This is a genomic window from Bradyrhizobium ontarionense (assembly GCF_021088345.1).
Taxonomy (GTDB): Bacteria; Pseudomonadota; Alphaproteobacteria; order Rhizobiales; family Xanthobacteraceae; genus Bradyrhizobium; species Bradyrhizobium ontarionense.
The window spans coordinates 2,456,764-2,572,106 of the sequence record NZ_CP088156.1 but is presented as its reverse complement, the minus strand read 5'-3'; the positions used below and the strand labels follow the sequence as shown (position 1 = coordinate 2,572,106).

Sequence of the window (115,343 nt, the reverse complement as noted above, 5' to 3'; positions counted from 1 at the left end):
TGACTGCAAACTCCGACGTTTCGATCTCGGTCGGCCGCGGCGAGATCGTCGGCCTGATCGGTCCGAACGGCGCCGGCAAGTCGACCCTGTTCAACCTGATCGCCGGCGCGTTCAAGCCCACGGAAGGCACGATCCTGTTCGAGGGCAGGGACGTCACGGCGCTGCCGGCGGCCGAACGCTGCCAGGCTGGAATCGGGCGCACCTTCCAGGTGGTCAAGAGCTTCGAGACCATGACGGTGATCGAGAACGTCATCGTCGGAGCGTTGGTGCGCACCAAGGTGATGCACGAGGCCCGCCGCAAGGCGCACGAGGTGCTGGCGTTCTGCGGCCTCGACGCCCGCGCCGACGTGCTCGCCAGCGATCTCGTGCCATCCGAAAAGCGGCGGCTCGAAGTGGCGCGGGCGCTTGCCACCGAACCGAAGCTGCTGCTGCTCGACGAGGTCCTCACCGGACTGACGCCGGTCGAGTCGCAGAAGGGTGTCGAGCTCGTCCGCCGCGTGCGCGACACCGGCATCACCGTGCTGATGGTCGAGCATGTCATGGAGATCGTGATGCCGCTTGTCGACCGCGCCATCGTGCTCGATCTCGGCAAGGTGCTGCTCGAAGGCAGGCCCACGGACGTCGTCCGCGATCCCAAAGTCATTTCCGCCTATCTCGGAGACCGCCATGCTGTCGGTGCGTGACGTCACCACCGCCTATCAGGGCCTGGTTGCGATCTCGAACGTCTCGATCGACGTCGAGCAGGGCGAGATCGTCTGCGTCGCCGGCGCCAACGGTGCCGGCAAGTCGACGCTACTGAAGTCGATCGCCGGCGCCGAACGACCGCGGGCCGGCCAGGTCACCTTCGACGGCAATCGCATCGACGGCATGGCGCAGCATCTGATCACGGCCAAGGGCATCGCCTATGTGCCGGAGAACCGGCGGCTGTTTCCGCGGCTCTCGGTGCGCGACAATTTACGGCTCGGCAGCTATCTCTACCGCGGCGAGGCCAATCGCGAAGAGCCGCTCGACTTCGTGTTCAAGCTGTTTCCGCGCCTCGCCGAGCGGCTCGAGCAGCGCGCCGAGACCTTGTCCGGCGGCGAGCAGCAGATGCTGGCGATCGGCCGCGCGCTGATGACCCGGCCGCGACTGCTGATGCTCGATGAGCCGTCGCAGGGCATCATGCCGAAGCTGGTCGACGAGATCTTCCAGGCCGTGAAGCGCATCCGCGACGCCGGCATGACGGTGCTGATCGTCGAGCAGCGCATGGCCGAGTGCCTGGAAATCGCCGACCGCGCCTACATCCTGCAGACCGGCCGCGTCCTGATGCAGGGGACGTCGGCGGAGATCAGCGGCAACAAGGATGTCCGAAGGGCGTATCTGGGGCTGTGAGTCGACGACTCTTGTAGGGTGGGCAAAGCGCCGCCGTCAGGCGGGCGCGTGCCCACCGGCGGTGCCAGCGAGTGAGGACGGTGGGCACGGCGCGCGAGACGGCCGAGCATAGACCCGACGATCTCGGCGCGCCTTTGCCCACCCTACAGACTGTGCGAGTTCGTCAAGCGCGCTGTGAGATACAGCGCCCTCCCCCCTTGTGGGAGAGGGCATGTGCGGCCTATCCAAGCACGCGGTTGGGTGAGGGGTCTCTCTCGGCGAGTATCGCTCGTAGAGACATACCCCTCACCCAACCGAGCTTGCGGCACTGTCCTACATGCCCTCTCCCACAAGGGGAGAGGGCGCATTTATTGGCACCGTGCTCGTTGCTTGTTGTCAAGCGTCGCGACGATGGGTGTTGATCGTTGCTACGTCCGTTGTTGAACGACTACACCATGCCCTTGCCGGCGTCGGAGCCCTGGCGGCGTTGGCGGGCCTGCAGGACGAGAATGACCGACAGTGCGGCGAAGATGACGAGGAACGACACCGCCGAGGTCAGCGTGCCCAGGGCGTAGATGTCGGGCTTGGTGACGGTCGTGGTCAGGCCCTGCAGCTCCAGCGGCAGCGTGTTGACCGAGCCGATCGCCTGGCTGGAGCGGGCGAGCTCGTCCCAGGACAGCGTGAAGCCGAACAGGCCGATGCCGACCACCGAGGGCAGGATGATCGGCAGCACGACGTGGCGGAAGGTCTGCCAGGGCGTGGCGCCGAGGTCGCGCGCCGCTTCCTCGAGCCGTCCGTCGAAGCGGTTGAAGATCGCGAACATGATCAGGAGGCCGAACGGCAGGGTCCAGGTCAGATGTGCGCCGAGGCCCGAGGTGAACAGGCCCATGCCGGTGGTCCAGCCGTCGGCCAGCCAGCCGAGCCCGACATTGGCGCCGTGCTTGTTGATGAAATCGTCGATCAGACGGAATTCAAGGGCGATGCCGAGCGAGGTGATGATCGACGGCATGATCAGGCTGGCGATCGCCGTGTAGAACACGAACGACGCGCCGCGGAATGGCTTGCGGAACGCCATGCCGGCTGCGACCGACAGCACCACGGTGATGACCATCACTACGAGCCCGAGCGCCAGCGAGCGCTTGAAGGCGGCGCCGATGTCGACGATGCCGCCGCCGGAAAACACCTTGGCGAACCAGGTGAGCGACACGCCGTTCATCGGGAAGGTGAGGCCGCCGTCGGGGCCCTGGAACGACAGGATGTAGATCGCGATCATTGGCCCGTACAGGAACAGCACGTAGCCTGCGAAGAAGGCGGCGAGGATGTAGAACGAGCGCGGACGCTTGTCGCCCATCTCTCACAGCTCCTTGCGGACGTCGACGATCCGCGTCAGCGCGGAGATGATCAGGACGGTGATACCGAGCAGGATCACGGCGTTCGCTGCGGCTGCGGGGAATTGCAGCGCGGACAGGCGCGACTCGATGATCTTGCCGGCGGAGGCGATCTGCTGGCCGCCCATGACGCCGATAGTGACGAAATCGCCCATCACGATCGTGATCACGAAGATCGAGCCGATCACGATGCCGGGCTTGGCCAGCGGAATGATGATGTTGACGAGTGTCTGCCAGCCGGATGCGCCGGCATCGTAGGCCGCCTCGATCAGCCGCTTGTCGATGCGGATCATCGAATTGAAGATCGGCACCACCATGAAGAAAGTGAAGAGGTGGACCAGCGCCAGCACCACCGAGAATTCGGAGAACAGCAGCCATTCGACCGGCTGGTTGACGAATCCGGCGCCGATCAGCCCCTGATTGACGAGTCCATTGCGCCCCAGCAGCGGGATCCAGGCGATCATTCGGATCACGTTGGAGGTCCAGAACGGGATCGTGCACAACAGCGACAGCACGATCTGCCAGGTCTTGCTGCGGACGTGAAAGGCGAGGAAGTAGGCGACCCAGAAGCCGATGAGCAGCGTCAGGCCCCAGGTCAGCAGGCACAGCTTCAGCGTCTTGAGATAGGTCTTCAGGATCGTGCACAGCTCGGGCAGGCCAGCGACACAGCCCTCGAACGTGTCGGTATAGCCGCGGAAGCTGAACGCCGGGATCATCTCATATTCGTTGTAGTCCCACACGCTCACGATGACGACGAGGACAAGCGGCAGCAGGAAGAACAGCGCGAACACCAGCGTCATCGGGCCGGCCTGCAGCCAGGCGATCGAGCGTACAGCCATTTTGCGCAAGCCGCGTTGCGGCGGCGCCAAAGTCTTGGGCGAGCTGTCGATCGTCACGGCCACGGAGGAAACCTGTTGTCCTGTGCGGAGGGTTGGCGACTGCGGAGGCGTGCCGCGCCCATGTCACCACGGGCGCGGCAGGGAGTGCGAGGTTAGATCAGGCGGCGATGAACTCGTTCCACTTGCGGACCATGTAGTCGTTCTCGTCCATCACGGCGTTCCAGCAGACGACGCCGCCCATGCGGTCCTCGTAGGAGCCGCCGTCGCGCACCGCGCCGGCCTTCTCCATCAGCGTGCCGTCCGGCCCCTTGATGTCGGCCTTGGCCGGCTTGCCATCCATCCAGTAGCCCCACTCGTCCTCGGTCATGTTGGCCTTGGCGGTCGAGAGCACGGCCGAGTAGTAGCCCTGGCGGTTGAGATAGGCGCCGGCCCAGCCGGACAGGTACCAGTTGACGAACTCATAGGCCCAGTCGAGCTTCGGGCCGCCGGCCACTGCCTTGGAGACGCAGAAGCCCGAGGCCCAGGAGCGGTAGCCTTCCTTGAGCGGCTGGAAGGTGCAGGCGATGCCCATCGAGCGCACCTTGGTGACCGCCGGCGACCACATCGACTGGATCACGGTCTCGCCGGAGGCCATCAGGTTGACGGACTCGTTGAAGTCCTTCCAGAACGCGCGGAACTGGCCGGCCTTCTTGGCTTCGGTCAGCACCTTCATGGTCAGGTCGATCTCGGCCTTGGTCATGTTGCCCTTGTCGGCATATTTGTACTGGCCGGTGGCCTCGACGACGAGGGCGGCGTCCATGATGCCGATCGAGGGAATGTTGAGGATCGCGGCCTTGCCCTTGAATTCGGGGTTGAGCAGCTCGGCCCAGGAATTGATCGGCCGCTTGATCAGGTCGGGCCGGATGCCCAGCGTGTCGGCATTGTAGACCGTCGGAATCAGCGTGATGAAATCGGTCGGCGTCGCCGAGAACGTCTTGGAATTCGCGCCCTCGAGATAGAGCACCTTCCACGGTGCGGTGCCCTGGCCGCCGATCTTCTTGCCGCTCGGCAGCTCACCCTTGGTGAAGACCGGTGTGATGTTGTCGAACTCTTTGATCTTCTTGGCGTCGAGCGCGAAGATGTTGCCGGACGGCACCAGCTTCTTGAGCGAGAAGTATTCGGTGTCGAGCACGTCGAAGGAGTTCGGCTGGGTGATGACGCGCTTGGTCACGTCGTCGGTCGTCGCCGTGATGTACTCGATCTTGATGCCGGTGTCGGCGAGGCACTTCTTCGAGATCTCGTCGCCCTCGTTCACGGCGGTGCCGAGATAGCGCAGCACCTTGGGGTCGGCGGCGTGGACGTAGGGCGCGCTGAGCAGCGTGCCCGAGCCGGCGAGACCGGCGACGCCGGCTGCGCCCTTGAGCAGAGAGCGGCGGCTGATGGATGTTGTCTTCGATCGATCGGTCATGATCATCTCCTTGAGGGAAAAACGAGCAAACGAAATTCAGGCGACCAGCTCCGCAGCCGGCGTGGCTGCGGCGGCGGGGCGGGTCGTCAGCGCATCGGCAAGCGCCGGATTCCAGGTCACGACGACGCGCTCGCCGATGCTGTGGGTGTCCCCGTCGAACTGGTCGTCGCCGAGCTGCGCCGATATTTCAGGGCCGCCGTCGGTCGCGACCGCGACCAGCACATACGTGCCCTGGTATTCGATCTTGCTGATGGTGCCGGGCACGGCCGGACCATCGATCGACGCACCCGCTGCCTTCAACTGGATGCGGTCGACCCGCACGGCAAACGTCTCGCCGCCGACTGGGATCACGTTGTGGCCGCCGATGAAGCGGGCGGCGAATTCGGTGCGCGGGTGGTTGAAGATGTCGCGCGGGCTGCCCTGCTGCTCGATGCGGCCGCCATTCATCAGTACCACGAGATCGGACAGCGCCATGGCCTCGTCCTGGCCGTGGGTGACATGGACGAAGGTGAGGCCGAGCTCGCGCTGCAGCCGCTTGAGCTCGGCGCGCATGCGTAAGCGAAGGAACGGATCGAGCGCGGACAGCGGCTCGTCGAGCAGCAGGATCTGCGGCGAGGTGATCAGCGCGCGGGCAAGCGCGACGCGCTGCTGCTGGCCGCCGGAGAGCTGCGCCGGCAGCCGGCCGGCGTAGCCCTGCATGTCCACGAGCTCGAGCAGCTCGCGCGCGCGTGCATGGCGCTCGGTCTTGGACACGCCCTTCATCTTCAGCGCAAAGGCGACGTTGTCGATGACGGACAGATGCGGAAACAGCGCATAGGACTGGAACATCATCGCGGTGCCGCGCCCCGCGGGCGGCAACTCGGTGACGTTCCTGGCGCCGACGATGATGTCGCCCGACGTCGCCGATTCGTGGCCGGCAATCATGCGCAGGGTGGAGGTCTTGCCGCAGCCGGACGGTCCGAGCAGGCAGCAATAGGAGCCGGCGGGAATCCGCAGATCGATCGCATCGACGGCGGTGACGTGACCATACATCTTCGTCACCTTCACCAGTTCCAAGCTCGCGCCCGCCGCCATCCGCCCTCCGTGTTTGCTGTCGTTACCGAGAACCGGACGTGATCACCGTCCGCATGGCCAGGTGTCCGCGTCCCGACCCGTGTGGTGTCTGCAACGGATATGCCAAGGATCGGCGTGCGGATGGGCCACTGCATAAAGAGCGCGCGCCGAACGGGATTCGTATGCAATTGCTATGAGAGCATTCTCACTCCAGGCGGATGGCCCGCTGCCGCCGGGCGCCAATCCGGGCAAACGGCCGCAGCCACGCCGGTGTGGAGGCATTTTGCCTGTTCCTTTCATGCTCCGTTCGCGCTCAACAGGTGTGGCTGCAATCGATGATGGAAGAACTGAACGGCTGGCCGCGCCGCGCCGGAGCGGCGTTGCGGGTGCGCCGCCCATCGTTCGATCGCTCCCTGATTGCTGTCGCGGCCGAGCCTTGCCTCAATATTAGGCATTGTTGCCATCCGGAGGCAAGCCGGGTCGGTGAGCGACGAGGCGGCGCGGGCCACCGCGCGAAGCCCGGCTTGGCAAGGCGCTAGACGCGTCGTGCTCGCGACCCCGCCTGTGAGGCCGCCATCAGCATGCGCTCGGCGATGCCGCGCAGTTCGGCGACCCCGATCGGATCGGATGCCGCGAAGGCTTCATAGGAATCCGTCGCGATCGGAAACCAGCGATAGAAGCAGGCCTCCTCGAACAGAACCCTGACGGCGGCCTCGATCTCGGCGGGCGATGGTGCGAGGTATTGCATGCGCATCCATCCGGGCCGGTTGGATCAGTGATGATCGCTGTGATCGGGCAGGCTGAGGCCGAACACTTTGACCAAATCGTCTACCTGCTGCGGCGACAGATGGCGCGGGTTGAGCCCGCGCAGCAGCAGATAGAGTTTTGCGGTCTCCTCGAGCTCCTCCATCGCGAACACGGCCGCCTCCAACGTATCGCCGGACACGACGGGGCCGTGATTGGCGAGCAGCACCGAGGCGTATTTCCCGGCCAGGCCCTTGATGGCGTCGGCCACGGCCGGATCGCCCGGGCGATGATAAGGCACCAGCGCGGTCTGGCCGCAGCGCATCAAATAATAAGGCGTCAGCGGCGGCAGCGCCATCAGCGGATCGATCTCCGGCAGCATCGAGATCGCAACCGAGTGGGTCGAATGCAGATGCACCACGGCACGCGCGGCATCGCGGGTCTGGTACAGCGCCGTGTGCAGCGGCACCTCCTTGGTCGGCGCGTCGCCGGAGATCAGCTGTCCCGCTGCGTCGAGCCGTGACAAGCTGTCAGGATCGAGGAAGCCGAGCGAGGCATTGGTCGGCGTCACCAGCCAGCCGCCATCATCGAGCCGCACGCTGATGTTGCCGGAGGAGCCCGGCGTCAGCCCGCGCTCGAACAGGGAGCGGCCGAACCGGCAGATGGCCTCGCGAATCGCAGTGTCCGCCATGGGTCTTTCCTCGCACGTCGCTCTCTTGCCGCTTTGTCTCACGCTTTGGCAACGCGGCCAAGCCGTGATACCCAGGCTGTAGTCCGGGCCAACCGGACGTCGCCAGGAAACGCTTCAGGGATTTGCCGCATGCCGTCGCCATCGCAATTGAAAGTCGCCGTGATCGGGCTCGGCTCGATGGGATTTGGCATGGCGACGTCGCTGAAGCGCGCGGGCTTCGAGGTGACCGGATGCGACGTGTCGGCGGACGCGGTGGCGCGTTTCATCGCCGATGGCGGCAAGGGTGCGAACAGCCCCGCCGAAGCGGCTCAAGGCGTCGATATCGTCGTCAGCGTGGTCGTCAATGCGGCGCAGACGGAAGCCATTCTGTTTGGCCCCGGCGGCGTCGCCGAAACCATGCCGAAGGAGGCCGTCTTCATCTCCTCGGCAACCATGGACCCGGACGTCGCGCGGCGCCTTGCCAAGCAGCTCGAGGCGACCGGCCGGCATTATCTCGACGCGCCGATCTCCGGCGGTGCGCAGCGCGCCGCGCAGGGCGAACTGACCATCCTGGCCTCGGGCAGCGCGGCCGCCTTCGCCAAGGCGCGTCCGGCGCTCGATGCGATGGCCGCCAAGCTTTACGAACTCGGCGATGCCGCGGGCCAGGGCGCCGCGTTCAAGATGATCAACCAGCTGCTCGCCGGCGTGCATATCGCAGCCGCCAGCGAGGCTATCGCCTTCGCCGCCAAGCAGGGCCTCGACATCCGCAAGGTCTACGAGGTCATCACCGCCTCGGCCGGCAATTCCTGGATGTTCGAGAACCGCATGCCGCACGTGCTCGACGGCGACTACACGCCGCGCAGCGCGGTCGAGATCTTCGTCAAGGATCTCGGCATCATCCAGGACATGGCGCGTAGTCACCGCTTCCCGGTGCCGGTCTCCGCCGCAGCGCTGCAGATGTTCCTGATGACCTCGGCCGCCGGCATGGGACGCGACGACGACGCCTCGGTGGCGCGGATGTATGCGCAGGTCACCGGCACGACGCTGCCGGGCTCATCCAAATAACTGCAGCACGAGTGTTTCAGCATGCCCCGCTTCGCCGCCAATCTCTCGATGATGTTCACCGAGCATCCGTTCCTCGATCGCTTCGATGCTGCCGCCACGGCCGGCTTCACCGCTGTGGAATTCCTGTTTCCCTACGATCATCCGGCCGAGGAGGTCGGCAAGCGGCTGCGTGACAACGGCCTGACGCAGGCGCTGTTCAACCTGCCGCCCGGCAATTGGGATGCCGGCGAGAAAGGCTTTGCGGCGTTGCCGGAGCGGTTCGACGATCTCAGAGCGAGCCTGGAGACGGCGCTGCCTTATGCCAAGACGACCGGGGTGAAGCGGCTGCACATGATGGCTGGCATCGCCGATCGCGGTGATGCGAAGGCGGTGGAGGCGTACTACAAGTCGGTGGCCTGGGTCGCGGAGTTCTTCGCGCCACACGGCCTCGACGTCGTGATCGAGCCGATCAATGCGCGCAACGTGCCGGGGTACTTTCTCAACGATTTCGGCTTCGCCCGCGATCTCATCCGTGAGCTCAGAATCCCGAACCTGAAGCTGCAGTTCGACATCTATCACTGCCAGATTATCCATGGCGACGTCACCATGCGGCTGCGCGAGATGATCGACATCACGGGCCACGTCCAGATCGCCAGCATTCCCTCGCGCAACGAGCCTGACAGCGAGGAGCTGAACTATCCGTTCCTGTTCGCCGAGCTCGACCGGCTCGGCTATGCCGGCTTCGTCGGCTGCGAATACAATCCGCGCGGCCGCACCGAGGACGGGCTCGGCTGGTTCGCAGCCTACAAGGGAGTGAAGCCGTGACCTTGAAGCTCGGCTGCATCGCCGACGACTATACCGGCGCTTCCGACCTCGCCAACACCTTGACCCGGGCCGGCCTGCGGACGGTGCAGACCATCGGCGTGCCGGCCGATGACCTCGCGCTGCCCGAGGTCGATGCGGTCGTGGTGTCCTTGAAGAGCCGCTCGATCGAGGCTTCGGTCGCGGTGGCCCGTTCGCGGGAGGCCGACAAATGGCTGCGCGGACGCGGGGCGGATCACGTGCTGTTCAAGATCTGCTCGACGTTCGATTCCACCGATGCCGGCAATATCGGTCCGGTGATGGACGCGCTGGCCGGCGATGCCGGTGACGGCATCGTGCTGGTGACGCCTGCGTTTCCTGAGACCAGGCGGACCGTGTATCAGGGCAACCTGTTCGTCGGGCATGTGCCGCTCAATGAGAGTCCGCTGAAGGATCATCCGCTCAACCCGATGCACGATGCCAATCTGGTGCGCGTGCTGGCGCGCCAGAGCCGCAGACGGATCGGCCTGGTCGATCTGGCAACCGTCGTGCATGGGCCGGAGGCGGTCGGCCACCGGCTCGCTGAGCTCGCAGGGCAGGGCATCGGGGCTGCGATCGTGGACGCCGTGTTCGATGCTGACCTGAGCGCCATCGGTGCGGCGGCCTTGAAGAGCCGCGTCTCGGTCGGGGCGTCCGGGATCGGGCTCGGCCTGGCGCGGGCGCTGGTCGCGGCCGGGCACGTGCACTCCCACAGCCTTGCCCATCACGCCGATGCGCCGGTTGGCGGCATGGCCGCCTGCCTCGCCGGCAGCTGCTCGCAGGCGACGTTACAGCAGATCGCGCAGGCCGAGCGCATCATGCCGGTGCTGCGCCTCGATGCTGAGCGCCTGGTCGCAGGCGCGGGGGAGACCGAGCGGGCGCTGGCCTGGGCGGTCGAGCGCCTCGGCCGAGGCCCGGTGCTGATCGCCTCCAGCGCGGGGCCCGATCAGGTCGGCGCGGTGCAGGCCAAGCATGGCCGCGAGGCGGCGGGCCACGCCATCGAGCAGGCGATGGCCGATCTCGCCGATGGCTTGGTCCGGACCGGCGTCAGGCGGCTGATCGTCGCCGGCGGCGAGACCTCGGGGGCCGTCGTCGACCGGCTGAACATCCCGGGCTTCCAGGTCGGGCGCGAGATCGCGGCCGGCGTGCCGGTGCTGCGCGCGATCGGCGCGGAGACAGGCGACATGCTGCTGGCGCTGAAGTCCGGCAATTTCGGCGGGCCGCAGTTTTTCGCCGACGCACTCGGATTGATGCAGTAGCGGAGAGCCTGGCTTAATTTGTTTTAAATCGTTTTCGTCTTCCGTAGTTCTACGGGACGATTCTCGATTCAGTCTTCATCACTTCGTTTCGAAACGTCTCCTCACAACATCCGGCATCGGGCCGGACGGTCCGTTGGATCATGGGCGCTGTCGCGCTCGATGGTCAGAGCTGAGAGACGTTGGTCATGCTTGCCCATTATTCGATTCGCGCCAAGATCATCGCGGTCGCCGCCTTCCTGCTCGTCGCCATCACCGGAATGGGGTGGCTCGCGATCGCCAATATGCGGGCGATCAACGCCAATACCGTGGACATCGCGACGAGTTGGCTGCCGAGCGTGCGCGTGCTGGGCGAGTTGCAAGAGCGCGTCGTGATGAACCGCAACATCGTGCGTGCGCATCTGCTTGCGGAGACACTGGAGGACAAGCTCAAGGTGGAACTGGCGCTGAACGCCAATTTCGAAACCGTCGCCAAGACTGTTCAGGCCTATCAGCCGCTGATCACCTCAGCCGAGGAACGCGCGATCTACGACAACTGGTCCGGAATCTGGAACCAGTACAAACGCGATGTCGCAGACGTGCTGGCGCTCTCGCGCAAGGAAGCCGGACAGTTTCCACGCGAGGCGACCGCCTTGAACTCCAGCAAGGTCAACCGCCTGCTGACCGACGCCGACGCGCTGCTGAAGAAAGACATCGCTCTGAACAATGCCGGGGCCGAGAAGGCCTCGCAGGAGGCTGCCGACAGCTACGCGTCGGCCTTCGTGATGGTCGCGGCAATCCTCGCCGTCACGCTCCTCGCCGGCATCCTGCTGAGCCTCTATCTGATCCGCGACGTGTCGGCCGGCATCGGTTCGATCGTGAAGCCGATGCAGGCGCTGGGCGAGGGTGACCTGTCCGCCGAGGTGCCATACCGCGGCGTAAAGACCGAGATCGGCGCCATGGCCGATGCGCTGCAGCTGTTCAAGGAGGCGCTGATTGCCAAGAAGGACGCGGACGAGGCCACGGCGCGCGATGCCGAAGCCAAGATCGCGCGTGGCCGGCGCGTGGACGAGATCACGCGCACGTTCGAGGCCGCCATCGGCGAGATCGTCAATACGGTATCGTCGGCGTCCTCCCAGCTCGAGGCCTCGGCCGGTACGCTGACGACCACGGCCAATCGCTCCAAGCAGCTGGCGACCACGGTCGCCTCCGCTTCCGAAGAAGCCACCGCGAACGTCCAATCGGTGGCGTCCGCCACCGAGCAGATGGCCTCGTCGGTCTCCGAGATCGGCCGCCAGGTCCAGGAGTCGGCGCGCATGGCCAATGACGCCGTCGGCCAGGCGCGGACCACGACCGGCCGGGTCAGCGAGCTGTCCAAGGCGGCGACACGGATCGGCGACGTGGTCGAACTGATCAACACCATCGCCGGCCAGACCAATCTGCTGGCGCTGAACGCGACCATCGAGGCGGCGCGGGCCGGTGATGCCGGCCGCGGCTTTGCGGTCGTGGCCTCCGAGGTCAAGGCGCTGGCCGAGCAGACCGCCAAGGCGACGGGCGAGATCGGGCTGCAGATTTCCGGCATTCAGGCCGCGACGCTCGAATCGGTCGACGCCATCAAGGACATCTCGACCACCATCGAACGGTTGTCGGAAATCTCCTCGACGATTGCGGCGGCCGTCGAGGAGCAGGGCACGGCGACGCAGGAAATTTCCCGCAACGTGCAGCAGGCCGCGCGCGGCACCCAGCAGGTGTCCACCAACATCACGGATGTCGAGCGCGGCGCCGCCGACACCGGCTCAGCTTCCACGCAGGTCCTTGCGGCGGCACAGGCGCTGTCGGGCGATAGCGGCCGTTTGAGCCAGGAGGTGAGCAGGTTTCTGAGCTCCGTACGCGCGGTCTGATATCGAACGCGTCATCTGCATATTTTGTGAGCTGAAAGGGCCGGGCATCTGCTCGGCCCTTTCTCTTTCGACGCGCAGCTGCGCATTGAAGATGCAGATGTTTTTCGCGTGTATTGCATGATAACTCCCGTAAATTAACGGTCTCTAGGGACCTCACCTCTATACCTCTGGGGCGGACCGTCGCGTGACGCGTCCATCTGTGGGTGGGGCAATGAAACTGAACCGGATCGGCTACAAACTCGGACTTGCTGGCGCCATCGGCGCGACTCTCGCGGTCGGCATGATCGCAAACCAGATGATCGCGGGGAATGCGGTCAACCGGGCCAATGAACAGGCCGAGCGCGCGCGGCTGGTGGTCGAGAGTGTGATGTCGGCGAGCATCAACATGCAGCAGAGCCAGCTTGCGGGCCGTACGGCGCGGCTGGCGCGCGTGCCGGCCGATGCCGAGAAGGCTGCCGCGGATATCCAGCAGTTCTCCACCGCAATGGTCACGGACATCGATGGCGCCCTGGCCAATGTGACGACGACGGAGAATCGCAGCCGGCTGAACCGGCTGAAGGAGCTGATGACGAGCTATGCCTCCGGCGCCGTCGAGCTCGCCCAGGCGCAGAAGGCCGTGCTGCTGCAGATCGACAAGCGCAGCGCGGTCTCCAACGAATGGACCAAGGGGCTGCAGGCCATCCTGAGCTCGCCGGTGCTGCCGAACCTCGCCTTCCGCGAGCGCGTCGAGCGGCAGCTTCATGCCGCCGATGCCAAGCTGAACTCCATGCGCTCGCAGGCCTGGCGCTTCGGCGTGACCGGCGATGCCGCCGCGATCACCTTGCTGAAGCAGACCGTGCCGATGCTGAAGAGTTCGCTGACCGATGCGCGCATGCTCGCCGATGACCGCGACACACAGGCCGCAATCACCAGGCTGAGCGGCATCGCCACCGATTTCGTCGCCGCCAACGATGAGGTCGTCAAGATCGAAGCCACCAAGGAGGAGCTGCTGCGCGACCGGACGCTCAAATATCTCGACGAAGCCGGCGAGTTGATGAACGCCTCCATTCGCGACGCCCGCGCACGCAACGCAACCGCCAGATTCGACGCCAACGAGGTGGCAGCGCAGGCGAGCCGCATCATGCTCATCGTCGGACTGGCCGTTCTTGCTTCGGTGATCAGCTCGGTCGTGTTCTCGTTCTTCGGCATCGCGCGTCCCTTGACGCGGCTCAACGGCGCGCTGGGCGAGATGGCCCGCGGCCGTCTCGACATCGACATCCCCGGTGCGTCGCGCGGCGACGAGATCGGCGATCTGGCCAAGACCGTGACCGTGATCCGGGGCAATGCGGAAGAGAAGGCGCGCGCCGAGGCCGAGGAGAAGAACGCGCAGGATGCGATCGCCGCGCGCCAGCGCAAGGCCGACATGCAGCGGCTGGCCCAGCAGTTCGAAGCGGCGGTCGGCGAGATCGTCGACACCGTGTCGGCCGCATCGAGCCAGCTCGAGCAGTCCGCCACCACGCTGACCCAGGCGGCGACGCGTTCACAGGGGCTGACCACTGCCGTGGCCGCGGCGTCGGAAGAGGCCACCACCAACGTGCAGTCCGTTGCGTCCGCGACGGAGCAGATGGCCTCCTCGGTCAACGAGATCAGCCGCCAGGTCCAGGAATCGGCGCGCATCGCCAACGACGCCGTCGGCCAGGCCCGGACCACGACCGGGCGCGTCAGCGAGCTGTCGAAGGCTGCGACCCGCATCGGCGACGTCGTCGAGCTGATCAACACCATTGCCGGCCAGACCAACCTGCTGGCGCTCAACGCCACCATCGAGGCGGCGCGTGCCGGCGATGCCGGGCGCGGCTTTGCCGTCGTCGCATCGGAGGTCAAGGCGCTGGCGGAGCAGACCGCCAAGGCGACCGGCGAGATCGGCCAGCAGATCTCCAGCATCCAGGTGGCGACGCAAGAGTCGGTCAACGCCATCAAGGACATCTCCTCGACGATCGAGAAGCTGTCGGAGATCTCATCGACCATCGCGGCGGCTGTCGAGGAGCAGGGCGCGGCGACGCAGGAAATCTCCCGCAACGTGCAGCAGGCGGCGCACGGTACGCAGCAGGTCTCGGCCAACATCACGGATGTCGAGCGCGGCGCCGCGGAGACCGGCTCGGCCTCCGCGCAGGTGCTCGCGGCGGCACAGGCGCTTTCCGGTGACAGCAGTCGCCTGAAGGACGAGGTCGCGAGTTTCCTGGGCTCGGTGCGGGCGGCTTGAGGCCGTCCGACACCATCCATCAATGATCTGACTTTAAGGCCGGGGTATCTACCCCGGCCTTTTGCGTGAGACGACGTCGTCGAAGCAGCAGCCGGACAGACCTCGCTCGCCGCAAATTCGTTTGCAGACAGAGCCGCCGCGCAAGCTGTCGCCCGGTGCGTTTCCGGTCCCTAAGCAAACGTGCCTCATCAAAAGGCAGCAAATCCGTAATTGTACGGTGCGCGATTTTAACGCAGTTCCATCGAAGGTTGAGCAAGATGCAAGCTCTGCTTAACCATCAAATCGGCTAGCGCACTCGCCAGTCCTGGCCAAGGGGACGCCGATCCGAGGGAATAATTTCATGTTTGCCAGCATGTCCATTCGCGCGAAGATCATTTCGGTCGTCGCGCTGCTTCTCGTCGCCCTCACCGCCATGGGCCTGCTCGCGGTCGCGAGCATGCGCACGATGAATGCCAACACCGTCGACATCACGACCAACTGGCTGCCGAGCGTGCGCGTCCTCGGTGAACTCCGGGCGGGCACGATCACTTATCGCAACGTGATCCGCGAGCACCTGCTGGCGGAGACGCTCGACGACAAGCTGGCTCAGGAGAAAACGGCGGCGACCACCAACGAGGTCGTCAACAAGGCGGTCAAGCTGTACGAGCCGATGATCTCCTCGGCCGAGGAACGGGCGATCTATCAGGACTGGAAGGGCGTCTGGGGCAAATATCTGGCTGGCACCGAAAAGGTGATGGAGCTGTCGCGCAAGGCGGCCGGTCAGATCCCGCACGACGCTCATGAGCTGAACCAGAATACCGTCAACAAGATCGGGCTGCAGGCCGACGAGTTCCTGAGGAAGGATATCGACCTCAACAACAGCGGTGCCGACAAGGCATCGGCCGATGCGGCTTCGACCTATTCGACGTCCTTTGCCACACTCGGTGTGATCGTGGTCGTCATGCTGATGGTCGGCGCGCTTGTCAGCTACCTCATGGTGCGCAGCGTCTCGCAGGGGATCACGTCGATCGTGGAGCCCATGCAGGCCCTCGGCGAGGGCGATCTCTCCGCCGAGATTCCGCATCGCGGCGAGAAGACCGAGATGGGCGTCATGGCCGGCGCGCTGCAGGTTTTCAAGGATGCGCTGATCGCCAAGAAAGCCGCCGACGAGGCTGCAGCCAAGGACGCCGAGGCGAAGATCGAGCGCGGCCGCCGGGTCGATGCGGTCACGCGGCAGTTCGAGGCCGTGGTCGGCGACATCGTCAACACGGTCTTTTCGGCGTCGAGCCAGCTGGAAACCTCGGCGGGCACTCTGACCTCGACGGCGGACCGATCGCAGCGGCTCGCCACGACCGTGGCTGCGGCGTCGGAGGAGGCCTCGACCAACGTGCAGTCGGTGGCCTCTGCCACCGAGGAGCTGTCCTCGTCGGTCACCGAGATCAGCCGTCAGGTGCAGGAGTCGGCGCGGATGGCCAGCGAGGCCGTCACGCAGGCGCGCACCACCAACGATCAGGTCGGCGAGCTGTCGAAGGCGGCGGCCCGCATCGGCGACGTCGTCGAGCTCATCAATACGATTGCCGGCCAGACCAATCTGCTGGCGCTCAACGCGACCATCGAGGCGGCGCGTGCGGGCGAGGCGGGCAAGGGCTTCGCCGTCGTCGCCACCGAAGTGAAGGCGCTGGCCGAACAGACCTCGAAGGCGACCGGCGAGATCGGCCAGCAGATCTCCGGCATCCAGGCGGCGACGCAGGAATCGGTGACTGCGATCCGGACCATCTCGGGCACCATCGAACGGCTGTCGGAGATCGCCTCGGCGATCGCGGCCGCGGTCGAGGAGCAGGGCGCGGCGACGCAGGAGATCGCGCGCAACGTCCAGCAGGCCGCAGCCGGCACCCAGCAGGTCTCGGCCAACATCGCCGACGTGCAGCGCGGCGCCAGCGAGACCGGATCGGCGTCGTCTCTGGTCCTGACGGCCGCAAAATCATTGTCGACCGACAGCGACCGCCTGAAGACCGAGGTCAGCCGTTTCCTCGAGACCGTTCGCGCGGCCTAGCGCCGCACGGTTTCGAACCGATCGAGCACATCAAGCCGCGGGCCGCAGGGCCCGCGGTTTTTTTGTCGGTTTCTTCGACGTCATGTGGATTGCATATCGGCAGGCTGCGCGCCGCCCCGGCAGGACTCCGTCGACGCTGGCTGTGCTGCAGCAACCCGAGTTCCGTACTCCTACGGATTTGATGGTTAAGCCTTCCTAGAAGTCTGAATTCCAAATTGGTTCCATTCAGGAACAATATTCAGAACGCGGAAACTGGTGCAGAGCCGCACCCGATCCAGAAGGCAGACCACCATATGATCAAGCTCAACCGCATCGGCTACAAGATGGGGGCTGCCGGCCTCGCGGGCATTCTGCTGTCGCTCGGCATGTTGCTGAATCAGCAGTCGTCGCAGCGCGCGATCGAGGTCGCGGCGAAGGCGGCCGACATCGAGACCGTGATTCGCAAGGACGTGCTGATGACGGAGTCCGATCTGCGCAACCTGCAGCTCGCGAACCGTGGCGTTCGCCTTGCGAAGACGGCAGCCGAGGTCGACGGCTACCTCGAGGAGGAGCGGCAGGCACTGGCCAAGATCGGTCGCAATCTGGATGCGGCGGCGGCCCTGGCCGCGCGTGCAGAGAACAAGGATCGGCTGGTCAAGATCAAGACGGTGGTGGCGGACTACATGCACGCGGCCGAGGAGTCCGCGCGGCTGCAGAAGCAGGTGCTGGCGCTGCAGGAAGGTCGCAACGTGTTTTCGAGCGACTGGCGCAAGCTGGTCGATGCCTTGCTCGCCTCTTCCGCCGTCAAGACCTCGGCAGAATCCGAGAAGCATCTCTACGCCGCTGATTCCGCGATGACGGCGGTGCGCGCCGCTGCATGGCGCTTTGCTGCCACCAGCGAGCCCGGCCTCAAGGACGAGATCGCCAGGCGCAGCAAGCTCGCCGGCGACGAACTCGCCGCGGCCGTGGAAAAGCTGCCGCCAGCGAGCCATCCCGACATCGAGCGGCTGCGCAGTCTTCTGAAGAGCTACGGCGACTCGGTGGCGCAGACGGTCGCCGCGGAGGAAAGCAAGACCAAGGTTGTCACCGAGAAGGCCCGACCCGCCGCAGCCGAGGCGACCAGACTGATGGCTGAGACGGTCGCCGCTGCCGAAACGCTCGCTGCGGAGGCCAAGCAGATGGTCGACAGCGAGCTCAGCAGCGCAGGACGGATCGGTCTTACCTTGTCGGGCGTGATGCTGCTCGTGCTCGGAGCCTCCGTTGCCTTCGGCTTCGTGGGCGTGGCACGACCGATCACCCGTCTGGATGGCGCGCTCGGCCGCATGGCGTCCGGTGATATCGACATCAGGATCCCCGGTGCGAGCCGTGGCGACGAGATTGGCGACATGGCCAAGAACGTCGTGATCATCCGCGAGAATGCCGAAGCGAAGGCGCGCCAGGAGGCGGAGGCGAAGGCCCACGCCGACAAGCTCGCTGCCGACCAGCGCAAGCGCGAGATGCAGCAATTGGCAAACTCCTTCGAGGCCTCGGTCGGTCAGATCATCGGCACGGTGTCGTCGGCGTCGGACGAGCTCGAAGCGTCCGCCAAGACCCTGACCTCGACCGCCGAGCGCTCGCAGCAGCTCGCCGTCACGGTCGCCTCGGCTTCCGAGGAAGCGTCCACCAACGTGCAGTCGGTGGCGTCGGCCACCGAGGAGCTGTCGTCGTCGGTCACCGAGATCAGCCGACAGGTGCAGGAATCCGCGCGCATGGCGAGCGAGGCCGTCACGCAGGCGCGCACCACCAACGATCAGGTCGGCGAGCTGTCGAAGGCAGCCGCCCGCATCGGCGACGTCGTCGAGCTGATCAATACCATCGCCGGACAGACCAATCTTCTCGCGCTCAACGCCACCATCGAGGCGGCGCGCGCGGGTGAGGCCGGCCGCGGCTTTGCGGTCGTTGCGACCGAGGTGAAGGCGCTGGCCGAGCAGACCTCGAAGGCGACCGGCGAGATCGGCCAGCAGATCGCCGGCATCCAGGCCGCCACGCAGGAGTCGGTCAACGCCATCCGGGCGATCTCTGGCACGATCGAGAGGCTGTCGGAGATCTCCTCGGCCATCGCGGCCGCGGTGGAGGAGCAGGGCGCGGCGACGCAGGAGATCTCCCGCAACGTGCAGCAGGCCGCGGCGGGCACCCAGCAGGTCTCCTCCAACATCACCGAGGTCCAGCGCGGCGCCAGCGAGACCGGCTCGGCGTCGTCCCAGGTGTTCTCGGCGGCGCAGATGCTGTCGGGCGACAGCAGCCGGCTGAAGACCGAAGTATCGCGTTTCCTGGAGACGGTGCGCGCAGCCTAGCACGTCTCGCAACAAGGCCTCGGGGCGCGCGAGCCAGCAGGGCCGCGCGCCCTCCGCGTTTGTCCGGTCCGGTAAGTTACGGCGCCGAAAATTAACAACTTCTGCGCGTCCCGATATCAATTTGATGGCGATTCATCGCTAATCCGCTGGACAGACGCCCTTACACGAGCCGCCATGGCTTCGTCGGCTCCCCTCCGGCAATCGACGAGGCCATCGATGTCGCTGCTGTCCCGCTTTCGCGTGCTTACCAAAATCCTCGCAATCGTCCTGCTGATGGCGGCGGTGGCCGCCACGATCAGCTGGTTCGCAATCGGCGCCCTGGAGACGGTTGCCGAAGGTGCGGTCCTCATGAAGTCCGCAGCCAACCGGGCCCTGCTCGCCGCACGCGCCAATCAGAACGTGATCGCGCTGAACCGCGCCGAATTCCGCGCCGCGCTGGACCCGCATTCCGACAACCGCGAGGCGGCTCTGAAGGTAATCGAGGAGCAGCGTAAGCAGTTTGCCGAGCGTCTGGAGGAGGTCGCCAAGACCAAGGACGACCAGGCGCGGGCGATGATCCCTGATGTTCGCGTCCTCTATGATGAGTACGTCAAGGGCATGGAGGAGACGTTCCGCACCATCGCCGCCGCCAAGGACATGCAGATCACCGAGCAGACCGAGAAGATGCGCGACTCGGCGATGAAGAGCCGCGCCAATTCCGAGAAGCTCCAGTTCAAGATCCGGGATGTCGCGGACAGGTTGAACGCACGTGTCGAGAACCTCGCCAAGGCCGCGGAGGAGCAGTACGAACAGACCTCGCGCATGCTGATCATCGTAGCCAGTATCGGCATCGCGCTCGGATTGTCGCTCGGCTTCGTGATCGGTCAGTACGGCATCGCCAGGCCGATGCGGGCACTGGTGGCCGTGCTGCAGCGGATGGCCAAGGGCGAGGAGGTCGCGATCTCCGGCGAAGGCCGCGGCGATGAGATCGGCGATACGGCGCATGCCGTCAATGCCATCAAGCTGATGCTGGCCGAGAAGGCTCAGCAGGAGGCCGAGGCCAAGATCGCGATGGACAAGCTCGTCGCCGAGAAGCGCCGGGCCGAGATGCACAGGATGGCCGATGGCTTCGAATCCGCCGTCGGAGAGATCGTCCACACCGTGTCGTCGGCATCGACCGAGCTCGAAGCCTCGGCGACGACGCTGACGTCCACTGCGAGCCGCTCGCAGACGCTCGCGACCACTGTGGCTGCCGCCTCCGAGGAGGCCTCGACCAACGTGCAATCGGTCGCCTCCGCGACCGAGGAAATGTCCTCATCGGTCTCCGAAATCAGCCGGCAGGTGCAGGAGTCCGCGCGCATGGCCAGCGAAGCGGTCGAACAGGCGCGGCGGACCAATGAGCGGGTCAGCGAATTGTCGAAGGCTGCGACCCGCATCGGCGACGTCGTCGAGCTGATCAACACGATTGCCGGCCAGACCAATCTGCTGGCGCTGAATGCGACCATCGAGGCGGCGCGTGCCGGCGAGGCTGGCCGCGGCTTCGCGGTCGTTGCCTCCGAGGTCAAGGCGCTGGCCGAGCAGACGGCCAAGGCCACCGGCGAGATCGGCCAGCAGATCGGCAGCATCCAGGGTGCGACGCAGGAGTCGGTCGGTGCTATCAGAGAGATCTCCGGCACCATCGAGAAGTTGTCGGAAATCTCCTCGGCCATCGCGGCCGCCGTGGAGGAGCAAGGCGCGGCGACCCAGGAAATCTCGCGCAACATCCAGCAGGCGTCGATCGGCACCCAGCAGGTGTCGTCCAACATCGCCGAGGTGCAGCGCGGCGCCAGTGAGACCGGCTCGGCCTCCTCGCAGGTGCTCTCGGCGGCGCAGATGCTGTCCGGCGACAGCAACCGGCTCAAGCTCGAGGTCGTCCGCTTCCTCGATACGGTGCGCGCGGCCTGACCGCAGCACAGTCTGGATGACATCGGGGCGCGGCCGTCAGGCCGCGCCCCTCTTCATTGTCGTTCTATATATTTTTTGCGGCGGGGCATCCCGCCACTGGTCCGGCTCGCGTCAAGATGCGCATCCAACATGGTTGTATCGTTTTGCGGCTTATGTCGGTTGCAAGGCCGCAATGCCGCGCGCTGCGATGCAACTCCAACTCACAAGCGATATGTCCCGTACTTCCGCGGGTGCGGGACTTTATCTTGGGTTAATCGGCATCTGCGATCTTGTATGCATCACTTGCTGCAAAGTTAGGCATGCCAATGAGGGCATGACCGCCAACGCTTTTCCTCCCGCATCGAAGGTCGCGCCATGCGCAAGAACCTGCCCATCACCAACGTCGAATATCCGATCACGGATGACACCCTCATCGTGTCGAAGACCGACGCCAAGGGCAAGCTGACCTTCTTCAATAAGGACTTCATCGACGCCGCAGGCTTCACCGAAGCCGAGCTGATGGGGCAGCCGCACAACATCGTGCGTCATCCGGACATGCCGCCGGAAGCGTTCGACAATCTCTGGACCACGCTGAAGGCGGGTCGCCCCTGGGTTGGCGCGGTGAAGAACCGGCGCAAGAACGGCGACTACTACTGGGTCCTGGCGACCGCATCGCCGATCCGCAAGGACGGCCAGGTTGTCGGCTATACCTCGGTACGCACCAAGCTGCCTTCCGACCAGCGTGCCGAGGCCGAGCAGGTCTACGCTGCGATCCGCGAAAACAAGTCGCACGGCTACAAGATCGATGATGGCATCATCCGCCGCCGCTCGGTGTTCGACCATCTCTCGATATTCACCGGAACGATCGCGGCAAGGCTGCGCACGCTGCTTGCGCTGCAGACTGTATTGCTGATCACGCTCGGCGTGATCTCGTTCGGCGAGGGCGGGCCCGGCGGCATGACCGCGGCGGGGATTGCGGCTGTCGGCATCATCCTCTGCGGCCTGACCGGCTCGCGCACAATGAACGCCATCATCGGTCCGATCGGCCATGTCAACGAAACGATGGAGAACATCACGCAGGGCAAGCTCGACACGCGTGTGCACATCGCGCGTGACGACGAGATCGGCCGCGCCCTGCGCAACCTGCAGACCGTACAGACGATGGTGCGCTTCAATGCCAGGGAGCTCATCGAGCAGGAACGGCGCGCCGCCGTCCAGCGCAAGCAGGAGATGTCGAAGCTCGCCGACGGCTTCGAGGGCGCCGTCGGAAACATCGTCGAGACCGTCTCCTCGGCCTCGAGCGAACTCGAGAGCTCGGCCAATTCGCTATCCAGCACCGCGACGCGGGGGCAGGAGCTCTCGACCACCGTCGCGGCGGCGTCGGAAGAGGCCTCGGCGAACGTTCAGGCGGTCGCCTCTGCCACCGAAGAGCTGACGTCTTCGGTCCGGGAGATCAGCCGGCAGGTGCAGGAATCGGCGCGCATCGCGTCCGATGCGGTCGAGCAGGCGCGCCGGACCAATGACCGGGTCGGCGAACTGTCGAAGGCGGCGACCCGCATCGGCGACGTCGTCGAGCTGATCAACACTATCGCCGGCCAGACCAATCTGTTGGCGCTCAACGCAACCATCGAGGCCGCGCGGGCCGGTGAAGCGGGCCGCGGCTTCGCGGTCGTGGCCTCCGAGGTCAAGGCGCTAGCCGAGCAGACCGGCAAGGCGACCGGCGAGATCGGCCAGCAGATTTCCGGCATCCAGGCGGCGACGCAGGAATCGGTCGGCGCGATCAGGGAGATCTCGACAACGATCGAGCGCCTCTCGGAGATCGCATCGACGGTGGCGGCGGCGGTCGAGGAGCAGGGCGCCGCGACCGCCGAAATCTCGCGCAACATCCAGCACGCTGCGACCGGCACGCAGCAGGTGTCCTCCAACATCTCCGATGTCCAGCGCGGCGCCAGCGAGACCGGAGACACGTCGAACCACGTGCTCACGGCGGCCCGCCAGCTCTCGGGCGACAGCAATCGCCTCAAGCAGGAAGTCGGCCGTTTCCTGCAATCGGTTCGCGCCGCCTGATCCCTATCCCTGTGGGGAGGGCCACGAAGCGGGCGGAGGCCAGGGCAGGTTCATCGCGTGCGATAACTGAACGACTCCGGTTCGATTGGCAGCCGTCGTCGTTGCAGGACGCCGTCCTATCAGACGCCCACCGGAGTGCGGCCCGGTCGGTAGCGGAGGCGATCGGTCAGCGATGAGCCTCATCCTGTGGGCTCGTTGCAACTATCACCGACAATGCGTCTCTCCGACCACAAAGACCGCCGTCACGCCATAATCCCGCTAAGGTGCAAATATTTAATTGCATCTGGTGCTTGTTCAACCAGCGGTACGATAGGTGACGGGCGATTTGATGGCGTGCGAACCTTCGCGCAGGACCTTGGTGCTGTCGGCGGCGACGGCTGCGGCCGCCTTCGGCCTCGATGCGAGCCTGGCCGTCGTTGCCGCCAAGCCGCGCCGCCGCACTGAGGATCCTGAGCGGGGCTATCGCCGGATCATGATCGGCGAGGCGGAGGTCATCGCGCTCTACGACGGTGTGTGGGAGAAGCCGCACGAGGCGGGCTTCTTCAGCAATGCTGGTATCAGCGACACCAAGGAGGCGCTGCGCGCGGCGGGCCTCACTTCCGCGTTCGTCCCCATCCCGATCTCGACCTTCGTGGTGCGACTGAAGGGCAAGACCGTGCTGTGCGACGCCGGCGGCGGCGGACAGGTGCAGGGCTACAATTCCGATTCCATCTTCGTATCGGGCCGGATGCTGGACAATCTGAAGGCGGCCGGCATTCGTCCGCACGACATCGACACCATCCTGATCTCGCATTTCCATCCTGATCACATTTTCGGACTGCTCGGCGAAGATACCAATGCGCCCGTATTTCCCGACGCCGAGATCATCGTGGCGGCAGCTGAATACAACTGGTGGACCGATGCGTCGCAGACCAGCCGCCTGCCGTCCTGGCGGCAGTCGCTGGCCCGGCGCATCCAGGGCGTGATCCCGTCCTGGAAAAACGTGCTGCCGGTCGCGGGTGAGGACGAGGTGGTGCCCGGGATCCGCTTCGTCAGCGTTGCCGGCCATACGCCGGGGCACACCGCCTTTCATCTCAGCTCCGGCCAGGATCAGCTGATGATTTCGGGGGACACGGCCTACGTGCCTGCGTTCTGCCTAAGTCATCCCGGATGGCACGGCGTGTATGACCAGGACGGCCCTGCCGCCGAGGTGAGCCGTCGCAGATTGCTCGACCGGGTGGTGGCGGACAGGATGCTGATCTGCGGTTCGCATTTTCCCTGGCCTGGATTTGGCCGGCTCGTTCGCGATGGCGCCCATTATGCGCTCGACCTGCTTCCGGCGTGATCCCGCATTGATCTCGGGAGGAGGTCGCGGGGCCGCGCCATGAAGACACATTACGAGGTGCTCGGCGTTTCGCCGCGTGCCGATCTCGACACCATCAAGCGGGCCTTCCGGCAGGCCGCGAAGGCGCACCATCCCGATCTCACGGGCGGCGGCGACGCGGCGGCGGATCACACGCTCAAGATGATCATCGTCGCCTACAAGGTGCTGCGCGACACGGACCTGCGCGCCGAGTACGACGCCCATCTCACCTTCGAGCGCAAGCGGCTCCGCGGTGAACGATGGGATGCGATCCTGCAGTTCACGGCGGCGACCGCAGTGCTGAGCGCGATCCTGATCGGGCTCGAGATCGTGCTGCTGCCATCGCTCGGTGATTGGATGAGCAAACCGCCGGCGACGCGCTCGATCGTACTGCGGCCGTCGCCGCCGCCGCGATCCGAGCCGTGGGACCGCGGCCCTGAGGCAACCGCGGTGTCTCCCTCCCGGGACGCAGTCAGCACGGCACGCCCAGGCGCCCCGCCGGCCACGTCGCGCGGTCAGGGGGCGCAACCAGCTGGCGACGTTGCTGCTGGTGGAGCTCCCGCCGCGGCAATCGAGCCGACGACCGCCGCATCCTTCCTGAAGCGGGCGCTGGAACGCAGCCAGCAGGGCGATCTCGATCGCGCCATCGCCGACTTCGACGAGGCGGTCCGGCTCGCGCCCAGAAATGCGGACGTCTATCGCTATCGTGCCAGGGACCTGGGCCGCAGGGGCCGGTGGGACCGTGCGCTGGCGGACTACGAGCGGGCGATCCGGCTGGATCCGAACAACCCCGCGCTGTTTCACGATCGTGCCCTGGCGCTTCAGCAGAAGGGCGAGCTCGACGAGGCGCTGGTCGATCTCGATCGCGCGGTGAGGATGAGCTTCAGCGATGCCGAGCTGTATAGCGATCGTGGCGCGGTCTGGCTCGCGAAGGGAAGCTACGACCGCGCGCTCGCCGATTTCAACCAGGCGCTCAAGCTCGACCCGGGGCTGGCGACCGCGACGGTCCGTCGTGACGAGGCGCTCGAGCACAAGCGCGAGCAGCAGCTGGCCGGCGATAATGCGCGGCCGCGCCAGTCCGGCGTGGATACCACCGGCACGCTGCCCCCTGAGGCGGCGCCCAAGGCGGCTCCCAAGGCGGCTCCCAAGGCGGCCGGGCGCTGAGACGTTCCCAGCGGTGTGAGGGCATTCCGACATCCAAGACGCGTCGAGCATCATTGTGCTGCCGGCTGTCCGCGGTCGCTCCGCTGCGCGCGGACCGCGATACAGGAGCGCGCCATGAGCGTTTACGTCTCAATCACCGGCTTTCGCCCGCGCAGCGGCATGCTTCGCTTGGCGCGGTTCTGGTGGCATACGTTGCGCGCGGTGCGCCAGGCGCGCACGGCCCCCGGAAACCTGCGCGTCGAGCTACGCCCGCTTGCCGGGATCTATCACACGCTGACGGTGTGGACCGACGAGGCCAGCATGCGCGCCTATGTCCGCAGCGGCGCGCATCGCCGCGCCATGATCGGCTTTCGTGACCTCGGCGGCGGCCGGACGCTGGGCTTCCCGGCCGACACTGATCCTGGCTGGGACGCGGCTTATGCGCGTTGGCAGCGCGAGGCGAGGGAGGTGTGAGCTCTGCCCGACGGCGCAACTCGTTAGAACGTTCCATCGCAATCGCATCGAGGTTCAATTTGCACGCCATTCCGGCACGCCGTCGGCGGCCATGGTGATGGCGCCGCGCGCGCCCACCGGCGTCTTGTCAAGATCCATCAGCCGCGTCAGCGTGGCTTCGTCATGCGCGGGCACGCGCGCCAGCGTGCGCGCGCCCTGCTCGGTGCGCAGCATGACGACGCCATGCTCGACCGCGCCGGCGCGATCGAAGAGTGCGGTGAAGCTTTCGGCCTTGCCGTTGCCGCCGGCCTCGCTGACGAACTCGGGCGCTTTCGTGCGCGTGCGATCGGCCTCCGCCTGGACGCTGACATCCTGTGACAAGGACGATCGCGGCGGCTCGCGCGAGATGACGAGGGCATGATGCTTGGTGACGAAGCCGCCCTGGCCGTAGAGCAGGCCGCGCGTCGCGCCACCGCCGCGCAGCCGCCGCACCATCGCGCAGGCGGCATGCGTCATGTAGGTGTTGAGCGGCGCGCCGAAGAAGGTCAGCCCGCCGGTCACCGTCGGCTCGACGTCGGGACCGAGCCCAAGGGTTCGCCGCGCCATCTTGGGCACGCAGGGAAAGCAGCTGTAGAGCTCGATGACGTCGAATGCCGCGCCCTTGCCGCCGACGAGATCCATCGCCGCCTGCAGCACGGCGTTCTGCGGATGGCTCTCGGCGAACTGGTCGCGCGTGAGATAATCGCGCGGGTCCTCGGCCGCGGCGCCGCCGAGCGGGTAGATCATGCGGCTGTCGGCAATGCCGGCGGTCCGTGCCCGCGCGAGGCTGGTCAGGATCAGCGCGGCGCCCATGTTGACCATGGGATTGGCGACCATCAGCTTGGTGTAGGGCCAGGCGATCGGGCGGTTGTCGGCCGATGGCGTCGTGATCTCGTCGGGCGCAAAGTGCCGCTTCAGCCAGGCATTCGGATTGTAGGCCGCGACGGCCGAATAGCGCGACCACAGCTCGCCGGATTCGGCGAGCGCCTGCCGCGGCGTCTGGCCCCATTGGGCGGAGCTCGCGACCTCGTAGAACGGATAGACAGAGACCGGGCGAAACACGCCGAGCTTCACGGCCAACGGCTTCTGGAACGCGGCGCCGCGCTTCGGCTCTTCGACGTCATGGGCAAACGGCGTCCAGGGCAATGTCACACCGGCGCGCTCGGCCTTGGTCGCGCTCGACTGCGCCTCGGCGCCGCAGACCACGGCGACGTCGCATTCGCCGCGCGCGATGCGCAACGCCGCTTCGTGCAGGAAGCGGATCGGGCTCTCGCCGCCGACCGGGCCATAGTGGCAATGCGCCGGGCGGATGCCGAGACGCTGGGCCAGCAGCAGTTCGGGATCGCAATAGCGCCAGCTCAGGAAGTTGACGACGTCGAGCGAGCCCAGGTCGTGGATCAGCTTGGCTCCCGCGTCGATTTCCGCGCGACGGACGGCCTGTTCGAGCAGCGCCAGCGGCTCAAGCCCGTCGACGACGTCCCGGGGGCGATCGACGATCTCGCCGACGCCGACGATGACGGGAATGCGATCCGCGGGCGGGGGACTTGCAATCATGGGCGCTGTCATGGGCGTTTCCGAAGAGCGGCCCGTGACGGACCATCATTGTTATCTTGTCTCCGTTCTGTCATCGCAGGTTCGACCGCGCAATGCAGAAAATGCGGGCGCCGCCCGCGTTCGGGATGGCTTCCGCTCAACGGCATATGCGCCTAGAACGTTGGTCCTTTGCCGCACATGCCGGAGGCTCAATTGTCCGAACAGAACAGCTATACGCCGCCGAAGGTCTGGACCTGGAACAAGGCGAGCGGCGGCCGCTTCGCCAACATCAACCGGCCGATCGCGGGGCCGACGCATGAGAAGGAATTGCCTGTCGGCCGTCATCCCTTGCAGCTTTATTCTCTGGGGACGCCGAACGGCGTGAAGGTCACCGTGATGCTGGAGGAGCTTTTGGCGCTCGGGCACACCGGTGCTGAGTATGACGCCTGGCTGATCCGCATCGGCGAGGGCGATCAGTTCGGCTCGGGCTTTGTCGCGATCAATCCGAACTCGAAGATTCCAGCGCTGCTGGACCGCAGTGGGCCAGAGCCGATCCGCGTGTTCGAGTCCGGCGCGATCCTGGTCCATCTCGCCGAGAAGTTCGGTGCGTTGCTGCCGACCGAGCCGGCCAAGCGCGCCGAATGCCTGTCCTGGCTGTTCTGGCAGATGGGCGCCGCGCCCTATCTCGGCGGCGGCTTCGGCCATTTCTATGCCTATGCGCCGACCAAGATCGAATATGCGATCGACCGCTTCGCGATGGAGGTGAAGCGCCAGCTCGACGTGCTCGACCGCCGTCTCGCCGAGAGCGAATATCTCGCGGGCCCCGACTACACCATCGCCGACATTGCGGTGTGGCCGTGGTACGGTGCGCTGTCGAAAGGGCTGCTCTACGAGGGCGGCGAGTTCCTCTCGGTGCAGGACTACAAGAACGTGCAGCGTTGGACCGACCAGATCGCGCAGCGCCCCGCCGTCAAGCGCGGCCGCATGGTCAACCGCGTCTCGGGTGATCCGAAGAGCCAGCTGCACGAGCGCCACGACGCCAGCGATTTCGATACGAAAACGCAGGACAAGATCGGGCAGGGCGCGTAGCTGCTCGCGTAGGGTGGGCAAAGGCGCGCCCAAGTCGTCGCTGGCGTACCCAGCTGTCCGACGCGCCGTGCCCACCGTCCTCACTCGCCGGAACCGTTGGTGGGGACGCGTCGCCTGACGGCGTCGCTTTGCCCACCCGACGATTTCCCGGATCGTGGCGACGGCGCGCGGCGGGACCGGCATCGCACCGTTTCTCGCAGCGAGAGAATCGTGCAACGATCGATCCGGAGCGGTGGCCGGTGCCGGAAGCCGAGACCATCTACTGAGCCAGGCTTGCGGTGATGACCGCATGTCCAGAACGAACACTCCGGAGGGAGTACCATGATTGACAGACGCGACCTGCTCAAGGGAGCAGGCGTTGCGGCGCTGCTGAGCGGCTTTGGCAGCACCGTCGCACTGGCTGAGGACGTCGTGACGCTGCCCTTTGCCAACGGCGAACGGCCGCTGGTGAAATATCCGCAGAAGCGGCCGATGATCGGTCTGACCAGCCGGCCGCCACAGCTCGAGACACCGTTTGCGGTGTTCAACGACGGCCCGATCACGCCGAACAATGCGTTCTTCGTCCGCTATCACTTGGCGGGCCTGCCCTACGATCTCGATCCCGACAAGTTCACCCTGGATGTCAAGGGCAAGGTCGACAAGCCGCTCAAGCTGTCGCTCAAGGACATCCGGAAGATGAAGGCGACCGAGATCGTCGCCGTCAACCAATGCTCCGGCAACAGCCGCGGCTTTTTCGAGCCGCGTGTCGCCGGCGGCCAGCTCGGCAACGGCGCCATGGGCAATGCGCGTTGGCGCGGCGTGCCGCTGAAAACCGTGCTCGAAATGGCAGGCGTGCAGGCCGGCGCCAGGCAGGTGACCTTCGGCGGCATGGACGGCCCGGTCATCGACAAGACGCCGGACTTCGTCAAGGCGCTCGACCTGGATCATGCCATGAACGGCGAGGTGATGCTGGCCTACGGCATGAACGGCGATGATCTGCCGTTCCTCAACGGCTTTCCGCTGCGTCTGATCGTCCCCGGCTATTACGGCACCTACTGGGTGAAGCACCTGAACGAGATCACCGTGATCGACGGCGTCTTCGACGGCTTCTGGATGAAGTCGGCTTACAGAATTCCAGATACGCCGAACAATTCCGTCGCGCCCGGCACCACACCGAAAGCAACGATCCCGATCAACCGTTTCACGGTGCGCTCGTTCATCACCAACGTCGCCGACGGCGCCAAGCTGAAGACGGGCAACATCACGCTTCGGGGGATCGCCTTCGACGGCGGGGCGGGCATCAAGGAGGTCGCGGTCTCGACCGACGGCGGCAAGACCTGGACCAATGCCAAGCTCGGCAAGGATCTCGGCAAATATTCCTTCCGCGAATGGAAGCTGCCGGTGAAGCTTGCCGCCGGCGCTTGCGATCTCAAGGTCCGCGCGACCAGCAATTCCGGTGAGACGCAGCCGGACACGCCGCGCTGGAACCCGGCCGGTTATTTGCGCAACGTCGTCGAAACCGTGCGCGTCACGGTGGCCTGAGGAACATGACCATGCAACGGACGTCTCTCCTCGCCGTTATCCTGACTTCCAGCCTTTGCTGGCTTGCGAGCGGCCCTGCCTCGGTCACGGCGGCCCCGGTCAACTATCAGACTCCGCGGGAAGCGGCCGCCTTCAAGCCGGGGCCGAATCTCGAGGTCGTGCAGGGCAACTGCACGGCCTGTCACTCGGCGGATTACATCAACACGCAACCGCCGATGAAGAACAAGAAGGAGTTCTGGCAGGCGGAGGTCACCAAGATGGTCAAGGTCTATGGCGCGCCGATCGACGATTCGGACGTCGGCAAGATCGTCGATTATCTCGCCGCGACCTACTGACGGCCTGCCCGCACGGGCTGTGGCGCGGCGGTGATTGAGATCAGCCAGCGCCCTTCGCCGGCGGGAAATCCATCCGGTCGTTGGTGCGGCAGTAGCGATCGGCGAACATGCGGCCCACGGGGTGGAACAGCTCCATCGCGACCCGCATCTTCTCGGTGTCCCACAATTCGTCGCGGATGTGGAAGGCGAGGCCCTCGCCGAGCACCAGCACGCGATCGCCGTTGACGTCGATCAGCTGCCACGTCTTGCACTCCATCGCGAACGGCGCGTCAGCCAGCCGCGGCACCGCGATCATGCGCGACGGTGCAAGCTTGAGCCCGAGATGATCGGGTTCACCGATGTCGGGCGGAAAGTCGCCGCCGGTCTCGTGCATCGCCTGCGCCAGCGGCTCGTCGGTGATATGGACCACGAACTCGCCGGCGCGGCGGATGTTGACCAGCGTGTCCTTGACCCGGCCGTCCGGACGCAGGTTGATCGCGAACACGCATAGCGGCGGGTCTTCGCCGAGCACGTTGAAGAACGAGAACGGCGCTGCGTTGATGATGCCGGTCTCGCCCATCGTCGTCACCCAGGCGATCGGCCGCGGCAGCACGAAGGAGGTCAGGATCTTGTAGCGCTCGCGCGGGCTGAGATCGGTGGACAGGTATTCCATGAGAGGCCTCTGGTCGGTGGGACGTCGAGCCTAGTGGGGCATGATGCGATGCGGAAGCCGATAAAGCGGGCACGACCTGCGCGCCTCTGCTGCAGCCGCTGCTTCGGAAATTCGATGTTCCCGGGAACGGGTCCGACGGCGCCACGTTCGAACAGCACAACAATGCAAATGGAGGTCACGCCATGAAACCCATCGTCAGCTTGATTGCGTGTGCGTTCGTCGTCTCGGCCACGTCTGCGTTCGCGCAGGGCGGGCAGCAGACCACCACGCCGCCGAGCGCGCAGAATTCCGGAGCGGGCATCCAGGGAGCGCCCGGCAACAAGAACGGGCCGACGGCGAGCGAGTCCAGCACGGTCGGTTCGTCGTCTTCGACGATCAACCGCCATAATCCGGACGTGAGCGCGCAGGACCCGTCGAACATCAAGGGCCTGCCGGGCAACAAGAACGGTCCGCCGGCCAAGAAGCCGCAGCAGTAAATATGTCGGGCGCCTGGTGGCGGCTGCGCGATTGCGCAGCTGCCATGTGCGTTCTGCCCGTCGTGCCAGTTTGTCGCATGCGACAAGGCTTGTGTCGTCGGGCAAATCACAACGATCCTCTCGCGCATCCTGCTTCGCCACGAGGGGCGTATCGCGATCGTCACGACACGCGAGGCAGGGAAGCGGTGGGCGGATCGACTTGCAGCGCGGTGACACGCGCCGACGAACAAGGCGGCACGCACGAGGAAATCGTAGGGTCCTGGCATCCCGATGCTGATGCCAAGCCGGTGGTGATTGATGATCCGCTGGTGACGGGGGCAAGACAGCCGGTCCCCGGGGAGACGACGTATAACTCGTCAAAACATCGCGCGGGGAATGCCGGTTGATCGGCTGAACCTGTGGTACCTGCCGCCTGCATTTTTTTCGCAGGCGGGCCATGGGTGAGGCCTTCACCCGGCATTCCCTGCGCCCTCGTTTTTCAGAGGGTCCTCGATGCATCACTCGGACGCAGAGCGCGCCGCGAGACGGCGGACGCTCGTCGGTGCGCGCGGGCTCAGGGCAGCGCCGCTGCGGCGTTGTTGACGATCAGGTTGTCGGTATCGGCCGGTGCCAGCTCGCTTGTCGCATCTCCGCCGAGATATTTGTCGAGCGTCGCCTGGATTCGCTCACGCGCGGTGTAAGGGCCGCGATCGCTCATCCAGGTGTGCTGGAACTCGGTCTTGATGATGTCGATGCCGCTCTTCTTTCCCGCCTGCGAGGGCAGCACGCCGGGATCGGTCTTGAACTGTGGATCGTCGGAGCGAAACGACAGGATCTTCAGCTTGTCACGGATCACGAAAGGAACGCGCAGATTGTCCAGCGTCACCACCTGGCTGACGATATCAGGATGCTCCTTGGCGAAATACATCGCGGTGTCGCCGCCGTTGGAGTGGCCGACCAGGGTCAGATGCGCGTAATCGGCGTTCGGATGGCGTTTCGTCATCTCATGGAGCACGCAGAGGATGTTGGCTTCGCCCTTCTTGTAGACGTCGAGCCGGCCGACATAGGGCATCCCGACCTTGGTGACGAGCGGAGGGTCGGTCGGCAGATCCTGCTGGACGCTGGCGACGAGATAGCCGCGGGCGGCAAACACGTTCGCCAGGAACGAGTACTCGGTGTTCTTCACCGTGTTGCCGTTGCTGATGACGGCCACCGGCAGCCGCCACAGCCCGGCATTGGCCTTCATCTCGTAGTCCCTGCGCACGGCGACATCGACGGTGATTGGCCGTTGCCGCTCGGCATCGAAGAACTCGCGGCTCTCGTGCTGGATGCCCCATTTGGCCATCGCGAAATACCCGGCAACCGCCAGGGCAGACACACAGGCCAAAACCGTCACGCCGCGCTTCATGGCATCCTTCCCTGTCAACTCTCATCACTATGTGATGAGGGACAACGCCGAGGTCACGGGGGCGTGGCATCATCGGCCATATTAAATTTCCGAAACCTGCCGGTTCTACGCGGGAACATTGTGCCAGGAAGCGAACCGGCGTACCGGCCCACCTCCGCACAGGCCGGGTCAGAAGGCGGTATAGCCGCCATCGATCACGAAGCAATCGGCGGTGTGGTAGGACGACGCCTTGCTCATCAGATACACGGCGATGCCGCCGAAGTCCGACGGCTCGCCGAAGCGGCGCACCGGGATACGCGGCATCACGTTGGCGACGAACTTCTCGTTGCCCATGATGCCTGCGGTCATGTCGCTCTTGATCCAGCCGGGCAGGATCGCGTTGGCGGTCACGCCGTGGCGCGCGAGCTCGACGGCAAGCGCCCGGCACAGCGCGTTGATCGCGGCCTTGGTCGCCGCATAATGCTCGTTGCGGGCGGTGCCGAACAGCGAGGCGAGACTGGACGTCGCAACCAGCCGGCCGAAGGCGTCGCCGGCTTCCGCGCGCGCCGTCATGTGCCGCGCCGCGGCCTGGAAGGCGTGGAACACGCCGTCGAGATTGGTCGCGAACATCGTGCGCCATTCCTCCTCGCTGCGCTCGATGAAGGGCTTGCGGCCGCCGCCGCCGATGCCGGCATTGGCGAAGCAGCCGTCGACGCGGCCGAACGTCTCGAGCGTGGCCTTCATCGCCTCGTTGACGGAGGCGGCGCTGGTGACGTCGCAGATCCGGGTATCGACCTTGCCGGGCCCGGCGGCTATCGATGCCGCAGCTGCCTTGTTCTTCTCAGCGTTGCGGCCCCAGATCGAGACGTCGCAGCCACTGGACGCAAGTGCCTGGGCGATACCGAGGCCTATGCCTCCATTGCCGCCGGTGACGACGGCCACACGGCCGGTGAGGTCGAACATGGTCATGGGCGTTTCCGTGATGATGGCCGCGCTCTGTGGTGCTGCGCTTATTGGACCATGCAACCATGGACAAGCCGACCGCAAAAATCAAATATGCCGGACGAACCGGGCTGGGCTTCGTATTTCCGCAGCGAAGAATGCAGCTATCGAAAATCTCCCGAGAGGAAACCATGCAGTTCAAGCACGTTACGCTCGATTTCGAAGGGGCCGTCGCCGTCCTCAAGCTCGACCATCAGGAGGTCATGAACGCGGTCTCGATCGACATGCTCGGCGGGCTCGCGGAGGCGCTCGACGAGATCGAGGAGAAGAGGGCCGAGGTGCGCTGCCTCGTCGTGACGGGCGCGGGCCGCGCGTTCTGCACCGGCGCCAATCTGCAGGGCCGTAACGCGCAGGCCAAGCCCGGCCGCAGCAACGCGGGCGCCGCGCTCGAGACCGCCTTCCATCCGTTCCTGCGTCGCTTACGCAACCTTCATTGCCCAATCGTGACCGCGGTGAATGGCCCGGCCGCAGGCGCCGGCATGAGCTTCGCGCTGATGGGCGACATGATCCTGTGCGCCAAGTCCGCCTACTTTTTACAGGCCTTCCGCCGCATCGGCCTGGTGCCCGATTGCGGCTCGACCTGGCTGCTGCCGCGCCTCGTCGGCAAGGCGCGTGCGATCGAGCTGTCGCTGATGGGCGAGAAACTGCCGGCCGAGACCGCGCTGGAATGGGGACTCGTCAATCGCGTTTACGACGATGGCGCGTTGATGGAAGAGACGATGAAGCTGGCGCGCGACCTCGCCGACGGGCCGACCGTCGCGTTGGCCCAGATCCGCAGGCTGTATTGGGACAGCCCGGAGAACTCGTTCGAGGAGCAGCTCAACCTCGAATTCCAGTCGCAGCGCGTCGCCGGCAGCACCGATGATTTCAAGGAGGGCGTCACCGCGTTCCTCGAAAAGCGGCCGGCCAAGTTCAAGGGCCAATGATCGAGACCGAACTGTCCCGCTGCGTTCAGGCGTTCATGCCGGGGGCGAGCGGCGTGAGCGGCGCCGCCAAGCTTTCCGGCGGCGCCAGCCAGGAGACATGGCGCTTCGACATCGTCCATCCCGATGGCGATGTCGGCGCGATTCTGCGCCGCTCGCCGAAGGGCTACGGCGCCGCGCCGGGCCGTGCCGCCGGGCTCGACAACGAAGCGGTGCTGATGCGGCTCGCTTATGCGGCCGGCGTGCCGTCGCCCGAGGTGCTGCACGTGCTGACGCCCGCCGATGATCTCGGTACCGGCTTCATCATGCGCCGCGTCGAGGGCGAGACCATCGCGCGCAAGATTTTGCGCGATGCTGACTATGCTGAAGCGCGGCCACGTCTCGCGCGCCAGCTCGGCGGCATCGCCGGGCGCATTCACGGCATCGCGCGGGATGCGCTGCCGGACCTGCGCAAGATGACCTCGACGAAGGAGATCGCCGAAATCGCGCGCGAATATCACAGCTTCGATTGGCCGCGGCCGGTGTTCGATCTGGCGCTGCGCTGGCTGTCGCAAAATGACCCCGGTCCTTCGGCCGAGGTGACTCTCGTGCACGGCGACTTCCGCAACGGCAATCTGATCATTGGTCCCGACGGCGTGCGCGCCGTGCTCGACTGGGAGCTCGCCCATCTCGGCGATCCCATGGAGGATCTCGGCTGGATCTGCGTCAACTCCTGGCGCTTTGGCGAGATCGACAGACCGGTCGGCGGCTTCGGCGCGCGCGAGGAGCTGTTCGCAGGCTACGAAGCGGCGGGGCGCGAGGTCGATCCCGACAGGGTGATGTTCTGGGAGGTCATGGGCACCTTGCGCTGGGGCGTGATGTGCTGCGGCATGATGCAGCGTTTTCGTGCCGGTCCCGATCATTCGATGGAGCGCGCGATGATCGGCCGCCGGGCCTCGGAAACCGAAATCGATCTGTTGCGGCTGCTTGCGCCGAGAGGAGCCTGATCGATGCAAGACGAACCGACGCCGACTGAATTGGTGAAGGCCGTCGCCGACTTCCTGCGCAACGACATCGCGCCGCTGCTGTCAGGCCATCAGGCCTTCAAGCTGCGGGTCGGCATCAACGCGCTCGATCTCGTGGTGCGGCAGTTGACGCAGGCGGCGCCGGCCGAGGCCGCCGAGCAGGTGCGGCTGAAGGAGATGCTGGGTGAGGACGGTGCGCTGCTCGAACTGAACCGTGTCCTCGCGTCCCGCATCGCCGACGGAAGTGTCGGTCTCGAGACGGCCGGCCTAAAGGAGCACCTCTGGCAGACCACGCTCGACAAGCTCGCCGTCGATCAGCCGAACTACGCCTCCTACAAGCGCGAGGCGGGGAGGGGCCGGGATGACGCCTAACTCTCCGCCGTCATTGCGAGGAGCGCCGGCGACGAAGCAATCCAGACTGCCTCGGCGGTGGAATTCTGGATTGCTTCGCTTCGCTCGCAATGACGGCGGTGGACGTGGCGCCACCGCCGCAAACAAAGGCTCCGTCATTCCGGGGCGCGACGCAGTCGCGAGCCCGGAATCCATACTCCCGATCGTGGTTATGGATTCCGGGCTCGCCCTGCGGGCGCCCCGGAATGACGGAGTTCGTGAGGCGTCACCGCCCCAGCCAATTCGGCGGCCGCTTCTCCGAGAACGCCTTCGGTCCCTCGATGTAGTCCTGCGAATGGATCATCGCCTGCACCGCGGGATAGTCGCGCTGCTCGGTGATCGCCTGCTCCAGCGAAACCGCAAGCCCCTTCTCGATCGCCTGCTTGGAGGCGCGGATCGACATCGGCGAGTTCTTGGCGATGGTCTCGGCCCAGCGCTCGGCGGCGGAGAGCGCCTCGCCCTGCGGCACCACCTCGTTGACGAAACCGAGCTCATGGCCTTCGCGCGCGCCGACATGCCGGCCGGTCAGGATCATCCCCATGGCGCGCTTCATGCCGATCTGACGCGGCAGCCGCTGCAGGCCGCCGGCGAGCGCGGCGAGGCCGACGCGGGGCTCGGGCAGGGCGAAGGTCGCGTTCTCCGAGGCGATGATCAGGTCGCAGGCCAGCGCAATCTCGAAGCCGCCGCCCATCGCGACGCCGTTGACGGCCGCGATCAGCGGCTTGTCGCAGTCGAAGCGCGAGGTGAGCCCGGCGAAGCCGCTCTTGCCCCAGCCGCGCGCGCCGCCGGCCGCCTGCCATTTCAGGTCGTTGCCGGCGCAGAACGCCTTGTCGCCTTCACCGGTGACGATCGCGACCCATTGCTCGGGATCAGCTGCGAACGCGTTGAACACGCGCTCGAGCTCGTAATGCGCCTCGATGTGCAGCGCGTTGTAGACCTCGGGCCGGGCCAGGGTCACGATCGTGACCGGCCCCTTGTGGGTGATCTTCGAGAACTTCAGCTCCATCGGGCGTTCCTCCTGACTGTTGATCATTGGCAGCTTGCCGCGAGCTTAGCGCCTGCGCAGGCCTTGCGGTCATCCAAATACGCAACTGCGCTGCGCGTCACAAGCACGTGGCCGGAAGCTGTGCCGCGCGCGATCAAGAACAACAACGAAAACCGTAGGGAGACACGCCATGGATTTTTCCTTGCCGAAGGAGCTGGTCGCATATCTCGACGAGCTCGATCGCTTCATCGCCGCCGAGATCAAGCCGTTGGAGCAGGCCGACGACAATATCCGCTTCTTCGATCATCGCCGCGAATGGGCGCGGACGGATTTCGAGAATGGCGGCCTGCCGCGGCATGAATGGGAGGTGCTGCTGCGCCAGGCCAAGGATCGCGCCGATGCGGCTGGTCATCTGCGCTTTGCGATCCCGAAGCGCTACGGCGGCAACGACGGCTCCAATCTGTGGATGGCCGTGATCCGCGAGCATTTTGCGTCGAAGGGCCTCGGCCTGCATAACGATCTGCAGAACGAGCATTCGATCGTCGGCAACCTGCCGATCGTCACCATGCTCGACCGCTACGGGCGCGACGACCAGAAGGCGATGATCGACGGCTCGATCACCGGCAAATACCGCATCACCTTCGGTCTCACCGAGCCGCATCACGGCTCGGACGCGACGCACATGGAAACGAAGGCGGTGCCCGCGACCCGCGACAACGTCAAGGGCTGGCTGATCAACGGCGAGAAGATGTGGACGACCGGCATGCACGTCGCCACCCACTGCGCGCTGTTCGCGCGCACGTCCGGCAATGACGGCGATGCGCGCGGCATCACCTGCTTCCTGGTGCCGGCCAAGGCCGAAGGCGTGAAGGTCGAGGAATATCTCTGGACCTTCAACATGCCGACCGACCATCCGCGCGTCAGCTTCACCGATGTGTTCGTGCCGGAGGATGCGCTGTTCGGCGAGGTCGGCCGCGGGCTGTCGCTGGCGCAATGCTTCGTGCACGAGAACCGCATCCGGCAGGCGGCGAGCTCGCTGGGCGCTGCGGTGTTCTGCATCAATGAGAGCGTGGCCTATGCACGCGAGCGCAAGCCGTTCGGCAAGGCGCTGGCGGAGAACCAGGCCATCCAGTGGCCACTGGTGGAGCTCGCGACCCAGGCCGAGATGCTGCGGCTGCTGATCCGCAAGACGGCGTGGGAGATGGACCAGCTGACCCAGGCCCAGGTCGAGCACACGCTGTCGGACAAGGTGTCGATGTGCAACTACTGGGCAAACCGTCTGTGCTGCGAAGCCGCCGATCGCGCCATGCAGGTCCATGGCGGCATGGGCTATTCGCGCCACAAGCCGTTCGAGCACATCTACCGCCACCACCGCCGCTACCGCATCACCGAGGGCAGCGAGGAGATCCAGATGCGGAAGGTGGCGGGCTTCCTGTTCGGCTACATGGGGGTGAACAAGAGGTGAGGCGAGCTTGATCCTGGCACCGTCATCGCGAGCGTCAGCGAGGCGATCCAGGGCTGTGGACGGGACTCTGGATTGCTTCGGCGCAACGGCGCCTCGCAATGACGGTCTGGCGAGAGCACGGGCTCTCTCCACGTCATCGCGAGCGCAAGCGAAGCGATCCAGAATGGTGCCGCGAACGCTGTGCTGGTGACGGCCTGGAGCGAGCGACAGGCAACAGCGAGCGCGCTCAGTTCACCTGCCGGTCCTTGCCCGCCCAGTACGGGTCGCGCAAATTCCGCCGCAGGATCTTGCCGGAGGGATTGCGCGGCAGGGCATCGAGGAAGTCGACGCTCTTCGGCGTCTTGAAGCCGGCGATGCGGGTGCGAGTGAAGTTGATGATGTCGGTCTCGGTCGCGCGCTTGCCAGGCTTCATCACGACGATCGCCTTCACGGCCTCGCCCCATTTGTCGTCGGGGATGCCGATCACCGCGGCCTCGGCGACATCGGGATGATCGCAGATCGCGCTCTCGACCTCGGCCGGATAGATGTTCTCGCCGCCGGAGATGATCATGTCCTTGATGCGGTCGTGGATGTAGACGTAGCCGTCCTCATCCATGTAGCCGGCATCGCCGGTGCGCAGCCAGCCGTCCTTGCCGAGCGTGCGCGCGGTCGCTTCCGGCAGATTCCAGTAGCCGGTCATGTTGGAGCCGGAGCGGGTGGCGATTTCGCCAACCTGGCGCGGCGGCAGCGGCTTGCCGTTGAGATCGATGATCGCGACCTCGATCCCCGGCAGCGGCTTGCCGGCCGAGCCCATCCGCTCCAGGCCTTCGATATGGTCTTCGGGCGGCAGCGCGATGATCGTGCCGGTCGTCTCGGTCATGCCGTACATCTGCACGAAGCCGCATTTGAAGACGTCGATGCATTCCTTCAGCAGCGCCGCCGGGATCGGCGAGGCGCCGTAGAGCATGTATTTCAGGCGCGAGAAATCCACCTCGTGCGCCCGCGGCTGGCGCACCACGAACTGCATCGCAGCGGGCACCATGAACAGCTTGGTGATGCCCGACTGCTCGAAGAAGTCGAGGATCTTCGTCGGATCGAACTCGCGCGCGATCACCCCGCGGGCGCCGTGATAGAGGCTCATCAGGCCCCAGCCGGAGCCGCCGATGTGGAAGATCGGCATCGCGATCAGCGAGACGTCGTCGGTCGACCATTTGTTCCAGTCCGGCTTTTCGTCGGGATTGCCGGTATTGACGAGGTTGAGGAAGTTGGCGTGCGACAGCATCGCGCCCTTGGGCTTGCCGGTGGTGCCGGAGGTGTAGAGTTGCAGCGCGATGTCCTTCGGCGTGATGACGACACCCGGATCATCCGCGCTCTGCGCGTCGCGCCAGGCGGTGTAGTCCTGCCATTCCGGCGCGCCACCCTCGATGGTGACGATGTGACGCACGCTGGGCAGCTGGTCGCGGATGTAACGGATCATCGTGATGAACTCGGGTCCGACGAAGAGAGCGGGGGCCTTGCAGTCCTCGACGATGAAGGCGACCTCGGGAGCGGCGAGCCGCCAGTTGACCGGCGCCATCACCACATTGGCCTTCATGGCGCCGACCAGGAGCTCGAAATAGCTGTCGCTGTTCTTGCCGAAATAGGCGATGCGCTCGTGCGGCTTGAGGCCCATGGCCTTGAGCGCATTGGCGACCTGGTTGGTCTTGCGGTCGAATTCGGCGAAGCTGGTGATACGGCCTTCGAACTCATAGGCGGTGGCGGAGCCAAGTGTTTGCGCCCGGTTGCGCACGACATCGACGAGTGTCGGCGCTGCCGTCGAGACGGACATGTTTCCCCTCCGATTGTGTCTTGTTCTTTGTTCGATGTCTTGCCGTCTTCCTCGCTCAGGATCGCGCCGGAGCGAGGATCGTTCGATCAGTGTACAGGGCGCGCGCCGCCGATCAACAGGGCGCTTGCGTCATCAACTCGTGCGCGTCGCGCGGTCCTTCTCGTTCTGCGCCTTGATCGACTCCTTGGCCTTGGTCCAGTCGTCGTCGCTCCAGTCGCGAAGCTGATAGAAGTTGCCGCCCATCGCCAGCGCCTGTGCGCCGTCCATCGCGATGGTCTCGCCGTTGATCCAGTTGCAGCCGCCGGAGATCAGGAACACCGCGAGGTTTTGCAATTCCTCCATGGTGCCGACGCGGCCCATCGGGTTCATCGCCTTGGTGCGGGCGCCAGCCTCGTCGCCCGGCTTGATGCGCTTGCTCATGCCTTCGGTCGGAATCTCGCCGGGTGCGATGGTGTTGAGGCGGATGCCGTAGCGGCCCCATTCGGTGGCGAGCGACATCGTCATGGCGTGAATCGCCGACTTGCTCATCGCCGACGGCACTACATAGGGCGAGCCGTTACGCACCCATGTGACTGTGATCGACACGACGTTGCCCGGCTGCTTCGCTGCGATCCAGCGTTTGCCGACCGCCTGCGTCACGTAGAACGTGCCGTGCATGACGATGTTGGCGACGGCGTCGAAGCCGCGCGGGCTCAATTCCTCAGTGCGGGAAATGAAGTTGCCGGCGGCATTGTTGATCAGATCGGTCAGGCCGCCTTCCTGGAAGATGGCCTCGATCATTTCCTCCACAGCCATGGCATTGCGGATGTCGACGCCGTGGCTGGTCACGCGACCGCCATAGAGGTCCATCAGTTCGGTCGCGGTCTCGTCGCAGACGATTTTCCGTCGGCCGCAAATATGCACTTCCGCGCCGAGCTGGAGAAAGCGTCCAGCCATCGCCTTGCCGAGTCCGGTGCCACCGCCCGTCACCAGAATGCGCCGACCTTCGAGGAGATTGTCCTTGAACATGGGAGTTTCCGCCTGACATGTTGTGAGTTAATTGGTCGATTGACTAAATCGCTCCGACAGCCTTCTGTAAAGTCACAAAGAGATTTGCAGGGAGACCGCCTGATGGACAACCGCATCGCAATCGAAATCACCGACGGCGTCGCCGATGTCCGCCTCGTCCGCCCCGACAAGATGAATGCGCTCGACATGGCCATGTTCGAGGCGCTGGTGGCGGCGACCGAGCGATTGTCGAAGGAAAAGGGCCTGCGCGCCGTGGTGCTGTCGGGCGAAGGACGGGCGTTCTGCGCCGGGCTCGACATGGGCCGCTTTGCGGCGATGAAGGAAACCGGCGGCAACGGCGTGCCCGGCGGCGAAAATCGCGATCTCACCGTTCGTACCCATGGCAAGGCCAATTTCGCCCAGCAGGCGGTGTGGGGCTGGCGGCAGCTGCCGGTGCCGGTGATTGCTGCAGTGCATGGTGTCGCCTATGGCGGCGGCTTTCAGCTCGCGCTGGGTGCAGACATGCGCTACGTCGCGCCCGACACCAAGATGTCGATCATGGAGATCAAGTGGGGTCTCGTGCCTGACATGGCGGGCACGCCGATCCTGGCGACGCTCGTGCGCGACGACATCCTGCGCGAGTTGACCTACACCGGCCGCGTCTTTTCGCCGGAGGAGGGGCAGGCTTACGGCCTCGTCACGCGCATTTGTCCCGATCCGCGCGCGGCAGCGCTGGAGACGGCGCGGGAGATCGCCGGCAAGAACCCGGATGCGATCCGGGCCGCCAAGCGGATGCTGAACAATCTCTCCGTCGATCCCGGTCCGGCGCTGCTTGCCGAGTCGGTCGAGCAGCAGAAGCTGATCGGCAGCCCCAACCAGCTCGAATCGGTGCGCGCCAACATCGAGAAGCGCGCGCCGAAGTTTGCGGACTGACAGGTTACTGATGAACGAAATGTCCTCACCGTTCTGCGGCATCATCTCCGGCGACCGGCGGCGCAGCCATGCCGAGGTCGCCGATCGCGCGGCGCGCATTGCAAGCGGGCTCGCCAAGCTCGGCGTGCGCCAGGGCGACTGCGTCTGCATCCTGATGCGCAACGACATCGCCTTCATCGAGGCCGCCTATGGCGCGATGCGTCTTGGGGCATATGGCGTTCCGGTGAACTGGCACTTCAAGCCGGAAGAGATCGACTACATCATCAAGGACTCCGGCACCAAGGTGGTGATTGGCCATGCCGATCTGCTGCACCAGCTCGCCGGGGTGATTCCAGCCGGTGTCACCGTACTCAGTGTCCCCACACCACCGGAGATTTTGTCCAACTACAGGATCGATGCGGATCTGCTCGCGACACCGGCCTTCGCGACCGAGCTGGAAGGCTGGATCGCGCAGCAAAGCCCTTACGAGGGCCCGCAGGTGCCGCAGCCGCAGAACATGATCTACACCTCGGGCACGACCGGCCACCCCAAGGGCGTCCGCCGCAACGCGCCGACGGTCGAGCAGGCGGCGTCGGCCGAGCGCATGAGGGCGTTGATCTACGGCCTGAAGCCGGGCTCGCGCGCGCTGTTGCCGGGGCCGCTGTATCATTCGGCGCCGAATGCGTTCGGGCTGCGCGCCGGCCGTCTCGGCGGTGCGCTGGTGCTGATGCCGCGTTTCGAGCCGGAAGAGTTTCTCGGCATCATCGAGGCCGAGCGGATCGATACCATCTTCATGGTGCCGACGATGTTCATCCGGCTGATGAAGCTTCCGGAGGAGGTCCGCCGCCGATACGACATGTCGTCGCTGCGCCACGTCATCCATGCCGCCGCGCCGTGTCCGGCCGACGTCAAGCGCGCGATGATCGAATGGTGGGGGCCTGTGATCTACGAATTCTACGGCTCGACCGAGTCGGGCGCCGTCACCTTCGCCACCTCCGAGGACGCGTTGAAGAAGCCCGGCACCGTCGGCAAGGTCTCGCCGGGGGCCGAGTTGCGCTTCCTCGACGAGGATGGCCGCATCCTGCCGCAGGGCGAGGTCGGGGAGATCTACTCCCGCATCGCCGTCAATCCGGATTTCACCTATCACAACAAGCCGGAGAAGCGGGCCGAGATCGACCGCGACGGCTTCATCACCTCGGGCGACGTCGGCTACATCGACCCCGAGGGCTACGTCTTCCTGTGCGACCGCAAGCGCGACATGGTGATCTCGGGCGGCGTCAACATCTATCCGGCCGAGATCGAGGCCGTGCTGCACGCCGTGCCCGGGGTGCACGATTGCGCGGTGTTCGGCATTCCCGATGCCGAGTTCGGCGAGGCCCTGATGGCGGTGGTCGAGCCGCAGCCCGGCGTCGTGCTCGACACCGCCGAGATCAAGGCGCGGCTGAAGGCCTCGTTGGCGGATTACAAGGTGCCCAAGCACATTGAAATTCACGGCAAATTGCCGCGCGAGGACTCCGGCAAGATCTTCAAACGGCGGTTGCGTGATCCCTATTGGGAGCAGGCGGGACGAAAAATCTAACGGATCGGCCAACTTGGCAAACCAAAGGACACGACAAAGCATCGAATTGAGCAGGCAACGCCTCTTTCTTGATCTTGCGCTGCGGTACAGATACGGCAGACTGACCCGTAAATAGGCAGCTGCTGGAGAGCGCATCCATGTCGCCGCAAGCCATGTCATCCGAGGAAATCCGACCCAATCGTGCCGCCGACGCGCAGGCGATGGAGGAGGATGCGCGACTTCGGGACGACATCCGCCTGCTCGGCCGCATCCTCGGCGACACCGTTCGCGACCAGGAGGGCGCCGACGTGTTCGATCTCGTCGAGCGCATCCGCCAGACCTCGGTGCGCTTCCACCGCGACGAGGACCGCCAGGCGCGGCACGAGCTGGAGCATATCCTCGACGGCATGACGACCGCCGAGACCGTCCGCATCGTGCGTGCGTTCAGCTATTTCTCGCACCTCGCCAACATCGCCGAAGACCAGAACAACATCCGCCGCATGCGCGCCAAGAGCGATGCCAATGGCGGCGCCGGCATGCTGGCGGCGACGCTCGGCCACGCCAAGTCGGCGGGGTTCGATGCCGCCGATTTGCGCAAGTTCTTCTCGACCGCGCTGGTCAGTCCCGTCCTCACCGCGCACCCGACCGAGGTGCGCCGCAAGAGCACGATGGACCGCGAGATGGAGGTCGCCATGCTGCTCGACCGCCGCGAGCGTATGCAGCTGACGCCCGATGAGCGCGAGGCCAATGACGAGGCGCTGCGCCGCGCGGTGCTGACCTTGTGGCAGACCAATCTGCTGCGGCGGACCAAGCTGACGGTGCTCGACGAGGTCACCAACGGGCTGTCGTTCTACGACTACACCTTCCTGCGCGAGGTGCCGCGGCTGCTGTGCTCGCTGGAGGACCGTCTCAATGACGGTGCCGAGGTTGCCGGCGATCTCGCCTCGTTCCTGCGCATGGGCAGCTGGATCGGCGGCGACCGGGACGGCAATCCCTTCGTGACCGCCGAGGTGATGCGCGGAACGCTCAAGCTGCAGTCCAGCCTGGCGCTGCATTACTATCTGGAAGAGCTCCACGTGCTCGGCAGCGAGCTGTCGATTGCGGCGCATCTCGCTGACGTCTCGGAGGAGCTGCGCGCGCTGGCCGAACGCTCGCCCGACTCGTCGCCGCACCGCCGCGGCGAGCCGTATCGCCTGGCGGTGTCCGGCATCTATGCTCGGCTGGCGGCAACCGCGAAGAAGCTTGGCATCCAGATCAGCCGCTTGCCGGTGGCTGCGGTCGCGCCCTATGACAGCGTCAAGGAATTGAAGGACGATCTCGATGTGCTGCATCGCTCGCTGATCGCCAATAATGCCGAGGTCATCGCGCGCGGCCGGCTGCGGCTGCTGCGGCGCGCCGTGGATTGTTTCGGCTTCCATCTGGCGCGCCTCGACATCCGGCAGAACTCGGCGGTGCACGAGCGCACGGTGGCCGAGCTGATCGATACCGCGATGCCCGGCATGTCCTACATGGCGCTGAGCGAGGACGCGCGGGTCGGCCTCCTGGTCAGTGAATTGCGCAATGCGCGGCCGCTGGTGTCGCAGTTCGTCAAATACAGCGACGAGACGGTCGGTGAGCTCGAGCTGTTCCGGGCCGCTGCCGAAGCGCACGCCACCTTCGGCGCCGACGTGATTTGTCAGTGCATCATCTCGATGTGCAAGGGCATGTCGGACATGCTCGAGGTTGCGCTGCTGCTGAAGGAGGTCGGCCTGATCGATCCGTCAGGCCGCTGTGCCGTCAACATCGTGCCGCTGTTCGAGACGATCGAGGACCTGCAGGCCTCCAGCGGCATCATGGACCGGATGCTGGCGCTGCACGATTATCGGCGTCTGGTCGACAGCCGCGGCGCCGTGCAGGAGGTCATGCTCGGCTACTCCGACAGCAACAAGGACGGCGGTTTCGTCACATCGGGCTGGGAGCTCTACAAGGCCGAGATCGGGCTGGTCGAAATCTTCGAGCGCCATGGCATCAGGCTCAGACTGTTCCACGGCCGCGGCGGCTCGGTCGGCCGCGGCGGCGGACCGAGCTACGACGCCATCATCGCCCAGCCCGGCGGCGCCGTGAACGGTCAGATCCGCATCACCGAGCAGGGCGAGATCATCTCCAGCAAATATTCCAATGCCGAAGTCGGGCGCAACAATCTCGACATTCTCGCCGCTGCGACGCTTGAGGCCAGCCTGCTGCACCCGCGGCAGCCGGCGCCGAAGCGTGAATACCTCACCGCGATGGATGGCCTCTCCGAGCTCGCCTTCAAGGCCTATCGCGGCCTGGTCTACGAGACCGACGGCTTCGTCGAATATTTCTGGGCCTCGACCGTCATCAACGAGATCGCGACCTTGAACATCGGCAGCCGTCCGGCGTCGCGCAAGAAGACCCGCGCGATCGAGGATCTGCGCGCGATCCCCTGGGTGTTCTCCTGGGCGCAGTGCCGGCTGATGCTGCCGGGCTGGTATGGCTTCGGCAGCGCGGTCGAGACCTGGATCGCGGAAAATCCGGAGCAGGGCATGCCGTTCCTGCGCGAGTTGTATCGCGAATGGCCGTTCTTCCGCATGCTGCTGTCGAACATGGACATGGTGCTCGCCAAGAGCTCGATCGCGATCGCCTCGCGCTATGCGGAGTTGGTGCCCGACGAGGCCTTGCGGGAAAAGATCTTCGGCCGCATCCGCCGCGAATGGAATCTGGTGATCGAGACGCTGCTCGACATCATGGGGCAGGAGCGGCTGCTGCAGGGCAATCCGCTGCTGGAACGCTCGGTCCGCAACCGCTTCCCCTATCTCGATCCGCTCAATCATGTGCAGGTGGAGCTTCTCAAGGAACACCGCGCGCAGAATCCGGACGAGCAGGTGCTGCGGGGGATTCAGCTGACGATCAACGGCATCTCGGCGGGATTGAGAAATACGGGTTAGCGCGACGTCAGAGCTAATCGCATAGGGTTCTATACCTTCGGGCCTCGCTGCCGTAGGGTGGGCAAAGGCGCGCACACGAACGCGCGCCGCGAGCTGCGCTCCATCGGGCGCGCCGTGCCCACCATTGCCTCCGATCGCGCAGATGCACGGTGGGCACGCGACCGCCCTGCGGGCGGCCGCTTTGCCCACCCTACGGCAGCGTTGTTTGAACATCTTCCGTTTTACAGTCTCAAACAGCGCGGGACACGGCATCTCGCTCTCGCGGCGCATGGCGCCCGAGTGCATGCAGCGAACATGTCCCTCACGAGAGTGCAAGGGCGCGGGGAATGCCGGGTGAAGGCCTCACCCATGGCCCGCCTGCAACAAAGAAAGCAGGCGGCAGTCACCACAGGTTCAGCCGATCACCGGCATTCCCCGCGCGATGTCTTCACGCTTATACGCGATCTCCCCGGTGTGCCGGCTCGTAGACACCGTCGCCCGTGCGATGCGCTTTGCACACCTACGGACTTGACGCCTGCATCGGGGCGCCAGGACCACGCGATTTCACGTCCGCAACAAAGCCGTTCGTCCGCGCATCGCAAGATACGCTGCGGCCCATCGCGGTCATCGCATCCCCGCCTCGCGTGTCGTGACGATCGCGCGCTACGCCCCTTGCATGAGGCGGGATGGCGAGAGATAATCATGATTTCTGAAAAAGAGCAATAGATTTCTTTTTATCGGACAATGGCCATTCCACTGCGTCACCACCATCGTCATCCGGCTCAAGGCCGCGACGACAGCCGAGTTTTTGGCGGGACCGGGCCTAACCAATGGAGTCGTCCCCGCGTTCACGGGGACGACTCGTGGTGAGAGTGTCGGTTCAATCTAGCAGATATGCGCGCCCTGCGTCTCGACATAGACCGCGTAGAGCGATTGGCTCGCGGTCATGAACAGGCGGTTGCGCTTCTTGCCGCCGAAGCAGACATTGGCGCAGATCTCCGGTAGCTTGATCTGGCCGATGCGGACGCCGTCCGGCGCGAAGATGTGGACGCCGTCATAGCCTTCGCCGACCCAGCCGGCGCCGACCCAGATATTGCCGTCGATATCGACTCGCAGCCCGTCCGGAAAGCCCGACTTGCCGTCCAGCGTCATGTCGATGAACACCTTGCCGTTGGCGAGCTTGTCGCCGTTGATGTCGTATTGCCAGATCACGTTCTTGGCGTTGGGGTAGTGCGTGATGCCGGTGTCGCAGACATAGAGCTTCTTGTAGTCCTGGCTGAAGGCGATGCCGTTCGGCTTGAACGGCTCGTCGGCGACCTTGGTGATCGCGCCGGACTGCGCATCGACGCGATAGACCGCTTCCTTCTGAAACGGCTGGTTGGAGCCGTTGCGGGCGTTCTGCCCTTCATACAGGTTGATCGAACCGTAGCCGGGATCGGTGAACCAGATCGACTTGTCGTTGGGATTGACGACCATGTCGTTCGGGCCGTTCAGCGGCTTGTCGTTGGCTTTTTCCGCAAGGACGGTGACCGAGCCATTGTGCTCGAAGCGGACAAGGCGCGTGCGCTCGGCCGTGATCTGCCGACCTTCATAGTCGAACGTGTTGCCGTTCGATTCGTTGGACGGCTTGCGGAACTGCTGGGAGATGTGGCCGTCGTCGTCGAGATAGCGGAGCTGGCGGTTGTTCGGGATGTCGCTCCAGACGAGATACTGCCCTTGCGTGTTCCACGCCGGTCCTTCCGCCCAGAGGCAGCCGGTGAACAGACGTTTGATCGTGGTGTTGCCGACCTTGGCCTTGAAGCGCTTGTCGTCTATGACGACGATGTCGGGATCGGGATAGCGCTGCGGTTCCGCGTGGGGACCGTAGTCGCGCGCAAGCGCGGGCGAGACAGTCGCAGCCGCCGCGGCGAAGCCTGCGACGCCTTTGAGGAGGGTACGCCGGTCGAAGCCGTCAGCTCCGGCCGGCGAATCCTGCGCGACGTCGTGTCGTGAATTCGTCATGTGTGTCCTCCCAGTTTTTTTGTTGGGAGGCGACCATACGACAAAATCGTGGCGAGGTGCGGGTCGTTTGGACAAAAAGCAACTTGAGATGGTGTGCGCTGCAAGCGGATTTTGCGCGCCGCAAATCTCAGATCGGATCCCAGCCGAACACGTCGGCCGAGCGATCCAGCTTGTAGAACGACGGCTTCAGCGCCGGCATCGCATGCTCGGCGACGGTCTGCGGCGTCCAGCCTTCGCCGCGGTGCACCGAACGCAGCGGGCGCGACTGTCCCATCAGGAAGATCTCGTTCATGCGAACCGCGAAGATCTGACCGCTGACCTCTTTCGACGCATCGCTCAGGAGATAGGCGACAACAGGCGCGATCTTCTCGGGGCCCATCTGCTTCATGCGCTCGACGCGTTCCTTCTCGGCCTCCGTTTCGGTCGGGATGGTGCCGATCATGCGGCTCCAGGCGAACGGTGAGACGCAGTTGGAGCGCACGTTGAACCGGCCCATGTCGAGCGCAATCGACTTCGACAGCCCGACGATGCCGAGCTTGGCTGCGGCATAATTGGCCTGGCCATAATTGCCGATCAGGCCTGAAGTCGAGGTGAAGTGGACGAAGGCGCCGCTCTCCTGTTCGCGGAACAGCCGTGCTGCCGAGTGAGCCACGTAGAAGGAACCCATGAGGTGGACCTTGATGACGGACTCGAACGCCTCGATGCTCATCTTGTGGAAGATCATGTCGCGCAGGATGCCGGCATTGTTGACGACACCGTCGAGCTTGCCGAAATGGTCGGTCGCGGTTTTCACGATCTTGCTGGCCGGAATGGCTTCGGACACGGTTTCGAAATTGGCCACCGCCGTGCCGCCGCGCTTCTTGATCTCCTCGACGACTTCTTCCGCAGGCGCGGCACTGGTGCCGGATCCGTCGGAGGCAACACCGGGATCGTTGACGACGACCTTGGCGCCTTCGGCGGCGCACAGCAGCGCGATCTCGCGGCCGATGCCGCGGCCGGCGCCGGTGACGATGATGACTTTGTCCTGGAGCAGTTTGGTCATGGAGGCCTCCTTGTTTTGCCACGTCATTCCGGGATGGTGCGCAGCACCAGACCCGGAATCTCAAGATTCCGGGTTCGCGCTTTGCGCGCCCCGGAATGACGGTGGTTATCTTTCGTTCGTAAAAATGATCGTCCCCGACGCCGCGAACATGCCGCCGACACCGTGACAGACCGATATTTTCGCATTCGGCACCTGCGCCGGCGCGATGCCGCGCATCTGGCGCACGCTCTCCTGCAGCGCATACATGCCGTACATGCCCGAATGCATGTAGGACAGGCCGCCGCCATTGGTGTTGAGCGGCAGCTTGCCGCCCGGCCGCGTGTGACCAGCCGCGATGAACGGCCCGGTCTCCTCAGGCGGCATGAAGCCGAGATCGCCGAGCCCGAACAGTGGCAGGTGCGCGAAGGCGTCGTAGATCATGAGATGGTCGACATCGGCATGTGAAATGCCGGCCTCCTTGAAGGCGAGGGGGCCTGCGACCTTGAAGGCGCGTGATGAATTGAACGTCTCCATCTGGCTGACCATCGGCGTCTCCACGCTCTCGCCGGTGCCGAGAATGTAGACCGGCTTCTGCGGAAAATCCCTGGCGCGGTCCGCCGAGGTCAGGATCAGCGCGCCGCCGCCGTCGGTCACCAGGCAGCACTGCAGCAGCCGGAACGGATAGGCGATCATGCGCGAGTTGAGCACGTCCTGGACCGTGATCGGGTCCTTCATCATCGCGCGCGGATTCTTCGCGGCCCATTCCCGCTGCACCACTGCGACCATCGCCAGCTGCTCATGGGTGATGCCGTAGGTCTTCATGTAGCGCAGCACGGGGATCGGAAACATGCTGGGAGGTCCGAACACGCCGAACGGCGCCTCGAACTGGCCTTGAAGGCTATCAGGCGGGATCGAGCGCGGCGGTTTGCCGATCATCGACTTGCCGCTCTCGGCATGCGTAATCAGCACGGTCTTGCACAGTCCGGCCTCGATGGCCGCGGCCGCGTGTCGCACATGGAGCATGAACGAGCAGCCACCGACCGAGGTGCCGTCGACCCAGGTCGGCGTGATGCCGAGATAGTGGCACATCTGCTGCGGCGTCTCGACGGCGGTGGCGAAGCCGTCGATGTCGGACAGCTTCAGCCCGGCATCGGCGATAGCATTCAGCGCAGCATCCGCATGCAGCTGGATCTGCGACATGGTCGGGATAATGCCGAGCTCGGTGGTCTCGGCCGCGCCGACGACGGCAACCTGGTTTCTGCGCATCGCGCTACCCTTTCGCCGGCCGGAACAGGGGCAGGGTGATCTGCTCGTCGAGTTTCTCGAACGTCACTTCGAGGGCCATGTCGAGTTCGAGCGCCTCGGGCGTCTGCGGGCAGTCCGTAATGTTGCTCATCATCCGCGGCCCTTCTTCGAGCGCGACAACGGCGATCGCGTAGGGCGGCGTGAAGCCGGGGGCGGCGGGACGGTGATTGATGACGTAGCTGTAGAGCGTGCCTTTGCCCGTTGCCTTGAAGACGCTGACCTTGCGGCTGGCGCAGGACGGGCAGAATGGGCGCGGCGGGAAGTAGACATGCGCGCAGGCGTCGCAGCGCTGCAGCCGCAGCTCGCCGGCCCTGGTGCCGTCCCAGAAATGCTGCGTCTCGGGTGTCGGCTTGGGACGTGCGCGCATCGGCTCGGCCATCCGGATTGATCCTCCCTCAGGCGGGCTCCGTCGCCCGCTCATTTGTTGGATGTGATGCGCCATTTGACGCAGGGGCGTCAACGGTCCATCACGTCATGCATACGGCCCTCCGGCATGCGCAGAGGTGCCAGGGGCAGCAATTGCCGCCTGATGAAAATTGGTCTTTGATGCGAGCTGCATGATCGGAGCCGAGATGAAGCTGCGTGACATCGCCCATTCCAGGACCGGCGACAAAGGTGACACGTCGAACATCTCGGTGATCGCCTACGACCCCAAGGACTACCCGTTGCTGCTGACGCAGGTGACCGCCGAGCGGGTCAAGGCGCACTTCGCCGGCATTGTCCACGGCGAGGTGGTCCGCTATGAGCTGCCCAACATTGCGGCGCTGAATTTCGTGATGAGCCGGGCGCTCGGCGGCGGGGTCACCCGCTCGCTGGCGCTGGATGCGCATGGCAAATCACTGAGTTCCGCGCTGCTTGACCTGGACATCGCGGCCGATGCCGCGGACGACACGAGATAGGATGCCATGACCGCTTCAAATCCGACCCTTGCCGCGCTGGCCGACGATCTCGCCGCCGGCCGCACGACCGCTCGCAAGCTGGTTGAGGCATGCCTGGCCCGGATCGCTGATCCGGCCGGAGAAGGGCAGCGCGCTTTCATTCACGTCGACAAGGAGGCGGCGCTGGCGGCGGCCGACGGCATGGACGCGCTGCGCAAGGCCAATGCGGCGCCGTCGCCCTTCGCCGGCATTCCGGTCTCGGTCAAGGACCTGTTCGACATCAAGGGGCAGGTGACGCGCGCCGGTTCGCGCGCCCTAGAAGACTCCGCGCCCGCGGAGGCCGATGCGCCGGTCGTGGCGCGGCTGCGCCGGGCCGGCTTCGTCGTGATCGGCCGCACCAACATGACCGAGTTCGCGTATTCCGGCATCGGCATCAATCCGCATTTTGGCACGCCGAAGAGCGCCTGGAAGCGCGAGGTCGGCCATGTGCCCGGCGGCTCGTCGTCGGGCGCCGCCGTCTCGGTCGTCGACCGCATGGCCTATGGCGCGCTCGGCACCGACACCGGCGGCTCCTGCCGCATCCCGGCGGCTTTCAACGGCATCGTCGGCTACAAGCCGACGCAGGCCCGTGTGCCGCTCGACGGCGGCGTGCCGCTGTCGACCTCGCTCGACAGCTTCGGTCCGCTCGCCAACACCGTCGCATGCTGCGCGGTCCTTGACTCCGTGCTGGCCGACGAGCCGGTCCAGCCACTGGCAGCGCGCCCGGTCAAGGGCCTGCGGCTCGCGGTGCCCACGACCGTCGTGCTCGACGAGCTCGACGCCGAAGTCGCCAACACCTTTGCGCGTGCGCTGGAGACCCTGGCGAAGCAGGGCGCGCTGATCGAGCGTATCGAATTTCCGGAGTTCCTTGACGTCGGCATCATCGGCATGAAGGGCGGCTTTGCCGCCGCCGAAAGCTACGCCTGGCATCGCTTTCTGCTCACAGCCAAGGGCGACGTCTACGACCCGCGCGTCTCGGTCCGCATCATGCGCGGCGAGGCGATCACGGTGCCTGACTACATCGAGATGCTCAACGGTCGCCGGTCTTTGGTGACGCGCGCTGCGGCGCGGATCGCGCCCTACGATGCGCTGGTCATGCCAACCACCGCCAACACGCCGCCTGTCATTGCCGACCTCGCCGACGACCAGGTCTTCGCGCGCGAGAACATCCGCGCCCTGCGCAATTGCACCTTCATCAACATGATCGACGGCTGCGCGATCTCGCTGCCGGCGCATCGCCATGGCGAGGTCCCGGTGGGGCTGATGTTGGCGCAGTCCGGCGGCAACGACCGCAAGCTGCTGGAGATCGCGGCGGGGGTTGAGGGCGTGGTGCGGGGCTGAACGGGCCGAGACGTTGCTCAGGTGTCGAATGACATTCAGGTTGGCGACCGTGTGAGGCTGCTCGGCTTGCCCGATTGGCTGCTGCATGACTTGCCCGCGAGCGAGCAAACGGAGATGCGCGGCTTCATTGGCCAATCATGCGCGGTCAGTGACATTGACGCTTGTGGCTACTATTGGCTTGGATTCGGTACGACTGTCGAAGACGCCGATGGCGCTCGCTACACCGGCCACACATTCTGTGTTCCGCGCGACCTCATCGAACGCGAGGGGTGATCAGGGATGGCGTGGCTGCCGATCGATGGCGGGGAGCGGGGCGGCCTTGGCCGCCGCGGCCTGGGCCTGGTCGATGAAGCCGGCGGACAGCATCCGGTCGATGATGACGTCGCGGCCGCTGTGCTCCAGACGGCGGTACGGGGGATACCGAAAGCGGGCGATGAGAAAAGCGATGTCTTCGACCTTGAGATCAGCCAGGGATTTGTCGAAATACGCGCCGGCCGCGGCTGCGACGCCAACGGTGCCGCGGCCGAGATAGGTGTCATTCAAATACGATTCCAGGATACGCTCGCGCGACAGGGTCCGCTCGAGACGTCCCATGAAGACGAGGCTGCCGACGTGCCAGTCCAGGCCGCGGCAACATTCGGGAGCCAGAACATGCAGGCAATTGCGGGTGACCTGAAAGGTGATCCTCGAATCGGGGCGGCGTCCGTCACCCTTGACAAGGGCTGCCAACATCGCCGGCAGCATGAGATTGGGCCGCGTGAGGAAGTCGGCGCCATTTGATGCAATGGCAGTCTGGCGCAGATGCAGCGGCATGTCAGCCAGCGGAACGTAGGGAGTTCCAGCTTCGTCCACACAGAGATGGCCATTGGCAGGACGTGCCGCGAGCTCGGCTTCCGTGGGCACGCCGAGGTGATACTCGGCGTACCAGATCGTATAGACCTCGGCGTAAATCCGCAGCACGACGGCGATCGAGAGCACGGCCAGGATCGGCTTGCCGAACAGGATGAAGAGGCGTTTGGTGCGTGGGCGTTGCATCGTCAGAAGATTGGTTCCGTTCAGTGCGCTCCGGTTCATCGGGTCTTTCCGGTGCTATGACGCCAAGACGTCCAGGAAACGGGTGGCCGCCGCGGCCCTTTCTGTCACACCATCGTCATTCCGGGATGCGCGCCCTTGCGCGCAGGCCCGGAATCCATAACCACGATCGGGCGTATGGATTCCGGGCTCGTCGCTTCGCGCCGCCCTGGAATGACACGGTGGGATTTGCGATATGGCCACATTCAAGCAGGCTGCTCTGAGCATCGATCCACCCGCGGCGGCCGGCATCGACGCGATCGACTGGGCGTTGGTCGAACACGAGCTCGATGCGCGCGGCTGTGCCGTATTGACGCAGTTGCTGCGGCCAGACGACTGTCGCGCGTTGGCGGCGCTCTATCCGGACGACATCCACTTTCGCAGCCGCGTCGTCATGGCGCGGCACGGCTTCGGCCGCGGCGAGTACAAATATTTCAGCTATCCGCTGCCGGATCCGATCGCGCAGCTGCGGCCTCAGCTCTATGCGCATCTGGTCCCGTTCGCCAACCGCTGGAACGCGACGATGGGGATCGATGTCCAATACCCGGGCGAGCACGCAGCGTTCCTTGCCCGCTGCCATCAGGCCGGCCAGACAAGGTCGACGCCGTTGCTGCTGCAATATGTCGAGGGCGACTACAACTGCCTGCACCAGGACCTCTATGGTGAGCACGTGTTTCCGCTGCAGGTCGCAATCCTTCTGTCCGAGCCGGGGCGCGATTTCGAGGGTGGCGAGTTCGTCTTGACCGAACAGCGGCCGCGCATGCAGTCGCGCGCGGAAGTGGTGCCGCTGCGGCAGGGCGATGCCGTGGTGTTCGCGGTCCACAATCGCCCGGTGCAGGGCACGCGCGGCAGCTACCGCGTCAACATGCGCCACGGCGTCAGCCGGCTGCGCGCCGGCCGGCGCCATACGCTGGGCGTGATCTTTCACGATGCGAAGTGAGGGGCATGACGGCTGATCTGTTCGATGGACTCGAGACGGCCGGCGCGGACCGCGAACAGCTCGCGCCGGGTGCTGTGATCCTGCGTGGCTTCGCGCGGCCGCATGAGACCGAGCTGATTGCCGCGATCGGAGCGATCACGGCCCAGGCGCCGTTCCGCCGCATGGTGACGCCGGGCGGCCATCAGATGTCGGTGGCGATGACGAATTGCGGCTCTTTGGGCTGGGTGACTGACCGCAGCGGCTATCGTTACGATCCGGTCGATCCCGAGAGCGGCAAGCCGTGGCCACCGATGCCGCCACTGTTTCGTGAGCTCGCCGAGCAGGCCGCAACCGATGCCGGCTTTCCCCGCTTCGCCCCTGACGCCTGCCTGATCAACCGCTACGAGCCTGGCGCCAAGATGTCGCTGCATCAGGATCGCGACGAGCGCGATATCGGCGCGCCGATCGTCTCGGTCTCGCTTGGGCTGCCCGCCACCTTCCTGTTCGGTGGCCTCAAGCGTACGGACAAGACGCAACGCTACCGGCTCGTTCATGGCGACATCGTCGTCTGGGGCGGCCCGGCGCGATTGGCCTTTCACGGCGTGGCGCCGCTCCCCGACGGCGAGCATGGCCTGCTCGGCCGCCAGCGGGTCAATCTGACGTTCCGCCGCGCCCGCTGATGCTGACCGTTCCGTGATCTCAGCTCATTTGCAACACACCCCCCTGGCCTTATGCTGCGCCCGGGAGAGTGGCTATGAGCATTGTCGAACTTGCGGATGAGCGTTCGCCGGCGGCGACTCGGCTTGGACTTCACCTTGCGCTGCTGCAACTGGTGTTCACCCTGCTGTGGACCACCTATGTGATCTATCTGCCGAAGCTCGCGGTCCAGGTCGGCATCGCGCCGTCGGCGGTCATCCTGATCCTGATGATGGATCAGGCGATCTTCACGCTCTCGGATACGGCGATGGGAATTGCCGCGGATCGCATCGCGCGCGTCGCCGTGCGGTTCGGGATCTTCATCGGACTGCTGACTGCGGCGTCATGCGCGACCTTCGTCGCGCTGCCATTCGTGGCTGCATCATCCAGCCCGGCGATGTTCATCGGTCTGATCGTGATCTGGGCGATCACCTCCTCGGTGCTGCGCGCGCCGCCGCTCACCTTGCTGGGCCGCCATGCGGCGCGACCCCGCATTCCGTTTCTGGCGGCGCTGGTGATGCTCGGCTATGGCTTGGCCGGCGCCGTATCGCCCTATCTCGGCATCGTGCTGCGCGATCACGATCCGCAACTGCCATTCATCATCTCGTCAATCGTGCTGCTGTTGACCGCGCTCGGCCTGTCGCGCGTCCCGCGCGACGGCGGCCCGACCGTCAAGCCGGCATCCGCGCCCGCCGGGCTGAAGCCTTTCGGCCGCCTGCACATGCTGTTCGTCGGCGCGATGGTGATCCTCGCGCTCGGCTACCAGCTGCATTTCAGCATCAACAGCGAGGCCTTCTATCTCCGGCTTGCGACGCCGGGCGATCTGCCGTGGCTGATGCCGGTGTTCTGGATCGGCTTCAACATCGCGCTGTTTCCCGCCAGCGCGGTCGTCAAGCGTCGCGGCGGTCTCATCGTGATGGGGATTGCGGGCCTGTTTGGCGCGATCGCGATCGTCATGGCCGAGATTGCCGGCGCGCTGAATGTGCTCATCGTTGCGCAGTTCATTGCGGGCGCGGCCTGGGGCTGCATGATGATGAGCGCAATTTCGGTGGCGCTCTGGATCGGCACGCGGGGAGCCGAGGGCAAGGAGACCGGGCTGGTGTTCTCCGCGTTGGCGCTTGCCACATTCGCGCGGATGGCCGCGGTTGCCGGCGGCTTACAGAAGCTGCCGGACTACGCACCGCTGGTGCGCTGGGCGCCCGTTGCCTGCTGGCTCGTCGCCGGCGCCGGCCTGCTGGTGATGGCCGCCGTGGGATTGCAGGGACGGCGCGCGTCTCCGTCCTGACGCTGATCTCCGCGCGGCCGTGCGCCAATCGGGCCTACGGCTTCGGCGGATGGATGAAGGTCCAGGGCGACACCTCGGAATCCCGGGGAACCTCGACCTCGATCAGATACGGCCCGCCATGCGCCAGCGCCGTCTCGAGTGCGGACCTGAACTGATCCGGGCCCGTGACGCGGCTCGCAGAAACGCCGAACGACTCGGCGAGCTTGACGAAATCCGGATTGACCAGATCGGAGGCAACCACGCGGCCGTCGAAGCGCTCGCGCTGGTCGCGCCGGACATTGCCGTAAGAGTTGTTGTTGAACACCAAGGTGACGACGCCGATATTGTATTGCACAGCGGTCGCGAGTTCCTGGACGGCGAACATGAAGCCGCCGTCGCCGGTGATCGCGACCACCGGTCTGTCGGGATGAGCCACCTTGGCGCCGAGCGCGGTCGGAAAGCCCGCGCCGAGCGTGCCTTGATAGCCCGACGTGATGAAGGTGCGCGGCTCGTAGACGGGAAAGCCGTACCAGGAGGCGAAGCCGACCTGCGACAGCTCGTCGGTGACGATGGCGTCATGCGGCAGCACCTCGCGCAGCACGTTCAGATAGGCCATCTGCGGCTGCACCTTCTGGATCTCCTGCAAGCTCGCTGCGCTGGCTTCGCGAATAGCCGCGCGGCGGCCCGACGTCTTGCGATATCCGGTCTTGGTGACGGCGGCGGCGAGCGCGGCGGTGCCCGCTTTCGCGTCGGCCACGATGCCGGCGTCGACGATGAGGCGCCGCATCTCGGCGGGATCGATGTCGATGCGGATCGACTTCAATCCGTCCGGCTTGAACGGCCAGCGGAACGTGGTCGGCAGCTCCATGCGGCTGCCGATTCCGATCATCAAGTCCGTGGTTGGCCAGAGCTTGTAGGCCGCGGCCATGGTGAGCCCGAGCTCATGCGCATTGGACACGATGCCGCGCCCGGAGCGGAAGGCGACCACCGGCGCGTCGATCATCTCGGCCAGTTCGAGGATCTCCTCGCGCGCCTCGATCGCGCCGGCGCCGACGAAGATCATTGGCGCCTTGGCGCCTGTGATCAGCGCGGCCGCCTTGGCGATGCGGTCCGGGTCGGGTTGCGGCGGCGTGAACTGCGGCAGCGGCTTCGCGGCGGCCGTTTCGGCCTTCTGCGTGAACACGTCCCACGGCATCTCCAGTGCGGTCGGGCCGCGTCGCCCCGACAACATCTCCTGGAAGGCGCGTGCGACCAGCGTCGGCGCTGAAGCAGGATATTCGATACGCTCGGCCCATTTGACGAAGCTGCGCAAGGTCGCGAGCTGATCGGGCATCTCGTGCAGGTGGCCACGGCCACGGCCGAGATAATCGGTCGGCACCTGGCCGGTGAGGCACAGCACCGGTTCGTTGCAGCCGAAGGCGGTGAGCAGCGCGGCGCCGGCATTGAGTACGCCTGGACCCGGCACGACGCTGAACACGCCGGGCTTGCCGCTCGCGCGGGCATAGCCGAACGCCATGTAGCCGCAGGCCTGCTCGTGACGGGCGCCGACGACCTTCAACTGTGCCTGATGGAACGCGTCGAACAGGCCGTAGATCTGCGCGCCGGGCAGGCCGAACACGGTGTCGACGCCGTGGGCAACGAGCCCGCTGACGATGGCTTCGCCGCCGGTCATGGTGGTCATGCGTAGGTTCCGTTCCTGATTTTACAGAGCTTCGTCGACGACGCCGTTGCGCAACGTGCCGACGCCTTCGGCGGCGATCTCTATGACGTCGCCGGGCTTGAGGTAGCGCGGCGGATCGAACCGTGCACCGGCGCCGGTCGGCGTGCCCGTCACGATCACGTCACCGGGCACCAGCGTCGTGAAGGTCGAGATGTAGTTGATGAGATAGCGGAAGCCGAACATCAGCCGCGACGTGCGGTCGTCCTGGCGCAGCTCGCCATTGACGCGCGTGGTCAGCCGGATGTCGGCGATCTGGCTCTCATCGGTGTAGGGCACGATCCAGGGGCCGAGGCTGCCGGCCGAGTCGAAGTTCTTGCCCTGGGTCACATTGAACTTGGCGTGTCGCACCCAGTCGCGGATCGTGCCCTCGTTGCAGAGCGTGAGCGCCGCGATGTGATCGAGCGCCTGGCTTTCCGGGATATGACGGCCGGCCTTGCCGATGATCAGCACGAGCTCGCCTTCGTAGTCGAGCTGCGGCGAGGCGCGCGGGCGCACCAGCGGTGTCTCATGGCCGATGAAGGAGCGCGGTGCCCGCATGAACATCGACGGATATTTCGGCGCGTCCTGGCCGTCCTTGTACTCGGCGTTGCGATCGGGATAGTTGACGCCGATGCAGATGATCTTCTCCGGCGAGGGGATCGGCGGCAGCCAAGTGATCGCGTCGAGATCGTGATCGGGCGAAAGCCTGGAGGCGGCATCGATCAGCCGCGGCAGGGCGCCCGCTGCGATCACCTCGCGCAGGGTCCGATAGTCCTTGGCAAAGAGCGCGGAGAGATCGACGAGGCCGTTGTCGGTCGCCAATCCGTAGCGGACCGAGCCGTCGACGGCATAGGTGGCGAGGCGAGGGGAGGTCATGGGCATCTGTCCTTACACGCCGAGCCGCTGGATCTTGTGGGTGCCGCGCGCGAGCGAGACGTGCTTCGTCTCCATGTAGAAGTCGAACGAATAGTCGCCGCCGTCGCGGCCGATTCCGGACGCCTTCATGCCGCCGAACGGCGTCGGCAGATGGCGGACATTCTCCGAGTTCAGCCAGATCATGCCGGCCTCGAGCGCGTCGGCGACGCGCAGTGCCCGGCCCATGTCGTTGGTCCAGACGTAGCCGGTGAGGCCGTATTGCACGTCATTGGCGATCGCGATCGCGTCCGTCTCGTCGCGGAATGGGATCACGGTCAGGAACGGCCCGAATACCTCCTCCTGGGCGACACGCATGGTCTGGCTCGCGCCGGTGACCAGCGTCGGCTCGACATAGTGGCCGCCGCCCGGACCATCGAACGGCTTGCCGCCGACGGCGATGATCGCGCCGTCCTGGCGCGCGATGTCGACATAGGAGCAAACCTTGGCGAGATGCCGCTCATGGATCAGCGGCCCGATCTCTGTGGCCGGATCGAGCGGATGGCCAACCTTCAGCGCGCGCACGCGGGCGGCGAGCTTGGCCGTGAAGGTCTCGGCGATGCTCTGCTGAACGAGCAGCCGGCTGGACGAGGTGCAGCGCTCCCCATTGAGCGAGTAGATCATGAACACGACCGCATCGAGCGCGCGCTCAAGATCGGCATCGTCGAACACGATGACCGGGTTCTTGCCGCCGAGCTCGAAATGCACACGCTTCAAGGTCGGTGCGCCCTGCGCCATGATCGCAGATCCCGTCGAACTCTCGCCGACGAAGCCGATGGCCTTGATCGCGGGATGCTCGGTCAACGCCTTGCCGGCCTCTTCGCCGAAGCCGTGGACGGTGTTGAGCACGCCATCGGGAATGCCGGCCTCCTTGGCGAGCTTCGCGAGCCATTGCGCCGTGATCGGCGACCACTCCGCCGGCTTGTGCACGACCGTGCAGCCGGCCGCGAGCGCCGGCGCGATCTTCCAGGTCGACAGCATGAACGGCGTGTTCCACGGCGTGATCACGCCCACGGGGCCGATCGGCACCCGGGTCGAGATGTTCCAATGCTCATCGCTCGGCGTGCTCTGGCCATCGCGGGCCTCCATGCATTTGTCGGCGAAGAACCGGAAGTTCTCGGCGGCCCGGAGCGCGGCCTTGGCCATGAAGCGGTAGGCTTGCCCGGTGTCGATGCATTCGAGGACAGCGATGTCCTCGGCATTGGCTTCGATCGCGTCGGCCAGGCGATGCAACAACTTGCGCCGCATGGCGGGCGCCATGTCGCGCCATGATTTGAAGGCCAGCGATGCCGCCGTCGCGGCGCGGTCGATATCCTCGGCATTGCCGCGCGCGACCTTGGCCAGCACGGTGCCGTCGATCGGGGATTTCGTCTCGAACGTCGCGCCCGAGATCGCCGGCACGACCTTGCCATCGATGAAGTGGCCGATGCCCTCGTCCTTCAGCTTGGCGAGCAGGGGGACGGCGCGGTCGAGATTGGCTTTGTAGATGTCGGCTTTTGGAGTGGCCTTATCCATGGGATGCCTCCGCTTTCAGGGCGTCGTGGATGTTGTTGCGTTTCCAGCTGGTCGCGGCGTCGTTGATCTGCATGTCGAAAGACAGTGCGAACTTGCTGTTCGCGAAGACCGGATCGAGATGGGCCGACAGCGCCTTGAAGACGTGCGCGCCCGCGGTCTTGCGCGCCGCGAGGTCGCGGCCTTCGCCGAGTCGCAGCAGCATCGCGAGGAAGCCGTAGTCGGACTTGCCGTCGGCAACCGCATAGTGCTCGCAGCGGATCGCGCGGACGCGAATGCCGCCGGTCGGAAAGATGCCGGTCTCGCTGGCGGCCTTGCGGACGATCTCACAAACCTCGCTCATATCGAGACGCGAATCGAGATTGGCTGAGTATTCGATGCTGAAATGCGGCATGGTGCGGTCGCTCCGGAGCAGGCGTCAGGCGAAATAACAGCTCACCGTCCCGTAGGGACCGTAGTCGGCCTGGATGGTGTCGCCCTGGCGGGCCTCGATCGGCCGGATGAAGGAGCCCGCCAGCACCACCTGTCCCGGTTCCAGTGCGAGGCTGTGAACGGCGATCTTGTTGGCAAGCCAGGCCACGGCGGTCGCCGGGTTGTTCAGCACGCCGGCGGCCAGGCCTGTCTCTTCCAACTGCCCGTTCTTATGACAGAGCGCGCCGATCCAGCGCAGGTCGACGTCGAGCGGCCGCAGCGGCCGGCCGCCGAGCACGATGCCGGCATTCGCCGCATTGTCGGCGATGGTGTCGAAGATCTTGCGCGTCGCCTTGGTCTCGGGATCGACGCGCTCGATCCGCGTGTCGAGAATCTCCAATGCCGGCACGACGAAATCGGTCGCGTTGAGCACGTCGAACAGCGTGCAGTCCGGCCCTGAGAGGCGGTGCTTCATGACGAAGGCGAGCTCAGCCTCGATGCGCGTCGCGATGAAGCGGTCAGACGGCACGAGCCCGCCATCGGCAAAGAACATGTCATCGAGCAGCACGCCGGAGTCAGGCTCATCGATGTTCAGCGCGCTCTGCATCGCCTTCGACGTGAGACCGATCTTGTGCCCCTTGATGATCCGGCCCTCGGCGACCTTGAGGTTGATCCACGCCTGCTGGATCGCGTAGGCGTCCGCGACGGTGATGCTGGGAAACTCCTGAGAGAGCTGCCTGATCTGGCGGCGGCTCTTCTCGGCCTGATCCAGGCGCAGCGCGCAGCTGTGAATCTGGTCGTTCGTCAGGGGCATGAGAGGATCCCTCGGAAAAGAGCTGGCGGCAGATGATTAACATGTTAAGTTTCTGTCGGCAAATCCAAACGACATTTGTTGCGGTGCAAATATCTGGGCGGCTGGGGTGGTGAGATGAGCGAGACCAGGGCCAGAGGCGCGAGGCCAACAGCGAAGCGCATGCGCCAGGTGCCGATGCGCGACTTCTCGCAATCGCTGCCGATGGCGCTGTTGCGCGCGCGTGAGGCGGTGATGCGGCAATTCCGCCCCAGTCTGCGCGAGCATGGGCTGACCGAGCAGCAATGGCGCATCCTGCGCGCGCTGGCGGCGGTCGATGCCATCGAGGTGACGGAGCTGGCGCGCGTCGCATTCCTGCTCGGTCCCAGCCTGTCGCGAATCCTGCGCGATCTCGAGGCGCGCGGCCTGATCCAGCGCGAGGTCGACACGCGCGACATGCGCAGGGGTGTGCTGTCGATTTCCACGAGGGGCATGAAGTTGATCGCGCAGGTCGCGCCTGGTTCGGAGGCGATCTATGCGTCCATCGCCAGCCGCTATGGCGTTCGCAAGCTTGCCGCGCTGCAAAAAATGCTCGCGGAGCTGGAGGGCAGTCTCGCGGAATTCGGCGAGTCGGAAGAGGCGGGTGACGTGTGAGAGCAAATTTGCATGAGCATAGGAAGGTGACGCATAGCTCGTGCATAGGTGTTAGGCATGATGAAGGCGCCGGAGACCCGATTGTCATCGCCGTGGCAACGAAACTGGTGGCGACCTATGAAGTTGCCGCGATATCAATTTACGGATGGGACAAGAGTCCTTAAACAAGCACAGGAGCTCGTGGTCCTGTAGAGACGCCGAGCACATGAGACGGCCATATAACAAGCCGGGTACATAATAAGCCGCGAAAGAATTGCGGTCAGGGAGGAATCTATGAAGCTCACGAGACGCGAATTCGCGGCCGGCATCGCCGCCGGCCTTGCAGCCCCCGCCGTCATCACCAGCGCCCGCGCGCAGGCCGCGACCATCAAGATCGGCATGTGCGCACCGGTCACGGGGCCGGCGGCGGAATCCGGCGGCTACGCGATCAAGGGCGCCAAGCTCGCGCTGGAAGCCGTCAACAAGGCCGGCGGTATTCTCGGCAAGCAGGCCGAACTGATCATCGAGGACGACCAGACCACCAATCCCGGCATCGTGCTGGCCTTCTCCAAGCTGGCCGCGCAGTCCGACATCGTGGCTTTCCTCGGTTCGATCCGCTCGACCCAGGTCCACGCGATTTCACCCGACGTGATGAAGCTCGGCAAGCCGGTGATGATCGGCGGCACCGATCCGACGCTCACGCACATGGGCAATCAGTGGCTGTTCCGTTTCCGTCCCAATGACAGCTACTCGGGGCGCGTGATCGCCGATTATGGCGTCAACGTGCTCGGCAAGAAGAAGTGGGCGGTGCTGCACTCCACCGACGCCTTCGGAACCGCCGGCGGCAAGGCGCTCAGCTCCGCGCTGGAGAAGCTCGGCGCTCCCGCGGTGCTCGACCAGGGCTATGCCAACCAGAGCCAGGACTTCACCCCGGTCGTGCTCGCGATCAAGCAGTCGGGCGCCGACATTCTCGGCTCCTACTTCACCTTCGAGAACGATCTCGGCATCTTCGCCCGCCAATTGCGGCAGCTCGGCGTCAATATTCCGTGGGTCGGGTCGCCGTCGATCGTCAACATCACGGCGCTGAAGCTCGCCGGCCCGGCGCTGTACGGGACCTTTGGCGTCGCCGACTATGCCGAGGAGTCGAGCGAGGGTTCGAAGGTTTTCGGCAAGGTCTATCGAGACCTCGCCAAGGTAGCGCCGGACAACCAGAGCTCGTGGCCCTATGACGCCGTGACCGTGCTCGCGGCAGCGATCAACAAAGCCGGCTCGACCGATGCCGTGAAGGTGCGCGAGGCGATCCTGGCGATCAAGAAGTTCCCGGGTGCCGAAGGCGAGTATAATTTCGACCAGAACGGCGATGGGCTGCACGGCTACAATATCGTGCGGAACGAGAAGGGCACGATCGTCTTCGACAAGCATATCGAGTTCAACGACTGACCAAAGCCGCGCGCCTCCCTGGCTTGTCGCCGGGGAGGCCGCCTCCGACGCAACCGCGTTTCGGCTCCTCTCACCATCGTCGGTCTGTGATGGATCTCGTTCTCCAATTGCTGTTTACGGGCATCGGCATCGGCGCCGTCTACGCGCTGGTCGCGCTCGGATTCGTGCTGATCTTCCGCGCCACTAATGTGGTGAACTTCGCGCAAGGCGAGTTCTCCATGGTGGCGGCCTATCTGATGGTCGTGTGCGTCGAAATGGGACTGCCGTATTGGCTGTCCTTCGTGCTCGCTCTGGTGGGCATGGCGCTGCTCGGCGTGATCTTCAATCTCGGCGTCTATTATCCGCTGCGGCACCGCACCTATCTGCCGGTGATCATTGCGACCATCGGCGCCTCGATCCTGCTCGCCAACTCGGTGCTTGCGATCTACGGCCCGCAGCCGCAGGTGCTGCAGGGCTGGTTCGAGACGCCCGGCATTCAGCTCGGGCCGGTCTACCTCGACAGCCAGTATCTTCTGATCATCGCCGTGACGATCGCGCTCGTCATCTTCAATTACTGGTTCTTCGAGCACACGATGCTCGGCAAGAAGCTGCAGGCGACGTCGCAGGACAAGGAGATGGCCTCGCTGCTCGGCATCTCCGTTTCCACCATGATCATGATCACCTTCATCTATTCGGCGGTGCTCGGCGGGCTCGCCGGCATCCTGGTGGCGCCGATCCTGTTCGTCTCGATCCAGATGGGCTCGACCATCGCGCTGAAGGCGTTTGCGGCCACCATCATCGGCGGCTTCGGCGACGTCGCCGGCGCAATCATCGGCGGGCTCGCACTCGGCGTCATCGAGACGTTCGGCGCGGCTTACGTGTCCGTTCCGTACAAGGATGGCTTTGCCTTCCTGGTGCTGGTCGCCTTCCTGGTCTTCCGGCCGCAGGGCATCTTCGGCGAACGCGTGGCGGAGAAGGCATGAGCGTGGGGAGCGAAAACATGCCGGCCGCAGCGCCCGCCGTCAGCACGAGGCCCGCATTCGTCAGGCACGCGCCGTACTTCATCGCTGCGGCGATCGTCGTGGCGCTGGCCGCAACCATGCAGTTCGACGGCTATGTCCTCAACATCCTGATGCAGGCGACGACGTTCTCGATCGCGGTATTCGGGCTCTCGGTGGTGCTCGGCCTGTGCGGCCAGATCAACCTGGCGCAGGCCGCATTCTTCGGCTTCGGCGCCTATGCGGTCGGGATCGGCACCACCGACCTGCAGATGAACTACTGGTTGTGCCTTGGCGTGGGGTGTCTCGTCGCGCTGGCGGCTGGGGCATTCCTGGGCATGTCGACCCTGCGGCTCGGCGGGCACTACCTTGCGATGGTGACGATCTCGTTCCAGCAGATCGTGACGCTGGTCATGATCAACGCGATCTGGCTGACCCATGGACCCGACGGCGTCTCCAGGATCGGCCGTCCGGCGCTGTTTACGACCTCGCAGGGCTATCTCGCCTTCTGCGTCGCGATGCTGGCCATCGTAGGCTACCTAGTCTGGCATCTTCCGGATACCAAGCTCGGCCGCGCGATGCGGGCGGTCCGCGACAACGAGCTGGCCGCTGGCGTCAACGGCATCGATGTCTTCAGAACCAAGGTCTACGCCTTCGCGATCTGTGCCGCGCTGGGTGGGCTCGCCGGCGGTCTGTTTGCCGGCGGCTTTGCCTATGTCAGTCCGGATCAGTTCTCCTTCGCGGAATCGATCGTGTTCCTGACCATGTCGCTGCTCGGCGGCGTGGCCTCGCCGATCGGATCTGCGATCGGCACCGGTCTCCTGATCCTGATCCCGGAATGGCTGCGCTTCCTGAAGAGCGTGCCGGGCCTTTATCTGGCGATCTATGGCCTGTTCGTGATCCTGATCATCCGCTTCATGCCGGATGGCATCTGGGGCTTCGTCGCTGCGGCGCTGGACAAATGGCGCACGAAGATCAAGACGTCGCCCGCGACCAAGCCGCTGCAGCTCAAGCCGGCGGCGGTCGGCGGCGGCATCGTGCTGGAGGTGCAGGGACTGTCGAAGCATTTCGGCGGACTGAAAGCGGTCGACAATGTCGACATCGCGGTCAGACGCGGTGGCGTCCATGCTTTGATCGGGCCGAACGGCTCAGGCAAGACCACGACGCTGAACGTTCTGTCCGGACTCTACAAGGCGACCTCGGGTCGGATCGTGCTCGACGGCGTCGACATCACGACGATGCCGCCGCATCAGCGCACGGCGGCCGGGCTTGGCCGCACGTTCCAGAACATCCGGTTGTTCCGCTCGATGACCGCACTGGAAAATGTCGAGATCGGCGCCGAGCGTCCCGGCAATACAATGATCGGGGCAGGGGGCGGCGCTGCGCTCACCGAGCGCGCGATGGAGGCCTTGACCTTCGTCGGACTCGGCAGCCGCGCGAACGAGCCGATCACGAGCTTCTCCTATGGCCATCAGCGCCTGATCGAGATCGCCCGGGCACTCGCTTCCAATCCGACCCTGCTCCTGCTCGACGAGCCAGCGGCGGGCCTCAACTCGACCGAGAAGCTCGAATTGCACGAGCTGTTGAAGCGGATCGCCGCGCAGGGGCTCACCATCCTGATCATCGATCACGACATGACCCTGGTGTCGGAGGCCGCCCAGCACATCACCGTGCTCAATTTCGGACGCCGCATCGCGGACGGCGAGTCGATGGCGGTGCTGCGTCATCCCGACGTTGTCTCCGCCTATCTCGGGAGCGAATGATGGCGCTGTTGGACATCCGCGACCTCGTCGTTCGCTATGGAGAAATCGAGGCGCTGCGCGGCGTCTCCTTCAGCGTCGAGCAGGGCAAGGTCGTGACGTTGCTCGGCGCCAACGGTGCCGGCAAGTCGACCACCTTGCGTGCGATCTCCGGCCTCGCCAAGCCGGCCGCAGGCGAGATCCTGTTCGACGGCAAGTCGATCGCGGGCCTCGGGCCCGAGGCGATCGTGCGGCTCGGCATCTCGCATGTGCCGGAAGGTCGCAGGGTGTTTCCCGGTCTGACCGTGAAGGAGAACATCATGCTCGGCGCCTCGAACCGGCGCGCGCCGAAGAAGCAATTGTCCGATGAGGCCGATGCGATGTTCGATCTGTTTCCCGACATTCGCGCCTTCTCCAACGCGCTCGGTTGGACGCTGTCCGGCGGCCAGCTGCAGATGGTCGCGGTCGCCCGTGGCCTGATGGCGAAGCCGAAGCTGCTGCTGCTCGATGAGCCGTCGCTGGGGCTGGCGCCGGTGATCGTGCAGGCCGTGTTTCGCATCATTTCCGAGATCCGGCGCACCACCACGGTCTTGCTCGTCGAGCAGAATGCGCGCATGGGGTTGTCGGTCGCCGACTACGGCTACGTGCTGGAAACCGGACGCATCGTGCTCGGCGGCAAGCCCGACGAATTATGGGGCAACGAAGCCATTGCGGCCGCCTATCTCGGCGGCCATGCCAAAGCGGGTTAACTGGAAGTTCTGGTCATGGTCACCATCAAGGTTGAAAACCTCATCGATTTCGTCGCCGAATTGTTCGCACACGCCGACTCCTCGCCGGAAGAAGCGCGCCGGATCGCGACCTATCTCACGACGGCGAACCTGACGGGGCATGACAGTCACGGCGTGATCCGGGTCCCCGTTTATATCCGCTGGAAGAAGATGGGATCGATCGTGCCCAATCAGACGGCTGAGGTCGTCGTGGACACGCCGTCCCTCGTCGTCGTCGACGGCAAGTTCGGTTATGGCCAGACCGTGACGCCGCAGGCGGTGAAGATCGGCATCGAGCGATGCAAGGAGAGTGGGCTCGCAGCGCTGGCGCTGCGCAATTCCGGTCATCTCGGCCGTGTCGGTGACTGGGCGGAGATGGCCGCCGCCGAGGGGCTCGTGTCGATTCATTTCGTCACCGCTGCGGGCTCCCTGCTGGTCGCTCCTTATGGCGGCGTCGAGAAGCGGTTCTCCACTGCGCCGTACTGCGTCGGCATTCCGCGGCAGGGGCAGGACCCGATCGTGTTGGATTTTGCGACCTCGATCGTCGCCGAAGGCAAGGTGCTGGTGGCCAGCCGGGGCGGCAAGAAGCTGCCGAAGGGCGCGCTGATCGATGCCGATGGGACGCTGAGCGAAGATCCGTCCGTGCTGTACGGCCCTTATGAGATGGAGGGCACGCGCGACCATACCAAGGGAACCGGCGCGATCCGGGCGTTTGGTGAGCACAAGGGCTCGGGGCTCGCCTTCATCTGCGAGCTGCTCGGCGGCGCCTTGACCGGGACGGGGGCGACCTCGGCGAACCGGCGCTTTGCCAATGGCATGCTCGCGATCTACATCGACCCGAAGGTCGTCGACCCCGCCGCCTTCTTCGATGGCGAGATCACCCGCTACACGGATTTCATCCGCGCGACCAAGCCGGTGTCCGGCGTCGATCAGGTGCTGGTGCCGGGCGACCCGGAGCGCAAGATGCGGGCGGAGCGCACGGCCAACGGCGTACCCTTGCCCGATGACACCTGGGCGGCGATAGTGAACACGGCACGCGAGGTGGGCGTCAGCGAAGCGAGCATTCAGCGGGCGACATCGTGATATCAGGGTGATCGTGCGGCAACTCGATTGACGGCTGCGATAGAGCTGGCCGGCGCCGGCCGCCGATCACGAACGACGAGTTCGAACAACACGGATCGATTTGAACAAAAAGGGAAGGAAACGCAATCGTGGCTAACAATAAGGTCAAGCAGCTCTGGGCCGAAGGCAAGACGGTGGTGAATGCCTGGCTCGCGATCCCCTCGGGTTTCTCCGCGGAGGTCGTGGCCCAGTGTGGCTTCGACAGCGTCACCGTGGATATGCAGCATGGCGTGCAGGACTATCTCTCGATGGTGCAATGTTTCCAGGCCATGCATGGCCACCCGGTGACCCCGATGGTGCGTGTGCCCTGGAACGAGCCCGGCGTCATCGGCAAGGTGCTCGATGGCGGCGCCTACGGCGTGATCTGCCCGATGGTCAATACCGCGCAGGAGGCGCGCAACCTCGTTTCCTATTCCAAATATCCGCCGAAGGGTGTCCGCTCCAATGGTCCGATCCGCTCGGGCATGTACGGCGGCGCGGGCGAGTACCAGAAGACGGCCAACGACGAGATCGTGCTGCTGCCGATGATGGAGACCAGGACGGCGGTCGAGAACATGGAAGCCATCCTCGACGTCGAAGGCATCGACGGCGTCTATATCGGCCCGTCGGATCTCGGCTTCTCCTACGGCCTCGTGCCCAAGCTCGACCGCGATGAGCCCGAAATTCTCAAGATCTACGAAAAGATCGTGAAGGAATGCGGCAAGCGCGGCCTCAATCCCGGCATTCATTGCAGCGGCGCCGAGGGCGCGGTGCGCGCCATCAACATGGGCTTCAAGCTCGTGACCTTGTCGAACGAGGTCGGGCTGATGCAGATCTATGCCCGCATGCAGGTCGCGCAGACCCGGAAAGAGTCCGGCGGCAAGGCGTAAGAGATAAGAGAAGAGAGGAGACGAATGGCGAGCAGGGAGTAGCGAATAGGGATCCGTTCCATTCGCTATTCGCCACTCGCCATTCGCGTACTCGTTCACGATCGATGTATTGAAACGAGAGAGACCGCCATGGCTCCGACTCCCGTCATCCGCCTGCATCCCGAGGACAGCGTGCTGATCGCGCGCGCGAGCCTCCCCCCTGGGCTCGCGATCGCTGATGGCGTCACCACGGTGGACCGCATTCCGGCAGGTCACAAGGTCGCGGTGCGTCCGATCGCGCAAGGCGAGCCGATCCGCCGTTACGGCCAGATCATCGGTTTCGCCACCGCGCCGATCGCGCCGGGACAGCATGTTCACACCCAGAACTGCGGCATGGGCGATTTCGCCAAGGACTACGCCTACGGCGTGGACGTGAAGCCGACGCCGAATTTCGATCTTCCGGCGACGTTCGAGGGCATCCGCCGCCCGGACGGTCGCGTCGCGACCCGCAACTACATCGGCATTTTGACCTCGGTGAACTGCAGCGCGCATGTCGCGAGCCTGGTCGCCGACGTCTTCAAGAAGAATCCATTTACCGGCGACAACCCGCTGGCCGACTATCCCAATGTCGACGGCGTCGTGGCGCTGACCCATAAGACCGGCTGCGGAATGACGCTCGACGAGCCGCTGAAGCTGCTGCGCCGGACGCTTGGCGGCTACGCGCGGCACGTGAATTTTTCCGCGGTGATCGTACTTGGCCTTGGCTGCGAGGCCAATCAGATCGGCGGCCTGATGGAGGAGCAGAAGCTCGCCGGCCGCCTGCGGGCGATGGACATCCAGGAGGTCGGCGGCACCCGCAAGACCGTCGAGGCCGGCATTGCCTTCGTCAAGGATGCGCTCGCCGACGCCAACAAAGTGAGGCGCGAGACCGTTCCGGCCAGCGAACTGACGGTCGCCCTGCAATGTGGCGGCTCGGACGGCTATTCCGGCATCTCGGCAAATCCGGCACTCGGTGCGGCCAGCGATCTCCTGGTGCGACATGGTGGCACGGTGATTTTGTCCGAGACACCTGAGACATATGGCGCCGAGCATCTGCTGACGCGCCGCGCGGTCAGCCGCGACGTCGGTGAGAAGCTGGTCTCCCTGATGCGATGGTGGGAAGAATATACCGCGCGCGAAGGCGCCGAGATGAACGCCAATCCCAGCCCGGGGAACAAGGCGGGCGGCCTGACGACGATTCTCGAGAAGTCGCTCGGCGCGATGGCCAAGGCCGGCAGCACCAATCTGGTCGACGTGCTGCATTATGCAGAGGCGGTCACCAAGAAGGGCTTCGTGTTCATGGACACGCCCGGCTACGATCCGGTCGCGGCGACCGGGCAGGTGGCGGGAGGTGCCAATCTCGTCTGCTTCACGACCGGCCGCGGCAGCGTGTTCGGCTGCAAGCCGGCGCCATCCATCAAGCTGGCGACCAACACGCCGATGTACAAGCGGATGGAAGACGACATGGACGTCAACTGCGGAACCATCCTCGATGGCGAGGAGACGGTGCAGGAGTGCGGTCAACGCATCTTCGAGTTGATGCTGAAGACCGCCTCCGGGCAGCCGACCAAGAGCGAAAGCTTCGATTTCGGCGGAGCCGAGTTCGCGCCCTGGGTGCTCGGTGCGACAATGTAGCTGGGTAACTCAGCTATCGAGCCGGCCTGCATCTGATCACAGCTGAGATCGCAACATAGCTGAGATTTGATCGCAACTGAGATCAGATTGCAGGTGAGGAGCGCCGCTGCGGGCTGGCCGTGCTGGCCCTCGCGCGACAGCAGCGCCGGACAATTTACCGCTGGTGACCCAGTCCGATGCCGAGCGCCAGAGCCTTCTGGCGGAGCGAGCCCTCGGTCCGCTTCATCGCCTTGGCGATCTTGGCGACCGGGGTCTTGGACTTGGAGTGCTGCTTCAGCAGCTTGATGTCGGCCGGCGTGTAGGGCTTCCGAGCCAGCTTCTTCGTAGCTGCCTTCTTAGCTGTCTTAGCCACTTGATTCTCCTTTCAACGAGAGTGTCCTAAATAGCACGTGTAGTCGAGCTATCAAGCAATTGCGGCGGATGCAACGCTATTAGTTCTTGTTAGTTCATATTTCGGGGTTAACCCGAACTATGGCGATCCGGTCAATCTTCCGTGAGCATGTTCCGGGTTTCTGCTGTGGACAACTCGGCGGAAACGCGCAGTCCGCGGGCCGCTGTTCTGCACCCGTTCTTCAAATAACCGGCCGACATGCCGTGACCGGCAGGAAAAACGACCGGTTTGTGCCCCTGGTGCACCTGACTCGTCGGTGGTCGGCCGGCAAAAGGGCTCGGAAAGCGTCGTTTTGAGCTCAGGATAGTTCATAGGCAGCTCTGCCCGTTGTTAGTGCTTGATCCCTGAGCATAGCAATGTTCTGCTTAAAAAAGTTGCTGGAGCATCGAACCCCACGTGTCCATCTACGTCGCATTACATCACGTCACCCATTACAAATATGATCGTCCGGTGGAGCTGGGCCCGCAGACCATCCGTCTGCGTCCGGCACCACATACCAGGACGCCTGTGCTGAGCTACTCGCTCAAGATCACGCCAACGAACCATTTCGTGAATTGGCAGCAGGACCCGCAGGGCAACTGGCTGGCGCGCTACGTCTTTCCGGAGAAGGTGAACGAATTCAAGATCGAGGTCGACTTCACGGCGCAGATGACCGTGATCAACCCGTTCGACTTCTTCGTCGAGCCTTACGCAGACAGCTTCCCGTTCGCCTATCCCGAGAGTCTGAGGGCTGAGCTCGCCCCCTATCTGGAAACGATCGAGCCTGGGCCGCTGTTCGCTGATTATTTGAAGTCGATTCCGCGCGAAGCCGACAACACCGTCAACTATCTCGTCGATCTCAACTCTGAGCTGCAGAAAAAGATTCGTTATATCATCCGGATGGAGCCGGGCGTTCAGACGCCTGAAGAGACGCTGACGAGCTCGGCGGGCTCGTGCCGAGATTCCGCGTGGCTCCTGATCCAGACCTTGCGGCACCTCGGGCTCGCCGCCCGGTTCGTGTCCGGCTATTTGATTCAGCTCCGTCCCGACATCGATCCGATCGAGGGGCCGCGCGAGGTCGAGAACGATTTCACCGATCTGCACGCCTGGGCCGAGGTCTATCTGCCCGGCGCCGGCTGGATCGGCTTCGACGTGACATCGGGCATGCTCGCCGGCGAGGGGCATATCCCGGTGGCTGCGACGCCGCATTACCGATCCGCCGCACCTATCAGCGGCAGCGCCAGCATTGCCGAGGTCGACTTCCACTTCGAGATGAATGTGAGGCGCATCCGCGAAGCGCCGCGGATCACCCGGCCGTTTTCGGACGATGCGTGGGACAAGCTCGACCGGCTGGGCGAAGCTGTCGATGCCGATCTCGCGGCCGATGACGTGCGCCTGACGATGGGCGGGGAGCCGACCTTCGTATCGATCGACGACATGGAATCGGAGGAGTGGAATACGGCCGCCGTCGGCCCGACCAAGCGAGGGCTTGCCGACAGCCTGATCAGGCGGCTGCGATCTCGTTTCGCGCCCGGTGGTCTGCTCCATTATGGCCAGGGCAAATGGTATCCCGGCGAGAGCCTGCCGCGCTGGGCGTTCGGACTTTACTGGCGCAAGGACGGCGAGCCGATCTGGCGCAATCCGGACCTGATCGCAAGCGTCGACGGCCCCCGCGTAGCCACGATCGAGGACGCGCAGCGTTTCCTCGATACGGCCGCCGAGACGCTCGGGCTCGAGCCCGACTACGTGATGCCGGCATTCGAAGACCCCGCGCATTGGCTGCAGAAGGAAGCAGCGCTGCCGGAGAACGTCGACGCGCTCGACTCCAAGCTGGCCGACGCGGAAGAGCGCGCGCGCATGGCGCGGGTGTTCGACGAAGGGCTGCATCTTCCGCGCGGCTTCGTGCTGCCGATCCAGCGCTGGAATGCACAGCCAAGGCGCTGGCGCAGCGAACGCTGGGGGCTGCGGCGCAAGCGGCTGTTCCTGATTCCCGGCGACTCGCCGCTCGGCCTGCGGCTGCCGATTGCCTCGCTCGCCTACATTCCTCCCGAGGATTTCCCGTACGTCCATGAGCAGGATCCGATGGAGGCGCGCGGCCCGCTGCCGGTGTTTGCGCCCGGGCGTCCGGTGATCGTGCCGCAGGTGCCGCCACTCCAGAAGCGCGATCGCGTGTCGCCGCAGCGTCAGGATGTTCGGTATCAGTCCTGGGGCGGGCTCGGCGTGCGCACCGCGATGTCGGTCGAGATCCGCGACGGTGTTCTCTGCGTATTCATGCCGCCGGTCGAAACCATCGAGGATTACCTGGAATTGATCGCAACGGTTGAAGCCACCGCCGAGGCGATGCAGATCAAGGTTCACGTCGAAGGCTATGCACCGCCGTTCGATCCGCGCATCGAGGTGATCAAGGTGACGCCCGATCCCGGCGTGATCGAGGTCAATATCCAGCCGGCCTCGAGCTGGCGGCAGGCGGTCGACATCACCTTCGGTCTCTATGAGGACGCCGCCAAGGTGCGGCTCGGCGCCAATCGCTTCCTGATCGACGGTCGCCACACCGGCACCGGCGGCGGCAATCACGTTGTGATCGGCGGCAGCTCGCCACCGGATTCGCCGTTCCTGCGCCGCCCGGATCTGCTGAAGAGTCTCGTCCTGTATTGGCAGCGGCATCCAGCGCTGTCCTATTTGTTCTCCGGCATGTTCATCGGGCCGACCAGCCAGGCGCCGCGCATCGATGAGGCGCGGCACGACAGCCTCTATGAGCTGGAGGTCGCGCTCGCCAATGTGCCGCCTGTCGGGCAGAGCGTGCCGCTGTGGCTGGTCGACCGGCTGTTCCGGCATCTGCTGGTCGACATCACGGGCAACACCCATCGCGCGGAGATCTGCATCGACAAGCTCTATTCGCCGGAAGGGCCGACAGGTCGGCTCGGCCTGGTCGAGTTCCGCGCGCTCGAAATGCCGCCGGATCCGCGCATGTCGCTGGCGCAGCAGCTCCTCATCCGCGCGCTGATCGCCAAACTGTGGCGCGAGCCGCAGGACGGCAAGTTCGTGCGCTGGGGCACCGCGCTGCACGACCGCTTCATGCTGCCTCACTTCATATGGCAAGACTTTCTTGATGTGCTGGATGAACTGCGGTCGTCCGGCTACGACTTCTCGCCGGAGTGGTACCAGGCGCAGCTCGAATTTCGCTTCCCAACCTTCGGTCGGGTCCAGCATGGCGGCGTGACGCTGGAGCTGCGGCAGGCACTGGAGCCCTGGCACGTGCTGGGTGAGGAGGGCGCAGCCGGCGGCACTGTCCGGTACGTCGACTCTTCGGTCGAGCGACTTCAAGTAAAGGCTGAAGGCTTCATCGAAGGCCGTCATCTCGTCACCTGTAATGGTAGAACGATGCCGATGACCTCTACGGGGCGCTCTGCGGAGGCCGTGGCGGCGGTGCGCTTCAAGGCGTGGCAGCCGGCCTCCGGCCTGCACCCGACCGTTCCGGTGCATTCGCCGCTCACCTTCGACCTGATCGATACCTGGAACGGTCGCTCGTTGGGGGGCTGCGTCTACCACGTGGCGCATCCGGGTGGCCGCAGCTACGAGACCAAGCCGATCAACTCGTACGAGGCGGAGGCGCGGCGGCTCGCCCGCTTCCAGGATCACGGCCACACTCCGGGACGAATCGTGTTGCCGCCCGAGGAACGCACAAATGAATTCCCGATGACCCTCGACTTGCGCAGGCCGCTCCTGCATTGATGGAACGGAGTTTGCGCGGAGGATCAGGGTATGGACGGCCCGGGCGGCCAGGACCAGGGAGCGAGCCCCGCCGCCGGTCGGCTGGCGGCGCGTCCGGTCTTGCGTCGTGCCGCGCAATGGGCCCGCGACTATGCGCGGCTGCCGGGGATCCCCGATGAGTTCATCGGCGCCGACGGCCAGCCGCGGCCGGTCTGGGCCCGCTTCGCCGACACTTTCGCCGCACTCGCGCCGACCGACGTCGACCGCCGCTTCGCCTCTGCCGATCGCCATCTGCGTGAGGCCGGCGTCACCTATCGGGCGCCCGGCGACAACGCCGAGCGATCGTGGCCGCTGAGCCACTTGCCGCTGCTGATCGACGAGGCCGAGTGGGCGCAGCTGTCCCAAGGCATCGCCCAGCGTGCCGAGCTGTTCGAACGCGTCCTCAAGGACATCTACGGCGAGGGGCGTCTGGTCGCGAGCGGCGCGCTGCCGGCGGCTGCCGTCGCCGGCTCCAGCGAATATCTGCGTCCGGTCTGCGGCGTCAAACCGCCGGGGGGGCGCTTCCTCAGCGTCTACGCTGCCGACATCGGTCGTGGCCCCGACGGAGGGTGGTGGGTCCTCAACGACCGCACCCAGGCGCCGTCCGGCATGGGCTATGCGCTCGAGAATCGGCTGGTGCTGTCGCGCGCCTTCTCCTCGATCTACAAATCGATGAACGTGGAGCGGCTGGCGCCGTTCTTCGAGGCCTTTCGTGACTCGCTGCGCGCCAGCGCCGATCGTGACGAGCCGCGCATCGGCGTGCTGACGCCGGGCACGTTCAGCGAGACCTATTTCGAGCACGCGACGCTCGCGCGCTATCTCGGCTTCCTGCTGGTGGAAGGCGACGACCTCGCCGTCAGTGGCGACCGCGTGCACATCCGCACCGTCGCGGGCCTGAAGCGCGTCGACGTGCTGCTGCGGCGGCTCGATTCCAATTCGCTCGATCCGCTCGAGCTCGATGCGGCCTCGCGGCTCGGCGTCGCCGGTCTGATGGATGTCGTGCGCAAGGGCGGTGTCGCGATTGCCAACATGCCGGGCTCCGGCGTGCTCGAGGCCCGCGCGCTGCTCGGCTTCGTGCCGAGCCTGTCGCGGCGCGTGCTCGGCGAGGATCTCAAGATCCCGCACATCGCAACCTGGTGGTGCGGCCAGAAATCGGCGCGCGACGAGGTGCTGTCGCGGCTCGAGGATTTCGCGATCGAAGGCGCCTATGGTCGCGCCGTGCCGGGCTTCGCCAGCAGCGGCCCCGTGCTGGCGAGCGAGTTGTCGGCGGCCGAGCGCGACAGGCTGCGCGCCGCGATCACCGCGCGCGGCATCGACTATGTCGGCCAGGAGGTGGTGCGGCTGTCGACCACGCCGGTGTGGCAGGACGGCCGGATCGCACCGCGGCCGTTCGTGCTGCGCGTGTTCGCGGCGGCCACGCCCGACGGCTGGACCGTGATGCCCGGCGGCTTCTGCCGTATCGCCGATAAGCTCGATGCGCGTGCGGTGTCGATGGGTGACGGCGCACGTGCCGCGGATGTCTGGGTGGTCGGCGACAAGGCGGTGGCGGCACGCAGCCTGCTGCCGGGCTCCGACAATGTCCGGATCCGGCGCATCGCAGGTGTGCTGCCGAGCCGCGCCGCTGACAATCTGTTCTGGCTGGGACGTTACCTGGAGCGCGCCGAGGCGACCTTGCGGCTGATCCGCGTGCTCGCAGCCCAACATCGCGATCCCGGCAAGGACTCGCCGGCGCAGCTCAACACCGCCGAGCGCATCCAGCGGCTGCTGTTCGCGTGGGGCGCGGTTGAGCAGACCTCGCGCAGCAAGGGATTCCAGGTGGCGGCGGAGGCGCTGCAGGCCGAGGCGCAGTTCGGCTCGGCGCTGTCGCTGCTCAGATCGGCCCAGCGCACCGCGACCTCGCTGCGCGAGCGGCTGTCGCCTGACGCCTGGCAGGTCATCACCGAGATGCCGACCTGTCTGGCGCAGGAGGCCGACGACGAGGATGCCGTCCTCAGCCTTGCCGAGCTCACGCTGGAGAAGCTCGCGAGCTTCGCCGGCCTTGCCCAGGAAAACATGAACCGCGCCGCCGGCTGGCGCTTCCTCGACATCGGCCGCCGCGCCGAGCGCGCCATCAACACGGCGCGCTTCGCGCGCCAGTTCGGCTATAACGAAGCAACGCCCGAGGATCTCGACGTCCTGCTCACCCTGGTCGATTGCCAGATCACCTACCGCTCGCGCTACCTGATCGGGCCGTCGTTGGCGCCGATCCGCGACCTCGTCGTGCTCGACCTGTACAATCCGCGCTCGGTCGCGTTCCAGATCGAGGTGCTGAACGATCACATCGCCAGCCTGCCGGTGCTGAAGGAAAATGGGCTCATCGAGCGTCCGCAGCGCCTCGCGGTGTCGCTGCGGGCACGGCTGACGGCAGCGGAGGCTGCCCATCTCGACGGGCGGACCCTGTTCGCGCTGGAGCAGGACCTGCTCAATCTGGCGGAAGCGATCGGCCAGCATTACTTCCCGCACGGTCCGAACGCGACGAGGCCGGAAAAGCTCACAGGCTTCGCGTGATCTACGACATCCGGCATGTCACCACCTACGAATATGAGAGCGCCGTCAGCTTCGCGCGCTGCTCGCTGCGGCTGGAGCCGCTGAGCGGCGACGGCCAGGAGCTGATTTCCCACAGCGTCGAGATCCGGCCGCGTCCGTCGGAGCGGGCCGCGCGGCGCGATTTCTTCGGCACGCTGACCGAGAGCATCGTCATCGACACCCAGCATCGCCATTTGCGCATCGACTCGCGCTCGCGGGTGAAGCTGTCGCGGACGCCGCCGGAGCGCGACGCGCCGAGCCAGGCCTGGGAGAACGTGCGCGACGACGCCTTCGAGGCCACCAGTCTCGGGCCGTCGTCGCCGATCGGCTACGTCTTCGCCAGCGCGCTGGTGCCGGTGCTGGAGCCGGTGACGGAGTATGCCGCAGCGAGCTTTCCGGCCGACACCGGGATCGTCGCCGGCGCCGCCGACTTGATGCGGCGCATCCGCAAGGAGTTCAAATACGATCCGAAGGCGACGGTGATCTCGACGCCGCTCCGCGAGGTGTTCGATCATCGTCACGGCGTTTGCCAGGACTTCGCCCATGTGATGATCGCGGGCCTGCGCGGGCTCGGTCTGCCGGCGGCGTATGTCAGCGGTTATCTGCGCACGATTCCGCCGGAGGGTAAGCCGCGGCTGCAGGGCGCCGATGCGACTCATGCCTGGGTATCCTTGTGGTGCGGCGAGAAGCTGGGCTGGATCGGCTTCGACCCGACCAATGATCTCGTGGTCGGCAACGATCACATCATCCTGGGCATGGGCCGCGACTTCTCGGATGTCTCGCCGGTCGATGGCATCATCGTCGGCTCGCGCAAGCAGAAGCTTGGCGTCGCCGTCGACGTCGTCATGGTCGAGTAGGGCGGTTCCAGTCGTGGGAACCAGCGGAACGATTTGCTGCGTTTGCGCTTGATCCGGCCGAGGGCTTGGGGGCTGACACGTCCCGTACAAGCGATGGAGTGATCGAGATGAAACATGTACCGCTGGTTGTTGGATTGCTGGCCGCCTGCGTCGTGGGCAGCGCATCCGCCGAACCCCTGACTAACCTGACCGGAACCTACCGCTGCATCCAGATGTGCCGCGACGGCATGATCGGCGCGCCCGCTTTCGTGACCCAGAACGGAGATTCCGTGAACCTGACCACCGAGACCGGTGAGTCGTTGCGCGCCTGGCCGGATTGGAACGCTCCCGATAGCCGACTCTGGATCGATGCGCGTGACGAGAGCGTGGTCTATTCGCCTGACGGCATGCGCATCCAGTTCGATGACGGCCGCGTCTGGCAGCGCGACCTGCCGCCGCCCGTGTTCGTGCGCCGCGCACCGGTCGTGTACGGGCGGTGAGCGATCAACGAAGGCGATGTCGCGACCATGGTCCTCACCTGGCCGAGGACTGACAGGCGGGGGTGGGGTGGAAGCTGCCCACCTCATACACAGTGTCGTCCCGGCGAACGCCGGGACCCATAACCACCGGCCGCAATTGGTGCGAACGCCGGTCACCACTCGTGTGCCGAACATTGGCATTTGTGAGTATGGATCCCGGGTCGGCGCCGCGCCAACGCTGTTGCGTCGGCGCGGCTTGCCCGGGACGACAGCGAGTTTGTTGAACGCATCTCTCAGAGCCGCTGATTGCGTATGTCGCGGCTGTCGTCGTCCGCGAATGCGGACGATCCAGTAGCCACTGGCGGTGGTGATCGGTCGAGAGGCCGCGGCGTACCGGATGCCTCGCCTGTGCGGGGCAGACGCGTCAAATCGCCATCGGCGACACGCGAGACTTGTGCAGGCACGAGGAGATTGCTTGGATCGGAGCTGCCAGCCGATGCCGAGGCACGAGACCGATGATATCTGGACGATCCTCGACCACGATCCAGGAGACGTCGCTTCCGGTCGCATCGCTCATCGATCGGGCGTTGCTGCTGCGGTGTGACTACCGCGAGTCGATCGCGATCGAACTCAGCCGTCCCGATCTGTCGGTCGTCGACGCCTTCTTCGCCATTTTCGGCCATCGGCCGGGCTGGATGAAGGCGATCCTCATCCTCCGCAATGCGCTTGCAGCGCCGTTCGGGTTGGAGGTGTCCCGCAGCCGCGACATTCTGTCGAGCGATCGGCAGCCCGCTTATTCGGAAGGCGATAGCATGCTCGGGTGGACGGTCTTCGTCCATACGTCTGATGAACTCATCGTCGGGCGCGACAACGCGCATCTCGATTTTCGTGTGTCCATTCTGCGCAACGATCCCACTGGGCGAGCCCGCATGGTGATTTCGACCGTATGTGATGCCCACAATGCCTTTGGCGTCGTCTATCTGAAAGCCGTGCTTCCGTTTCACAAACGCGGGTTTCGGTGGCTCATCACGCGCGCTCGCGCCTGCGGGCGGCTCTGACCGCAGGACGACGGTGGCACCTTCGATCGGGCGCGAGCGTCAACACGCGCCGCGCTGCAGGCAATGTTCGCGGCCTTCGACGTCAGTGCGAAACGATTCGATGAAACCGCCCTGGCGCTGGGTGACGAACACCGTCTTGCCGTCGCTGCCGCCGAAGGCGAGGTTGGTCGGCTCCTTGGCCTTGAGTGCGATCTCGCGGAGGGCGCGGCCGTCTGGAGCCAGCACGGCTATGCTGCCTTTCAGGATGCGCGCCACGAACAGCCGGCCGCTGGTGTCGGTGCGCAGGCCGTCGATCATGTTCGGCTCGAACGTCTTGATCAGCTTCGGCCGCGTGAGCGCATCGCCCTCGATCGCATAGGACCAGATCTCGCCGCTGTTGGATTCGCCGACATAGAGCGTGCGGCCGTCGGGGCTGAGATCGATGCCGTTGGCGGTGCCCATCGCGCGCGGTGCCGTCATGCTCACGCCTTGCATGGATCCATCGGAGCCCTTCGCGATGCGCCAGATGCGGCCGCTGCGCGCCTTCCAGTTCGGATCGCTCGCATAGATCGTGCCGTCACGCGCCAGGGTGATGTCGTTGGGCTGGCTCATGTCGTCGGCATGGAAGACGAGTCGAGGCTCAACGGTGCCGGGAGCGATGGCGAAGATGTTGTGCTTCTTGTAGTCGGCGATAAACATGACGCCGCCGGCGTCGATGCGAAGCGCGTTGCCGACGCTGCCTTCGGGCAGTTCGGCGAACTTCTCGGAGGCCACAGCCTCCGGCGCCAGCCGTCCGATCGTGCCCGGTTTGCCGAGATTGACCACGTACAGATTGCCCTCGCGGTCGACGGCTGGTCCCTCGATGCCGAAGGTGTATTCGCCCGACGGGGTGATCTGCGCGCTTTCGAACAGCTTTGGTGCCGCGAGGGCAGGGACGGCCGAAAGAGCGAGCATTGCAAGTCCCGCCAAACGCGAGATGCGTAGGGTGGGCAAAGGCGCGATGCGACGCTGCCTCCGTGCGAACGCCGTGTACGGCGCGCCGTGCCCACCATCACGAGCGCCGGTGCGCGGGGCCGGTGGGCACGCGCCGCCTGCGGCGATCGCTTTGCCCACCCTACGGATCATCGCGCCATGACGTCCGTCAGAGCGGCACCAGGAACTGCTGTTGGATATAATAGCCATTATCGTCCGTGCAGGTGCCGTTGAGATACGTGTCGGCCGGCCGGAAGAAACGGCTGAAGCCGGGCTTATTGACGGCAGACCTCTCGGTCACCACGACGACCTTGCCGAACGGAATCTCGCCGCATTCGCGGCCGTCGCTGGCGAAGAACTTGCGATGCGGCGGGCCGCCCGGTTTGACCCGCATGCGGCTTCCCGGAACCATCCGTGCGACGAGCTCGTCGGCGACACCAAGCAGCCTGGCATAGCCTGGTTCCGTCTTGATGAGGTTGGCGCCGGGCGGCATTTGTCGCTCAGCACCCAACCCGCGCAATCGCTGACGCAGCCGGCCGGCGTCGGGATCGCCGGGATAGATCCAGCCGTCCTGCGCCAGCATGAAGCGCAACGCCGCTCTGTCCTTGTCCGGCTCCGATTGTCCGGCCTTCAGGCCGAAATCCGAATGGCAGCCGCTGCAGTGCTTTTCGATGAGGCCCTTGCGCAAATTGGTGAGCCGCGCGCGATTCGCGGCGTCGTCCATGACAAAGGTCGCGAGCCGGTCGATGAGCTGATCGTTCCTGGTGTCGCAGGGCAGGGGCTCGGGTGCAGCCTCGCTGCTGCGGTCGATGCGGATCACGGTCTGGTTCTTGTCTTCGACCAGCCAGATCGCGCCGTCGTCGGCTGTGGTCATGCCGACCGGCGCGCCCTGCGGGCGGATGCCGTTGACGCGATGCCAGCCGGCGATGATCTCGTCGAACGCGGCCGCCGGAGCCGGGCCCGCCGCGGTCTGGAAGGCGCGGGTAGGCTCTGCGGCGCAGCTCACATGATAGCGCACCGGCGCCGGGCTCACCTTGGGGAAGCCGTGCTCGTCGACCTCATAGGCCAGCAGCCGGCTGCCGGTCGGCCGGTAACCGTGGAGCCCCACCAGCAGCTTGCCTTTCAAGTCGTCGAAGCGGTCGGCCGTGTAGTAGAGCATCCCGAGCGGCGCGCCGTGCGGCGGCAGCAGCGACCAGGGCTGTTTGTAGAGCGCGGTCGTATTGCAGAAATTCTTGAACGCCCCCGATTGCAGCACGCGCCTGAATTCCGGGCTCGGCGTCGCCAGATCGTAGCAATAGGGCCAGCCATAATGGCGGCCCTGCTCGATGGCGTTGATCTCCTCATTGGGCGCAAAGAGGTCCTGCAGATCACGCGCGTTCTCGCCCTGCAGGAAGGCGTAGCCGGGATCGGGAAAGCGCGGGTGCAGCGCCAGCGCCATCGAGTTGCGCAGGCCGCGGGCGAACACCTCATGGGGCGGATCGGGATCGTCGGATTTCAGCGTCGGAAAGACGCCGCCCGCTGATGGCGTGAACAGCCAGATCGAAGCGAGCGGGGAAGCGCCCTCGCTGGCTGCGCAGCGGCTCGGCGCTGATGCCAGGCAGTTGTCGCTGTGCGAGCCGACATTGACGAACAGGCGTCCGGTGCGGTCGAAGGCGATGGCCTTCAACGGGTGCGCGCTCTCGGCGATACGTGTGCCGTCCGCCAGGGTGAGGCGGCGTCCGGGCAGGTCGCGGATGATGGTTTCGACCGTGGTCTGCGGATTTGCGGCGAGCGGATCGAAGCGGAAGATCGACGTATCGGTCGATGCATAGATCCGGCCGTCAGGGCCACGGGCGAGGCCGAACGGATAGGACAGTCGCGTGACGGCCTCGCGGATGCGCTGGCCCGCAGGTGCCGAGGGATCGAGGATGAGGAGGCGGCCGTCGTCATGGCCCCAGCCGCCCATGTCGGCGACCACGAACGACTGGCGCCCAGGGATCTGCACGATGGCGCGCGGGAACTTCAGGCCGTCGTCGCGGCTGGCAACGAGGCCGGCGCAGAAGCCGGCCTTCATGTCGATCTGCAGCCGCGGAAAGGCGAGCGGCGCCTCACCGCAGCTTGCGGTGCCGAGTGCGTAGCCGCTCTTGCTCGTTACGTCTTCGCTGCGGCCATCTCCGGCGCCGATCAGCAGCGCGGTCGCGACAACTGCAAGGATGCGCCACGTCCTCATGAATTTGGCCCGCTCAATGCGTCAGGTGATATTGCAGGATGTAGGCGCCCGCGCCGGCAAGATAGCCGAGCAAAGCGATACCGCTGATGCGGCGCACGTACCAGAAGAAGTGGATGTTCTCGAGCCCCATCGCGGCGACGCCGGCCGCCGATCCGATGATCAGGATCGAGCCGCCGGTGCCGGCGCAGTAGGCGACGAACTCCCACAGGAAACTGTCGGGCGGAAACTGGCTCAGGCTGTACATGCCCATCGAGGCCGCGACCAGCGGCACGTTGTCGATCACGGCACTGGCCAGCCCGAGCACGATCACGATCAGGTCGAGGCGGCCGACGGCGCGGTCGAGCCAATGCGCCAGCGCCTGCAGGATGTGGGTGTGCTCGAGCGCCGCGACTGCCAGCAGGATGCCGATGAAGAACACGATCGAGGGCATGTCGATCCGGGTCAGCGCATGCACGAGCGTCAGGCGCTGCCTCTCGTCCGAGGCCTTCTCGCGATGGATGATCTCGCCGACCATCCAGAGCAAACCGAGGCCGAACAGGATGCCCATGAAGGGCGGCAGCTGCGTCACCGCCTTGAACAGCGGCACCAGCACCAGGATGCCGAGCCCCATGAAGAACATCAGGTTGCGCTCGAACGGCAGGATCGGGCTTATCGAGGCGAGCCCTGCGCTGGCCGGCGGCGCGAGCTGCTTGCCGCGCAGCGTGAAGCTGACGACCGCCAGCGGCACCAGCAGGTTCAACAGCGAGGGGATGAACACCGCCTTCATGATCGCAAGCGGCGTGATCTGGCCGCCGATCCACAGCATCGTCGTGGTGACGTCGCCGATCGCCGACCAGGCGCCGCCGGCATTGGCCGCAATCACGATGATCGCCGCGAACACCAGGCGATCCTCGTCGCGGCCGGACAGCTTCTTCATCAGTGACACCATCACGATCGCGGTGGTGAGGTTGTCGAGCATCGCGCTGAGGAAGAAGGTCACGACCCCGACCAGCCAGACCAGCCTGACCTGGCTGGTCGTTCTGATCAGCGATGTCACGACCTCGAAGCCGTGATGCGCGTCGATGACCTCGACGATGGTCATCGCGCCGATCAGGAAGAAGATGATCTGCGCGGTCGACGCCACCGACTCGTTGAGCTCGGCCGGGACCGATGCTGCGGCATCTCCCGTCAGCGCATAGACGGTCCACATCAGGCCGGCACCGACCAGGGCGGTGGCGGCTTTGTTGATCCGCAACGGCTGCTCCAGCGCCACCACGGCGTAGGCGAGCGCAAAGACGGCAACGATGGCCGCGGTCATCGCGGGAGGCTTTCGGTCATGGATCAACGCATAAGCGAGATGGAACCGCCCATGGTATGACCGATCGGGGACGGGCCAGCAAGCGGGGCAGCGCGGCGCGGGGACCGGCGTTCCCCGTGGTCAGACCAGGGCGGCCGTGATCGCGTCGGCCTGGCTGCGGATGGCGCGGATCTCGGCGGCGCTGCGGCGCTCCAGATTGACATACTGGTTGCGCATGCGGCCGTTGCCGGCGAAGCGCCGGCGGTGCTTGGCGAGGAAGGCCCAATACAGCGTCGTGAACGGGCAGGCCCTGTCGCCGGTCGCCTGCTTTGGATCGTAGCGGCAGTTGCGGCAGTGATCGCTCATGCGGTCGATGTAGTGGCCCGAGGCGGCGTAGGGCTTGGTGCCGACGACGCCGCCGTCGCCATGCTGGCTCATGCCGAGCGTGTTGGGGAGCGATACCCAGTCGACGGCGTCGTGGAACATCGACATGTGCCAGACATGCACGTCATAGGGACGCACGCCGAGCAGCATCGCGAACAAGCCGAGCACCATCAGCCGCTCGATGTGGTGCGCATAGGCGTGGTCGATGGTGTGGCCGATCGCCTGCGCCAGGCAGCGCATCTCGGTCTCGCCGGTCCAGTAGAATCGCGGCATCGGCAGGCTGGCATCGAGCGCGTTCTCCTCGGCGTAGTCAGGCATGCGCTGCCAATAGATGCCGCGCACGAATTCGCGCCAGCCGATGATCTGGCGGACGAAGCCTTCGAGCGCGTTCAGGGGCGCGTTGCGGTTGGCGATGATGGCCTCGACCACCTCGCGCGGATCGAGCATGTGCAGGTTCAGCGCGCCCGACAGCCGCGAGTGATACAGGAACGGCTCGTCGGTCAGCATCGCGTCCTGATAGGTGCCGAACAAAGGCAGCCGCCAGGCGACGAAATTGGACAGCTCCGTCAGTGCATCGACGCGCGAGACCGGCAGATCGAAGCGGTCGAGCCGGCCCGGACTGTTGGCAAAACGCGACGCCACGAGCTTGATGACATCACGCGTGATCGCGTCGGGTGCGAAGCCCTTGCTGACCGGAATCGGCGGCCGGCGCGCCTTGCCGAATCCCTTGCGGTTCTCGGCATCATAATTCCAGCTGCCGCCGACCGGCCGTCCGCTTTCGTCGATCAGCAGCCCGGTCTTGCGCCGCATCGCGCGATAGAACGTCTCCATGATCGGGCGCGGGTGGCGCTCGGTGAAGGCGTCGAACTCGTCGGCCGTGCACAGGAAATGTCGGTCGGGGCGGAATTCGATCGGCTGGGGCAGCCGGCGCAGCGTCTCGCGCACGCGCCAATCGCCGGGCTCCAGCACGATCGTGGCCACGGGCTGCAGCGCGGCCTGGTGACGGGCGATCTCGCGTTCCAGGCTGCCGGTGTTGGCGGGATCGTCGAGCTGCACATAGTGCACATTGCGGCCGCGTCCCTCGAGGTCGGCGCGGAAATGGCGCATGGCTGAGAAGAAGAAGGCGATGCGCATCTTGTGCTGCGGGACGTAGGAGGCCTCCTCCGTCACCTCCATCTGCAGCACGGCATCCTCAGCCGGATCGAAGCCGTCGAACGCGGCCGAATCGGCGTCGAGCTGGTCGCCCAGTACGACGACGAGGTGTCTCACGTGATTTGCGTTCGCCATGCAGCAGATCAGGCCGCCGCGGCTGCGATGGTGTGCGCGTGTCCGAGGCAATCCTTGCGCACCGCCAGCAGACTGCGATGCAGCCAGGTCTTGATGGTGCCGACCGGCACGCCGAACCGTTCTGACAGCCGCGTTCGGCTTTCCCCTTCGAGATAGGCGAGCGCCAGCAATTGTCGGCGCTCCTCCGGTAACCGACTAAGCGCTGCGCGGGCGATCGGTTCCGCCGACGCATAGTCGAATTCCTCCGTGACCATGTCGGCGGGATCGGGGATCCCCAGCGCTTCGTCGAGCTCCGAGGTCGGCACGCCGGCCGTGCGCAGCGCGTCGATCGCGGTGTTGCGCATGATCGTGCACATCCAGGTGATCGGCGAGGCCCGCGCGGGGTCGAAGCTCGCCGCATGGCGCCAGATCTTCAAATAGCCGTCCTGCAGGATGTCGTCGATATCGGCGGCTGAGGAGAGCATGGCGCGCACAGTCTTGCGCATCTTCACGATGGTCAGGGCGTGGAGCTCGGCGAAGGCTTGCGCATCGCTGCGTCCGGCCCGTCCCAACAGGCTGCTGAGATGCGCGACGTAGCTCTTCTGCTCTGCGCCCGCCGACCGCATCGTCCTTCCTCCTCATCTTCCTGATGGGAAAACGAGCAGAGCTTCGACGCGGATCACTCCAGCTCCGTCGATCGCGGAAGCGATAACTCAGAGGCGGACGAACGGGCTGATGATGCGGCCGAGCAGGCCGTGCATGCGCAGGTCGCCGGACATGGCCACGAGGCACAGGCAGGGGCCTTCGTCGCCGACCACGGGACGATGGTCGACCTCGTCGTCGCCATAGTCGAAGTCACCGGGCCCGTAATAACCGCCGAGATGGCTGAAGCTGCCTTTCAGCACGCAGGTCAGCTCATTGCCGGAATGCGAGTGCTCCAGCATCCGGGCGCCGGGCTCCGAGCGCAGCAGGAAGGCGCGCGACTTGCTGGCGCCGGAGAGCAGGATCGGGCGCATGCTGATACCGGGCGCGACGCGGCGGCGCTTGCCGATCTTGCAGCGCTTCACCATCTCCGGCAGGTCGGCGAGCTCAGGATCGTGCTTGGCGACCTCGCTGACGCGAGGGGCAGTCTCCGGCCGGCGGTCGATGCGCGCCATCACGGCGTCGAATGCGTCCGCGCCCGTCGCGACCGGCTCGGCCGCGTCGAGCGATGCGCCGGCGAGCTGCTCGATGGCGCGCACGAAGCGCCGGCATCGTCCGCATTCCGCGACATGGACGCCGACCACCAGCCGCTCGGCCTCGTCGAGCGCGCCGGTGGCGAAGTCGGCCAGCAGGTCTTCCGGCGGGTGATGGCTGATTGTCATGTCGCGTCGTCCAACAGGTCTCTCAGGCGATTCATCGCCAGTCTGATTCGTGATTTCACCGTACCAAGCGGCAGGCCGAGCACTGCCGCGATTTCCGAGTGGGGTCGTTCCTCGATGAACGACAGGCGGATCACGGTGGATTGCTCCACCGACAATCTTTCGATCGCGGCCGCCACGCGCGTGGCATCTTCGACACGCGACACGATCTGATCCGCTGCCAGCGTCGGGTCGGCCTCCTCGTCGAGCACGACTTCCCGGCTCACCCGGCCCTCGCGGGAGGCCTTGCGCACGGCGTCGATCCGCTGATTTCGCGCGATGGTGAAGATCCAAGCGGCAGCGCCTGCCGTCGACGGATCGAACTGACCGGCCTTGGTCCACACCGCCACCATCGTGGACTGCGCAATCTCCTCGGCCTCGTCCGCATTGCAGCCCGTCTTGATCAGGAACCCTTTGATCCGAGGCGCAAAATGATCGAACAGGACCCTGAACGCCTCGCGGTCACCGCGCGATGCGACGCGTCCGATCAGTTCCGCCCAGTCCACAGTCGCCTTCGGCCTTCTGCTCGCGTTCGCCCGGATCGTGGCACCTGAAGCACGCGCGAACCGGCGCCGGGACGATGCCACGTTCCATTGCGCGAATCCAGCTGCTCTCAGTCGTGTTGCCATGATCTCCGGCACGCATGCTTCATCCCCGGGGGAACGTGCAGGACGGACGGCCGGATCACCGGACCGACGATTTTTTGCGCCCGTCAATCCTTCAGGTCGGAATTGACCATCGCCAGGAATTCCTGCCGGCTCATCGGGTCGGTGCGGAAGCAGCCGAGCATGCGGCTGGTGGTGAGATCGACACCGTGCTTCTTGACCCCACGGGAGCTGATGCAGTGATGGGCCGCCTTGATCACGACCGCTACGCCCTGCGGCTGCAGCACCTCGTCGATGATGTTGGCGATCTCGGCCGTCATCCGCTCCTGGATCTGCAGGCGGCTGGCATAGGCCTCGACCACGCGGGCAAGCTTGGAGATGCCGACGACGCGGCTGCGCGGCACGTAGCCGACCCAGGCACGGCCGATGATCGGCGCCATGTGGTGCTCGCAATGGCTCTGGAACGGGATGTTCCGCAACAGCACCATCTCGTCGTAGCCGGCGGTCTCCTCGAAGGTCTTGCGCAGATAGTCTTCGGGGCTCTGCTCGTAGCCGGCGAAATAGCTCTTGTAGGCCCGTGCGACCCGGGCCGGCGTTTCCGCCAGGCCCTCGCGCGACGGGTCCTCGCCGATCCAGGTGAGGATGGTGCGGATGGCGTCCTCGACGTCGTCCTGGGTGACACAGACTGGTTCGCAGGCGAACGGCAGTTTCTTGGCTGTCTGGCGCACGGGGGCTCTCCGAAAGCAAGGAAACGGAACCCGGAACGCGGTGGATCACCGGCGCCCCCGGCGAATTGCGCGATCGGGTGGCGGCCCCCTGAGGGCGGCCAGCCGTTCCAGCCCTTGTCAGCCAGCCCCGTCAGCTGGCCTTGCGCAGCCGCGTGTTCGCCGACGGGCCCGCGCGCAGGTTCTGGAAGAACTTCTCGACCTCGTCGGCGAGCGTCTGTGCCGTCGCGTTGAGGTCACCGGAGGCCGACAGCACGGAGGCGGCCGCCGTCGAGGTTTCGCCGATGGCGTCGCGCAGCGAGCCGATGTTCATGACCAGCGTCTGGTTGCCTTGCGCGGTCGACTGGGCGTTGACCGAGATCTCGCGGGTGGCCTGATCCTGCTGCTGGATGGCGTTGGAGATGTTCGAGGTGATCTCGTTGATGCCACGCACCGCATCGCCGATCTCGCGGACCGCGTCGACAGCGGTCTTGGTCGAGGCCTGGATCAATCCGACGTTCTGGCTGATCTCCTCGGTGGCCTTGGCGGTCTGTCCGGCCAGCGCCTTGACCTCGTGGGCGACGACGGCAAAGCCGCGGCCGGCCTCGCCGGCGCGGGCGGCCTCGATGGTCGCGTTCAGCGCCAGCAGGTTGGTCTGCTCGGCGATGGTCTGGATCAGCGTCAGCACGCCGTCGATGCGCTGGGTGGCGGCGGCGAGGCCTTCGATCTCGGTGATCGACTTCACGGTGCGCTGGCCGGTCTGTTCGACGGCGCCGGCCGATTGTCGGATCTGGCGGCCGATCTCCTCAACGGAGGTGGAGAGCTCCTCGGCAGCGCTCGCGACTGCGGAGACGTTGGTCGAGGCTTGGGACGTGGCACCGGCGGCGGTGACCGCGCGGTGGCTGGCATCGGCCGTCAGGCGGGTAATCATCTCGGCCGTGTTGCGCATCGCCACAGCGTTCTCGGTCACGGTCCGCATCACGCCGCCGATGGCGACGCGGAATTCCTCCACCGCAGTCTCGATGTGATGCGCGCGCGCCTCGCGGATCTCCGAATCCTGCGAGACCTGGGCATTGAGATCCCGGTTGTGCGCCATCGCCTGCTGGAACACGCCGATCGCGCGTGCGAGCTCGCCGACTTCGTCGGCGCGCTCGGCATGCGGCACCTCGACGTTCTCGGCACCGGTCGCGACCTGGCGGATGGTGTCGGTGATCTGCGACAGCGGGCGGGCGATCGAGCGCGCGATGATCACCACGCCGGTCACGACGAGCAGCAGCATCATGCCGCCGAGTACGGTCAGCACGAGCGAGAGCTTCCGGGCGGTCTCGGTGTCCTCGCCGATTTTCCGGCCACGCTCCACATAGACCTTGGAGAGCTCGTCGAGATCCTTGTTCAACGCGGAGCGGACCGAGCGGTTGGCGTCGTTGTCACCCCATTCGCGCCCCGCGGCGGGGCTGATCTCGTTGGCGCGGCGGACGAGCTCCTTGCGGAACTCCACGAACTGCTCGATGCGCTTCTTGAAGTTTGCAAATTGCTGCGCGTCGTCGGCCTGCACGATCGCCTGCCACTTGTCGACCACGCCAAGGATGTCCGCATTGAACTTCAGCAGCCCTTCGCCATAGCGCTTCACGACTGCGGGATCGGTCGACATGTAGACGCCGCGCGATTCCATCACGACCGCGTAGACCAGGCCGTTGACACGCTGCACGTTGAGCGCCGCAAGGTTCGCGGTCTCGATCGACCTGGTGAGCTCGGCCGCACGCCGCGAATTGTAGTCCGACAGCCAGGTGATCGCGGCCGTCAGCAGGGCGAACAGCGCGAAGATCGCATAAAGCTTGACCGCCAGGGAATGACGCGTAGCGGTCTTCGAGGACGTCGGATGTGAGGTCATGAGGTGGGGTACCGCGAAAGCCTTGCTGAGACGCCGGCGAACTTGTTTGTTAATAATTATGCAAAAGCTTCATGGAGAAAGCGTTAAGTGGACACCGCCTGTACTATGCAACCTCTGCGCACTTTTCGTTGAATTTCAATCGTCTAGGCCGGGCGTCGGGGGGCTTGGGCTCGCTGACCTCCGCTTGACTAGGGATGATCGATGCGCGCGACGACACGTCGTGCGGCCTTTGCAAGTGCATTGCAACTCAGCTTCGTGCATCGCACGTCGTCCTCGCGCTTCGAATGGTTCGGTCGGGTGTTGGTGAGGATCCGGCACGCCGCGTCGCGGTCCGGCAGGTTCTGCGGCGGCCGGATTGGGAAGGCGACGTGCCAATGGCGCAGGATGCCGGCATTGCATGGCGTTCTGCCATGGTGCGGCCGATCCGGCCACGTCCCGCCGCGCCGGGAATGGCGGGCCTCGCGCACCAGAGTTCCGGGACGCGCAGGTTCGAATTCCAATATGGGTTGGCGTCGAGGCGGGCGCAGAGCCGGCTCAACTTTTCCGGAAGGGGTGGCGAAGCGGCGCCTCTCGCCGTAAGGTAAACCAATTGCAGGTTGTCGTGAGGGCGATCGATGAGATTCGAGGGCATCGAGACGGTACGGCGCATCCTCTGCGTGTTTCCGCGCTATACGTCCTCGTTTGGAACCTTCGAATATGCCTATCCGCTCACCGATGGCACCCAGGCCTTCATGCCGCCGCAGGGGCTGTTGCTGATCGCGGCCTATCTCCCGCGTTCCTGGCAGGTGCGTTTCATCGACGAGAACATCCGGCCCGCGCGGGCGGAGGATTTCGCCTGGGCCGAGGCGGTATTCGTCAGCGGCATGCACATCCAGCGGCAGCAGATGAACGACATCTGCCGGCGCGCGCATGAATTCGATCTGCCGGTCGCGCTCGGCGGCCCGTCGGTCAGCGCATGCCCGGACTACTATCCGAGCTTCGACTATCTCCATGTCGGCGAGCTCGGCGATGCGACCGACGAGCTCATCGATCGCCTGGCGCTCGATCCGTCGCGGCCTGCGCAGCAGGTCGTGCTCCGGACCAAGGAGCGCGTGGCCATGACCGATTTCCCGGTCCCGGCCTATGAGCTCGCCGAGGTGAAGAAGTATTTCCTGGGCAGCATCCAGTATTCCAGCGGCTGTCCCTACCAGTGCGAATTCTGCGACATCCCCGGCCTCTATGGACGCAATCCGCGCCTCAAGGCGCCGCAGCAGATCATCGCCGAGCTCGACAGGCTCCGGGAATGCGGCGTCACCGGCTCCGTCTATTTCGTCGACGACAACTTCATCGGCAACCGCAAGGCCGCGCTGGATCTGCTGCCGCATCTGATCGAATGGCAGAAACGCACCGGCTACGTGATGCGGCTCGCCTGCGAGGCGACGCTCAACATCGCCAAACGTCCCGAGATCCTGGAGAAGATGCGGGAGGCCTACTTCATCACGATCTTCTGCGGCATCGAGACGCCCGATCCCGAGGCGCTGACCGCGATGCAGAAGGACCACAACATGATGGTGCCGATCCTGGAAGGGATCAGGACCATCAACAGCTACGGCATGGAGGTGGTGTCCGGCATCATCATGGGGCTGGACACCGATACCCCGCAGACGGCGGACGCGCTGCTGCAGTTCGTCGAGGAGAGCCGCATCCCGCTGCTCACGATCAATCTGCTGCAGGCGCTGCCGCAGACGCCGCTGTGGGATCGCCTGGAGCGCGAGGGCAGGCTGGTTCACGACGACGGCCGCGATTCCAACGTCAAGTTCCTGATGCCCTATGACGAGGTGGTCGCCGCATGGCGGCGCTGCATGGACGAGGCCTATGTGCCGGAGCGCTTGTACGCGCGGTACAAGCATCAATGCGACACCACCTATGCCAACCGCATCAAGGTCCCGATCAGCGACGAGATGAAGAGCTGGCCCAATGTCAGGCGCGGTCTGGTGATGATGGGCAAGATCTTCTGGAAGGTCGGCGTGCTCGGCGACTACAAGCGGCCGTTCTGGCGCTTTGCCTGGAGCCAGCTCAAGCGGGGCGAGATCGAGAACTTCATCGCGGTGGCGATGATCGCGCATCATCTGATCATGTTCGCGCGCGCCGCCTCGCGCGGCCACCAGAATGCTTCCAACTACTCGATCCGGCTGCGCGAGGCGGCCGTCCCCGCCGGATGATCGGTCCGCGACGTCCGCTGCTCGCCGCCTTTGCGCGCTCCCGGTCGTGCAGCGACCGCGTCGCATGATACCGATGCATGAGCGGGTCAGGGATCGTGTCGCCGACGGCCCGCGACCGCGGCGTCGCCGCGACCTCGTAGAGCCTTTTCAAGCGTGACAGAATCGTGGCGTGATCGGTTTTATGTCGGCTCGCCGTCTTGTGTGGTCGCGCATGCTTGCTGCCAGGGAGCTGGACCTGCTAGACGTCGCCTCGTCAAATTTTTACATGTTTTCAAGGATTAGCTCCGGCTGCAGGCCACAATGCGGTCATTTCTCCTTCGCTGAGCGGCCTTATTTCTGCCCTATGCGCTCGTGCCTCCCGAATTGGGCCGCGCCGTAACCACTGGACACCGTATGCTGGAAGTCAGGCACGACAACGAAGTTCATGTCGAAAAGGTCGAGCAGCGGCCGGTCGACAGCATCGCCTTTGGACTCGAGCGCATCGGCCTGTTCGCGGCCAAGGCGCCGATCGTGTCCTGCATCATCCTGCTCGTCCTGATCGTGGCGGCCGTGTTCGGCATCAAGCGCATCCAGATCGACGATTCGCTCAGCCAGCTGTTCCGCTCCGACAGCAAGGAATTCCACCAATACCAGGAGGTCACCAAGAAGTTCCCAGCCGAGGAATTCGACGTCCTCGTCGTGGTCGAGGGCAAAACGCTGCTGGCGCGCCAGAACCTCGAAAAGCTCCGCGACTTCGTGACCGACCTGCAGCTGGTGGAGGGGACGCGCGGCCTGGTGTCGCTGTTCTCGGCCCGTCAGGCCCCGGCGCCCGGCAGGCTGCCGGCCGCGCTGTTTCCCTCGGATCTGCCCGAGGGGGACGCGTATGACAAGTTCATCGAGACGGTGAAATCGAACGAGATCATCCGCGGAAAGCTGTTGTCGGAGGACGGCACGCTCGCGCTCATCGTGCTGTCGCTCGAGCCCAAGGTGGTCGCGTCGAACGACCTCGGCAAGGTGGTCGGCGATATCAGAAAGCTGATGACCGACGATCTCGCTGATACCGGCCTCAACGTGCAACTGTCCGGCGTCCCCGTCATGCAGCTCGAGATCCGCAATGCGGTCGAGCGCGACGGGTTGACCTACAACGTGCTCGGCATCCTCGCCGGCTGCATCATCGCCATCATCTTCTTCCGCAAGATCTCCTTCATGATCGTGGCGGCGTTCCCGCCACTGATCGCGATCATGCTCGCGCTGGGCGCGCTCGGCTGGGCCAATTTCAATCTCAACATGTTCCTGAACGTGATGACCCCGCTGATCATGGTCATCAGCTTTTCCGACTCGATGCAGCTGACCTTCGCCGCACGCGATCGGCTGATCGCGGGGCAGGACAAGGTGACGGCGTTCAGGAATGCCGTGCTGGTGGTCGGACCGGCCTGCGTGCTGACCCACGCCACGGCGGGCATTTCCTTCATCGCCCTGCAGTTCTCCGACAGCGACCTGATCCGCAAGTTCGGCGAGGCGGGGCTCGCCGCCACCATCATCGCGCTGCTCGCCGTGCTGTCGCTGGTGCCCGTGTTCGGCGTGCTGCTGGTGCGCAACGAAAAGACGTTCGCGGTCAAATTCCAGGGCGCCGATGCCGGCGTGCAGGCGCTGCGCAATTTCTGCTACTGGATCGCGGTGCGCATGGTGAGCCGGCCCGGGCTGTTCAGCCTGATCGCCGTGGTGTTCGTCGGCTCACTGGCGGTGGTCTATGCGAGCCTCGAGCCACGCTACCGCCTCGCCGACCAGGTGCCTGACAAGCGCCAGGCCGTGGCAGCCAGCAACCGGCTGGACGCCAAGCTCACCGGCGCCAATCCGGTCAACGTGCTGATCCAGTTTCCGAAGGGCGCCTCGCTCTACGCGCCCGACACCCTGCAGACGATCGCCGACGTGCACGCTACGGTCGAGAAGACGGCCGGGGTCGGCAATGTCTGGTCGGTCGAGACGCTGCGGCGCTGGCTCGCGGAGAAGGCCGGCTCGTCTGATACGGCGACCTTGCAGGAATATGTCAGCCTGATCCCGGAGCATCTGGTGCGCCGCTTCGTCGACAAGGAGCAGGACGCGGTCGTGGTCGCGGGCCGGGTGCCAGATCTCGATTCCAGCCAGCTGCTGCCGGTCGTCGACAAGCTCGATCACGAGCTCGACACGGTCAGAAAGGCGCATCCCGGCTTCGAGATCGCAGTCACCGGCCTCGCCGCCATTGCCGCGCGCAACTCCGCCAGCATGATCGAGAAGCTCAATCATGGACTGACGATCGAATTCGCGCTGGTGGCGATGTTCATCGGGCTGGCCTTCCGCTCCTGGGTGGTGATGCTCGCCTGCATCCTGCCCGGCATCTTCCCGGTGGTGATGTCCGGCACCGTGCTGTGGGCGATGGGGGAGGGGCTGCAATTCGCCAGCGTGGTCGCGCTCACGGTCTCCTTCGGTCTCGGCCTGTCGGCGACGATCCACTTCCTGAACCGGTTGCGGATGGAAAGCGCGCCCGGGGTCACCTCGGCCGTCGCCGTCGAGCGCGCCACGGTGCTGGTCGGACCGGCGCTGATCCTGACCACGGTGGTGCTGGCCTGCGGCCTCGTTGTCACCGTGTTCTCCGATCTGCCCTCGCTGCGGCTGTTCGGCTGGCTCAGCGCCTTCTCGATGGTCGCGGCGCTGTTTGCCGACCTGTTCATTCTCCGGCCGACCGCGATGTTCCTGATCAACCTGTCGCAGAAGCTGAAGCGGAAGCCGGTGTGAGAGACGTGGTCTGAGCCCAACACACTGCTGTCATCGCCCGCGAAGGCGGGCGATCCTGTACGCCGTGGCTCATCGGTTCAATTACTGCAGCCTCTGGAATACGGGGGCGCCCGGTCCCGCCTTCGGCTTCGACGCGGCCGCGAACTCAAGGGCGCGCCGGAGCTTTAGCGAAGGCGGCAAGCCGGGCGACGACAGCGGGGGCTTCAACCTGCACCTCGCCTCGTCGGTGCCTCAGCCAAAAAACAAACGGCCCTGACATCGTCAGGGCCGTTTCCGCTAGTCAATGGCTGATGGGAGCGCGACCGCTCAGGTCTTGGACATCGTGATGTTGACGCCGCGGATCTCACCCTTTGAGGAGATCTGCACCACCTGCTTGTTGCCGCTGGTCTTCAGGGTGATGCTGGCGGCGAAGCCGGCGGCCTGCACGAACACGTCGATCTGGCCGTTGCCGGCGGTGCCCTGCAACTCGCCGTTCACGTTGCGGCTCGCTTCGCTCCAATTGCCGGAGATGCGCTCCCCCTGGCTGACGACGTCACTGGTCAGGTCAAACTTGTAGCTGTCGCTGGCGCAATGCAGGCTCTGCTTGAGGTTCACGCCGGCGACCTTGTAGCTGGCTTTGCAGCGGATCCGCTCGGTGGTGCCGTCGGACAGCGCGACGGTGCCGTTGCCGGACCAGGAGCCGTCGAAGCCGGCGAACGGGCCCGTCTGCGCACGAACTGCCGACGCCGACAGGATCAGCGCTACGCCGAGACCGGCGGCCTTGACGACGCGCCCGGAAAAAGGTGAGCCGAACAGTTTCATATCGAGTTTCCCATCCAAAATGACACCGTTGTGCAGGCGTGTGTTGCCGCTTCGAACACTTGGTGTTCTCGCCGAACGTTAGGTTCAAATGACGGCCAGCAGGCCTTCGTCGCTAAAGCTGCTGCAGAGCTCGCTCGCAGGTCCCGACGGCGCTGCATCTAACGGTCCGCGCGGCATGCTTGCAACAGCCAAATACGAAAAACGTGTTCCGAAAATAATGCCCTAGTATCAACGCCTTGTTTATGCCAAAGCTGTGATGCCCGAGCTTGAGCGGCTTGGGATCATAGGGCGTGAATTTGGCCGCATTTGGCAGCGTACCTCCGGCGCTGGGGGGGCTTGCGGTCCTTGCCAAACGAAACAGGTGTTTCCCGGGCAGCATCGGCGATCCCGGGAGGTCTCCTCTGCTGTCAAAATGAAGGAACACGATGCGTAAGATTTTCCTGGCACTTTCTCTGCTGTCGCTGTCCGTTTCCACCGGTGCGTTCGCGCAAGGCGCGCGCGGAACGGCTGAGGAGCAGGCGGCTTGCACGCGTGACGTTCAGAAGTTCTGCCGTGCCGTCATCGATCAGGGTGACTTCACGATCCTGGCGTGCCTGAAGGAGAACCGCCCCAAGATCAGCCCGGCCTGCGATCAGGTGCTCAAGACCCATAACCAGTAAGCCGTTGCCGTTCGGAACGTCGTTTCCGAAGCCGTTTGGTTAACGCCCGCTGGCCTGCCTCGAGAGGCGGGCCGGCGCCACCGGCCGTGGTGGCGGGGCGATACGGATTGCATTGGTTTTGACTGGATTTTCGCCTATATGAAGGCCAGCAATCCGTTCGCATGAGCGAAGCGGCGGGCATCGTTTGCTGTAGCGCCCTTTCAACCTGATAGCTGTTTCGTCCATGACCACCGCGAGCGATTTGCGATCCGGCAAGACACACCGGGACGAGAACTTTCCGGTGGCGTCGTGGATCATCCGACCCGAGCATCGGGCGCTGATCCTTGCCTTCTACAATTTCGTGCGGACGGCCGACGACATCGCCGATCATCCGACCCTGCCGGGCGAGGAAAAGCTGCGGCTGCTCGATCTGCTCGAGGCCGAGCTGACGGGAACGGGCGAGACGCAGGATGTGGCCGTGAGCCTGCGCAGGGCGCTTGCCGCGCGCGGCATGCCGCCCCGCCACGCGGTGGATGTGCTGGTCGCCTTCCGCATGGACGTGACCAAGCTGCGCTATGAGACCTGGGACGAGGTCATTCACTATTGCCGTTATTCGGCGATGCCGGTCGGGCGCTTCATGCTCGACGTGCATGGCGAGTCGATTTCGACCTGGCCGGCGTCGGATGCCATCTGCGCCGGGCTGCAGATCAACAACCACCTGCAGGACTGCGGCAAGGACTACAAGGCGCTCAACCGCGTGTACCTGCCGCGCGATGCGCTGGCCGAGGCCGGCGCGACCGTCGAGATGCTCGGCGAGGCCAAGGCGCCGCCGCCGCTGCTGTCGTGTCTGCAGAAGCTTGCCGTGCGCAACGCGGCGCTGCTCGACGAGGGCAGGGGCCTCAACAGCGGCGTCAAGGATTTCCGCTTCGGGCTGGAGATCGCCGTGATCCAGGGCTTCGCGGACCGCATCGTGGGGCTGCTCAAGGTGCGCGATCCCTTGAGCGAGCGCGTGCATCTGAGCCCATTGGCCATGCTCGGTCACACCCTCGCGGCCGTTGCGGGCGAGATCGGCCGCCGTGCGGTCGGCCGCCACCCCGTCACCAAATCGGCGGCCGGCGCATGACCCTCGAAGCGACCGCAGACGGCGTCGACCACGGCACGGCCGCGTCCGGCAGCTCGTTCTATGCCGCCATGCGCATCCTGCCGCGCGCCCAGCGCGACGCGATGTTCCAGATCTACAGCTTCTGCCGCGAGGTCGACGACATCGCCGATTCCGACGGCCCACGGCCCGAGCGGCTGGCGGCACTGCAGAAGTGGCGCGACGACATCGACGCGCTCTATCGCGGCAATCCGCCGCCGCGTCTGAGCGACTACGCCGCCTCAGTGAAGACGTTCGGGCTGAAGCGGGAGGATTTCCTCGCCATCATCGATGGCATGGAGATGGACGTGCCGCAGGAGATCCGCGCACCCGATCTCGCCACGCTCGACCTTTATTGTGACCGGGTGGCGAGTGCGGTCGGGCGGCTGTCGGTGCGCATCTTCGGCATGCCCGAGGACGACGGAATCCTGCTCGCTCACCATCTGGGGCGGGCGCTGCAGCTCACCAACATCCTGCGCGATATCGACGAGGACGCCGGCATCGGCCGGCTCTACCTGCCACGTGAGGCACTGCTGTTCGCCGGCATCACCGGCGATGATCCGGTCAAGGTCATGCAGGAGCGCGCGCTGCCCAAGGTCTGCAACTCGGTTGCCGTCAGGGCCAGGACGCATTTCGAGAAGGCCGACGAGATCATGCGGCGCAACCGCCGACGCGCCGTGCGCGCGCCGCGGATCATGTCGAAATACTACCGCGCCGTGTTCGAACTGCTGCTCGAACGCGGCTTCGCGCTGCCGCGCGAGCCGGTGCGTGTGAGCAAGCTCACCAAGCTCGGCATCATCCTCCGTTACGCTCTCATCTGATGAACAAGACCGCTCACATCATCGGTGCCGGAATCTCCGGCCTTTCCGCCGGCGTGCGGCTCGCCAATGCGGGCTATGCCGTTCATGTCCACGAGGCCACGCAGCAGATCGGCGGGCGCTGCCGTTCCTATTACGACGCTGCGACCGACCTCGTGATCGACAACGGCAATCACCTGCTGCTCTCGGCCAATCACCACGTGCTCGCCTATGCCCGCGCGATCGGCTCGGAGGCCGGGCTGGTGGGGCCGGAGAAGGCGGAGTTCGCCTTCGTCGACATCCGGACCGGACAGCGCTGGCTGCTCGATCTCGGCAATGGCCGGCTGCCGCTGTGGGTGTTCGACGAGAGCCGCCGCGTGCCCGATACGAAGCTCGGCGACTATCTTGCGCTGTCGCCGCTGATCTGGGCCGGCACGTCGAAGACGATCGGCGACACCATCCCCTGCAAGGGGACGCTGTATGATCGCCTGGTGCAGCCGCTGCTGCTGGCGGCGCTGAATTGCGATCCGCCGGAAGGCTCGGCCGGGCTGGCCGGCGCCATCGTCCGCGAGACGCTGCTCGCCGGCGGCCAGGCTTGCCGGCCCCTGATCGCGCGCGATGGCCTGTCGGGCGTGCTGATCGACCCGGCGGTCAAATTCCTGGAAGGCAAGGGCGGTAGCGTCCGCATCGGCCGCGAGCTTCGCGGCCTCGATCAGACCGGGGGCCGTGTGACCGGGCTGCGCTTCGGCGGCGACGAAACCGTCGCGCTCGGGCCGTCAGACGTCGTCGTGCTGGCGGTGCCGCCGCGACCCGCCATGGCGCTGCTGCCTGGGCTGACCGGGCCGACCAAGTACCGCGCCATCGTCAATGCCCATTTCCGCATCACGCCGCCGAAGGACGCGCCGGCACTGCTCGGTGTCGTCGGCGGCCTGGTCGAATGGCTGTTCGCCTTCCCGCAGCGGCTCTCGGTCACCATCAGCAACGGCGATCGCCTGGTCGACATGCCGCGCGAGCAGCTGGCCGCCGCGATCTGGGCCGACGTCTGCAAGGCCGGCGGCATCTCGGCCGAGCTGCCGCCCTGGCAGATCGTGCGCGAGCGCCGCGCCACCTTCGAGGCCACCCCGGAGCAGAATGCCCTGCGTCCCGGCGTGAAGACGGCGTTCGGCAATCTCGCTCTGGCCGGCGATTGGACCGACACCGGCCTGCCGGCGACCATCGAGGGCTCCGTGCGTTCCGGCGACCGGGCTGCGGATCTGCTGCTCGGGCGACGCTGACCAGCGGTGCTGTCTTCTCGGCGCGTCGGCTGGCGGCTCGGCCGGTCTGGACACGCGCCCGTTCACCGATTGTCACATTTCCGTGGCTCGGTTCTTGCTTCGAGTTCCATCGGCGGTGGAGCCTGTGCCGATCTTGTTCCGGGTTGGAACAGCGATCGGCGGGACCAAATGGCAACACCAGGCAAAAAACGCATCGCGTGCGGGTGCAGTGCGGCGCAAACAGGGTTTCCTCGCGGATTTTTTCTGCGTAATCCTCGGTTTGTTAAGCTCTTTCCGCTCTGGCGCCGCTGCGGTTGAGGCTTTGAACAACTGACGTAGCGACGTCGAACAGAGTGTCAGAGGTCGGATTGTGAAGTTGGGGATGGGGGACGAGACGTCCGCGGATCGCCCCATTGATCCGCGGCCGGTTTTGGTCGTGACGGGACTGGTGCAGGAGGCCCGGATTGCTGCCGGGCCCGGCATGATGGTCATCTGCAGCTCGAGCGATCCCAAACAGTTGCGCTCGCTGCTTACGGTATTCGATCCGACCTCGATCCGGGGCGTCGTGAGCTTCGGCGTGGCCGGCGGCCTCGATCCGAGCCTCAAGGCGGGCGACATCGTCGTCGCGACCGAGGTGACAGCCGGCAACGCGCGCTGGCTGTCCGGACTGTCCCTGCGCGAGGAGCACATTGCGCGTGCTGCGCTGAAGAAGCGCCGCGTCGTGCGCGGCGTGCTTGCCGGGGCCGAGGAGGTCGTGGTGGCACAGGCTCGCAAGGCGGCGCTGCGCATGAAGACCGGTGCCGCCGCGGTCGATATGGAGAGCCACATCGCGGCCGCTTATGCCGCTCAGTACGGGCTTCCTTTCGCGGCGCTGCGGGTCATCTCCGATCCTGCCCATCGCACGCTTCCGTCGCTCGCCAAGGACGCCATCAAGCCGAACGGCGATATCGACCTGCCGATGATCCTGCGCGGCGTCGCCCGCAACCCGGCCGTGCTGCGCGGCCTGGTGTCGACGGGCATCGAGTTCAATCGTGCCCTGCGCTCGCTGCGCGGCGCCCGTGACCTGCTGCTGAGCGGCCTGCTGGCGGCCGAGCACTTCCTGGAGAACGAGGCGATGGCTGCAGCCGAGGCGTGAGCGATTTCGCTCCGCTGACGGTCAACGCCATCCTCGGTTGAGACGTCATCCCAACGAAAAAGGCCGCCGATTGCCCGGCGGCCTTTTTGTTTGTTTCGGACTGGTCCGTGCGTCAGGCCGCGGTGGACGCCTTCTGCTGGGCTTCGAGCGCCTCGTCGCGGCGGATATCGGACAGGCGCTTCTGCACCTCGGACGAGAACACGTACTGCGCCGGGCGCTGTTTGGAGAGGTCGATCTCCGGCGCCATCGGTCCCGTGGTCTTGACGCCGCGCAACGACACCCACATTGCCTTCAGCGGGTTGGTCAGCGCTGCATCGGCGGCGGTGGCCTCATAGCCGCAATGCGCCATGCAGTCGGCGCACTTCTCGTACTTGCCGGTGCCGTAGGTCTCCCAGTCCGTGGTCTCCATCAGCTCCTTGAAGGTCTTGGTGTAGCCTTCGCCGAGCAGGTAGCACGGCTTCTGCCAGCCGAAGATGTTGCGGGCGGGCATGCCCCAGGGCGTGCACTCGAACTCCTGGTTGCCGGCCAGGAAGTCGAGGAACAGGCCGGAATGCATGAAATTCCACTTCTTGCCCTTGCCGAGCGCGAACACGTCGCGGAACAGCTGCTTGGTCTTGGTGCGGTTCAGGAAGTGCTCCTGGTCCGGCGCGCGCTCATAGGCATAGCCCGGCGACATCGTCACGCCGACGCCGAGCTCGGTCGTGAAGTCCATGAACTTCGCGATCTCCTCGGCCGGATGGCCGTCGAACACCGTCGCATTGACGTTGACGGTGAAGCCGCGGGCCTTGGCCGCCTTGATCGCCGACACCGCGCGATCGAACACGCCCTTCTGCGACACGGCCTTGTCGTGATGATCGCGCAGGCCGTCGAGATGCACCGAGAAGAACAGAAAGGGCGAGGGCTCGAACAGATCGAGCTTCTTCTCCAAGAGCAGCGCGTTGGTGCAGAGCGAGACGAACTTCTTGCGCGCAACCAGACCGCGCACGATCTCGCCGATCTCCTTGTGGATCAGCGGCTCGCCGCCAGGGATCGCCACCATCGGCGCACCGCATTCGTCGGCGGCGTCCCAGCACTCCTGCGCCGACATGCGGCGGTTGAGAATCGCGTCGGGATAGTCGATCTTGCCGCAGCCTGCGCATGCGAGGTTGCAGCGGAACAGTGGCTCCAGCATCAGCACGAGCGGATAGCGTTTACGGCCGAGAAGCTTCTGCTTCATCAGATAGGCCCCGATACGCAGTTCCTTATGGAAGGGGATTGCCATTACGTCTCTTCTTTCTGGACCAAACGAGATGTGATCAGCCCGCGACCAGCTCGGCCGGCAGGCGGAATTCGATGTTTTCTTCCCGACCCGGGACCACCGAGACCTCGACCGGTCCGATGCGGCGCAGGGCCTGTATCACGTCGTCAACGAGGACTTCGGGGGCCGAGGCGCCGGCGGTGATGCCGACGGCCTTGGCGTCCTTCAGCCAAACCGGATTGAGCTCGCTGCCATCAGCGATCAGATAACTCGGGATCCCGGCCTCGGTGCCGATCTCGCGCAGTCTGTTCGAGTTGGAGCTGTTGGCGGCGCCCACCACCAGGATAAGGTCCACCAGTCTACTCAAGTCCCTTACCGCAGATTGGCGGTTCTGTGTCGCATAGCAGATATCCCGGATATCGGGGCCTTGAAGGTCTGTAAAGCGGGTCTGAAGGGCCGAAATGATGTCTTTCGTGTCGTCCACGCTGAGGGTGGTCTGGGTGATATAGGCCATTGGCGTGTCGAGCGGCAGGGGCAGGGCGGCCACATCGGCCACGTTCTGGACCAGGTAGACCGGGCCGGGAACCTGACCCATGGTCCCCTCGACCTCGGGATGGCCGGCATGCCCGATCAGCACCAGGGTACGGCCCTTGGACATGTAGCGCTTGCCCTGGTTGTGGACCTTGGTGACCAGCGGGCAGGTGGCATTCAGCACCGGCAGGCCGCGCGCGGCCGCCTCCTCCTCCACCGTTCGCGCCACGCCATGGGCGCTGAACACGGTGACGGCGCGCGGAGGCACCTCCGAGAGGTCCTCGACGAAGATCGCGCCCTTCGCCTTCAGGCTCTCCACCACGTATTTGTTGTGCACGATCTCGTGGCGCACATAGACGGGCGGGCCATACTTCTCCAGCGCGCGCTCGACGATCTCGATGGCGCGCACGACCCCAGCACAAAAACCGCGCGGTTGCGCGAGATACACCTGCATTGGACGTCCGTCAGTCACGTTGCCTCACTTTCGACCCGTCACCTCCGCGCGTACGATCGGGTTGCAATATCCGCACCAGGCGAATGCCCCAATTGGCCCGCTGACACACATGGAAAGCGCAGGGCTTTGTGTCAAAAATGGAGCGGGGAGGAAAGCCGGATTGCAAGTCGATCGCATGTGACACGTAGCACACAGTGCGGAAATTCCTGCAGGTAAATTAGTAATTATAGATTAATTGAATTAACTGAGTTACTTACGCTCTCACTCGTTCGTCACTTTACCGCCGATAACAGCCGCTATATCAGCCGCCCCGACGGTTCCGTGCAGCGTTCGACCTGATCCGCCGTCCAGCGACCATCCGCCTCTTCAAGGTTGGGCCAAGGCCGTGTCAGGGCTCTGCTTTCGGACTTGGTCCGAGACTGGCCCTGATCGGGGAACTCCGCCATGAAGCGGACGTTTCCGCCCAGCTCTTTAAACTTTAGAAAGTCGAGAAGTGCTCACAACGTTTGTCGTCTCCACCGTCAAGGCCTGCACGCGGTTTGCGTGGCCGACGTTGATTGCGGGCCTCCTTTTGTCGGTGGGCGCGGGTGTCTACACGGCACGCCATTTCGCCATCAATACCGACATCAACAAGCTCATTTCTCCCGAGCTCGACTGGCGCAAGCGCGACCAGCAGTACGAGCAGGCCTTCGATCGCGATCGGATGATCCTGGGAGTGGTCGAAGCGGCGACGCCCGAGATGACGGGGGTGGCGGCGGATGCGCTCGTCAAGAAGCTCAAGGGCGACACCGCGAACTTCTCCTCGGTCGAGATGCTCGGAGGCGGCGAGTTCTTCGCCAGGAACGGCCTGTTGTTCCTGCCGACCGATGAGGTCAAGGAGCTCACGGGCCAGTTCGCTGCCGCGGCACCGCTGATCGAGATCATGGCCGGAGATCCTTCGATCCGAGGGCTGACCGGCGCGCTGGAGACGGGCCTGGCCGGCGTCAAGCGCGGCGAGGTCAAGCTCGACAGCACCGCCCGCCCGTTCGACTACATCTCGCAAACCGTCGAGACCGTGCTCGACAAGGGCGACGCGTCGTTCTCCTGGCGGCAGCTGATCAGCGACAAGCCGCTCACCGACGGCGACAAGCGCGCCTTCATCCAGTTCAAGCCGGTCCTCGACTACCAGGCGCTGGAGCCCGGCAAGGGGGCGACCGATGCGATCCGCCAGGCTGCGGCCGAGCTCGATTTCCCGAACCGGTTTCACGCGCGGGTGCGGCTGACCGGACCTGTGCCGATCGCCAACGAGGAATACGCCACGGTGCAGGAAGGCGCCGTCGTCAACGGCATCGGCACCGTCATCGTCGTGCTTGTCATCCTGTGGCTGGCGCTGCATTCGGCCAAGATCATCACGGCGGTGTTCATCAACCTGTTCATCGGCCTCGCCCTCACGACCGCCGTCGGCCTGATGATGGTCGGCTCGCTCAACCTGCTGTCGGTGGCGTTCGCCGTGCTGTTCATCGGCCTCGGCGTCGATTTCGGCATCCAGTTCAGCGTGCGCTACCGCTCCGAGCGCTTCAAGAACGACGACCTGCCGGAGGCGCTCGCGGAAGCGGCACAACGCTCCGCGGTGCCGCTGTCGCTCGCCGCGATGGCAACCGCTGCCGGTTTCCTGTGCTTCCTGCCGACCGACTACAAGGGCATTTCCGAACTCGGCGCGATCGCCGGGGCCGGCATGATGATCGCGTTCTTCTCCAGCATCACGATCCTGCCGGCGCTGCTCAAGATCTTCAATCCGCCCGGTGAGAAGGAGCCGGTCGGCTATGCCTTCCTGGCGCCGGTCGATCGCTTCCTGGAGGAGCACCGCGTTCCGATCATCGTCGGCACGCTCGGTCTGGTGATCGCCGGCCTGCCGCTGCTCTATTACATGAAGTTCGACTTCAACCCGATGAACCTGCGCAATCCGCACGCCGAATCGATTGCGACCTATCTCGACCTGCGAAAAGATCCGAACACCGGCGCCAACGCCATCGATGTGCTGACCCGTTCGGAGACGGAGGCCAAGGCGATCGAGGCCAAGCTCGAGAAGCTGCCGGAAGTCGCGCGCGTGATGTCGCTCGACAGCTTCGTGCCCGAGGACCAGCCCGCCAAGCTGAAGATGATCGCGCAGGGCGCCAAGGTGCTGGGGCCTGCGCTCAATCCGGATCAGATCGATGCGGCGCCGACCGACAAGGAGAACGTCGAGGCGCTGAACTCGACCGTCGACAATCTCAGGCGCACCGCGGGTGACGGCCAGGGGCCCGGCGCGGTCGCGTCGCGGCGGCTGGCCGACGCGCTCGCCAAGCTGGCCGGCACGAGCGAAACGGTTCGCAACAAGGCGCAGGCGGTGTTCGTCGAGCCGCTGCGGATCACGCTCGAACAGCTCAACGCATCGCTGCAGGCGCAGCCTGTCAGCCTGTCGAACCTGCCCCCGGAGCTGGTGTCGCAGTGGAAGAGCAAGGACGGCCTGATTCGCGTCGAGGCGCAGCCGAAAGGCGACCCGAACGACAACGACAATCTCAGGAGGTTCGCCAACGCCGTGCTGGTGGCCGAGCCGAACGCGATCGGCGGGCCGGTGTCGATCCTGAAGTCGGGTGACACGATCGTGAAGGCGTTCATCCATGCCGGCATCTACGCGCTGGTCGTGATCAGCCTGCTGTTGTGGATCACCCTGAAGCGCTTCGCCGACGTGCTGATGACCATCGTGCCGCTGCTCGTCGCCGGTGCCGTGACGCTCGAGATCTGCGTCCTGATCAAGCTGCCGCTGAACTTCGCCAACATCGTCGCGCTGCCGCTGCTGCTCGGCATAGGTGTGGCGTTCAAGATCTACTACGTGGTGGCCTGGCGCGGCGGCCGCACCAACCTGCTGCAGACCAGCCTGACGCGGGCGATCTTCTTCAGCGCGCTGACCACGGCAACGGCCTTCGGCAGCCTGTGGCTGTCGAGCCATCCGGGCACGTCGAGCATGGGCAAGCTGTTGGCGCTGTCGCTGGTCACGACGCTGGCAGCGGTGCTGCTGTTTCAGCCAGCGCTGATGGGCAAGCCCCGCGAGGTCAAGGAATAGACGACGGCAACAACGTGAAAAAAGGCGGCCGCGTGAAGCGGCCGCCTTTTTTCGTCTGGGTCGTTCTTAGTCTCGTTGCGTCCCGGTACGGACACGAGCCGCGCGCTGGTCAGCGGGCGCGCGCGACGTCCGGCAGCAGGCAGATGTCGCCGACTTGGTCTGCAGGCTTCTGCGCCGGTTTCCCGGTCGTCGTGGCCGCGCTCGCCGTGGCCTTGGGTGCCTGAGCAGGGGCCGGCGCGATTGGTTTCTGTGTACCTTTGGCCATGCTGTTCACCGGGCTCGACGGGATCGGTGGGCTGACGCGCGTCCAGGTCTCACCTCCGCACAGGAAGCCGAGCACGCAGCCCTTGATCTCGAGATGATCGGGATCGGCCGGCGTGATCGTGGAGCTGTAGAGCTGGCCGTCCTTCGCGTTGTAGACTTGACCTTCCCACTGGTCGGCGCCGGGCGTCTTCTTCATGTCGATCAGGATCGGCATGCCGAGCGTCGGCCGGCTCTGCCGGGCCGGATCGGGATTATTGCTGTCACGCCCGCCCGGGGTTTTCTCCCAGGCCACCACGCCCCACATGCTGCCATTACATTGTGCGACTCGGATGTTCGCCACACCGTCCGCGACCCGCCAGTCGCCGGTTGGGTCGGCCGCGAGAGCAGAAGAAATTCCTGCTGCGAACAACACCGTGGAGTATGCTATCGTCGTCGGCATGAGATATCTAAGGCGATGCAACATTGGCAGAAACCCGTGCTTGCTTTGATGGTGCGAATGGGGGCAAAACGCCGCATTGCGCGTTTTCAGTTGACGTCACGTCCATCAACCGAAGTATGTACCCGATGCTAAAAGCCAATCTAGACGTTTCCGAGATGTTTGTGGAGCGCGAAGCGCAGCGCAGCACGATGCACTCTCGGCATCTGAACGAGCAACTGGTCCGCGTTCTCAAGACGATTGGATATGATGTCGGGTTCCAGAAGGGGCAAGGGCAGTACCTCTACGATCGGGATGGGGCCCGCTATCTCGACCTGCTGAGCGGTTTTGGTGTCTTTGCAATCGGCCGCAATCATCCGACTCTCCGCGGCGCGCTGAAGAGCGTGCTCGATAGCGACATGCCGAACCTGGTTCAGCTCGACGTGTCGACCTTGGCGGGCATTCTTGCCGAGCGGCTGCTGGAATATGTCCCGTATCTGGACAAGGTGTTCTTCGCCAATTCGGGCGCCGAGACTGTTGAAGCCGCGATCAAATTCGCGCGGGGCGCGACCGGCCGGCCGGGCATCGTCTATTGCGGGCACTCCTATCATGGTTTGACCTATGGCGCCTTGTCGCTGACCGAGGATTCGAACTTCCGCGCCGGCTTCGAGCCGCTGCTGCCGGGTTGCACGGCCGTCCCCTTCAACGATCTCGCGGCGCTTGAGCAGGCGCTGTCGTCGCGTGAGATCGCGGCGTTCATCGTCGAGCCGATCCAGGGCAAGGGCGTCAACATGCCCTCCGACGAGTTCCTGCCCGGGGCCGCCGCGCTCTGCAAGAAGTACGGTACTATCTTCATCGCCGACGAGATCCAGACCGGCATGGGGCGCACCGGGCGGTTCCTCGCTGTGGAACACTGGAACGTCGAGCCTGACATGGTGCTGCTGTCGAAGGCGCTGTCGGGCGGCCATGTGCCGGTCGGCGCGCTGCTCACGCGCAAGTCCATCTTCGACAAGATCTTCAACCGCATGGACCGCGCGGTCGTGCACGGTTCGACCTTCGCCAAGAACGACCTCGCGATGGCGGCCGGCATTGCCACCCTCGAGGTGATCAAGGCTGAGAAGCTGGTCGAGGCGGCCGCCAAGCGCGGCGCCGAGCTGCGCCTCGCGCTGACGCGGATGGTGCCGGGCTATGAGCTGCTGAAGGAAGTGCGCGGCAAGGGCCTGATGATCGGCGTCGAGTTCGGTCCGCCGAAATCGCTGCGCCTCAAGGCCTCCTGGAACGTGCTGGAGAGCGCCAACAAGGGCCTGTTCTGCCAGCTGATCACGGTGCCGCTGTTCAAGGATCACAAGATTCTGACCCAGGTCGCCGGCCACGGCCTGCACACGATCAAGCTGCTGCCGCCGCTCACCATTACGGAAGAGGATTGCGCCTGGATCGAGCGCGCCTTCGACGACGTGATCGCCCAGAGCCACAAGGTGCCCGGCGCAATCTGGTCGCTCGGCAAGACCCTCGTCGACAACGCGATCCGCAAATCGGCGTGATGCTCGCGTAGATTCCATGGGGGAGCGGTGAGCGAGCCCTTCCGATAGGTTTGGGTTTCCACACTCGAACCCTCGGAGAGTCAGATGCAAGCTTCGACCCAAGGCACGCTCACCGCCGGAGATACTGGCACGATTTTCGTTGCAATTGAACTCAGCCAGAAGAGCTGGCTGATCACGTTGCACAGTCCCGATCAGGGACGGATGTCGCGGCACAAGCTCGACGGAGTCGATCAGGTCGGGTTGCTGGCGTTGATCGCCAAGACGCGGGCCCGGGCGGCGCAGAAGCTCGGATCGGAGCCGCGCGTGGCGAGCTGCTACGAGGCCGGCTATGACGGCTTCTGGCTGCACCGGTTGCTGGTCGCGAACGGAATCGACAATCTGGTGTTCGATCCGGCAAGCATCGCGGTCGAGCAGCGCGCACGGCGGGCAAAGACGGATCGGATCGACGGCGAGCTGTTGCTGCGCACGCTGATGGCCTATTTGCGCGGCGAGCCCCGGGTGGTCCGGATCGTCCGGGTGCCGACGGTGGAGCAGGAGGACGCCCGGCGGGTCAGCCGCGAGCGCGACCGGCTGGTCACGGAGCAGACGGCCCACACCAACCGGATCAAGGCGCTGCTGCGGCTGTCCGGCCTGGAGGTCGGCGCGCCGCGCCGCCGCAACTGGCTCACCTGGCTGGAGCAGCAACGCGACTGGCAGGGTGAGCCGCTGCCGCCCCACGTTCTGGCCGAGGTCAAGCGCGAGCACGCGCGTCTGATGCTGGTGCGCGAGCAGCTCGCGGCGCTGGAGCAGAGCCAGGAGGCCGCGCAGGCGGCTGTCGTTCCGGAGGCGATGGCCAAGCGGCGGGAGCAGCTGCAGCGGCTCAAGGGGCTCGGGCCGGCCTTCGCCACGACATTGGCGGGCGAGCTGTTCTACAAGGACTTCCGCAACCGGCGCGAGGTCGCCAGCTATTGCGGCCTGACACCGAGCCCATGGAAGAGCGGCGGCATCGATCGTGAGCAGGGCATCAGCAAGGCGGGCAATCCGCACGTCCGCCTGAAGACGATCGAGCTGGCTTGGCTCTGGGTCCGCCATCAGCCGGACAGCGCGCTCAGCCGCTGGTTCCAGACCCGCACGCTCAACACCGGCAAGCGTGTCAGGCGCATTGCGATCGTGGCGCTGGCGCGCAAGCTCGTCGTGGCGCTGTGGCGCTATCTCGAGACCGGCCTCGTGCCCGAGGAGGCCCTGATGAAGGCGTAAACGAACTTCGCGATCAGGCCCGCGGTTCGCCGCGGTCTTGCGAGGATGGATGATGACCGTGCCACCCTAGGGCCGTACCACCAGCCGTCTTGTAGATGGGTCTCATCCTCTTTGGCTTCTCGCCGCAAGCATGCGGAACATGGGCCCGGATGACTTCATCCGACCGGATATGAGGTGATGCAGCGGACAGCTGCAGAATCTTCGCAAGCCAGTCCTCGACCGAGACCGCAGGTTCGTGGCGCCAGACGTCGCCCTGCCCACCCGCAAAGCCGCCGTCCGCTACGGCGCAAAATCGAGAGCGCGCGGACGTCGGCTTTGCTCCGCCGAACACACCACCTCTAAGGAAACGAACGGCATCCTCGAAAAAAAACTCGACCTATCGAACGAGACTTGACTCACAAGACCCCATATGAGGGTGGGCAACAGCGCGCAGCGCCGTGCCCGCCGTTTCAGTTCGTCTCTGGACAGCCGCTGGGCACGCTTCGCTCGCAATGACTGAAACGCGAGAGCGGGTCAGCCTTCCTTGTTCGCGCCGATCGCGGTCTCGAACCTTTCTCCGAATTCAGTCAGTTCGTCGGCGCCGAGATCGCTGATCGCCCAATAGTTCAGGCCGCGGTCGCGCCAGAAGCGGATGTTGAAGCCCTGAATGGTCTCCATCCGCGCCGTACGGCGTTCGGTGCCCGAGGTCTGCGCCACGAACAGATTGATGACGTGCTGTCGGCGGCGATAGACCACCGCACCGATGGCGCGCGCGTCCACATAGTCGAGCCGCCCGCCGATCAGGGTGAAGCCCTGTGCGGTGAGGTCGATCACCGGCGGCGATACGTCGAGCTTGCCGTTGAACCAGGGTTTGACCGTGTGCTGATCGGTCGAGATCACGTCCGTCAGGTGGCCGGCCTGCAGCGAGCGCAGATGCGCCGAGACGATCTCGGCCTCGATCCGCTGCTGGTCGTCGTTGCGCAGCACGATGGCGACGAGACCGGTCGCGGCCAACGCTGAAACCGCCGAGCCCAGCGTAAAGCCTTTCAGCAACGCGCGCCGGCTTGGCCGTGCCGCGGCAAGCGGCGTCACGGCCATCGCCCGCGCCGGCGGCAGCGTCGCTTCGATACGCTGGCGCAATGCGGACGGCGCCTTGAAGGCCAGGTCGGTGCCGGCGAGCACCTGCTGCATTTGCCTGATGGCAGCCAACTCCGACGCGCAGCGCGGGCAGGCGGCGACGTGAGCTTCGACCTCGCGCGCATGTCCGGCGTCGAGTTCGCCGTCGGCAAGGGCGTGGATCAGGATCTCGGCTTCATCGCAGGTCATCTTTGCGGCTCCTCTTGCGCGAGCCAGGCGGCGCGCAGCATCGTGCGCGCCCGCGCCAGCCGGGACATCACGGTGCCGACCGGGACGCCGGCGGTGTCCGCGATCTCGCGGTAGGATAGGTTGTTGATCTCGCGCAGCACGAAGGTCTCGCGGAACGGCTCGGCCAGCGTGTCGATGATCCGCCGGACAGCGGAGGCGTCGCGTTGGCGCAGGATCGCGCCTTCCGGCGTCTCGGTGCTCTCCTGCCACAGCGGCGGCTGCTCGGCCGTCTCCGGCGCCTCATCGGCGGCCTGGACGGGCGCGCTCGCGCGCCGTGTGAATTCGGCATGGCAGACGTTGCGCAGGATCGCGAACAGCCACGGTTTCATCGCCGGCCCGCGATAGGTGTCGAAATGCTTCAGCGCGCGCAGATAGCATTCCTGCACCGCATCCTCGGCGTCGGCGGGATTGCGCAACAAATAGCGCGCCAGGGTGTAGACGTCGTCGAGATGGGGCAGCGCCGCCTCGCGGAAGCGGCGCGCCTTGTCGGGATCGTCGTTGGCTGTGGTCACCGGCGTCGTCTCCGGCTCGGTTCGCGGTCTCATGGCCCGGTCGGCAGCACGTCGCCGACCGGGCCATGTGACCATGCTCATGCCCTGGTTTGCTCCGCTACTCAACCTTGACCACTCCCGTCATGTGCGGATGCAGCGAACAGAAATACTTGTAATCGCCGCTGGCCGTGAAGGTGAACGAGAAGCTGTCGTCGCTGTCGAGCGCTTTCGAGCGGAATTTTCCGGCCGACACCACGGTGTGCGGAATGTCGTCATGGTTGGTCCAGGTCACGGTGTCGCCGACCTTCACGGTCAGCTCGGCCGGCGCGAAGGTGAAATTGTCGATCGTGACCTTGATGGCCTCGGCGCGCAGCGGCGTCGCGCCGAGAAGCAGCACGGCGGCGGCGAAGGGGACACCGCGCAGAACAGACTGCATCATCGCGTTCGGTCCCTCAGCTCTGCAGCGGTGTGTCGATGATCGCGAGCCGCTCGGCGCCGACCTTGAAATCGATGCTGGCGATGCCGAGCAGGCTGCGCAGCCTGTTGTCCTCGACCTTCATCGGGCCGGGCGAGGCGGCCGTGCCGGGCGCCGGCTGTGGGAAGGCGGTGGAGCGCGCGGTGTGGAAGGTGACGTTGCCTTCGACCTTCTGCATCACCTGATGGATGTGGCCATTCAGCACCGTCACCGAGCCGAAGCCTTTCAGATAATCGAGCGCGCGTGCGCCGTCCTCGGTGCCCCAGCCCCATTGCGGATAGACCGTCCACAGCGGGATATGTGCGAACACCACGATCGGCGTCGATTGCGAGCGGCCCTTCAGATCCTGCTCCAGCCAGGCGAGCTGCTCGGCGCCGAGATTGCCGAGGCCGCCGGCCTTGAGGTCGACCACGTTGACGAGGCCGATGAAGTGCACGCCGTTGGCGTCGAACGAATACCAGCCGGCGCCGCGCGTGCCCTTGCCGTAGCGCTCGCGATAGAACTTGACCTCCTCGTCGAGGAAATCGTGCTCGCCCGGCACGTAGTGCACGTCGAGCCTGCTCTGCGAGATGATGCGGTCGGCATCGTCGAATTCGGCCGCCTTGGACAGATGCGTGATGTCGCCGGTGTGGATCATGAAGGCCGGCTTCACCGGCATCGTCTTGATCCTGTTGACCGCCTCTTCCAGCGTGCCGAGGGCGTTGGGATTGGCGGGCTTGTCGAAGCCGACATGGCTGTCGCTGATCTGCAGGAAAGTCAGGCCGGATGCCTGTTCGGCGGCCTGCGCTGCATCGACCAGGCCGAGCGAGCGCGGCACGCCGCCGGCGATGGTCCAGAGCACGCCGGTGCCGGCCCAGGTCATGCATTCGAGCACTCTGCGGCGGCTGGTGCCGCCGTTGTCGTCATGGTCGTGATGGCTCATCGCGGTCTCCCGTTGCCCGTCATCGGGCTTGCGGGTGAGGAGAGCGCGGATATCGCCGGTTTATTCCCGGTTCGCCGGCGGATGCCGGCAGATGACGCTTTCGTGACCGTGACGGAGCTACCAGGCCCGGAGCCTGCAACAGGGATAGCGGCGCGCTGCCGCGCGAGTAATATAATGGGCGGGGCGCTTGCCGGGCGTCCGATGGACCGGACCGACGTCGATGCATGAGCGCGTGACTCTCGACCTGCACCGAACCGACACGACCGCCGATCGGATCGTCGCGCTCGACCGCGCCAGGACCTTCATCACCCTCTCGGTCGTGCTGTATCACTCCGCAATCAACTACACCTATTTCGGGCAGGGTGGCGACCGCATGCACTGGCTCGGCTTCGATCTGGTCGCGCTGTTCAACGACAGCTATTTCATGTCGTGCATGTTCTTCATCTCCGGCCTGTTCGTGCCGGCAAGCCTGGCGAGGCGGGGGGCGTCGACTTTTCTGCTCCACCGCGCGTTGCGCCTGGGCGTGCCCTATGTCGTCTCGATCGTCGTGATCATGCCGATCGCCTATTATCGCTACTACGTGGCTGAGGATCACTTCACCACGGTGTGGTGGGGCATGATCAGCGCCGGCCCGTGGCCGTCGGGCTCGGCCTGGTTTCTCGGCGTGCTGCTCGCATTCGATGCGGCGGCAGCGCTGTCCTGGGCCGTCGCACCGCAGACGATCGACTGGCTCGCCCGATGGGGTGAGAGGTTATTGCGTCGGCCGCTGACGGGATTCGCCGTCTTCCTCGTCGTCGCGAACGCGGCCTATCTGCCGCCGCATCTCTGGTTCGGCGACGGCGTGTGGTTCATGCCGGGCCATTTT

The 115,343-nt window shown here is 65.3% G+C and carries 96 protein-coding genes (2 of these 96 only partly in view); 55 read left to right on the top strand and 41 right to left on the bottom strand.

Features of this window, described 5'->3' with window-relative positions; translation table 11 throughout:
• Both LQG66_RS11645 and LQG66_RS11640 read left to right on the top strand, forming a co-directional pair.
• Positions 1-683: the 3' portion of an ABC transporter ATP-binding protein gene (locus tag LQG66_RS11645; RefSeq protein WP_231326364.1), read on the top strand. Its footprint begins 49 nt before the window's first position; 683 of the gene's 732 nt are visible here — the last part of the coding sequence; its start codon lies off the left edge, out of view; its stop codon occupies positions 681-683.
• Positions 667-1,371: an ABC transporter ATP-binding protein gene (locus LQG66_RS11640; protein ID WP_231326363.1), complete on the top strand. Its 705-nt coding sequence runs from the start codon at positions 667-669 to the stop codon at positions 1,369-1,371. The genes LQG66_RS11645 and LQG66_RS11640 overlap by 17 nt, the downstream gene beginning before the upstream one ends.
• A 427-nt stretch (positions 1,372-1,798) precedes the next feature.
• On the opposite strand, the gene LQG66_RS11635 is transcribed toward LQG66_RS11640, so the two are convergent.
• From LQG66_RS11635 to otnC, 6 genes are all read right to left on the bottom strand, one after another.
• Complete coding sequence (locus LQG66_RS11635) at positions 1,799-2,701, bottom strand: ABC transporter permease (RefSeq protein ID WP_231326362.1); 903 nt, start codon at positions 2,699-2,701, stop codon at positions 1,799-1,801.
• Between the two features lie 3 nt (positions 2,702-2,704).
• Positions 2,705-3,607: an ABC transporter permease gene (locus tag LQG66_RS11630; protein ID WP_231327752.1), complete on the bottom strand. Its 903-nt coding sequence runs from the start codon at positions 3,605-3,607 to the stop codon at positions 2,705-2,707.
• Between the two features lie 127 nt (positions 3,608-3,734).
• Positions 3,735-5,024, bottom strand: a complete 1,290-nt coding sequence (locus LQG66_RS11625; protein WP_231326361.1) for an ABC transporter substrate-binding protein — start codon at positions 5,022-5,024, stop codon at positions 3,735-3,737.
• Positions 5,025-5,060: 36 nt separating this feature from the next.
• Positions 5,061-6,098 (bottom strand): ABC transporter ATP-binding protein, encoded by a 1,038-nt coding sequence (locus LQG66_RS11620; protein ID WP_231326360.1) that lies wholly within the window; start codon positions 6,096-6,098, stop codon positions 5,061-5,063.
• 514 nt (positions 6,099-6,612) lie between these two features.
• On the bottom strand, positions 6,613-6,825 hold the full coding sequence (locus LQG66_RS11615; RefSeq protein ID WP_231326359.1) for a hypothetical protein: 213 nt from the start codon (positions 6,823-6,825) through the stop codon (positions 6,613-6,615).
• A 24-nt stretch (positions 6,826-6,849) separates the two neighbouring features.
• Positions 6,850-7,512, bottom strand: a complete 663-nt coding sequence (gene otnC, locus LQG66_RS11610) for a 3-oxo-tetronate 4-phosphate decarboxylase (RefSeq protein WP_231326358.1) — start codon at positions 7,510-7,512, stop codon at positions 6,850-6,852.
• Positions 7,513-7,545: 33 nt separating this feature from the next.
• On the opposite strand from otnC, the gene ltnD reads away from it, so the two are divergent.
• The 12 genes from ltnD (at position 7,546) to LQG66_RS11550 (ending at position 26,022) form a co-directional block, all read left to right on the top strand.
• The gene (gene ltnD / locus LQG66_RS11605; protein WP_345778942.1) at positions 7,546-8,556 is read left to right on the top strand and encodes an L-threonate dehydrogenase; all 1,011 of its coding nucleotides are present in this window, start codon (positions 7,546-7,548) and stop codon (positions 8,554-8,556) included.
• 21 nt (positions 8,557-8,577) lie between these two features.
• Positions 8,578-9,360, top strand: a complete 783-nt coding sequence (otnI, locus tag LQG66_RS11600; RefSeq protein ID WP_231326356.1) for a 2-oxo-tetronate isomerase — start codon at positions 8,578-8,580, stop codon at positions 9,358-9,360.
• Positions 9,357-10,634 carry a 3-oxo-tetronate kinase gene (gene otnK / locus LQG66_RS11595; RefSeq protein WP_231326355.1) on the top strand — a complete coding sequence of 426 codons (1,278 nt, stop codon included), beginning with the start codon at positions 9,357-9,359 and terminating at the stop codon, positions 10,632-10,634. Before otnI ends, otnK begins: the two co-directional genes overlap by 4 nt.
• Positions 10,635-10,819: 185 nt before the next feature.
• On the top strand, positions 10,820-12,511 hold the full coding sequence (locus LQG66_RS11590) for a methyl-accepting chemotaxis protein (RefSeq protein ID WP_231326354.1): 1,692 nt from the start codon (positions 10,820-10,822) through the stop codon (positions 12,509-12,511).
• Positions 12,512-12,722: 211 nt separating this feature from the next.
• Positions 12,723-14,750 carry a methyl-accepting chemotaxis protein gene (locus tag LQG66_RS11585; protein ID WP_231326353.1) on the top strand — a complete coding sequence of 676 codons (2,028 nt, stop codon included), beginning with the start codon at positions 12,723-12,725 and terminating at the stop codon, positions 14,748-14,750.
• 340 nt (positions 14,751-15,090) lie between these two features.
• Positions 15,091-16,782 carry a methyl-accepting chemotaxis protein gene (locus LQG66_RS11580; protein ID WP_231326352.1) on the top strand — a complete coding sequence of 564 codons (1,692 nt, stop codon included), beginning with the start codon at positions 15,091-15,093 and terminating at the stop codon, positions 16,780-16,782.
• A gap of 293 nt (positions 16,783-17,075) precedes the next feature.
• Positions 17,076-19,094, top strand: a complete 2,019-nt coding sequence (locus LQG66_RS11575; RefSeq protein ID WP_231326351.1) for a methyl-accepting chemotaxis protein — start codon at positions 17,076-17,078, stop codon at positions 19,092-19,094.
• Between the two features lie 216 nt (positions 19,095-19,310).
• Entirely contained in the window at positions 19,311-21,017 is a 1,707-nt protein-coding gene (locus LQG66_RS11570; RefSeq protein WP_231326350.1) for a methyl-accepting chemotaxis protein, read from the top strand.
• A gap of 354 nt (positions 21,018-21,371) precedes the next feature.
• Positions 21,372-23,063 carry a methyl-accepting chemotaxis protein gene (locus LQG66_RS11565; RefSeq protein ID WP_231326349.1) on the top strand — a complete coding sequence of 564 codons (1,692 nt, stop codon included), beginning with the start codon at positions 21,372-21,374 and terminating at the stop codon, positions 23,061-23,063.
• A gap of 328 nt (positions 23,064-23,391) precedes the next feature.
• Positions 23,392-24,387, top strand: coding sequence for an MBL fold metallo-hydrolase (locus tag LQG66_RS11560; protein ID WP_231326348.1), 996 nt, complete (start codon positions 23,392-23,394; stop codon positions 24,385-24,387).
• Between the two features lie 39 nt (positions 24,388-24,426).
• A complete protein-coding gene (locus LQG66_RS11555; protein WP_231326347.1) occupies positions 24,427-25,569 on the top strand; it encodes a J domain-containing protein in 1,143 nt (380 codons plus the stop codon).
• Between the two features lie 114 nt (positions 25,570-25,683).
• Entirely contained in the window at positions 25,684-26,022 is a 339-nt protein-coding gene (locus tag LQG66_RS11550; protein WP_231326346.1) for an antibiotic biosynthesis monooxygenase, read from the top strand.
• Between the two features lie 54 nt (positions 26,023-26,076).
• On the opposite strand, the gene LQG66_RS11545 is transcribed toward LQG66_RS11550, so the two are convergent.
• Complete coding sequence (locus LQG66_RS11545) at positions 26,077-27,606, bottom strand: acetyl-CoA acetyltransferase (protein WP_425601307.1); 1,530 nt, start codon at positions 27,604-27,606, stop codon at positions 26,077-26,079.
• Positions 27,607-27,786: 180 nt separating this feature from the next.
• Here LQG66_RS11545 and yghU point away from each other — a divergent pair, with 180 nt between their 5' ends.
• The 3 genes from yghU (at position 27,787) to sorB (ending at position 30,518) form a co-directional block, all read left to right on the top strand.
• Positions 27,787-28,662 carry a glutathione-dependent disulfide-bond oxidoreductase gene (gene yghU, locus LQG66_RS11540; RefSeq protein WP_231326345.1) on the top strand — a complete coding sequence of 292 codons (876 nt, stop codon included), beginning with the start codon at positions 27,787-27,789 and terminating at the stop codon, positions 28,660-28,662.
• A gap of 321 nt (positions 28,663-28,983) precedes the next feature.
• Positions 28,984-30,183 carry a SorA family sulfite dehydrogenase catalytic subunit gene (gene sorA, locus LQG66_RS11535; RefSeq protein WP_231326344.1) on the top strand — a complete coding sequence of 400 codons (1,200 nt, stop codon included), beginning with the start codon at positions 28,984-28,986 and terminating at the stop codon, positions 30,181-30,183.
• Between the two features lie 11 nt (positions 30,184-30,194).
• Positions 30,195-30,518 (top strand): SorB family sulfite dehydrogenase c-type cytochrome subunit, encoded by a 324-nt coding sequence (gene sorB / locus LQG66_RS11530; RefSeq protein ID WP_231326343.1) that lies wholly within the window; start codon positions 30,195-30,197, stop codon positions 30,516-30,518.
• 40 nt (positions 30,519-30,558) lie between these two features.
• Here sorB and LQG66_RS11525 read toward each other — a convergent pair whose 3' ends face one another.
• Positions 30,559-31,170, bottom strand: coding sequence for a flavin reductase family protein (locus tag LQG66_RS11525; RefSeq protein WP_231326342.1), 612 nt, complete (start codon positions 31,168-31,170; stop codon positions 30,559-30,561).
• A 182-nt stretch (positions 31,171-31,352) separates the two neighbouring features.
• On the opposite strand from LQG66_RS11525, the gene LQG66_RS11520 reads away from it, so the two are divergent.
• The gene (locus tag LQG66_RS11520; RefSeq protein WP_231326341.1) at positions 31,353-31,646 is read left to right on the top strand and encodes a hypothetical protein; all 294 of its coding nucleotides are present in this window, start codon (positions 31,353-31,355) and stop codon (positions 31,644-31,646) included.
• A 553-nt stretch (positions 31,647-32,199) separates the two neighbouring features.
• Here LQG66_RS11520 and LQG66_RS11515 read toward each other — a convergent pair.
• Positions 32,200-33,033: an alpha/beta hydrolase family protein gene (locus LQG66_RS11515; protein WP_231326340.1), complete on the bottom strand. Its 834-nt coding sequence runs from the start codon at positions 33,031-33,033 to the stop codon at positions 32,200-32,202.
• Positions 33,034-33,201: 168 nt separating this feature from the next.
• Positions 33,202-33,981 carry an SDR family NAD(P)-dependent oxidoreductase gene (locus tag LQG66_RS11510; protein ID WP_231326339.1) on the bottom strand — a complete coding sequence of 260 codons (780 nt, stop codon included), beginning with the start codon at positions 33,979-33,981 and terminating at the stop codon, positions 33,202-33,204.
• A 164-nt stretch (positions 33,982-34,145) separates the two neighbouring features.
• Here LQG66_RS11510 and LQG66_RS11505 point away from each other — a divergent pair, with 164 nt between their 5' ends.
• Genes LQG66_RS11505 through LQG66_RS11495 form a run of 3 tightly spaced genes read left to right on the top strand, consistent with a single transcriptional unit; the run spans position 34,146 to position 36,313 of the window.
• Positions 34,146-34,940, top strand: a complete 795-nt coding sequence (locus LQG66_RS11505) for an enoyl-CoA hydratase/isomerase (protein WP_231326338.1) — start codon at positions 34,146-34,148, stop codon at positions 34,938-34,940.
• On the top strand, positions 34,937-35,923 hold the full coding sequence (locus LQG66_RS11500) for a phosphotransferase family protein (RefSeq protein ID WP_231326337.1): 987 nt from the start codon (positions 34,937-34,939) through the stop codon (positions 35,921-35,923). Before LQG66_RS11505 ends, LQG66_RS11500 begins: the two co-directional genes overlap by 4 nt.
• 3 nt (positions 35,924-35,926) lie before the next feature.
• Positions 35,927-36,313, top strand: coding sequence for a DUF6285 domain-containing protein (locus LQG66_RS11495; RefSeq protein WP_231326336.1), 387 nt, complete (start codon positions 35,927-35,929; stop codon positions 36,311-36,313).
• A 244-nt stretch (positions 36,314-36,557) separates the two neighbouring features.
• Here the strand turns inward: LQG66_RS11495 and LQG66_RS11490 are convergent, their stop codons facing one another.
• On the bottom strand, positions 36,558-37,337 hold the full coding sequence (locus LQG66_RS11490; protein ID WP_231327750.1) for an enoyl-CoA hydratase-related protein: 780 nt from the start codon (positions 37,335-37,337) through the stop codon (positions 36,558-36,560).
• A gap of 169 nt (positions 37,338-37,506) precedes the next feature.
• Here LQG66_RS11490 and LQG66_RS11485 point away from each other — a divergent pair, with 169 nt between their 5' ends.
• Positions 37,507-38,781, top strand: a complete 1,275-nt coding sequence (locus LQG66_RS11485; protein WP_231326335.1) for an acyl-CoA dehydrogenase family protein — start codon at positions 37,507-37,509, stop codon at positions 38,779-38,781.
• Between the two features lie 226 nt (positions 38,782-39,007).
• Here LQG66_RS11485 and LQG66_RS11480 read toward each other — a convergent pair whose 3' ends face one another.
• Together LQG66_RS11480 and LQG66_RS11475 are read right to left on the bottom strand one after the other, a co-directional pair.
• Positions 39,008-40,588, bottom strand: coding sequence for a fatty acid--CoA ligase (locus tag LQG66_RS11480; protein ID WP_231326334.1), 1,581 nt, complete (start codon positions 40,586-40,588; stop codon positions 39,008-39,010).
• A 132-nt stretch (positions 40,589-40,720) separates the two neighbouring features.
• Positions 40,721-41,596 carry an SDR family oxidoreductase gene (locus LQG66_RS11475; protein ID WP_231326333.1) on the bottom strand — a complete coding sequence of 292 codons (876 nt, stop codon included), beginning with the start codon at positions 41,594-41,596 and terminating at the stop codon, positions 40,721-40,723.
• Between the two features lie 102 nt (positions 41,597-41,698).
• On the opposite strand from LQG66_RS11475, the gene LQG66_RS11470 reads away from it, so the two are divergent.
• The 3 genes from LQG66_RS11470 to ppc all read left to right on the top strand — a co-directional run bounded on the left by LQG66_RS11470 (position 41,699) and on the right by ppc (position 46,990).
• Positions 41,699-42,508, top strand: coding sequence for a crotonase/enoyl-CoA hydratase family protein (locus LQG66_RS11470; RefSeq protein WP_231326332.1), 810 nt, complete (start codon positions 41,699-41,701; stop codon positions 42,506-42,508).
• Between the two features lie 10 nt (positions 42,509-42,518).
• The gene (locus LQG66_RS11465) at positions 42,519-44,066 is read left to right on the top strand and encodes an acyl-CoA synthetase (protein ID WP_231326331.1); all 1,548 of its coding nucleotides are present in this window, start codon (positions 42,519-42,521) and stop codon (positions 44,064-44,066) included.
• 137 nt (positions 44,067-44,203) lie between these two features.
• A complete protein-coding gene (gene ppc, locus LQG66_RS11460; RefSeq protein ID WP_231326330.1) occupies positions 44,204-46,990 on the top strand; it encodes a phosphoenolpyruvate carboxylase in 2,787 nt (928 codons plus the stop codon).
• 864 nt (positions 46,991-47,854) lie between these two features.
• Here ppc and LQG66_RS11455 read toward each other — a convergent pair.
• From LQG66_RS11455 to LQG66_RS11440, 4 genes are all read right to left on the bottom strand, one after another.
• On the bottom strand, positions 47,855-48,970 hold the full coding sequence (locus LQG66_RS11455; RefSeq protein ID WP_231326329.1) for an SMP-30/gluconolactonase/LRE family protein: 1,116 nt from the start codon (positions 48,968-48,970) through the stop codon (positions 47,855-47,857).
• Positions 48,971-49,097: 127 nt separating this feature from the next.
• Positions 49,098-50,012: an SDR family oxidoreductase gene (locus LQG66_RS11450; protein ID WP_231326328.1), complete on the bottom strand. Its 915-nt coding sequence runs from the start codon at positions 50,010-50,012 to the stop codon at positions 49,098-49,100.
• A gap of 105 nt (positions 50,013-50,117) precedes the next feature.
• Positions 50,118-51,257: a thiolase C-terminal domain-containing protein gene (locus LQG66_RS11445; protein WP_231326327.1), complete on the bottom strand. Its 1,140-nt coding sequence runs from the start codon at positions 51,255-51,257 to the stop codon at positions 50,118-50,120.
• 4 nt (positions 51,258-51,261) lie between these two features.
• Entirely contained in the window at positions 51,262-51,675 is a 414-nt protein-coding gene (locus tag LQG66_RS11440) for a Zn-ribbon domain-containing OB-fold protein (RefSeq protein WP_231326326.1), read from the bottom strand.
• A 193-nt stretch (positions 51,676-51,868) separates the two neighbouring features.
• Here LQG66_RS11440 and LQG66_RS11435 point away from each other — a divergent pair, with 193 nt between their 5' ends.
• From LQG66_RS11435 to LQG66_RS11425, 3 genes are read left to right on the top strand one after another with little or no spacing between them, the layout of a single operon-like run.
• The gene (locus LQG66_RS11435) at positions 51,869-52,195 is read left to right on the top strand and encodes an AtuA-related protein (RefSeq protein ID WP_231326325.1); all 327 of its coding nucleotides are present in this window, start codon (positions 51,869-51,871) and stop codon (positions 52,193-52,195) included.
• 6 nt (positions 52,196-52,201) lie between these two features.
• On the top strand, positions 52,202-53,554 hold the full coding sequence (locus LQG66_RS11430) for an amidase (protein WP_231326324.1): 1,353 nt from the start codon (positions 52,202-52,204) through the stop codon (positions 53,552-53,554).
• 21 nt (positions 53,555-53,575) lie between these two features.
• The gene (locus LQG66_RS11425) at positions 53,576-53,827 is read left to right on the top strand and encodes a hypothetical protein (RefSeq protein ID WP_231326323.1); all 252 of its coding nucleotides are present in this window, start codon (positions 53,576-53,578) and stop codon (positions 53,825-53,827) included.
• Here LQG66_RS11425 and LQG66_RS11420 read toward each other — a convergent pair whose 3' ends face one another.
• Positions 53,828-54,532, bottom strand: a complete 705-nt coding sequence (locus LQG66_RS11420) for a transglycosylase domain-containing protein (protein WP_231326322.1) — start codon at positions 54,530-54,532, stop codon at positions 53,828-53,830.
• Between the two features lie 289 nt (positions 54,533-54,821).
• Here LQG66_RS11420 and LQG66_RS11415 point away from each other — a divergent pair, with 289 nt between their 5' ends.
• From LQG66_RS11415 to LQG66_RS11405, 3 genes are all read left to right on the top strand, one after another.
• Complete coding sequence (locus LQG66_RS11415) at positions 54,822-55,565, top strand: 2OG-Fe(II) oxygenase (protein ID WP_231326321.1); 744 nt, start codon at positions 54,822-54,824, stop codon at positions 55,563-55,565.
• 5 nt (positions 55,566-55,570) lie between these two features.
• Positions 55,571-56,224 (top strand): DNA oxidative demethylase AlkB, encoded by a 654-nt coding sequence (gene alkB / locus LQG66_RS11410; protein WP_231326320.1) that lies wholly within the window; start codon positions 55,571-55,573, stop codon positions 56,222-56,224.
• A gap of 74 nt (positions 56,225-56,298) precedes the next feature.
• The gene (locus LQG66_RS11405; protein WP_231326319.1) at positions 56,299-57,525 is read left to right on the top strand and encodes an MFS transporter; all 1,227 of its coding nucleotides are present in this window, start codon (positions 56,299-56,301) and stop codon (positions 57,523-57,525) included.
• Positions 57,526-57,559: 34 nt separating this feature from the next.
• On the opposite strand, the gene LQG66_RS11400 is transcribed toward LQG66_RS11405, so the two are convergent.
• From LQG66_RS11400 to hpaH, 5 genes are read right to left on the bottom strand one after another with little or no spacing between them, the layout of a single operon-like run.
• Positions 57,560-59,185 carry a thiamine pyrophosphate-dependent enzyme gene (locus LQG66_RS11400; protein WP_231326318.1) on the bottom strand — a complete coding sequence of 542 codons (1,626 nt, stop codon included), beginning with the start codon at positions 59,183-59,185 and terminating at the stop codon, positions 57,560-57,562.
• Positions 59,186-59,206: 21 nt separating this feature from the next.
• Entirely contained in the window at positions 59,207-60,079 is an 873-nt protein-coding gene (locus LQG66_RS11395) for a fumarylacetoacetate hydrolase family protein (protein WP_231326317.1), read from the bottom strand.
• A gap of 12 nt (positions 60,080-60,091) precedes the next feature.
• A complete protein-coding gene (gene hpaE / locus LQG66_RS11390; protein ID WP_231326316.1) occupies positions 60,092-61,630 on the bottom strand; it encodes a 5-carboxymethyl-2-hydroxymuconate semialdehyde dehydrogenase in 1,539 nt (512 codons plus the stop codon).
• Positions 61,623-62,021 carry a 5-carboxymethyl-2-hydroxymuconate Delta-isomerase gene (locus LQG66_RS11385; RefSeq protein ID WP_231326315.1) on the bottom strand — a complete coding sequence of 133 codons (399 nt, stop codon included), beginning with the start codon at positions 62,019-62,021 and terminating at the stop codon, positions 61,623-61,625. Before LQG66_RS11385 ends, hpaE begins: the two co-directional genes overlap by 8 nt.
• A gap of 24 nt (positions 62,022-62,045) precedes the next feature.
• Positions 62,046-62,852 carry a 2-oxo-hept-4-ene-1,7-dioate hydratase gene (gene hpaH / locus LQG66_RS11380; RefSeq protein ID WP_231326314.1) on the bottom strand — a complete coding sequence of 269 codons (807 nt, stop codon included), beginning with the start codon at positions 62,850-62,852 and terminating at the stop codon, positions 62,046-62,048.
• Between the two features lie 114 nt (positions 62,853-62,966).
• Between hpaH and hpaR the strand changes: the two genes are divergently transcribed.
• From hpaR to LQG66_RS11340, 8 genes are all read left to right on the top strand, one after another.
• Positions 62,967-63,482, top strand: coding sequence for a homoprotocatechuate degradation operon regulator HpaR (hpaR, locus tag LQG66_RS11375; RefSeq protein ID WP_231326313.1), 516 nt, complete (start codon positions 62,967-62,969; stop codon positions 63,480-63,482).
• Positions 63,483-63,755: 273 nt separating this feature from the next.
• Complete coding sequence (locus LQG66_RS11370; protein ID WP_231326312.1) at positions 63,756-64,901, top strand: ABC transporter substrate-binding protein; 1,146 nt, start codon at positions 63,756-63,758, stop codon at positions 64,899-64,901.
• Between the two features lie 89 nt (positions 64,902-64,990).
• The gene (locus LQG66_RS11365) at positions 64,991-65,863 is read left to right on the top strand and encodes a branched-chain amino acid ABC transporter permease (protein WP_231326311.1); all 873 of its coding nucleotides are present in this window, start codon (positions 64,991-64,993) and stop codon (positions 65,861-65,863) included.
• On the top strand, positions 65,860-67,641 hold the full coding sequence (locus tag LQG66_RS11360; protein ID WP_231326310.1) for a branched-chain amino acid ABC transporter ATP-binding protein/permease: 1,782 nt from the start codon (positions 65,860-65,862) through the stop codon (positions 67,639-67,641). The genes LQG66_RS11365 and LQG66_RS11360 overlap by 4 nt, the downstream gene beginning before the upstream one ends.
• Positions 67,641-68,366, top strand: a complete 726-nt coding sequence (locus LQG66_RS11355) for an ABC transporter ATP-binding protein (protein ID WP_231326309.1) — start codon at positions 67,641-67,643, stop codon at positions 68,364-68,366. The genes LQG66_RS11360 and LQG66_RS11355 overlap by 1 nt, the downstream gene beginning before the upstream one ends.
• A gap of 15 nt (positions 68,367-68,381) precedes the next feature.
• On the top strand, positions 68,382-69,467 hold the full coding sequence (locus LQG66_RS11350) for a malate/lactate/ureidoglycolate dehydrogenase (RefSeq protein ID WP_231326308.1): 1,086 nt from the start codon (positions 68,382-68,384) through the stop codon (positions 69,465-69,467).
• A gap of 128 nt (positions 69,468-69,595) precedes the next feature.
• A complete protein-coding gene (locus LQG66_RS11345) occupies positions 69,596-70,375 on the top strand; it encodes an HpcH/HpaI aldolase family protein (protein WP_231326307.1) in 780 nt (259 codons plus the stop codon).
• Between the two features lie 129 nt (positions 70,376-70,504).
• Positions 70,505-72,028: a UxaA family hydrolase gene (locus LQG66_RS11340; RefSeq protein ID WP_231326306.1), complete on the top strand. Its 1,524-nt coding sequence runs from the start codon at positions 70,505-70,507 to the stop codon at positions 72,026-72,028.
• Positions 72,029-72,182: 154 nt separating this feature from the next.
• On the opposite strand, the gene LQG66_RS11335 is transcribed toward LQG66_RS11340, so the two are convergent.
• Positions 72,183-72,380 (bottom strand): hypothetical protein, encoded by a 198-nt coding sequence (locus LQG66_RS11335; protein WP_008964013.1) that lies wholly within the window; start codon positions 72,378-72,380, stop codon positions 72,183-72,185.
• A gap of 435 nt (positions 72,381-72,815) precedes the next feature.
• Between LQG66_RS11335 and LQG66_RS11330 the strand changes: the two genes are divergently transcribed.
• The 5 genes from LQG66_RS11330 (at position 72,816) to LQG66_RS11310 (ending at position 81,086) form a co-directional block, all read left to right on the top strand.
• A complete protein-coding gene (locus LQG66_RS11330; RefSeq protein WP_231326305.1) occupies positions 72,816-76,130 on the top strand; it encodes a transglutaminase family protein in 3,315 nt (1,104 codons plus the stop codon).
• A gap of 30 nt (positions 76,131-76,160) precedes the next feature.
• Positions 76,161-78,695 carry a circularly permuted type 2 ATP-grasp protein gene (locus LQG66_RS11325; protein ID WP_231326304.1) on the top strand — a complete coding sequence of 845 codons (2,535 nt, stop codon included), beginning with the start codon at positions 76,161-76,163 and terminating at the stop codon, positions 78,693-78,695.
• Positions 78,692-79,570, top strand: coding sequence for a transglutaminase family protein (locus LQG66_RS11320; RefSeq protein WP_231326303.1), 879 nt, complete (start codon positions 78,692-78,694; stop codon positions 79,568-79,570). The genes LQG66_RS11325 and LQG66_RS11320 overlap by 4 nt, the downstream gene beginning before the upstream one ends.
• A 98-nt stretch (positions 79,571-79,668) precedes the next feature.
• Positions 79,669-80,049, top strand: a complete 381-nt coding sequence (locus LQG66_RS11315) for a hypothetical protein (protein WP_231326302.1) — start codon at positions 79,669-79,671, stop codon at positions 80,047-80,049.
• A 566-nt stretch (positions 80,050-80,615) separates the two neighbouring features.
• Positions 80,616-81,086 (top strand): DUF2867 domain-containing protein, encoded by a 471-nt coding sequence (locus tag LQG66_RS11310; protein WP_231326301.1) that lies wholly within the window; start codon positions 80,616-80,618, stop codon positions 81,084-81,086.
• Between the two features lie 39 nt (positions 81,087-81,125).
• Here the strand turns inward: LQG66_RS11310 and LQG66_RS11305 are convergent, their stop codons facing one another.
• The 9 genes from LQG66_RS11305 to LQG66_RS11265 form a co-directional block, all read right to left on the bottom strand.
• Positions 81,126-82,019, bottom strand: a complete 894-nt coding sequence (locus tag LQG66_RS11305; RefSeq protein ID WP_231326300.1) for an SMP-30/gluconolactonase/LRE family protein — start codon at positions 82,017-82,019, stop codon at positions 81,126-81,128.
• A 187-nt stretch (positions 82,020-82,206) separates the two neighbouring features.
• Positions 82,207-84,246, bottom strand: coding sequence for a PQQ-dependent sugar dehydrogenase (locus tag LQG66_RS11300; protein ID WP_231326299.1), 2,040 nt, complete (start codon positions 84,244-84,246; stop codon positions 82,207-82,209).
• A gap of 13 nt (positions 84,247-84,259) precedes the next feature.
• Positions 84,260-85,543: a sodium:proton antiporter NhaD gene (gene nhaD, locus LQG66_RS11295; RefSeq protein ID WP_231326298.1), complete on the bottom strand. Its 1,284-nt coding sequence runs from the start codon at positions 85,541-85,543 to the stop codon at positions 84,260-84,262.
• 120 nt (positions 85,544-85,663) lie between these two features.
• On the bottom strand, positions 85,664-87,193 hold the full coding sequence (locus LQG66_RS11290) for a cryptochrome/photolyase family protein (RefSeq protein ID WP_231326297.1): 1,530 nt from the start codon (positions 87,191-87,193) through the stop codon (positions 85,664-85,666).
• 8 nt (positions 87,194-87,201) lie between these two features.
• Positions 87,202-87,798 carry an RNA polymerase sigma factor gene (locus LQG66_RS11285; RefSeq protein ID WP_231326296.1) on the bottom strand — a complete coding sequence of 199 codons (597 nt, stop codon included), beginning with the start codon at positions 87,796-87,798 and terminating at the stop codon, positions 87,202-87,204.
• A gap of 87 nt (positions 87,799-87,885) precedes the next feature.
• Positions 87,886-88,536 (bottom strand): ChrR family anti-sigma-E factor, encoded by a 651-nt coding sequence (locus LQG66_RS11280; RefSeq protein ID WP_231326295.1) that lies wholly within the window; start codon positions 88,534-88,536, stop codon positions 87,886-87,888.
• Positions 88,533-89,078 carry a sigma-70 family RNA polymerase sigma factor gene (locus LQG66_RS11275; protein ID WP_231327749.1) on the bottom strand — a complete coding sequence of 182 codons (546 nt, stop codon included), beginning with the start codon at positions 89,076-89,078 and terminating at the stop codon, positions 88,533-88,535. The genes LQG66_RS11280 and LQG66_RS11275 overlap by 4 nt, the downstream gene beginning before the upstream one ends.
• Before the next feature lie 206 nt (positions 89,079-89,284).
• The gene (folE, locus tag LQG66_RS11270; RefSeq protein ID WP_231326294.1) at positions 89,285-89,905 is read right to left on the bottom strand and encodes a GTP cyclohydrolase I FolE; all 621 of its coding nucleotides are present in this window, start codon (positions 89,903-89,905) and stop codon (positions 89,285-89,287) included.
• A 130-nt stretch (positions 89,906-90,035) separates the two neighbouring features.
• On the bottom strand, positions 90,036-91,772 hold the full coding sequence (locus tag LQG66_RS11265) for a methyl-accepting chemotaxis protein (protein WP_231326293.1): 1,737 nt from the start codon (positions 91,770-91,772) through the stop codon (positions 90,036-90,038).
• A 614-nt stretch (positions 91,773-92,386) separates the two neighbouring features.
• Here LQG66_RS11265 and LQG66_RS11260 point away from each other — a divergent pair.
• Positions 92,387-93,973, top strand: a complete 1,587-nt coding sequence (locus tag LQG66_RS11260; protein WP_231326292.1) for a B12-binding domain-containing radical SAM protein — start codon at positions 92,387-92,389, stop codon at positions 93,971-93,973.
• 393 nt (positions 93,974-94,366) lie between these two features.
• On the top strand, positions 94,367-96,724 hold the full coding sequence (locus tag LQG66_RS11255) for an efflux RND transporter permease subunit (RefSeq protein ID WP_231326291.1): 2,358 nt from the start codon (positions 94,367-94,369) through the stop codon (positions 96,722-96,724).
• Between the two features lie 306 nt (positions 96,725-97,030).
• Here the strand turns inward: LQG66_RS11255 and LQG66_RS11250 are convergent, their stop codons facing one another.
• A complete protein-coding gene (locus tag LQG66_RS11250) occupies positions 97,031-97,525 on the bottom strand; it encodes a hypothetical protein (protein WP_231326290.1) in 495 nt (164 codons plus the stop codon).
• 425 nt (positions 97,526-97,950) lie between these two features.
• Between LQG66_RS11250 and LQG66_RS11245 the strand changes: the two genes are divergently transcribed.
• From LQG66_RS11245 to LQG66_RS11225, 5 genes are all read left to right on the top strand, one after another.
• On the top strand, positions 97,951-98,184 hold the full coding sequence (locus LQG66_RS11245) for a hypothetical protein (RefSeq protein ID WP_231326289.1): 234 nt from the start codon (positions 97,951-97,953) through the stop codon (positions 98,182-98,184).
• Positions 98,185-98,407: 223 nt separating this feature from the next.
• Positions 98,408-99,286, top strand: coding sequence for a squalene synthase HpnC (gene hpnC / locus LQG66_RS11240; protein WP_231326288.1), 879 nt, complete (start codon positions 98,408-98,410; stop codon positions 99,284-99,286).
• Entirely contained in the window at positions 99,283-100,122 is an 840-nt protein-coding gene (hpnD, locus tag LQG66_RS11235; RefSeq protein WP_231326287.1) for a presqualene diphosphate synthase HpnD, read from the top strand. Before hpnC ends, hpnD begins: the two co-directional genes overlap by 4 nt.
• On the top strand, positions 100,122-101,372 hold the full coding sequence (gene hpnE, locus LQG66_RS11230; protein WP_231326286.1) for a hydroxysqualene dehydroxylase HpnE: 1,251 nt from the start codon (positions 100,122-100,124) through the stop codon (positions 101,370-101,372). The genes hpnD and hpnE overlap by 1 nt, the downstream gene beginning before the upstream one ends.
• Positions 101,373-101,721: 349 nt before the next feature.
• Entirely contained in the window at positions 101,722-102,486 is a 765-nt protein-coding gene (locus tag LQG66_RS11225; RefSeq protein ID WP_425601306.1) for a phosphorylase, read from the top strand.
• A gap of 112 nt (positions 102,487-102,598) precedes the next feature.
• Here LQG66_RS11225 and hpnH read toward each other — a convergent pair whose 3' ends face one another.
• Together hpnH and ispH are read right to left on the bottom strand one after the other, a co-directional pair.
• Complete coding sequence (gene hpnH, locus LQG66_RS11220; protein ID WP_231326284.1) at positions 102,599-103,747, bottom strand: adenosyl-hopene transferase HpnH; 1,149 nt, start codon at positions 103,745-103,747, stop codon at positions 102,599-102,601.
• Between the two features lie 34 nt (positions 103,748-103,781).
• On the bottom strand, positions 103,782-104,708 hold the full coding sequence (gene ispH / locus LQG66_RS11215) for a 4-hydroxy-3-methylbut-2-enyl diphosphate reductase (protein ID WP_231326283.1): 927 nt from the start codon (positions 104,706-104,708) through the stop codon (positions 103,782-103,784).
• A 493-nt stretch (positions 104,709-105,201) separates the two neighbouring features.
• Here ispH and hpnN point away from each other — a divergent pair, with 493 nt between their 5' ends.
• Positions 105,202-107,790: a hopanoid transporter HpnN gene (gene hpnN, locus LQG66_RS11210; protein WP_231326282.1), complete on the top strand. Its 2,589-nt coding sequence runs from the start codon at positions 105,202-105,204 to the stop codon at positions 107,788-107,790.
• A 109-nt stretch (positions 107,791-107,899) separates the two neighbouring features.
• Here hpnN and LQG66_RS11205 read toward each other — a convergent pair whose 3' ends face one another.
• Positions 107,900-108,517 carry a DUF2147 domain-containing protein gene (locus tag LQG66_RS11205; protein ID WP_425601305.1) on the bottom strand — a complete coding sequence of 206 codons (618 nt, stop codon included), beginning with the start codon at positions 108,515-108,517 and terminating at the stop codon, positions 107,900-107,902.
• A gap of 101 nt (positions 108,518-108,618) precedes the next feature.
• Here LQG66_RS11205 and hpnO point away from each other — a divergent pair, with 101 nt between their 5' ends.
• Complete coding sequence (hpnO, locus tag LQG66_RS11200; protein ID WP_231326280.1) at positions 108,619-110,010, top strand: aminobacteriohopanetriol synthase HpnO; 1,392 nt, start codon at positions 108,619-108,621, stop codon at positions 110,008-110,010.
• An 84-nt stretch (positions 110,011-110,094) separates the two neighbouring features.
• A complete protein-coding gene (locus tag LQG66_RS11195) occupies positions 110,095-111,246 on the top strand; it encodes an IS110 family RNA-guided transposase (RefSeq protein ID WP_231317924.1) in 1,152 nt (383 codons plus the stop codon).
• A gap of 513 nt (positions 111,247-111,759) precedes the next feature.
• Here the strand turns inward: LQG66_RS11195 and LQG66_RS11190 are convergent.
• The 4 genes from LQG66_RS11190 to LQG66_RS11175 form a co-directional block, all read right to left on the bottom strand.
• A complete protein-coding gene (locus LQG66_RS11190; protein ID WP_231326279.1) occupies positions 111,760-112,551 on the bottom strand; it encodes an anti-sigma factor in 792 nt (263 codons plus the stop codon).
• Entirely contained in the window at positions 112,548-113,102 is a 555-nt protein-coding gene (locus LQG66_RS11185) for a sigma-70 family RNA polymerase sigma factor (protein WP_231327748.1), read from the bottom strand. Before LQG66_RS11185 ends, LQG66_RS11190 begins: the two co-directional genes overlap by 4 nt.
• Before the next feature lie 97 nt (positions 113,103-113,199).
• Positions 113,200-113,520, bottom strand: a complete 321-nt coding sequence (locus LQG66_RS11180; RefSeq protein ID WP_425601304.1) for a cupredoxin domain-containing protein — start codon at positions 113,518-113,520, stop codon at positions 113,200-113,202.
• A 13-nt stretch (positions 113,521-113,533) separates the two neighbouring features.
• A complete protein-coding gene (locus LQG66_RS11175; protein WP_231326278.1) occupies positions 113,534-114,478 on the bottom strand; it encodes a metallophosphoesterase family protein in 945 nt (314 codons plus the stop codon).
• A gap of 220 nt (positions 114,479-114,698) precedes the next feature.
• On the opposite strand from LQG66_RS11175, the gene LQG66_RS11170 reads away from it, so the two are divergent.
• Positions 114,699-115,343, top strand: the 5' portion of a protein-coding gene (locus LQG66_RS11170; RefSeq protein ID WP_231326277.1) for an acyltransferase family protein. Its footprint extends 528 nt past the window's final position; 645 of the gene's 1,173 nt are visible here — the first part of the coding sequence; its start codon is at positions 114,699-114,701; its stop codon lies off the right edge, out of view.

What these genes read in the sequence shown, in the direction of transcription:
- LQG66_RS11385 (WP_231326315.1), bottom strand. Translation starts at nt 62,021, where the DNA reads ATGCCGCATTTCAGCATCGAATACTCAGCCAATCTCGATTCGCGTCTC.
- LQG66_RS11505 (WP_231326338.1), top strand. Translation starts at nt 34,146, where the DNA reads ATGCAGTTCAAGCACGTTACGCTCGATTTCGAAGGGGCCGTCGCCGTC.
- LQG66_RS11280 (WP_231326295.1), bottom strand. Translation starts at nt 88,536, where the DNA reads ATGACAATCAGCCATCACCCGCCGGAAGACCTGCTGGCCGACTTCGCC.
- nhaD (WP_231326298.1), bottom strand. Translation starts at nt 85,543, where the DNA reads ATGACCGCGGCCATCGTTGCCGTCTTTGCGCTCGCCTACGCCGTGGTG.
- LQG66_RS11485 (WP_231326335.1), top strand. Translation starts at nt 37,507, where the DNA reads ATGGATTTTTCCTTGCCGAAGGAGCTGGTCGCATATCTCGACGAGCTC.
- LQG66_RS11300 (WP_231326299.1), bottom strand. Translation starts at nt 84,246, where the DNA reads ATGAGGACGTGGCGCATCCTTGCAGTTGTCGCGACCGCGCTGCTGATC.
- LQG66_RS11560 (WP_231326348.1), top strand. Translation starts at nt 23,392, where the DNA reads ATGGCGTGCGAACCTTCGCGCAGGACCTTGGTGCTGTCGGCGGCGACG.
- LQG66_RS11455 (WP_231326329.1), bottom strand. Translation starts at nt 48,970, where the DNA reads ATGACGAATTCACGACACGACGTCGCGCAGGATTCGCCGGCCGGAGCT.
- LQG66_RS11575 (WP_231326351.1), top strand. Translation starts at nt 17,076, where the DNA reads ATGATCAAGCTCAACCGCATCGGCTACAAGATGGGGGCTGCCGGCCTC.
- ppc (WP_231326330.1), top strand. Translation starts at nt 44,204, where the DNA reads ATGTCGCCGCAAGCCATGTCATCCGAGGAAATCCGACCCAATCGTGCC.
- LQG66_RS11305 (WP_231326300.1), bottom strand. Translation starts at nt 82,019, where the DNA reads ATGCTCGCTCTTTCGGCCGTCCCTGCCCTCGCGGCACCAAAGCTGTTC.
- LQG66_RS11570 (WP_231326350.1), top strand. Translation starts at nt 19,311, where the DNA reads ATGTCGCTGCTGTCCCGCTTTCGCGTGCTTACCAAAATCCTCGCAATC.
- LQG66_RS11565 (WP_231326349.1), top strand. Translation starts at nt 21,372, where the DNA reads ATGCGCAAGAACCTGCCCATCACCAACGTCGAATATCCGATCACGGAT.
- LQG66_RS11250 (WP_231326290.1), bottom strand. Translation starts at nt 97,525, where the DNA reads ATGAAACTGTTCGGCTCACCTTTTTCCGGGCGCGTCGTCAAGGCCGCC.
- LQG66_RS11340 (WP_231326306.1), top strand. Translation starts at nt 70,505, where the DNA reads ATGGCTCCGACTCCCGTCATCCGCCTGCATCCCGAGGACAGCGTGCTG.
- sorB (WP_231326343.1), top strand. Translation starts at nt 30,195, where the DNA reads ATGCAACGGACGTCTCTCCTCGCCGTTATCCTGACTTCCAGCCTTTGC.
- LQG66_RS11515 (WP_231326340.1), bottom strand. Translation starts at nt 33,033, where the DNA reads ATGAAGCGCGGCGTGACGGTTTTGGCCTGTGTGTCTGCCCTGGCGGTT.
- LQG66_RS11550 (WP_231326346.1), top strand. Translation starts at nt 25,684, where the DNA reads ATGAGCGTTTACGTCTCAATCACCGGCTTTCGCCCGCGCAGCGGCATG.
- LQG66_RS11500 (WP_231326337.1), top strand. Translation starts at nt 34,937, where the DNA reads ATGATCGAGACCGAACTGTCCCGCTGCGTTCAGGCGTTCATGCCGGGG.
- LQG66_RS11435 (WP_231326325.1), top strand. Translation starts at nt 51,869, where the DNA reads ATGAAGCTGCGTGACATCGCCCATTCCAGGACCGGCGACAAAGGTGAC.
- LQG66_RS11290 (WP_231326297.1), bottom strand. Translation starts at nt 87,193, where the DNA reads ATGGCGAACGCAAATCACGTGAGACACCTCGTCGTCGTACTGGGCGAC.
- LQG66_RS11175 (WP_231326278.1), bottom strand. Translation starts at nt 114,478, where the DNA reads ATGAGCCATCACGACCATGACGACAACGGCGGCACCAGCCGCCGCAGA.
- hpaR (WP_231326313.1), top strand. Translation starts at nt 62,967, where the DNA reads ATGAGCGAGACCAGGGCCAGAGGCGCGAGGCCAACAGCGAAGCGCATG.
- LQG66_RS11245 (WP_231326289.1), top strand. Translation starts at nt 97,951, where the DNA reads ATGCGTAAGATTTTCCTGGCACTTTCTCTGCTGTCGCTGTCCGTTTCC.
- hpnO (WP_231326280.1), top strand. Translation starts at nt 108,619, where the DNA reads ATGCTAAAAGCCAATCTAGACGTTTCCGAGATGTTTGTGGAGCGCGAA.
- hpnH (WP_231326284.1), bottom strand. Translation starts at nt 103,747, where the DNA reads ATGGCAATCCCCTTCCATAAGGAACTGCGTATCGGGGCCTATCTGATG.
- LQG66_RS11475 (WP_231326333.1), bottom strand. Translation starts at nt 41,596, where the DNA reads ATGTTCAAGGACAATCTCCTCGAAGGTCGGCGCATTCTGGTGACGGGC.
- LQG66_RS11555 (WP_231326347.1), top strand. Translation starts at nt 24,427, where the DNA reads ATGAAGACACATTACGAGGTGCTCGGCGTTTCGCCGCGTGCCGATCTC.
- hpaH (WP_231326314.1), bottom strand. Translation starts at nt 62,852, where the DNA reads ATGCCCCTGACGAACGACCAGATTCACAGCTGCGCGCTGCGCCTGGAT.
- LQG66_RS11525 (WP_231326342.1), bottom strand. Translation starts at nt 31,170, where the DNA reads ATGGAATACCTGTCCACCGATCTCAGCCCGCGCGAGCGCTACAAGATC.
- hpnC (WP_231326288.1), top strand. Translation starts at nt 98,408, where the DNA reads ATGACCACCGCGAGCGATTTGCGATCCGGCAAGACACACCGGGACGAG.
- LQG66_RS11635 (WP_231326362.1), bottom strand. Translation starts at nt 2,701, where the DNA reads ATGGGCGACAAGCGTCCGCGCTCGTTCTACATCCTCGCCGCCTTCTTC.
- LQG66_RS11365 (WP_231326311.1), top strand. Translation starts at nt 64,991, where the DNA reads ATGGATCTCGTTCTCCAATTGCTGTTTACGGGCATCGGCATCGGCGCC.
- hpaE (WP_231326316.1), bottom strand. Translation starts at nt 61,630, where the DNA reads ATGGATAAGGCCACTCCAAAAGCCGACATCTACAAAGCCAATCTCGAC.
- LQG66_RS11360 (WP_231326310.1), top strand. Translation starts at nt 65,860, where the DNA reads ATGAGCGTGGGGAGCGAAAACATGCCGGCCGCAGCGCCCGCCGTCAGC.
- LQG66_RS11190 (WP_231326279.1), bottom strand. Translation starts at nt 112,551, where the DNA reads ATGACCTGCGATGAAGCCGAGATCCTGATCCACGCCCTTGCCGACGGC.
- LQG66_RS11480 (WP_231326334.1), bottom strand. Translation starts at nt 40,588, where the DNA reads ATGTCCGTCTCGACGGCAGCGCCGACACTCGTCGATGTCGTGCGCAAC.
- LQG66_RS11260 (WP_231326292.1), top strand. Translation starts at nt 92,387, where the DNA reads ATGAGATTCGAGGGCATCGAGACGGTACGGCGCATCCTCTGCGTGTTT.
- LQG66_RS11445 (WP_231326327.1), bottom strand. Translation starts at nt 51,257, where the DNA reads ATGCGCAGAAACCAGGTTGCCGTCGTCGGCGCGGCCGAGACCACCGAG.
- LQG66_RS11520 (WP_231326341.1), top strand. Translation starts at nt 31,353, where the DNA reads ATGAAACCCATCGTCAGCTTGATTGCGTGTGCGTTCGTCGTCTCGGCC.
- LQG66_RS11585 (WP_231326353.1), top strand. Translation starts at nt 12,723, where the DNA reads ATGAAACTGAACCGGATCGGCTACAAACTCGGACTTGCTGGCGCCATC.
- LQG66_RS11195 (WP_231317924.1), top strand. Translation starts at nt 110,095, where the DNA reads ATGCAAGCTTCGACCCAAGGCACGCTCACCGCCGGAGATACTGGCACG.
- hpnE (WP_231326286.1), top strand. Translation starts at nt 100,122, where the DNA reads ATGAACAAGACCGCTCACATCATCGGTGCCGGAATCTCCGGCCTTTCC.
- sorA (WP_231326344.1), top strand. Translation starts at nt 28,984, where the DNA reads ATGATTGACAGACGCGACCTGCTCAAGGGAGCAGGCGTTGCGGCGCTG.
- LQG66_RS11620 (WP_231326360.1), bottom strand. Translation starts at nt 6,098, where the DNA reads ATGGCGGCGGGCGCGAGCTTGGAACTGGTGAAGGTGACGAAGATGTAT.
- LQG66_RS11255 (WP_231326291.1), top strand. Translation starts at nt 94,367, where the DNA reads ATGCTGGAAGTCAGGCACGACAACGAAGTTCATGTCGAAAAGGTCGAG.
- LQG66_RS11415 (WP_231326321.1), top strand. Translation starts at nt 54,822, where the DNA reads ATGGCCACATTCAAGCAGGCTGCTCTGAGCATCGATCCACCCGCGGCG.
- LQG66_RS11395 (WP_231326317.1), bottom strand. Translation starts at nt 60,079, where the DNA reads ATGACCTCCCCTCGCCTCGCCACCTATGCCGTCGACGGCTCGGTCCGC.
- LQG66_RS11490 (WP_231327750.1), bottom strand. Translation starts at nt 37,337, where the DNA reads ATGGAGCTGAAGTTCTCGAAGATCACCCACAAGGGGCCGGTCACGATC.
- LQG66_RS11370 (WP_231326312.1), top strand. Translation starts at nt 63,756, where the DNA reads ATGAAGCTCACGAGACGCGAATTCGCGGCCGGCATCGCCGCCGGCCTT.
- hpnD (WP_231326287.1), top strand. Translation starts at nt 99,283, where the DNA reads ATGACCCTCGAAGCGACCGCAGACGGCGTCGACCACGGCACGGCCGCG.
- LQG66_RS11640 (WP_231326363.1), top strand. Translation starts at nt 667, where the DNA reads ATGCTGTCGGTGCGTGACGTCACCACCGCCTATCAGGGCCTGGTTGCG.
- LQG66_RS11450 (WP_231326328.1), bottom strand. Translation starts at nt 50,012, where the DNA reads ATGACCAAACTGCTCCAGGACAAAGTCATCATCGTCACCGGCGCCGGC.
- otnI (WP_231326356.1), top strand. Translation starts at nt 8,578, where the DNA reads ATGCCCCGCTTCGCCGCCAATCTCTCGATGATGTTCACCGAGCATCCG.
- LQG66_RS11325 (WP_231326304.1), top strand. Translation starts at nt 76,161, where the DNA reads ATGGACGGCCCGGGCGGCCAGGACCAGGGAGCGAGCCCCGCCGCCGGT.
- LQG66_RS11545 (WP_425601307.1), bottom strand. Translation starts at nt 27,606, where the DNA reads ATGACAGCGCCCATGATTGCAAGTCCCCCGCCCGCGGATCGCATTCCC.
- LQG66_RS11355 (WP_231326309.1), top strand. Translation starts at nt 67,641, where the DNA reads ATGGCGCTGTTGGACATCCGCGACCTCGTCGTTCGCTATGGAGAAATC.
- LQG66_RS11510 (WP_231326339.1), bottom strand. Translation starts at nt 33,981, where the DNA reads ATGACCATGTTCGACCTCACCGGCCGTGTGGCCGTCGTCACCGGCGGC.
- otnC (WP_231326358.1), bottom strand. Translation starts at nt 7,512, where the DNA reads ATGGCGGACACTGCGATTCGCGAGGCCATCTGCCGGTTCGGCCGCTCC.
- LQG66_RS11400 (WP_231326318.1), bottom strand. Translation starts at nt 59,185, where the DNA reads ATGACCACCATGACCGGCGGCGAAGCCATCGTCAGCGGGCTCGTTGCC.
- LQG66_RS11440 (WP_231326326.1), bottom strand. Translation starts at nt 51,675, where the DNA reads ATGGCCGAGCCGATGCGCGCACGTCCCAAGCCGACACCCGAGACGCAG.
- LQG66_RS11590 (WP_231326354.1), top strand. Translation starts at nt 10,820, where the DNA reads ATGCTTGCCCATTATTCGATTCGCGCCAAGATCATCGCGGTCGCCGCC.
- LQG66_RS11430 (WP_231326324.1), top strand. Translation starts at nt 52,202, where the DNA reads ATGACCGCTTCAAATCCGACCCTTGCCGCGCTGGCCGACGATCTCGCC.
- LQG66_RS11285 (WP_231326296.1), bottom strand. Translation starts at nt 87,798, where the DNA reads ATGCGGTCGGCGGGCGCAGAGCAGAAGAGCTACGTCGCGCATCTCAGC.
- LQG66_RS11625 (WP_231326361.1), bottom strand. Translation starts at nt 5,024, where the DNA reads ATGACCGATCGATCGAAGACAACATCCATCAGCCGCCGCTCTCTGCTC.
- LQG66_RS11615 (WP_231326359.1), bottom strand. Translation starts at nt 6,825, where the DNA reads ATGCAATACCTCGCACCATCGCCCGCCGAGATCGAGGCCGCCGTCAGG.
- ispH (WP_231326283.1), bottom strand. Translation starts at nt 104,708, where the DNA reads ATGCAGGTGTATCTCGCGCAACCGCGCGGTTTTTGTGCTGGGGTCGTG.
- LQG66_RS11405 (WP_231326319.1), top strand. Translation starts at nt 56,299, where the DNA reads ATGAGCATTGTCGAACTTGCGGATGAGCGTTCGCCGGCGGCGACTCGG.
- LQG66_RS11350 (WP_231326308.1), top strand. Translation starts at nt 68,382, where the DNA reads ATGGTCACCATCAAGGTTGAAAACCTCATCGATTTCGTCGCCGAATTG.
- LQG66_RS11180 (WP_425601304.1), bottom strand. Translation starts at nt 113,520, where the DNA reads ATGATGCAGTCTGTTCTGCGCGGTGTCCCCTTCGCCGCCGCCGTGCTG.
- LQG66_RS11205 (WP_425601305.1), bottom strand. Translation starts at nt 108,517, where the DNA reads ATGTTGCATCGCCTTAGATATCTCATGCCGACGACGATAGCATACTCC.
- LQG66_RS11265 (WP_231326293.1), bottom strand. Translation starts at nt 91,772, where the DNA reads ATGACCTCACATCCGACGTCCTCGAAGACCGCTACGCGTCATTCCCTG.
- LQG66_RS11580 (WP_231326352.1), top strand. Translation starts at nt 15,091, where the DNA reads ATGTTTGCCAGCATGTCCATTCGCGCGAAGATCATTTCGGTCGTCGCG.
- LQG66_RS11465 (WP_231326331.1), top strand. Translation starts at nt 42,519, where the DNA reads ATGAACGAAATGTCCTCACCGTTCTGCGGCATCATCTCCGGCGACCGG.
- LQG66_RS11470 (WP_231326332.1), top strand. Translation starts at nt 41,699, where the DNA reads ATGGACAACCGCATCGCAATCGAAATCACCGACGGCGTCGCCGATGTC.
- alkB (WP_231326320.1), top strand. Translation starts at nt 55,571, where the DNA reads ATGACGGCTGATCTGTTCGATGGACTCGAGACGGCCGGCGCGGACCGC.
- LQG66_RS11495 (WP_231326336.1), top strand. Translation starts at nt 35,927, where the DNA reads ATGCAAGACGAACCGACGCCGACTGAATTGGTGAAGGCCGTCGCCGAC.